Annotated in this window: 115 protein-coding genes, 1 tRNA gene and 1 pseudogene (1 of these 117 running past the window's edge); 51 read left to right on the forward strand and 66 right to left on the reverse strand. The window is 64.0% G+C overall.

The window, feature by feature from the left end:
- Positions 1-1,319 precede the first annotated feature (1,319 nt).
- From H6718_03540 to H6718_03555, 4 genes are all read left to right on the forward strand, one after another.
- The gene (locus H6718_03540; protein ID MCB9584440.1) at positions 1,320-1,709 is read left to right on the forward strand and encodes an FHA domain-containing protein; all 390 of its coding nucleotides are present in this window, start codon (positions 1,320-1,322) and stop codon (positions 1,707-1,709) included.
- Positions 1,710-1,712: 3 nt separating this feature from the next.
- Entirely contained in the window at positions 1,713-3,053 is a 1,341-nt protein-coding gene (locus tag H6718_03545) for a serine/threonine-protein phosphatase (protein ID MCB9584441.1), read from the forward strand.
- A 102-nt stretch (positions 3,054-3,155) separates the two neighbouring features.
- The gene (locus tag H6718_03550; GenBank protein ID MCB9584442.1) at positions 3,156-6,104 is read left to right on the forward strand and encodes an FHA domain-containing protein; all 2,949 of its coding nucleotides are present in this window, start codon (positions 3,156-3,158) and stop codon (positions 6,102-6,104) included.
- Positions 6,101-6,406: a hypothetical protein gene (locus H6718_03555; protein MCB9584443.1), complete on the forward strand. Its 306-nt coding sequence runs from the start codon at positions 6,101-6,103 to the stop codon at positions 6,404-6,406. The genes H6718_03550 and H6718_03555 overlap by 4 nt, the downstream gene beginning before the upstream one ends.
- Before the next feature lie 86 nt (positions 6,407-6,492).
- On the opposite strand, the gene H6718_03560 is transcribed toward H6718_03555, so the two are convergent.
- Entirely contained in the window at positions 6,493-7,707 is a 1,215-nt protein-coding gene (locus tag H6718_03560) for an AMP-binding protein (GenBank protein MCB9584444.1), read from the reverse strand.
- Positions 7,708-8,246: 539 nt separating this feature from the next.
- Here H6718_03560 and H6718_03565 point away from each other — a divergent pair.
- A complete protein-coding gene (locus H6718_03565; protein ID MCB9584445.1) occupies positions 8,247-8,606 on the forward strand; it encodes a hypothetical protein in 360 nt (119 codons plus the stop codon).
- Between the two features lie 53 nt (positions 8,607-8,659).
- Complete coding sequence (locus H6718_03570) at positions 8,660-10,336, forward strand: amidase (GenBank protein MCB9584446.1); 1,677 nt, start codon at positions 8,660-8,662, stop codon at positions 10,334-10,336.
- A gap of 136 nt (positions 10,337-10,472) precedes the next feature.
- Here H6718_03570 and H6718_03575 read toward each other — a convergent pair whose 3' ends face one another.
- Both H6718_03575 and H6718_03580 read right to left on the reverse strand, forming a co-directional pair.
- Positions 10,473-10,784: a polyhydroxyalkanoic acid system family protein gene (locus tag H6718_03575; protein ID MCB9584447.1), complete on the reverse strand. Its 312-nt coding sequence runs from the start codon at positions 10,782-10,784 to the stop codon at positions 10,473-10,475.
- Positions 10,785-11,000: 216 nt separating this feature from the next.
- Positions 11,001-11,948 (reverse strand): acyl-CoA dehydrogenase family protein, encoded by a 948-nt coding sequence (locus H6718_03580; GenBank protein MCB9584448.1) that lies wholly within the window; start codon positions 11,946-11,948, stop codon positions 11,001-11,003.
- Between the two features lie 207 nt (positions 11,949-12,155).
- On the opposite strand from H6718_03580, the gene H6718_03585 reads away from it, so the two are divergent.
- The 9 genes from H6718_03585 (at position 12,156) to H6718_03625 (ending at position 23,600) form a co-directional block, all read left to right on the forward strand.
- Complete coding sequence (locus H6718_03585) at positions 12,156-13,907, forward strand: lamin tail domain-containing protein (GenBank protein MCB9584449.1); 1,752 nt, start codon at positions 12,156-12,158, stop codon at positions 13,905-13,907.
- Between the two features lie 260 nt (positions 13,908-14,167).
- A complete protein-coding gene (locus tag H6718_03590; protein MCB9584450.1) occupies positions 14,168-16,468 on the forward strand; it encodes a PAS domain S-box protein in 2,301 nt (766 codons plus the stop codon).
- A 205-nt stretch (positions 16,469-16,673) separates the two neighbouring features.
- Entirely contained in the window at positions 16,674-17,408 is a 735-nt protein-coding gene (locus H6718_03595; protein MCB9584451.1) for a GTPase domain-containing protein, read from the forward strand.
- A gap of 175 nt (positions 17,409-17,583) precedes the next feature.
- A complete protein-coding gene (locus H6718_03600) occupies positions 17,584-18,195 on the forward strand; it encodes an RNA polymerase sigma factor (protein ID MCB9584452.1) in 612 nt (203 codons plus the stop codon).
- A complete protein-coding gene (locus H6718_03605) occupies positions 18,192-18,902 on the forward strand; it encodes a hypothetical protein (GenBank protein ID MCB9584453.1) in 711 nt (236 codons plus the stop codon). The genes H6718_03600 and H6718_03605 overlap by 4 nt, the downstream gene beginning before the upstream one ends.
- Positions 18,903-19,013: 111 nt before the next feature.
- Positions 19,014-20,006: an extensin family protein gene (locus H6718_03610; protein ID MCB9584454.1), complete on the forward strand. Its 993-nt coding sequence runs from the start codon at positions 19,014-19,016 to the stop codon at positions 20,004-20,006.
- Between the two features lie 377 nt (positions 20,007-20,383).
- On the forward strand, positions 20,384-21,802 hold the full coding sequence (locus tag H6718_03615) for a class I SAM-dependent RNA methyltransferase (GenBank protein MCB9584455.1): 1,419 nt from the start codon (positions 20,384-20,386) through the stop codon (positions 21,800-21,802).
- Positions 21,799-22,494 carry a DNA/RNA nuclease SfsA gene (gene sfsA, locus H6718_03620; protein ID MCB9584456.1) on the forward strand — a complete coding sequence of 232 codons (696 nt, stop codon included), beginning with the start codon at positions 21,799-21,801 and terminating at the stop codon, positions 22,492-22,494. Before H6718_03615 ends, sfsA begins: the two co-directional genes overlap by 4 nt.
- 239 nt (positions 22,495-22,733) lie before the next feature.
- Positions 22,734-23,600, forward strand: coding sequence for a 1-acyl-sn-glycerol-3-phosphate acyltransferase (locus H6718_03625; GenBank protein MCB9584457.1), 867 nt, complete (start codon positions 22,734-22,736; stop codon positions 23,598-23,600).
- On the opposite strand, the gene H6718_03630 is transcribed toward H6718_03625, so the two are convergent.
- The 6 genes from H6718_03630 to H6718_03655 form a co-directional block, all read right to left on the reverse strand.
- On the reverse strand, positions 23,582-24,175 hold the full coding sequence (locus tag H6718_03630; protein MCB9584458.1) for a hypothetical protein: 594 nt from the start codon (positions 24,173-24,175) through the stop codon (positions 23,582-23,584). The two genes, H6718_03625 and H6718_03630, sit on opposite strands and share 19 nt — an antisense overlap.
- Positions 24,176-24,772: 597 nt before the next feature.
- Positions 24,773-25,465, reverse strand: coding sequence for a TetR family transcriptional regulator C-terminal domain-containing protein (locus tag H6718_03635; GenBank protein ID MCB9584459.1), 693 nt, complete (start codon positions 25,463-25,465; stop codon positions 24,773-24,775).
- Between the two features lie 615 nt (positions 25,466-26,080).
- A complete protein-coding gene (locus H6718_03640) occupies positions 26,081-27,367 on the reverse strand; it encodes a hypothetical protein (protein MCB9584460.1) in 1,287 nt (428 codons plus the stop codon).
- Between the two features lie 166 nt (positions 27,368-27,533).
- On the reverse strand, positions 27,534-28,331 hold the full coding sequence (locus tag H6718_03645) for a hypothetical protein (protein MCB9584461.1): 798 nt from the start codon (positions 28,329-28,331) through the stop codon (positions 27,534-27,536).
- The gene (locus H6718_03650) at positions 28,331-29,389 is read right to left on the reverse strand and encodes a hypothetical protein (protein ID MCB9584462.1); all 1,059 of its coding nucleotides are present in this window, start codon (positions 29,387-29,389) and stop codon (positions 28,331-28,333) included. Before H6718_03650 ends, H6718_03645 begins: the two co-directional genes overlap by 1 nt.
- 175 nt (positions 29,390-29,564) lie before the next feature.
- Entirely contained in the window at positions 29,565-31,136 is a 1,572-nt protein-coding gene (locus H6718_03655) for a protein kinase (GenBank protein ID MCB9584463.1), read from the reverse strand.
- 336 nt (positions 31,137-31,472) lie between these two features.
- On the opposite strand from H6718_03655, the gene H6718_03660 reads away from it, so the two are divergent.
- Positions 31,473-32,819, forward strand: a complete 1,347-nt coding sequence (locus tag H6718_03660; protein ID MCB9584464.1) for a membrane dipeptidase — start codon at positions 31,473-31,475, stop codon at positions 32,817-32,819.
- 66 nt (positions 32,820-32,885) lie between these two features.
- Here H6718_03660 and H6718_03665 read toward each other — a convergent pair whose 3' ends face one another.
- The gene (locus H6718_03665) at positions 32,886-33,044 is read right to left on the reverse strand and encodes a hypothetical protein (GenBank protein ID MCB9584465.1); all 159 of its coding nucleotides are present in this window, start codon (positions 33,042-33,044) and stop codon (positions 32,886-32,888) included.
- Between the two features lie 153 nt (positions 33,045-33,197).
- Positions 33,198-34,046, reverse strand: coding sequence for an endonuclease/exonuclease/phosphatase family protein (locus tag H6718_03670; GenBank protein MCB9584466.1), 849 nt, complete (start codon positions 34,044-34,046; stop codon positions 33,198-33,200).
- A 77-nt stretch (positions 34,047-34,123) separates the two neighbouring features.
- Between H6718_03670 and H6718_03675 the strand changes: the two genes are divergently transcribed.
- From H6718_03675 to H6718_03690, 4 genes and pseudogenes are all read left to right on the forward strand, one after another.
- A complete protein-coding gene (locus H6718_03675) occupies positions 34,124-34,594 on the forward strand; it encodes a hypothetical protein (GenBank protein MCB9584467.1) in 471 nt (156 codons plus the stop codon).
- Positions 34,595-34,749: 155 nt separating this feature from the next.
- Positions 34,750-35,622 (forward strand): annotated as a pseudogene (locus H6718_03680) (DMT family transporter).
- Between the two features lie 97 nt (positions 35,623-35,719).
- Complete coding sequence (locus H6718_03685) at positions 35,720-36,121, forward strand: hypothetical protein (protein ID MCB9584468.1); 402 nt, start codon at positions 35,720-35,722, stop codon at positions 36,119-36,121.
- Between the two features lie 183 nt (positions 36,122-36,304).
- Positions 36,305-37,435: an acyl-CoA dehydrogenase family protein gene (locus H6718_03690; protein ID MCB9584469.1), complete on the forward strand. Its 1,131-nt coding sequence runs from the start codon at positions 36,305-36,307 to the stop codon at positions 37,433-37,435.
- Here H6718_03690 and H6718_03695 read toward each other — a convergent pair.
- Positions 37,410-38,351: a CHAD domain-containing protein gene (locus H6718_03695; GenBank protein ID MCB9584470.1), complete on the reverse strand. Its 942-nt coding sequence runs from the start codon at positions 38,349-38,351 to the stop codon at positions 37,410-37,412. The two genes, H6718_03690 and H6718_03695, sit on opposite strands and share 26 nt — an antisense overlap.
- A 146-nt stretch (positions 38,352-38,497) precedes the next feature.
- On the opposite strand from H6718_03695, the gene H6718_03700 reads away from it, so the two are divergent.
- Both H6718_03700 and H6718_03705 read left to right on the forward strand, forming a co-directional pair.
- Positions 38,498-39,382 carry an ROK family protein gene (locus H6718_03700; GenBank protein ID MCB9584471.1) on the forward strand — a complete coding sequence of 295 codons (885 nt, stop codon included), beginning with the start codon at positions 38,498-38,500 and terminating at the stop codon, positions 39,380-39,382.
- Between the two features lie 59 nt (positions 39,383-39,441).
- Positions 39,442-40,419 carry an NAD(P)H-quinone oxidoreductase gene (locus H6718_03705; protein ID MCB9584472.1) on the forward strand — a complete coding sequence of 326 codons (978 nt, stop codon included), beginning with the start codon at positions 39,442-39,444 and terminating at the stop codon, positions 40,417-40,419.
- A gap of 21 nt (positions 40,420-40,440) precedes the next feature.
- Here the strand turns inward: H6718_03705 and H6718_03710 are convergent, their stop codons facing one another.
- A complete protein-coding gene (locus tag H6718_03710; GenBank protein ID MCB9584473.1) occupies positions 40,441-41,343 on the reverse strand; it encodes a hypothetical protein in 903 nt (300 codons plus the stop codon).
- Between the two features lie 56 nt (positions 41,344-41,399).
- Between H6718_03710 and H6718_03715 the strand changes: the two genes are divergently transcribed.
- Positions 41,400-43,346 (forward strand): protein kinase, encoded by a 1,947-nt coding sequence (locus H6718_03715; GenBank protein ID MCB9584474.1) that lies wholly within the window; start codon positions 41,400-41,402, stop codon positions 43,344-43,346.
- Positions 43,347-43,431: 85 nt separating this feature from the next.
- Here the strand turns inward: H6718_03715 and H6718_03720 are convergent, their stop codons facing one another.
- A complete protein-coding gene (locus H6718_03720; GenBank protein ID MCB9584475.1) occupies positions 43,432-43,992 on the reverse strand; it encodes a hypothetical protein in 561 nt (186 codons plus the stop codon).
- A 233-nt stretch (positions 43,993-44,225) separates the two neighbouring features.
- A complete protein-coding gene (locus H6718_03725) occupies positions 44,226-44,732 on the reverse strand; it encodes a TIGR00725 family protein (GenBank protein MCB9584476.1) in 507 nt (168 codons plus the stop codon).
- A 65-nt stretch (positions 44,733-44,797) separates the two neighbouring features.
- On the opposite strand from H6718_03725, the gene H6718_03730 reads away from it, so the two are divergent.
- The gene (locus H6718_03730) at positions 44,798-45,226 is read left to right on the forward strand and encodes an MAPEG family protein (protein ID MCB9584477.1); all 429 of its coding nucleotides are present in this window, start codon (positions 44,798-44,800) and stop codon (positions 45,224-45,226) included.
- Between the two features lie 18 nt (positions 45,227-45,244).
- On the opposite strand, the gene H6718_03735 is transcribed toward H6718_03730, so the two are convergent.
- Positions 45,245-45,520: a (2Fe-2S)-binding protein gene (locus tag H6718_03735; GenBank protein MCB9584478.1), complete on the reverse strand. Its 276-nt coding sequence runs from the start codon at positions 45,518-45,520 to the stop codon at positions 45,245-45,247.
- Between the two features lie 122 nt (positions 45,521-45,642).
- Between H6718_03735 and H6718_03740 the strand changes: the two genes are divergently transcribed.
- Positions 45,643-46,563, forward strand: coding sequence for a hypothetical protein (locus tag H6718_03740; protein ID MCB9584479.1), 921 nt, complete (start codon positions 45,643-45,645; stop codon positions 46,561-46,563).
- A gap of 43 nt (positions 46,564-46,606) precedes the next feature.
- Here the strand turns inward: H6718_03740 and H6718_03745 are convergent, their stop codons facing one another.
- Positions 46,607-47,467, reverse strand: a complete 861-nt coding sequence (locus tag H6718_03745) for an HDOD domain-containing protein (protein ID MCB9584480.1) — start codon at positions 47,465-47,467, stop codon at positions 46,607-46,609.
- Between the two features lie 198 nt (positions 47,468-47,665).
- Between H6718_03745 and H6718_03750 the strand changes: the two genes are divergently transcribed.
- Positions 47,666-48,685: an alcohol dehydrogenase catalytic domain-containing protein gene (locus tag H6718_03750; GenBank protein MCB9584481.1), complete on the forward strand. Its 1,020-nt coding sequence runs from the start codon at positions 47,666-47,668 to the stop codon at positions 48,683-48,685.
- Between the two features lie 64 nt (positions 48,686-48,749).
- Here the strand turns inward: H6718_03750 and H6718_03755 are convergent, their stop codons facing one another.
- The 4 genes from H6718_03755 to H6718_03770 form a co-directional block, all read right to left on the reverse strand.
- A complete protein-coding gene (locus tag H6718_03755) occupies positions 48,750-50,972 on the reverse strand; it encodes an NADP-dependent isocitrate dehydrogenase (GenBank protein MCB9584482.1) in 2,223 nt (740 codons plus the stop codon).
- A gap of 227 nt (positions 50,973-51,199) precedes the next feature.
- The gene (locus H6718_03760; GenBank protein MCB9584483.1) at positions 51,200-51,586 is read right to left on the reverse strand and encodes a hypothetical protein; all 387 of its coding nucleotides are present in this window, start codon (positions 51,584-51,586) and stop codon (positions 51,200-51,202) included.
- Between the two features lie 223 nt (positions 51,587-51,809).
- Positions 51,810-52,412, reverse strand: coding sequence for a hypothetical protein (locus tag H6718_03765; GenBank protein MCB9584484.1), 603 nt, complete (start codon positions 52,410-52,412; stop codon positions 51,810-51,812).
- 483 nt (positions 52,413-52,895) lie between these two features.
- Positions 52,896-53,684 (reverse strand): hypothetical protein, encoded by a 789-nt coding sequence (locus H6718_03770; protein MCB9584485.1) that lies wholly within the window; start codon positions 53,682-53,684, stop codon positions 52,896-52,898.
- Between the two features lie 75 nt (positions 53,685-53,759).
- On the opposite strand from H6718_03770, the gene H6718_03775 reads away from it, so the two are divergent.
- Entirely contained in the window at positions 53,760-54,341 is a 582-nt protein-coding gene (locus H6718_03775) for a TetR/AcrR family transcriptional regulator (protein MCB9584486.1), read from the forward strand.
- Positions 54,342-54,473: 132 nt separating this feature from the next.
- Here the strand turns inward: H6718_03775 and H6718_03780 are convergent, their stop codons facing one another.
- The 3 genes from H6718_03780 to H6718_03790 are packed head-to-tail and all read right to left on the reverse strand — an operon-like array spanning position 54,474 to position 56,898.
- Positions 54,474-55,067: a hypothetical protein gene (locus H6718_03780; GenBank protein MCB9584487.1), complete on the reverse strand. Its 594-nt coding sequence runs from the start codon at positions 55,065-55,067 to the stop codon at positions 54,474-54,476.
- Positions 55,068-55,108: 41 nt separating this feature from the next.
- Positions 55,109-56,056 carry an SMI1/KNR4 family protein gene (locus tag H6718_03785; GenBank protein ID MCB9584488.1) on the reverse strand — a complete coding sequence of 316 codons (948 nt, stop codon included), beginning with the start codon at positions 56,054-56,056 and terminating at the stop codon, positions 55,109-55,111.
- A gap of 44 nt (positions 56,057-56,100) precedes the next feature.
- Positions 56,101-56,898: a penicillin-insensitive murein endopeptidase gene (locus H6718_03790; protein MCB9584489.1), complete on the reverse strand. Its 798-nt coding sequence runs from the start codon at positions 56,896-56,898 to the stop codon at positions 56,101-56,103.
- A 374-nt stretch (positions 56,899-57,272) separates the two neighbouring features.
- Here H6718_03790 and H6718_03795 point away from each other — a divergent pair, with 374 nt between their 5' ends.
- Positions 57,273-58,673 (forward strand): SLC13/DASS family transporter, encoded by a 1,401-nt coding sequence (locus tag H6718_03795; GenBank protein ID MCB9584490.1) that lies wholly within the window; start codon positions 57,273-57,275, stop codon positions 58,671-58,673.
- A gap of 49 nt (positions 58,674-58,722) precedes the next feature.
- Positions 58,723-59,835: a saccharopine dehydrogenase NADP-binding domain-containing protein gene (locus H6718_03800; GenBank protein MCB9584491.1), complete on the forward strand. Its 1,113-nt coding sequence runs from the start codon at positions 58,723-58,725 to the stop codon at positions 59,833-59,835.
- Here the strand turns inward: H6718_03800 and H6718_03805 are convergent.
- Positions 59,825-61,171, reverse strand: a complete 1,347-nt coding sequence (locus tag H6718_03805; GenBank protein ID MCB9584492.1) for a hypothetical protein — start codon at positions 61,169-61,171, stop codon at positions 59,825-59,827. The two genes, H6718_03800 and H6718_03805, sit on opposite strands and share 11 nt — an antisense overlap.
- A gap of 788 nt (positions 61,172-61,959) precedes the next feature.
- On the opposite strand from H6718_03805, the gene H6718_03810 reads away from it, so the two are divergent.
- Positions 61,960-62,499 (forward strand): hypothetical protein, encoded by a 540-nt coding sequence (locus tag H6718_03810; GenBank protein MCB9584493.1) that lies wholly within the window; start codon positions 61,960-61,962, stop codon positions 62,497-62,499.
- On the opposite strand, the gene H6718_03815 is transcribed toward H6718_03810, so the two are convergent.
- The 4 genes from H6718_03815 to H6718_03830 all read right to left on the reverse strand — a co-directional run bounded on the left by H6718_03815 (position 62,471) and on the right by H6718_03830 (position 68,034).
- On the reverse strand, positions 62,471-64,012 hold the full coding sequence (locus H6718_03815; protein ID MCB9584494.1) for a glycosyltransferase family 39 protein: 1,542 nt from the start codon (positions 64,010-64,012) through the stop codon (positions 62,471-62,473). The genes H6718_03810 and H6718_03815 overlap by 29 nt on opposite strands.
- Positions 64,009-64,716, reverse strand: a complete 708-nt coding sequence (locus H6718_03820; GenBank protein ID MCB9584495.1) for a TetR/AcrR family transcriptional regulator — start codon at positions 64,714-64,716, stop codon at positions 64,009-64,011. The genes H6718_03815 and H6718_03820 overlap by 4 nt, the downstream gene beginning before the upstream one ends.
- A gap of 87 nt (positions 64,717-64,803) precedes the next feature.
- Positions 64,804-65,841 carry a hypothetical protein gene (locus H6718_03825; protein ID MCB9584496.1) on the reverse strand — a complete coding sequence of 346 codons (1,038 nt, stop codon included), beginning with the start codon at positions 65,839-65,841 and terminating at the stop codon, positions 64,804-64,806.
- Between the two features lie 75 nt (positions 65,842-65,916).
- Positions 65,917-68,034 carry a molybdopterin-dependent oxidoreductase gene (locus H6718_03830; GenBank protein MCB9584497.1) on the reverse strand — a complete coding sequence of 706 codons (2,118 nt, stop codon included), beginning with the start codon at positions 68,032-68,034 and terminating at the stop codon, positions 65,917-65,919.
- 146 nt (positions 68,035-68,180) lie between these two features.
- On the opposite strand from H6718_03830, the gene H6718_03835 reads away from it, so the two are divergent.
- Positions 68,181-69,158: a hypothetical protein gene (locus tag H6718_03835; GenBank protein MCB9584498.1), complete on the forward strand. Its 978-nt coding sequence runs from the start codon at positions 68,181-68,183 to the stop codon at positions 69,156-69,158.
- On the opposite strand, the gene H6718_03840 is transcribed toward H6718_03835, so the two are convergent.
- On the reverse strand, positions 69,141-69,701 hold the full coding sequence (locus tag H6718_03840; protein MCB9584499.1) for a hypothetical protein: 561 nt from the start codon (positions 69,699-69,701) through the stop codon (positions 69,141-69,143). The two genes, H6718_03835 and H6718_03840, sit on opposite strands and share 18 nt — an antisense overlap.
- A 61-nt stretch (positions 69,702-69,762) precedes the next feature.
- A complete protein-coding gene (locus tag H6718_03845; protein ID MCB9584500.1) occupies positions 69,763-70,368 on the reverse strand; it encodes a hypothetical protein in 606 nt (201 codons plus the stop codon).
- Between the two features lie 118 nt (positions 70,369-70,486).
- Here H6718_03845 and H6718_03850 point away from each other — a divergent pair, with 118 nt between their 5' ends.
- On the forward strand, positions 70,487-71,134 hold the full coding sequence (locus tag H6718_03850; GenBank protein MCB9584501.1) for a hypothetical protein: 648 nt from the start codon (positions 70,487-70,489) through the stop codon (positions 71,132-71,134).
- 14 nt (positions 71,135-71,148) lie between these two features.
- On the opposite strand, the gene H6718_03855 is transcribed toward H6718_03850, so the two are convergent.
- Both H6718_03855 and H6718_03860 read right to left on the reverse strand, forming a co-directional pair.
- Positions 71,149-71,913 (reverse strand): hypothetical protein, encoded by a 765-nt coding sequence (locus H6718_03855; GenBank protein ID MCB9584502.1) that lies wholly within the window; start codon positions 71,911-71,913, stop codon positions 71,149-71,151.
- 44 nt (positions 71,914-71,957) lie between these two features.
- Positions 71,958-72,434, reverse strand: coding sequence for a hypothetical protein (locus H6718_03860; protein MCB9584503.1), 477 nt, complete (start codon positions 72,432-72,434; stop codon positions 71,958-71,960).
- Positions 72,435-72,689: 255 nt separating this feature from the next.
- Here H6718_03860 and H6718_03865 point away from each other — a divergent pair, with 255 nt between their 5' ends.
- The 3 genes from H6718_03865 to H6718_03875 all read left to right on the forward strand — a co-directional run bounded on the left by H6718_03865 (position 72,690) and on the right by H6718_03875 (position 75,059).
- Positions 72,690-73,631 (forward strand): hypothetical protein, encoded by a 942-nt coding sequence (locus H6718_03865; GenBank protein MCB9584504.1) that lies wholly within the window; start codon positions 72,690-72,692, stop codon positions 73,629-73,631.
- A gap of 171 nt (positions 73,632-73,802) precedes the next feature.
- Positions 73,803-74,411 (forward strand): hypothetical protein, encoded by a 609-nt coding sequence (locus H6718_03870; GenBank protein MCB9584505.1) that lies wholly within the window; start codon positions 73,803-73,805, stop codon positions 74,409-74,411.
- A 57-nt stretch (positions 74,412-74,468) separates the two neighbouring features.
- Positions 74,469-75,059, forward strand: coding sequence for a hypothetical protein (locus H6718_03875; protein MCB9584506.1), 591 nt, complete (start codon positions 74,469-74,471; stop codon positions 75,057-75,059).
- 19 nt (positions 75,060-75,078) lie between these two features.
- Here H6718_03875 and H6718_03880 read toward each other — a convergent pair whose 3' ends face one another.
- The 8 genes from H6718_03880 to H6718_03915 form a co-directional block, all read right to left on the reverse strand.
- The gene (locus tag H6718_03880; protein ID MCB9584507.1) at positions 75,079-75,498 is read right to left on the reverse strand and encodes a GNAT family N-acetyltransferase; all 420 of its coding nucleotides are present in this window, start codon (positions 75,496-75,498) and stop codon (positions 75,079-75,081) included.
- 222 nt (positions 75,499-75,720) lie between these two features.
- On the reverse strand, positions 75,721-75,861 hold the full coding sequence (locus H6718_03885) for a hypothetical protein (GenBank protein MCB9584508.1): 141 nt from the start codon (positions 75,859-75,861) through the stop codon (positions 75,721-75,723).
- Complete coding sequence (locus H6718_03890; protein ID MCB9584509.1) at positions 75,861-76,121, reverse strand: type II toxin-antitoxin system ParD family antitoxin; 261 nt, start codon at positions 76,119-76,121, stop codon at positions 75,861-75,863. Before H6718_03890 ends, H6718_03885 begins: the two co-directional genes overlap by 1 nt.
- A gap of 53 nt (positions 76,122-76,174) precedes the next feature.
- On the reverse strand, positions 76,175-76,849 hold the full coding sequence (locus tag H6718_03895) for a hypothetical protein (protein MCB9584510.1): 675 nt from the start codon (positions 76,847-76,849) through the stop codon (positions 76,175-76,177).
- Between the two features lie 37 nt (positions 76,850-76,886).
- Positions 76,887-77,348: a D-tyrosyl-tRNA(Tyr) deacylase gene (locus H6718_03900; GenBank protein MCB9584511.1), complete on the reverse strand. Its 462-nt coding sequence runs from the start codon at positions 77,346-77,348 to the stop codon at positions 76,887-76,889.
- A gap of 86 nt (positions 77,349-77,434) precedes the next feature.
- Positions 77,435-77,620, reverse strand: coding sequence for a hypothetical protein (locus H6718_03905; protein ID MCB9584512.1), 186 nt, complete (start codon positions 77,618-77,620; stop codon positions 77,435-77,437).
- Positions 77,621-77,755: 135 nt separating this feature from the next.
- Complete coding sequence (locus H6718_03910; protein MCB9584513.1) at positions 77,756-78,409, reverse strand: Hsp20/alpha crystallin family protein; 654 nt, start codon at positions 78,407-78,409, stop codon at positions 77,756-77,758.
- Positions 78,410-78,414: 5 nt separating this feature from the next.
- Complete coding sequence (locus H6718_03915; GenBank protein ID MCB9584514.1) at positions 78,415-78,861, reverse strand: Hsp20/alpha crystallin family protein; 447 nt, start codon at positions 78,859-78,861, stop codon at positions 78,415-78,417.
- A gap of 238 nt (positions 78,862-79,099) precedes the next feature.
- Between H6718_03915 and H6718_03920 the strand changes: the two genes are divergently transcribed.
- Positions 79,100-79,495: a hypothetical protein gene (locus H6718_03920; protein MCB9584515.1), complete on the forward strand. Its 396-nt coding sequence runs from the start codon at positions 79,100-79,102 to the stop codon at positions 79,493-79,495.
- A 12-nt stretch (positions 79,496-79,507) separates the two neighbouring features.
- Here the strand turns inward: H6718_03920 and H6718_03925 are convergent, their stop codons facing one another.
- Positions 79,508-80,473 (reverse strand): NAD-dependent epimerase/dehydratase family protein, encoded by a 966-nt coding sequence (locus tag H6718_03925; GenBank protein ID MCB9584516.1) that lies wholly within the window; start codon positions 80,471-80,473, stop codon positions 79,508-79,510.
- A gap of 77 nt (positions 80,474-80,550) precedes the next feature.
- Between H6718_03925 and H6718_03930 the strand changes: the two genes are divergently transcribed.
- Positions 80,551-81,450 (forward strand): alpha/beta fold hydrolase, encoded by a 900-nt coding sequence (locus H6718_03930; protein MCB9584517.1) that lies wholly within the window; start codon positions 80,551-80,553, stop codon positions 81,448-81,450.
- 25 nt (positions 81,451-81,475) lie between these two features.
- On the opposite strand, the gene H6718_03935 is transcribed toward H6718_03930, so the two are convergent.
- Positions 81,476-82,033, reverse strand: coding sequence for a DUF420 domain-containing protein (locus tag H6718_03935; protein ID MCB9584518.1), 558 nt, complete (start codon positions 82,031-82,033; stop codon positions 81,476-81,478).
- A 195-nt stretch (positions 82,034-82,228) separates the two neighbouring features.
- Between H6718_03935 and H6718_03940 the strand changes: the two genes are divergently transcribed.
- The 6 genes from H6718_03940 (at position 82,229) to H6718_03965 (ending at position 88,860) form a co-directional block, all read left to right on the forward strand.
- Positions 82,229-82,747, forward strand: a complete 519-nt coding sequence (locus H6718_03940) for a TerB family tellurite resistance protein (GenBank protein MCB9584519.1) — start codon at positions 82,229-82,231, stop codon at positions 82,745-82,747.
- A gap of 205 nt (positions 82,748-82,952) precedes the next feature.
- Complete coding sequence (locus H6718_03945) at positions 82,953-84,458, forward strand: hypothetical protein (protein ID MCB9584520.1); 1,506 nt, start codon at positions 82,953-82,955, stop codon at positions 84,456-84,458.
- Positions 84,459-84,548: 90 nt separating this feature from the next.
- Positions 84,549-85,691 carry a hypothetical protein gene (locus H6718_03950; protein ID MCB9584521.1) on the forward strand — a complete coding sequence of 381 codons (1,143 nt, stop codon included), beginning with the start codon at positions 84,549-84,551 and terminating at the stop codon, positions 85,689-85,691.
- A gap of 200 nt (positions 85,692-85,891) precedes the next feature.
- Entirely contained in the window at positions 85,892-86,932 is a 1,041-nt protein-coding gene (locus H6718_03955) for a sigma-54-dependent Fis family transcriptional regulator (GenBank protein MCB9584522.1), read from the forward strand.
- Positions 86,868-87,308: a hypothetical protein gene (locus H6718_03960; protein ID MCB9584523.1), complete on the forward strand. Its 441-nt coding sequence runs from the start codon at positions 86,868-86,870 to the stop codon at positions 87,306-87,308. The genes H6718_03955 and H6718_03960 overlap by 65 nt, the downstream gene beginning before the upstream one ends.
- Before the next feature lie 112 nt (positions 87,309-87,420).
- Complete coding sequence (locus H6718_03965) at positions 87,421-88,860, forward strand: hypothetical protein (GenBank protein MCB9584524.1); 1,440 nt, start codon at positions 87,421-87,423, stop codon at positions 88,858-88,860.
- Here the strand turns inward: H6718_03965 and H6718_03970 are convergent.
- The 4 genes from H6718_03970 to H6718_03985 all read right to left on the reverse strand — a co-directional run bounded on the left by H6718_03970 (position 88,842) and on the right by H6718_03985 (position 91,608).
- Positions 88,842-89,810, reverse strand: a complete 969-nt coding sequence (locus H6718_03970) for a M48 family metalloprotease (GenBank protein MCB9584525.1) — start codon at positions 89,808-89,810, stop codon at positions 88,842-88,844. The two genes, H6718_03965 and H6718_03970, sit on opposite strands and share 19 nt — an antisense overlap.
- 65 nt (positions 89,811-89,875) lie before the next feature.
- A complete protein-coding gene (locus tag H6718_03975; GenBank protein MCB9584526.1) occupies positions 89,876-90,520 on the reverse strand; it encodes a universal stress protein in 645 nt (214 codons plus the stop codon).
- A 184-nt stretch (positions 90,521-90,704) separates the two neighbouring features.
- Entirely contained in the window at positions 90,705-91,010 is a 306-nt protein-coding gene (locus H6718_03980) for a hypothetical protein (protein ID MCB9584527.1), read from the reverse strand.
- Positions 91,011-91,095: 85 nt separating this feature from the next.
- The gene (locus H6718_03985) at positions 91,096-91,608 is read right to left on the reverse strand and encodes a hypothetical protein (GenBank protein ID MCB9584528.1); all 513 of its coding nucleotides are present in this window, start codon (positions 91,606-91,608) and stop codon (positions 91,096-91,098) included.
- A gap of 65 nt (positions 91,609-91,673) precedes the next feature.
- Here H6718_03985 and H6718_03990 point away from each other — a divergent pair, with 65 nt between their 5' ends.
- The 6 genes from H6718_03990 (at position 91,674) to H6718_04015 (ending at position 97,726) form a co-directional block, all read left to right on the forward strand.
- The gene (locus H6718_03990; GenBank protein ID MCB9584529.1) at positions 91,674-92,618 is read left to right on the forward strand and encodes a LysR family transcriptional regulator; all 945 of its coding nucleotides are present in this window, start codon (positions 91,674-91,676) and stop codon (positions 92,616-92,618) included.
- A gap of 230 nt (positions 92,619-92,848) precedes the next feature.
- Complete coding sequence (locus H6718_03995) at positions 92,849-94,219, forward strand: hypothetical protein (GenBank protein ID MCB9584530.1); 1,371 nt, start codon at positions 92,849-92,851, stop codon at positions 94,217-94,219.
- Positions 94,220-94,475: 256 nt separating this feature from the next.
- Entirely contained in the window at positions 94,476-95,144 is a 669-nt protein-coding gene (locus H6718_04000) for a hypothetical protein (protein MCB9584531.1), read from the forward strand.
- Positions 95,145-95,197: 53 nt separating this feature from the next.
- Positions 95,198-95,629 (forward strand): BLUF domain-containing protein, encoded by a 432-nt coding sequence (locus tag H6718_04005; protein ID MCB9584532.1) that lies wholly within the window; start codon positions 95,198-95,200, stop codon positions 95,627-95,629.
- A 231-nt stretch (positions 95,630-95,860) separates the two neighbouring features.
- Positions 95,861-97,456, forward strand: coding sequence for a right-handed parallel beta-helix repeat-containing protein (locus H6718_04010; protein ID MCB9584533.1), 1,596 nt, complete (start codon positions 95,861-95,863; stop codon positions 97,454-97,456).
- A gap of 197 nt (positions 97,457-97,653) precedes the next feature.
- Positions 97,654-97,726 (forward strand) — tRNA-Thr (locus H6718_04015).
- 106 nt (positions 97,727-97,832) lie between these two features.
- Here H6718_04015 and H6718_04020 read toward each other — a convergent pair.
- On the reverse strand, positions 97,833-98,576 hold the full coding sequence (locus H6718_04020; GenBank protein MCB9584534.1) for a hypothetical protein: 744 nt from the start codon (positions 98,574-98,576) through the stop codon (positions 97,833-97,835).
- Between the two features lie 176 nt (positions 98,577-98,752).
- On the reverse strand, positions 98,753-99,835 hold the full coding sequence (locus H6718_04025) for a trypsin-like serine protease (protein MCB9584535.1): 1,083 nt from the start codon (positions 99,833-99,835) through the stop codon (positions 98,753-98,755).
- A gap of 461 nt (positions 99,836-100,296) precedes the next feature.
- On the opposite strand from H6718_04025, the gene H6718_04030 reads away from it, so the two are divergent.
- Entirely contained in the window at positions 100,297-100,785 is a 489-nt protein-coding gene (locus H6718_04030) for a hypothetical protein (GenBank protein MCB9584536.1), read from the forward strand.
- A 70-nt stretch (positions 100,786-100,855) separates the two neighbouring features.
- Here the strand turns inward: H6718_04030 and H6718_04035 are convergent, their stop codons facing one another.
- The 14 genes from H6718_04035 to H6718_04100 all read right to left on the reverse strand — a co-directional run bounded on the left by H6718_04035 (position 100,856) and on the right by H6718_04100 (position 112,161).
- A complete protein-coding gene (locus H6718_04035; protein ID MCB9584537.1) occupies positions 100,856-101,254 on the reverse strand; it encodes a hypothetical protein in 399 nt (132 codons plus the stop codon).
- Positions 101,251-101,601, reverse strand: coding sequence for a hypothetical protein (locus tag H6718_04040; GenBank protein MCB9584538.1), 351 nt, complete (start codon positions 101,599-101,601; stop codon positions 101,251-101,253). The genes H6718_04035 and H6718_04040 overlap by 4 nt, the downstream gene beginning before the upstream one ends.
- A complete protein-coding gene (locus tag H6718_04045; protein ID MCB9584539.1) occupies positions 101,598-101,843 on the reverse strand; it encodes a hypothetical protein in 246 nt (81 codons plus the stop codon). Before H6718_04045 ends, H6718_04040 begins: the two co-directional genes overlap by 4 nt.
- A gap of 26 nt (positions 101,844-101,869) precedes the next feature.
- Positions 101,870-102,943, reverse strand: coding sequence for a hypothetical protein (locus tag H6718_04050; protein ID MCB9584540.1), 1,074 nt, complete (start codon positions 102,941-102,943; stop codon positions 101,870-101,872).
- Between the two features lie 74 nt (positions 102,944-103,017).
- A complete protein-coding gene (locus tag H6718_04055) occupies positions 103,018-104,910 on the reverse strand; it encodes a hypothetical protein (protein MCB9584541.1) in 1,893 nt (630 codons plus the stop codon).
- Positions 104,911-104,912: 2 nt separating this feature from the next.
- Positions 104,913-106,103 carry a hypothetical protein gene (locus tag H6718_04060; protein MCB9584542.1) on the reverse strand — a complete coding sequence of 397 codons (1,191 nt, stop codon included), beginning with the start codon at positions 106,101-106,103 and terminating at the stop codon, positions 104,913-104,915.
- Positions 106,100-106,903, reverse strand: coding sequence for a hypothetical protein (locus H6718_04065; GenBank protein ID MCB9584543.1), 804 nt, complete (start codon positions 106,901-106,903; stop codon positions 106,100-106,102). The genes H6718_04060 and H6718_04065 overlap by 4 nt, the downstream gene beginning before the upstream one ends.
- Positions 106,903-108,045, reverse strand: a complete 1,143-nt coding sequence (locus tag H6718_04070; protein MCB9584544.1) for a baseplate J/gp47 family protein — start codon at positions 108,043-108,045, stop codon at positions 106,903-106,905. The genes H6718_04065 and H6718_04070 overlap by 1 nt, the downstream gene beginning before the upstream one ends.
- A gap of 35 nt (positions 108,046-108,080) precedes the next feature.
- A complete protein-coding gene (locus H6718_04075; protein MCB9584545.1) occupies positions 108,081-108,470 on the reverse strand; it encodes a hypothetical protein in 390 nt (129 codons plus the stop codon).
- Positions 108,470-108,679 (reverse strand): hypothetical protein, encoded by a 210-nt coding sequence (locus H6718_04080; GenBank protein MCB9584546.1) that lies wholly within the window; start codon positions 108,677-108,679, stop codon positions 108,470-108,472. Before H6718_04080 ends, H6718_04075 begins: the two co-directional genes overlap by 1 nt.
- Positions 108,679-109,122, reverse strand: coding sequence for a hypothetical protein (locus H6718_04085; protein ID MCB9584547.1), 444 nt, complete (start codon positions 109,120-109,122; stop codon positions 108,679-108,681). The genes H6718_04080 and H6718_04085 overlap by 1 nt, the downstream gene beginning before the upstream one ends.
- On the reverse strand, positions 109,115-109,804 hold the full coding sequence (locus H6718_04090; protein MCB9584548.1) for a hypothetical protein: 690 nt from the start codon (positions 109,802-109,804) through the stop codon (positions 109,115-109,117). Before H6718_04090 ends, H6718_04085 begins: the two co-directional genes overlap by 8 nt.
- Entirely contained in the window at positions 109,805-110,371 is a 567-nt protein-coding gene (locus H6718_04095; protein ID MCB9584549.1) for a hypothetical protein, read from the reverse strand.
- On the reverse strand, positions 110,371-112,161 hold the full coding sequence (locus tag H6718_04100; protein MCB9584550.1) for a hypothetical protein: 1,791 nt from the start codon (positions 112,159-112,161) through the stop codon (positions 110,371-110,373). The genes H6718_04095 and H6718_04100 overlap by 1 nt, the downstream gene beginning before the upstream one ends.
- A gap of 46 nt (positions 112,162-112,207) precedes the next feature.
- Between H6718_04100 and H6718_04105 the strand changes: the two genes are divergently transcribed.
- A complete protein-coding gene (locus H6718_04105) occupies positions 112,208-112,354 on the forward strand; it encodes a hypothetical protein (protein ID MCB9584551.1) in 147 nt (48 codons plus the stop codon).
- Positions 112,355-112,395: 41 nt separating this feature from the next.
- Here H6718_04105 and H6718_04110 read toward each other — a convergent pair whose 3' ends face one another.
- The 3 genes from H6718_04110 to H6718_04120 all read right to left on the reverse strand — a co-directional run.
- Positions 112,396-112,827, reverse strand: coding sequence for a hypothetical protein (locus H6718_04110; protein ID MCB9584552.1), 432 nt, complete (start codon positions 112,825-112,827; stop codon positions 112,396-112,398).
- Positions 112,828-112,849: 22 nt separating this feature from the next.
- Complete coding sequence (locus H6718_04115; protein MCB9584553.1) at positions 112,850-113,095, reverse strand: hypothetical protein; 246 nt, start codon at positions 113,093-113,095, stop codon at positions 112,850-112,852.
- A 112-nt stretch (positions 113,096-113,207) separates the two neighbouring features.
- Positions 113,208-113,241 carry the 3' end of a hypothetical protein gene (locus H6718_04120; GenBank protein MCB9584554.1) on the reverse strand. Its footprint extends 365 nt past the window's final position, so only the last 34 of its 399 coding nucleotides appear in the window; its start codon lies beyond the right edge, outside the window; the stop codon is at positions 113,208-113,210.

Genomic DNA, 113,241 nt, shown 5'->3' on the forward strand with positions numbered 1-113,241 from the left:
CCACGGGTCCCGGCGCGCTGCAGCTCCAGCAGTACCTCACCGGCGGTCGCTTCCCGGAGGACAACACTGCGCTTCCAAAGATGCCGCTACCCATCGTGAGCATCTGGTTTCCGCATACGACCTACGACGAGTTCAAGAAGAACTCGATGGAGTTCATGCAGAACCTGGCAAACCCCGAGATCGGTGGTCTCTACACGATCATGCGCGGTGGCCAGGGCGGTCGGGCAGACACCATCGTCAAGGCGGTGCGCACGCGCTTCTCCAAGATGTACATGGTGAAGGTGCGGCTCTCCTGCGTCGCCACGAGCGTCACCCAGAGCTTCAGCTTGGTGTTCAACAACGTGAAGCCCCCGATCCTCGGTGACAACACGTTCAAGGACGTGCCGGTCGGCATCGATCCAACGACCTGGCCCCTAGACGTCAACCAAAAGCTGACTCAAGACAACATCGCCCAGGCTGGCGGGGTATATCCAGGCGGAAAATTCAAGGTCTTCGGTAACTTCTGTTGGGGCGGCGACACGAGTCGCGCCGAGGTGTATTTCCTCCCCGCAGGGCAAAACCCGCCAGCGGCGCTCGCCGGGGCGAACATCGATCAAGCCAAGAAGGCGCAGACCCAGCTGATTCAGCAAGGCATGCGCGGCAAGGCGATCGAAGCGAACGACACCTACGTGGAGTTCGAGGCTCCCGACAAAGACAAGATCATCCACGGCTCGGGCAGCCAGGCCGTCGCTCGAGTGGTGCTGTTTGACAATCGCGCCAAGCGCACGAGCGGCGTCACGGCCGACACGATTTTACAGGTGAAGGCGACCAGCAGTGGTCCTTTCCCGATCCTCTACGTGCTCATCGGGCTGTTTGGCCTGACGGTGATCGCGCTCTTGGTGGTGGTCATTGTACGCAGCGGTGGAAAGAACCGCCGCCCGCCTCCGCCTCCGCCTCCCGCAATGCCGCCGGGCGGTGGCTATGGCGGGCCTGGCTATGGCGGGCCCGGTGGTGGCTATGGCGGCGGCTATCCTCCGCAAGGTGGCGGCTATCCTCCGCAAGGTGGCGGTTACGGGGGCGGCCAGTACGGCGCCGCCCCCGGCGGCCCCGCCGCGATGTCGCCCGCAGCGCCGCCGATCGCGGCGGCGCCTCCCGCGGCGGAGCCAGCTCCTTTGGCTCCGCCCCCCGCCGCAGCAGCGCCTCCCGCTGCTGCCCACGGGCCGCCAACACCGGCCGCCGCTCCTCCTGCCTTCGCGGCCGCTGCTCCTGTAGCGGCCGCTGCTCCATTGGTGGTCGAACATCCACCAGATCCCGCTGCACCGGTGGTGAGCCCCGAGTTCATGTTCGGGGCTGAACCTCCGAAGTACGGTGTGACGACCGACGCACCTGCCCGACCGATGAAAGCGCCGCCCGACCCCTACCAGTCGGGCGTTTCTGCATCGAGGGCCACACTTCAAGGGTCACAAGGCGTGTTCACCGTCGTACCAGGAGTTGAGATGCGTGTCGGACGCGACGGATCCCAGTGCGCCATCCTACTAACGGAGCCACGGGTCAGCGGCCTCCACGCTTCGATCAAGATCGAAGACGGCAAGCTGATGCTGCGAGACGACAACAGCAACAACGGCACCTTTCTTAACGGCAACCGCCTCACTCCTGGAAGCTGGTCCAGCGTGCGCAACGGTTCGCTTCTTCGCTTCGGCCCAGCAGAGTTCAGCGTCAACCTGGAGTAAACCATGCGGCGAACCGCGCAAGGCGTGGTGATCGACTTTGCTGAGCTCAGTGACCCTGGCCGGGACCCGAGCAAGCAGACCAATGAGGACTCGAGTGCCTACGCGGAAACGCCGCTGGGTCACCTGGCGGTGCTGTGCGACGGCATGGGCGGGCACTTGTCAGGACAGGAGGCAAGCCGAGCAGCTGTCGACGCCGTGGTCCAACACGTGAGTCAGGCCACAACGGATAGCGACATCCCCAGCACGCTGAGGAGCGCCGTTCAAGCAGCTGGTCACGCGGTTTTCGCGCTGGGCGAAGGCGTGCCTGCCGGGGCACGCCCGGGCTCCACCTGCGTTGCCGCGCTGATTCACAAGAGCGGTCTCAGCATCGCCCACGTCGGCGACTCCCGCTGCTACCTGCTGCGCGACGCCTCCATCACACGGCTCACCCGCGATCACTCCGTGGTCCAAGAGCTGATGGACGCAGGCGTACTCACACCTCAGGCCGCCGCCGAACATCCAGACGCCAATCAGATCACCCGCGCCCTGGGCACTCATCGCGACGTAGAGGTCGAGCTGAGCGGTCCATTTTCGCTGCGGGCCCACGATGCGTTGTTGCTGTGCAGCGATGGCCTCACGGACATGGTGAGCGACGCAGAACTCCGTCAGCTCGTGCCTCAGAGCATCGCCAGCGGCCCGGCGGTCACTTGCCAACAGCTGGTGGACCTCGCGAATCAGCGGGGCGGCCACGACAACATCTCGATTCAGCTGGTCGAAGTCATCGAGGCGCCGCTTCACCAGCACGCGCCTTTGCCCACGCGCTTCGAAGCGGCGGGCTCGACGCTTCACGCCCAGGGTCCAGGCGCAACGCTGCACGCCGAGCCGCCGCCCACGCTACCTCACGGCGGCGCTCACCCCGTGTCTCCCACCGTGGGCGCGACCCAGCTGCTCGAGCCGGTAGGCGTGCCTGCAACGGTGAGCGACGACTCCGTGCCTCACACCGAGCGGGCACCGATCACGCTCGTCGACGAGCCAGCGCGGCCCAGCCTGCTCATGCGGCGCACAAGCGGCGCGGGTCGCAACGTCGTCACGCTCAGCGCCGGGCTCGCCCTGATCATCCTAGTGGCGATCATCGGCTGGTGGCTATTCGGCTCCCACACCCCTGCCCCGCCGGCCCCTCCTGAGGAGCCACTGATTGCGCCAGATCCGAGCCAAGGCCACGTCCTCGAGCTAGCGCCCCAGGCGCTCGATGCAGGTCCGGAAACGCCGCGGCGCCCCGATCAGCGGCCGTCGGCCAAACCTCCAGCGTTGCGCGACGCCGCTGCCCCCGCAGACGCGATCGCACCAGACGCTAGCAGCCCGTAGAGGCGCTTTGAGTATTGTGCGACAGTCCCACGCGCCTTCCCGCGCAAATGCTGCGACCCACTTCACGACCCTTACGCGACCCACGAGAGCGGTGAACTCAAGATGATCCCCGGCTTTGGCAAGCAGACCATCACCATTGGCAGTGCGCCCCACTGCGAAATTCGGCTCGGAGGACCCGGCGTCGCTCCCGAGCATGCACGCATCGTTCACCAAGGCGGGGGCCAGCTGGTGTTCGTCGACGGCGGCACCGGACAGACCACCGCAAACGGTCAGCCCCTGCAGCCCGCCTCCACGGTGCCCTTCGATTTCCGCACGCAATTCGTAGTGGGTCAGGCGACGCTGCCCAATGCGCATCCAGCCATCGCGCTGATGTTGCTCGACAAGGGGCAACTAGCGCCCACCCCCGGCGAACTGACGTTCGGCCGCGACGCGGCGCGATGCCACATCGTCGTCCACAACCAAAACGTTTCCGGGAGGCACGCAAGCTTCCGTCTGCAGCCGTTCAGCGTCACGGACCACGGCTCCACGAGCGGCACCTGGCTCGGCCAAGAGCGTCTGCCGCCAGAGCAAGCGCGGCCCATCGATGCGAACGCACTAGTCGCCATCGGCCCGGTGCCAATCGCCGCCAGTGTGGTGCAGCAGCTCCTCGCCGGCGGTCAACCAGCTGGAGCTCCGGCAGCTGCGGCAGGCGCAGCAGCTGGCGCGGCTGCAGCGGGCGGCAACTCCGGACCGCGCAAGAAGCACAAGACGGTCATCGGACAGGTGCAGCTCGGCGGCCCCACCGGCGCCGCCTTCAAGACCATCGGCCGCACCGAAGACAACGACATCCCGATCAATCACCCGCAGATCTCCAGCAAGCATGCCTTGCTGCACAAGATCCAGGGGCAGCTCTACTTGGAGGATCGCGGCAGCGCCAACGGCACCTACGTCCGTGGGCAGCGCATTCCGCCAGGGCAAAAGGTCCCGGTCCAAAGCGGTGAAAAGGTCTTCATCGGACCGATGCCCCTCCTGATCCAGGAGGAAGCACAAGAAGTCGCCGTCGTCGTCGAGGACTCGGCGCAGTGGGCAGGTCGCCCGCTGTACGAAATCGAAGCCTGGGACCTGGTGATTCAAGTCCCCGACCGCGACAACCCGAAGGAGCTCAAGACGCTCCTCGACCACATCAGCTTCAAGGCCATGCCCGGCGACTTGATCGCGCTGATGGGTCCATCGGGCGCAGGCAAGACCACGCTCTTGCTGACCTTGAACGGCTACATGCCGCCGACCCACGGTCAGGTGCGCATCAACGGCGAAGATCTCTACGCGATCTACGACGTGCTTCGCGGCTCCATCGGCTACGTGCCTCAGGACGACATCGTCCATCCAGAGCTCACGGTGTGGGAAGCCGTACGCTACAGCGCCAAGTTCCGCCTGCCGCCTGACTTCTCCGAAGACGAAATCGATCGTCGCGTCGACATGACGCTGCGCCAGCTCGGCCTCGACAGCGTCAAGCACCTGCAGATCGGTAAGCCCGAAAAGAAGGTGCTCTCTGGCGGTCAACGTAAGCGCGTGAACATCGCGATGGAGCTGGTGACGGACCCCATCATCATGTTCCTCGACGAGCCCACGTCTGGTCTCGCCGCAGACGACACCACGGCCTTGGTTCAGCTCCTCGCGGATCTAGCGAAGCAGACCGGTAAGACGATCATCACCACCATCCACCAGCCGGCGAAGGACGAATTCGAGAAGTTCAACCTGACCCTGGTACTCGGCGTGGGCGGTATCCCGATCTTCTACGGGCCCACCAAGCCGGACGCTTACCGCTTCTTCGGCTCGTTCGCCGAGCGCCAAGGCAAACCGAACGACATCGACAACCCGCGTGACATGTTCGACATGTTGAACCAGCGGGAAGGGCCGATCCTTCAACAGCTCTTGGCGCGGAACCCCAACGCCAGTAAGCAAGAAGCCCGGTCCATTGCCGCGCGGGAATGGCACAAGGAGTTCTTCAGCCCGCAAAACCCCACCTTCCAGAAGATGTTCTCTGGAAGGCGCGCCGTGGGCAGCGGCTCTCAGCAGCAACTGTCGCGCACTAGGCCCAAGGGGCGAGGCCAGTTCGGTCTCCTGCTGAGTCGCTACTTCAAGGTGAAGGTCCGAGACACCAGCGGCATCGTGATCATGCTCGCTCAGGCGCCCATCATCGGCGTGCTGCTCGCGATGGTGTTCGGCTTCACCAAGGACGCGATCCCGTACTGGTGCCTCGGGGCACTGCAAGAGCTCGGCAAGAAGTTCGGCAGCCTCGGCGGCGGTATCGGCGACACGCTGAACAACATGCAAACCACTCCGGATCACTCCGGCGCCGCGAACTTCCTCGTGGTCAGCGCGGTGTGGTTCGGCACCAGCAACGCAGCACGTGAAATCGTGAGTGAGCGCGCGGTCTATCTGCGTGAACGCATGGTGAACCTCGGGCTGTTCAACTACGTGTTCTCGAAGTTCTTCCTGCTGAGCATGTTCTGCGTGATCCAGTGCACGGTGCTCTTGGCCATCGTGTTCTTCTCGCTGGGCTTCAACGGCGGCCCCCAAGCCTTCGTGATCGATCTCGGGATCTTGGTCGCGGTGAGTATGAACTCCGTCGCCCTCGGCTTGCTGCTCAGCACCATGGTCGAGAGCGCGGAAGCAGCGATGGCACTCACTCCCATTGCGCTCATTCCCCAGGTCGTGCTCGCTGGCTTGATGGTGCCCATGACCACCAACCCGTATCTCAAGTGGCCGATGTACATCGTGCCAGCGCGCTGGGGCTTCGAAGGAGTGGTCGCTCAAGAGCGCCTCGCGATTGCTAGCGATCCAGCGTGGATCATCGACATCAAGAAGCCCGACGCCTCATCGGTTCCGGACTTCTTGGTCGCGGGCAAGTTCCACTGCGCCAAGGCGCAGATAGCCAGCTCGAGCTTCAACGGCGCTTGGGGCTTCGAGAACTGGGAGCTCACGTGGCTCCCCCCGGTGGTGCTCACCGTGATGATGTTCTCGATCCTGATGGTGGTCTTGGTGATCTTGAAGCGCCGCGACTCCGTGTGACCGAAGCCGCATCCCCTCCTCCCGCGGCGCGCAAAAACCCTGCGCGTCGCGTGCTGGTGTGGGCAGCGATGATCGGCTTTGCGCTGATCTTTGCTCGCGTGCTCACCAAGGAGCTCGAGGCCTCACGCTACGAAAAGGGCTGCAATCAGGGCGACATCAAGGCCTGCTTCAACCTCTGCGTTCAACGCCCAGAGGTCCGCGAGAGCTGCGCAAGAGTCCACAGCGCCTGCGACGAGGGCAATCGCTACGCCTGTGGTGCCGTGCGCTACTTGGAGCGCCACCCACCCCGTCCGCGTTGGTAGTTTCCGCGCGGCTATTTTTCTCTTTTTTTTTTTGGGGGGGGGGAGAGGCACAGCGAAAGGCCGGCCTGACTACCTCAAGGAAACGCTCAGACGCCCAAGCTCTGTAACGTCGACGGGGAGAGCCCGAGCTCCTGCATCGGCACCACCGTGAGCCCCGAAGCGTGCAGCCATTCCACCTCGGGCGCGTCCGCACTGACCCCCCAACACACCACCGCCCGCACCTTACGTCCCAACAACTCGCGGGCCCGCGCCCAGACCAAGCTGTCCGCCACCGCCACCTGGGCGCCAAGCTTCATCCCCATCGAGGTGCCCGTACGCCGGCGCGCCGCCGCCTCGAGCCCCACGCGGCGCGCCCAGTCGAACGCAGGTCGCTGCGCGGGCGAAGCACCAAGCGCCTCGACGCGCTGAGCGAAATGCGCGAGCTCCGTAGGCCCCAAGACCAAGACGCTCGGGTTGATGCGCCCCAAGCACGCATCCAGATCGGCCAGAGAATCGAGCCTCGCACACGGCATGTATGAGGTCGTGACGCCCGCAAGCGCCCGAGCGTAGAGCCCTACGGCATGCTCTGCCGGATCGTGCATCGGCAGCACCGGCATCGCGACGTCATCCCCATTTAGCTGCAGCGCGTGAGGCAGAGCGCGCGCAAGTTCCACCAGCTGCTGGTGCGCCAAGCGCACGAAGCCGCCGCCGCGATAGAGCACCAAGGCGAGCTGCTCAGGCGCTGATTGCTGGACCCCGCGGCGCTGCATGGCACCGGAGCGCGAACTCGGCGGGCGAGAGCTGCGTGCGCAGTCTTCGAGCTCACGCCCCTTACCCATCAAGTCACCCAAAGGCAACACTCCGTCGACGCTGGCCGCCCCCGCGAAGCCCACCAGCTTCTCGAGCGTGGGCAGCGACGCTTTGAGACCGCAAACCATTTCTGCATCCGCGCGGCAACCACACACCACGACCCGTACCTCGAGTCCGCGCAGCGTGCGCTCAAGCTCCTCGGTACCGAGACCGCTCGGCAACGCCACCGCTACCGCACCCGCCGCGAGCACTCCGAGATCGGCGATGGTCCACTCGGGGCCTTGCTCGGCGACCACGGCCACCTTCGCCCCAGGAGGCAGACCCAAAGCTTGCAGCCCAAGGGAGAACAGCCGCACCTGCGTGCTGAACTCGCGATAGCTCACGTCGCGCTGACGCGTCGGACGCTCGAAGTAGCGGTAAGCAACGCGTTCCGGTTGCTCCTGTGCGCGCCGAAAGAACAGCTCGCAAACACTCTCGAAACGATTCTCCGTCGATGGCAGCTCAAGCGACATAAGGACGATCCTTGGCGTGGGTGCTCACGGGGCTCGACTCTGGGTACGGCCCTGCACGCCGAACAAGCAATCGGTGCGCCCTGCTGGAGCAGGGCGCGGAGGGGATGGAAAGCATCCCCGACTCCCGAGTGCCTTTCAAGTCACCCGGCGCGGGAATGTAAGCCGTGCTCGCGGGTTGACGGCAGCGCGGGTGACGGCAGCTAAGGTGACTAGCACCGCACGCTTGAACCCTTCTTCCCACATTAGGCTCACACAGACGCATGACCTCGCCCGCAGCTCGCATCAGTAAGATCCCTGTCAGGTCCACGGAAACCTCGAAGGCATTCGGGCGTATACTGGAGGTAATGCGCACTCCCTCGACGTGTTTGCTGGCTCGGACTCAAGCTGATCGCCTATGGGCAGGACTACTCGCGGCGGCGGTCTTGGGTAGTGCCACGACGGTCGCAGTTGCTGCTTCCAGTACCGCATCCAACGCTATGGGAGGCACGAGCGACGCGAAACAGCTCACCTCTCCCCCCCCAAACAGGCTGAGCCAACCAGTGAAAGCTCAGGGCCAGCTCGGACCTGGCAAGGGGACGGTGTTCGTTGGTCTGGAGCCGCCGTCGGGCGCGAAGCTCACCAAGGGCTCTCCGGTGGTTATCGAAGCTTCGGGTGAGGGGCTGAAGTTTCCGAGCAAGCTGAAGACTCAGATGGATCCGGGTAACCCCGTCGCGCTCCCTGTAGAGGTGGACGAGTCGAGCCCGGGCAAGGCCCAGATCAAGCTGTCGTACTACTGGTGTCACGCGGGCGACTCCGGACAGTGCGTTCGGGAGCGCGCCGACCTCGCGGTCAGCCTCGACCTGACGGGTGACGCCCCGGGTGGGGAAGCGTTTTTCAGCTACCGCGCCAGCGCGAAGTAACTCGACTCACGGGCGCCGCTCAGCCAGCCCGCTCTCTCGTGTAGAGTGCGGCCATGTTCGAGCTTCCTCAAGGCCGCATCACGGGGAAGGCGCTGCGCGCCTTGGTGAAGGCGGTCCGCCACACACCCGCCCACCGCCTCACCAGCGCCGTGCTGCGCCAGCAACTCGGGATCGAAGATCTCAAGCGCCTGCCTGAAGACGCTCGTCTCGCCCTCCCGATGAACTACCTGCCGGTGCGCGCACGTCCGGATCACGGCCGCCCCAGCGAGAACAAGCCTCTCCCCGCGGATCAAAAGTGGCCTAACACCACGCAAGGCTACGCGCGGGCGCTGAGAGAAGGGCGTATCACCGCAGACGAGCTCTGCGAGCGGGCGTTCGTCGCCGCCAAAGACCTGGCCCGACACCAACCGAGCCTTGGACCGCTCTCGGAGCTCGACGAAGACGGCGCGCGAGAAGCCGCGACGGCGTCCGCCAATCGGTTCCGCGCGGGAACGCCCCTAGGTCCTCTCGACGGCGTGCCCGTCGCCATCAAGGAAGAGATCGATTTCACTGGGCTGCCAACCCGCCTCGGCACCGGCTGGATGCCTCAGTCACCGGCCACCAGCGACTCCACCTGTGTCGCTCGACTGCGCAACGCGGGTGCGTTGCTCCTGGGTCAAACACCGATGACGGAGTACGGCCTCTCACCGCTCGGCGGCAACGTACACCGCACGATGCCACGCAACGCGCATAATCCCGGCCACCTTCCTGGGGGAAGCAGCAGCGGTTCCGGCGTCGCCGTCGCAACAGGGGTCACCCCGGTCGCGCTCGGCGTAGACGGTGGCGGCTCCATTCGCATCCCGGCCTGCTTCAACGGAGTGTTCGGACTCAAGCCAACGTTCGGGTTGATCCCGGCCACGGGTCACGGATCTGCCGGTGGGAGCTCAGTGGTCCACTTGGGGCCCATCGGCGCCTCGAGCTACGATCTCGCCGTATTCCTCGAGGCAACGGCCGGCAGCGACTGGACGGACACGGCCTCGCTCCCGGCACCCGCGTACAACCAGGGCGATCTGGTAGCGGCACTCAGTCGGGGCGTACGAGGCCTGCGCATCGGAGTGATCGAATCCGAATGGGACGCCGCGAGCCACGAGGTGAGCGATGCAGGTCACCGTGCCCTGCGCGCCCTCGAGGCCGCCGGTGCGGAGCTAGTGCAGGTGAAGCTACCGCTAGTCCGCCACGCTGCTGCGATGGGCTATCTCACGATCGGCCTGGAGATTTTCACCGCGATGCGCATCGAACGCGCTGAGCATATGGACGAGCTTGGCCTGGACGTTCAGCTGCTGATGCGCGGTATGGAGGCGTTTGCATCCGACGACTACCTGGATGCCCAACGCCTGCGCGCCCGGTTGCGCGCGGAAACAGCCAAGCTGCTCTCCGAAGTGGACGTGCTGGCGCTGCCAACGACCGCTGCGACGGCGCCTCCCGTGACAGAGGCAGAAGCAAGTCAGGGCTTTGTGGATCCCCCTGCGCTGGAGGATGCATGCCGCTTCGCCTTTCTCGGCAATCTTACGGGGATCCCGGCGGGCACCGCGCCGGTTGGTCTCGGCGCTAGGGGATTGCCGATTGGACTACAGATCCTCGGAGACGCCTATGACGAGGCGTGCGTGCTCGCAGTCCTCGCAGAGCTCGAGCGCTCAGGGGCCGCACGTGCGGAGCGCCCGGCAAGCGGACTCGATCTACTGGATATGTGACCGAAGCCGTCGCCCGCGGTCACGCCTCGCTGAACCCACGCGATCCGTACAAACACCAACAGCGCCCTCACGGGGCGCTGTTGAGTTTGCTTTCCGCGCTGAAACGAGACGCGCTCGAATTGGCGGCGAGGAGTTGTCAGAGTTCGCCGGCCTTGGCCTTACCAACCCACTTCTGGATCTCTTCCTCGATTACGGCCATCGCCTTGCCCTTGAAGGGTTTGAGGAGGAAGGGCACGTCGAGGTCCATCTCGATCGTGCTGTCGTTCACCTCGAGGCCGCCCTGGAGGTTCACGCCCTTGGCGGTGAAGCCAATGTTCGCCTTGGTATCGGAGACCCAGTTCGCCGTCGGGTTGTACTTGGCGAAGCGCTCTTTGTAGGAGTCGAACGCCTTCTTGCAGACCTCGACCGCTTTTTCTTTTCCTAGACCGTGATTTACCGTGTGCTTCATATCGTCTCCGGGGGCGGACCCTAGCACTTGTTCGTCGGGCTTTGGGCCATTCGCCTGGTTTTTTCCGGCGCTGCAGCCGCTCAAAACGGGTGTCGCAACCACGAGGGTCTGCAGTGCCGAGAGAGTGCCTTGCAACCTCCCGACCAGCTGGGTCCAGACGCGAGAACGCTGCGTTTTTCGGCAGTTAGCTAGGGCATGAGACGAGGCCAGAGCACGTCAAGGGTGCGGATCCGCGACGTGTGTGGCCAACTGCCGCCGCGCGGCTTCTCGCCGAGCCTCGCGAGCCTGGCTGGCGACACGCAAGAGCCCCCGATCGCGCTCCCACAGAGCCCACTCATCACCGCCTCGCTCGCGCCACTGTTCCTCGAACGCGTCACGTTGCCCCGCGATTTGCCCCTCGAGTCCGGCCAGCGCGGTGTGGGTCACGCTGCTTCGTGGGTCGAACTCAGCAACCGTTGCCGCCCCGATCAGCATGGCGCTCCACGTTTCTTGCCAGGCCGGGCCCAGGCCGAGCCGCCGAGTCACGCCAAGCAGGTAGGCAGACGCCGCGAGCTGAACGCAGGCGTCTTCTACCGTGCGGAAAGGCTTCAGGTAATCCGCGTAGCCGTCGCCTCTCAGCACCTGGTCGGAGCGCACCTTGACGTCGAAGCGGAACCCACAGTGGGTGATCTCTGGGCAGAATGGCGTCGGCCGCGCCGCGCTGCGCTCCACGCCGGGTTGGGAAGCTTCCAGGTGGACTAGCGCAAGGTCTGGGCGACCGTCAGGCTGAGTCCCCCGGCGGCAAACGACCAATAGATGGTCTGCGGATTCACCCAGCGTTGCCCAAGTCTTTTCCCCGCGGACACGAAAACCAGCACCATCGCTCTCTAGGGTCGTGGCGATCGCCCTGGGGTGCGGCCCGCCGCTCTCGGTAGCGCAGAACGCCAAGCGCCGCTCGCCGCGGGGATCGAATGACCCCGTCAAGCGCACCAGCGCGGCGCGGAAGCCTCCTGCAAAGGCCAACCCGAGGCGCGCGCTCTCCGCTCCAAGGACGATCGCTCGGGCACCGGGATGCTGAAGCTCCGTGCGCAGTTCACGCTCGCGCTGCCACCACGAGTCCAGGTCTGAGAGCGCCTTTGGCTCCGAGCGAAGCACGCGCTGGAGCGCCGCATGAAGTGAGTTCACCCGCCAATCACTAGCCAGCCGAGGCGAGGGCGCAAAGCCCGCGGGGCGCAGGCACTGGCTGCGCCCGTGCAGTGCTTGCCGGCAGTTTGCCGTCAGCTGCAACTGCGTTGCTCGAAGCGCCGGTAATCTCCGACTTTCTTGCGGAGCCGATGCGTAACTCAGAAATGAGTTGCGCTTGTTTCCTGCAGGTTTCACCATGCGGGAACCATGCGCCGCTTTATCGCTCTCGCCTTGTTGTCCCCGAGCCTGCTGATCGCCTGTGGCGGAGAAGACGCCGAGTCCAACTCCTGCGCCGGCAGCGACTGCGCTGGCTCAGGCGGGTTAGCGAGTGGTGGTTCCGCGGGGAATGGCGGTAACGCGGGCGCGGCGACGGGCGGTAACGCGGGCGCGGCGACCGGCGGTAGCGCGGGCGCGGCGACCGGCGGTAACGCGGGCTCAGCGACCGGCGGTAGCGGGGGAGCAGCAGGCGGCGCGGGTGGCACCAGCGGAGGGTCCGCGGGCAGCGGGGGAACCACCGCAGGCGCGGGCGGCACCGCGGGCAGCGGGGGAACCGCAGGCGCGGGCGGCACCACCGGCGGGGCCGGGGGAACCACCGGCGGCGCGGCGGGGACCAGCGCAGGCGGCACGGGGGGAACCACCGCAGGCGGTACGGGCGGGACTGGCGGGACCACGGGCGGTACCGGTGGCACCAGCACGGGCGGTGCAGGCGGTACCGCGGGGAACAGCGGATGCACCAGCTGTGGCCCGGTGAGCGCGCTGCGCATCTCGGAGGTGCTGTATGACGCCCCGAATGGTGACACCGACCGCGAGTGGATCGAACTCTACAACAGCGGATCCCAACCGGTGGACCTCGCTGAAGCCACGCTTGGGTACGGCGGAACGACGCTGCGCTCGACCACCCTCGATCTACCCTCGCTCATCATCGGCCCCGGCGCGTGCGTGGTGATCGGAGGCCCAGATGCGTCGACGGATATCGGCTCGCCGGTTTACGACGTCACGTTGAACCTGGGTGGTCTACAGAACGCGACCAGCAACACGGCCGACGGGGTCGCCCTGTTCGTTGGCCCAGCGAGCGGCCTCAGCGCGAGTTCCTTACCGTTCGACGTCGTGATCTACGGAGCGAGCAACAGCAACAACCTTCCCGGCAGCGACGGCAGCGTCCCCGCTCAAGGCTACGTGGCGGCGAGCGCTGCGGGAGAGAGCCTGTACTCGTCGCTCAGCACCCCGGCTGCAACCGCTTGGGGCATCGCGAGTGTGCCGAGCCCCGGTCGCTGCTTCGGTTTGGTGGCTAGCGACTTGTCGAACGGCGATAGTCAAATCTTCAGCGGTCGACGTCGTGGACCGGAGACGGGAGGTCAAGCGCTCGGTCTGCGCACGTTCAACGCCACTGCAAGCAACACCACGGTGCTCTTCGGCACGCAAACCGCTAGCTGCAGCGATGACGCGCAAGGGCTCAGCTGCGTGGTGCCTGCCGGTTCGGGAACGGTGGACCTCACGCTCCGTCAAGCGACCGGCGACGTGGTCTACCCTGGGTTCTACAGCTACGAATCCATTGACTACTGCATCATCCAGTTCCCGAAGGATCACACTGGCGCCGTGGGCAGCACCAACACCTTCTATGGTCGTGTGTATGAGAGCGGGGTGACGGAGGCCGCTGGTGACTCGGGGGCATTGGAGGTCGAGTGGGGCTATGGACCCTTGGGTGTCGATCCCGGACTCGCGCCCAGCACCTTCACGTGGCTAAGCGCAGCTTTCAACGTTCAGGCTGGCAATGACGATGAGTACGCAGTCGATGTCACGCTCCCTGGCCCCGCTGACGTGTACGCCCACGTGTTCCGTGTTCGACCGAACGGCGGCAGCGACTGGACCTACTGCGACCGCGACGGCACGGTGAACAACGACCCGAACGGCACGAACTTCTTCGATATCAATCAGGTCGGCCTGCTCGAAACCCAGTGAGCTCCTCTGGATTCACCCTGAAGCCAGTTAGCACTGCAGTTCCCCAGCGATTGAGCCTACCGGGCCGAACCGCTGACCGGTACAGCTGATCCAACGGCCGAGCGCTCACATAGAACGCAGCGGACGAGTCCCGCCTGTCGGTCGCTCGACGACCAACGAGCCGCTCAAGGGGCCGCACGGATCGTCGTTTCGACACTTTCGAGGCGAGAGCGGGTTTGAGATCGCCGCCTGCTGCGGCGCGCGCGTATGCTCACACGTTGGTGAGCGACTCGACCCCGAGCATTCCATTCGAACGGCTGATCGCCCTGGCGCCGGGCGCGGTGCTGGCGTGCGATGGGGTGCGCTGGCGCTACGCCAACCAACGCGCTCGAGCGCTACTGGGAGACGCTTGCAACGTGGACGCTCGCATCGTCGACTGCTTCCTCGAGACCGAAGCAGCGCGGGTGGATGCCTGGCTCCAAGCAGCGCGCCTCACCCCCTCGATCGCCGCGTTGACCTGCAGAGGCACTGGCGTTTCAGTGGAGGCTCGCGCGCAGGCCGTCGATTCCGAGATGTATGCCGTCTTCCTGCGGGACCTGACACGGCAAGACCTGCTGACGGCGCGACTCAAGGACAGCGAAGATTTCAAAGAGCGCGTGCTCGAGATGCACCCGGGTGTGATCTACGTGTTCGACCTGGTTGAACGGCGTCCAGTGTTCGTGAACCCGCAGTTTGCCAAGCTGTTGGGCTACGACGAAAACGAGAGCCAAGCGCTGATCGAGCGCTTTACGGAGCTGCTTCACCCTACGCAACTCGACGAGTTGTCGCCCCAGCTCGAGCGTTGGGAGACGGCGACGGACGACGCAATCTTCGAGACCGTTCACCGCTTGCGCGCCGCTTCAGGAAGCTGGCGATGGTTCCTCGGTCGCGACCGAGTATTCCGCAGGGATTCATCAGGGCGCGTCACACACATCGTCGGTATCACCACGGATGTGACCGACCGCGTACTCGATGAGCAAGCACTCCGCGCGAGTGAGGCGCGCTTCCGTGCGATCTACGAGGGCGCAGGCATGGGGATAGCGCTGTGCAGCCTACGAGGCGGCGTGCTCGAGGCGAACGACGCCCTCGCCGGCATGTTGGCGCTGCCGAGCGGCGAGCTGCGCGGGGCACTGCTGGAGGACTTGGTGATATCCGAGGAGCGCAGCGCGTTGCGAAAAGGAGTCGAGGCGCTGGGCGCGGCGGCGACCTACCGCGGGGAGCACCGCCTGGAGCAGCCTTCGGATTCCCCCCGCTGGGCGCAGCTCACGATCACCACAGCCGGAGGCGCGGACGCCCCAGGCTACCTGATCGCGATGTTCGAGAACATAACCGCAAGGAAACAAGCCGAACAGAACCGCGAGATTCGCGCCGCAGGACAGCTGCAGACGCAAAAGCTGGAGAGCCTCGCGCTGCTTGCAGGAGGCATCGCGCATGATTTCAACAACCTGTTGCTCGGCATGCTGGGCAACGCCGCGCTGGCCCGCAAGTTCATCGGCGTGGACTCCCCCGCGGCCCGCCACCTGGAGCTGATCGAGTCCGCCGCAGTGGCCGCTGGTGACCTAACCACTCAGATGCTCGCGTTCACGGGACGTGCGGAGCTCAACAAGACCAGCCTGGCACTCGGCAACTTGCTGCGAGAAACGGTGGATCTCTTGGCGGTGCGCACCGCTGCAGGCAGCGCCACGCGCCCCGAGTTCGTGTTCGAGATCGCCGATCAGCTTCCGGAAGTTTGGGGGGATGCCGGGCAGCTGCGTCAGGTCTGCATGAACCTGGTCGCCAATGCGACCGACGCACTGCGCGGCAGGCGCGGACGTATCTTCGCCCGCGTCACGCCACAACGGGTGCCAGCCTCGACGGCGAACTCGAAGCGCTTCCAGGCCACCATGCCCGACGCGCCTCCGCTCGGCGTGGCCCCGAACGGCTACGTCTGCCTCGACGTCGAGGACGAAGGCAGCGGAATGAATGAGGAGACGCTCAGCCGGATCTTCGATCCATTCTTCACGACGAAGCCGGGTGGCAAGGGACTCGGGCTAGCGTCGGTCATGGGTATCGTGCGCGCGCACCAAGGCATTATCCACGTAGAAAGCTCTCCCCAAGCGGGTACTCGCTTTCAGGTGTGGCTACCGAGCAGCACCGGCGTCGAGCGCCCGCCGCCGACCCCAAGCGCGCAGCAGCGGGGAGCCGCGCTGCTCATCGATGACGACGAGATGGTTCGCGAAGTAACGAAGAGCATGCTCGAACTGGAAGGCTTCGAGGTGCTCAGCGCAGAGAATGGCAGCCGCGGCTTGGCGCTGTTTGCGGAACGAGATGTCCAGGTGGTCGTGCTGGATCTGACGATGCCAGACCTCTCGGGTGAGGAGGTGTTCACTCAGCTACGCGCCCGTCGCCCCGAGCTGCCTGTGCTCTTCACCACGGGCTTCACGTCCCACGAGGCATCGGAGCGACTACTGCAGCACCCGCGCGTGGCGTTGCTCCACAAGCCATACCGACTGCAGGCGCTGAAGGAGCACCTGGAACGCGCGATCGGCCCAAGCTCGTCGTAGAAAGCTCCAGGGCCGGGAGCGCCTGAACCCACGATGTCACCGGCGCCCTCAGCCTCAGACACCGCGCCCTCGTGCAAACGCCGAAGCGGAGGGAACCCAGAGTATCCGGCCGTCCGGTGTGTTAGGCTTTCCGAGGCGCGAGCTGCCAACCAGAAGAGAACCGCCCGTGTGCACCCGCGAAGGGTGTCGACTCCCGCGACTGACGATGCCCACCGTCCACCACGGCAGAAAAGAGGTCCTGCTGAAGCTGGTCTACTACGGGCCAGGTCTAGGCGGGAAGACGACCAACCTCGAGTACATCCATGCGCACAGTCGCCCGGAGTACCGCGGCAAGCTCTTGAGCCTCACCACCGAGAGCGAGCGGACCATCTTCTTTGATCTACTCCCGGTTCACCTCGGCAAGTTCAAGGGTTACTCGATTCGCCTGCATGTCTGTACGGTGCCTGGACAGATTGCCTACGACGACACCCGACGGCTGATCCTCCGCAACGTGGATGGCATCGTCTTCGTCGTGGACAGTCAGGAGGCGGCGCTGGAGGCCAACATCCAGAGCATGCAGAACCTGGAGATCAACCTCGCGCGGCAGGGGATGGAGTACGACCGCGTGCCCATGGTCGTGCAGTACAACAAGCGGGATCTCAGCGACATCCTTGCCCCTGACGAGCTACGTCGTGCGCTTGGACTCGACGCAGACCTGATCCAAATCCAGGCGTGCGCCCGCGATGGAAAGGGCGTGTTCGAGACGCTGAAGTCCACCGTCAAGGAGTGCCTGAAGCTGGTCGGCGATCCCGCGCGAGCGCACGAGGGACGCACGCCGTCCATCCTTCCGGGGCGACGCGCAAGCATGTTCCCGGAGTCGCGCCCCTCCGCCCTCACCGAGCCTTCGAGCTCCGCCTTGCGTCCCCCGGCCGTGCCCCGGGGAGACGCTGGTTCCAGCTAGAGCGCTTCGTGGGGTGGCGGCTGCACAAATTCGCGGCTGCCTCAACCAGGGATCAAACCGTCGGGCCTGGCGACCGTAGTCGTCTCGGAAGCCCGACGACACATGTCCCCATTGACCCAGACCCGCGTTTTCGCTTGCATGCGCACACATTGGAGCGCGGGGCGGAGTCTTGTCGATGAGCAGCCAGGAGCCGGAAACGAGCGCCCTGGACGCTGCGATGGACCGCTATGCGGCGGGGGACGACGCGGCATTCGGCGAGCTGTACGCGCCCGTCGCGCAGCGGCTGCTGCCCTTCCTGCGCCGCATGTGCGGCTCGCTGGAGCGAGCGGAAGACCTGCTGCAGGAGACCTTCGTGCGAATGCATCGCGCCCGTGGCTCATTTGGCAAGGGCGCGGCGGTGATGCCGTGGGCCTACGCCATCGCCCGCAACTGCTACATCGACTCGTATCGGGCAAAGAAGAGCCGTCCGAAAGAGGTCTCGCGTTCCCGGGACAGCGATGCGCCTCCCTACCCCGAGCCGCACGCCGGCCCGGAAGCGAGTGGAGAAGCTCAGCTGGCTGCGTCACAGATGGCCGAGGTCGTGCAGCAGGCATTGGACAGCATGACGCTGGCTCGCAGAGAAGCCTTCGTCTTGGTGCGCTACGAGGGTCACAGTATCCGCGAGGCAGCAGCGATCTTGGGCACGACCGAGGGCGCGGTGAAGCTGCGGGCGTTTCATGCCTACCAGGAGATCCGCACGGCACTCGAACAGTCGGGCTTACTCCCGGCGGGAGGGGGTGAGAAGTGACGACTCGACCTCCGCCTGAGGCACTCGACGACCTGAACAGCTTCCAACTGGATCAGCTCGCGAGCATCCCAGATCCGGTCACTGGTGGCGGCCCTCTGCCCAAAGCGCCATCGACACTGGGGCCCGCGCCGACCCGCGCGCAGTTCTGGCGGGCGCGCAGCTGGGCCCTGGCAGCGGCCGGGCTGTGGGCATTTGGCCACCTCGGGATCCGTGCGGCAAAGGGTAGCTTCGACAAGCTGCCGTTGTGGTATTCGATCTCGTATGTCTTCGTGCCCTTTGCGCTTGGCAGCGCGCTCGCGTTCCTAGCGCTGCGGCGCGGCCAAATCGGACTCGGCACCAGTGCGGGTAAGCTGATCGGCCTCGTGGTGGGCAGCATCGCGACCTTCTGGGCGCTGGCCATGCTGCTGCCATCGCTCAACCCCATCGCACCCGAACCCGCCGGTACGATGAGCTGCATGGGCCACACCCTCGCCTGGGTTGCTGGGCCGCTGGTGTTGCTTGCGATTGGGCTTCGCGGTTGTTTCCCTGCGGGAGCGCGCTGGCGCAGCACTGGGCTCGGGGCCGCGGCGGGGCTATTCGCCGGTGCATTGACCAACTTGCAGTGCTCAGCGGGTGGTCACCTGCACATGATGCTGGGCCACGGTTCGTCGGCCGTGATCGCGGCTTTGGTCGGCGGGTTCTTGATCGCGAAGTTGTCGCGCGCCTGAACCGAGGCCGGCGCGCGTCGCTTCGCGGACCAGAACACATTCTCAGTGGTTCACTGCGTTCGCGCAGGGTTTTTGTCCTTAACGTGAGGCGGCGCATAGGCTTCTCGTGGAGTGAGTCTAGAAGCACCTCACAAGCCGCCGGCTTGGCGCTCGAGCCGCCAGAGCGGTCTCCTAGACGGGGCCGCCGTGTGCGTCGCTCTGGGGCTACTCAGCGGCTGCGCTCACGAGGCAGAACCCGCCCAGGTGCCGAGCAGCGCTTACCAGGGCCCCTGGTCGCCGCGTCCTTACTACTACGTTCCAGGCACTGTACCCGGCCCGAGCGCCTACCCCGGCAACGCCCCAGGTAATATCCCCGCGGCAACGTACCAAGCGACCCAGTCGCAGCCCGCACAATATCCCCAGGCGACTCCCTATCCTCAAACACCAATTGACCCGCCGAGTGCCCAGTCCCCGGTGACGCCCGGCGCGCCGTTGCCGCTTCCGCCCGTCCCCAGCAGTGCGCCGGCGCTCGCCTACTCTGGATTGTCCGCGGAGGCCTGCGGCAAGCTCCTCGCAGCGCGTCAGCTGCCGGTGCGCGGCTACACGCCGAACAAGGCGACTCGGGACGTGGCGCTTCCGGTTCAACTGAGCGGTCCGCTCAATGGGGTCAGCATCGTGATGAACGGCGCGAAGACCCCGGGTTCACGCGGGGACTACGATGTCCTCGACTGTCGCCTTGCGCTGAGTCTGGACGACTGGACCCGGGAGCTCGCTCGGCGCAACGTGCGCGTCGTCCGCCACGCGAGTCTGCTTCGGCCGGGCGCGGTGATCCGCAAGTCGGGGCGCCCGAGCCAGCATGCCTTGGGCCTCGCTATCGACATCGCAAGCCTCGAACTCGCCGACGGCGCGCGCTTCGAGATCCAGCGCGACTTCGCCGGAGCGATCGGTGCGCCGGTATGTACGGAGCAAAGCGAGCCAGCGTCTCGCTGGCTGCGCAGCTTGGTCTGCGACACCCACCAGAGTCGGGTGTTCAACCTGATCCTGACGCCGAACTACAACGCCGATCATCACGATCACGTGCACTTGGACCTCGAGCCGGGCAAGACCTGGTTCAACCTCCACTAGGGTCTCCGTAGTTCGCGTCGAACGCCGACCTGAGGTGCGCCTCCCGCCACCCTGCTGTCAGCAGCACACGTTTCTTAAACAAAGTGCGGCTTGCGTGTCGATTCGCGCGCCCCAGGAACGACGTATGAGTGACGCCGTTCAACACGGGTCAGTGAGGAGACGACCATGACTGCCACCCCACCCGCCCGCGCGCCCGTTGCGCCCGCCCCGGCCCCGAGCTGGAGCCGCTTGCTCCGCCAGGTGCTGCGACCGCTGCCCGCTAGTGAAGCGACCAGCACCACGAAAGATCGGCGACGCAGCCGAGAACGCGCCTCTCTGGCCCCTCTACAGTGGGGCTGAGCCTGGCGTCCACTCCCGGAGCCCGCTAAGCACACCGCGTGGAGCGGCTCGTCAACGGAGAGTTGGTGCAGGTAGACGTCAGCGCGTTGAACGACGATGGCTTAGGAGAGGGCCGCGTCGCAGGCGCTGCAGCCGTGATCGGCAACGGGCTACCAGGGGAACGGGGCGAAGCCCTCGTGGTGCACCGGGGACAAAACAAAAGCGTACTGCGCTTGTTCGAGCTCAAAGGCTCAGCTCACTCCGCACGCGTTGCAGCCGAATGTCCACGCTGGACACCCGCTAGCCCATGTCGACTGATGCATACGAGCGGGGAGTTTCAGCTCGAGTTCAAGCGCGACCTAGTCCGGCGCGCACTCCAAGCCCAAGGCCAGGGCGCCAACGTCGCCCCGACTGTATCCGCGGGAAAACAAACGGGGTGGCGCTCCCGGGTGATCTACCTCGCTCGGCAACACCGGGGTCAGGCGCTCCTTGGAGCGTACCGGCGCGGCTCCCACCAGGTTCAGGGCATGCTCGACTGCCTGCTCCCGGAGCCTGCGTTGCTGAGCCTGAGCGAGGCGCTGGTGGCCATCTTGCAGGAGTTCCGTGCCTTACTCCCCCACGCGACTGCGGCGCTCGACCCCGGCTGCGGTGAACCGCTAGAGCTGAATCAGCTGCGAGCCAACCTGGGCCGACCGGTTTCTCCCACCACTCGTGGCAGCGACGGTGAGCTGCACTATGTCACGCTGCGGGCCAACGCGGCCGGCGATTGCATGGTTTGCTTCCTCGGGGATTTAACCCCGGACACCGGGCGTGAGCTTGCGAAGCGCTGCTTGAAAGCTGGCGCTACGAGCGTCTTCGTCGGCGCGAGCGGCCCCGGAGACGCGGTGTTTGGCGCAGAGGCCCCCACCTGGGTGGCCGGTGCGAAGTCGCTACTCGACGAGGTCGACGGGCTCTCATTCGAGCTCCTGCCCCGCACCTTCTTTCAGGTGCACCGCAGCGCCGCCGCGCGACTCCAACGTGACGCGCTGGCTCATGTGGTGGGCGAACGCGTGCTCGACGTGTTCTCCGGTGTTGGCGCTCTCGCGTTGAGGGCCGCGCAAAGCGGCCGCCGAGTCACCGCCATCGAGTCGGTCCCCGAGGCGCGCGCGCTGGCGCTGAGCAACGCCGAGCGAAACGGCCTCGAGCTAGAACTAGTCGGCAGCGAAGCCGACCAAGCACTGCAGACGCTGCTCGACGCGGAGCGCGCCTTCGACACTGTATTCGTGAACCCCCCTCGCAAGGGGCTCGGTCCAGGCGTCGCACCGCGGCTGCTCGAGTTAGCTCCCGAGCGCATCGTCTACGTCTCCTGCAACCCGAAGAGCCTGGCGCGCGATCTGAGCGCGCTCGGCCAAAGCTACCGCCTCACCAGCGTAACCCCATACGATCTCTTCCCGGCGTCCGAGCACGTGGAGACCCTCGCCGTGCTGGAACGCGCGTGAAGCTACCGCCGCTCCACCGGGGCCACTTGCTGAAACGCTACAAACGTTTCCTTGCGGATGTAGAACTCGAAGGCGGTGAGGTGATCACGGCACACTGTGCGAACCCTGGCGCGATGACTGGCTTGGCGGTACCTGGCAGCGAAGTCTTCCTTTCAAGGAGCGACGATCCAAAACGCAAGCTACCCTACAGCTGGGAGCTCTGCCGTGTGGGCCGCGGACTCGTGTGTGTGAACACGGCTCGGGCGAACCCGATCGCTCACGAGGCGCTGCTCGCGTCGCGAGTCGCGGAGCTAGCGGGCTTTCTCGAGTGCCGCCGGGAAGTGAGCATCGGGGAGAGCCGCATCGACTTCCGGCTGGAGTTCTCGGAAGGTCCCTGCTGGGTCGAGGTCAAGAACGTCACCCTGGATCGCGGCGGGGGCACCAGTGCTTTCCCGGACTCAGTCACCAAGCGCGGCGCGCGCCACCTGCGAGAGCTCCGTGATCTCAAGCGCCGTGGGGAACGAGCCGTGCTGCTCTTCTGCAGTAGCCGCAGCGACACCCGCCGTGTGATCCCCGCACGCGATATCGACCCGGCCTACGCGGATGCGCTACTCGAGGCGCACACAGCCGGTGTGGAAATCATCGCCTACGCCGCGCGGGTCACCCAGCGCGAGCTTTGCCTCACCAACCGCGTCCCCGTCGAGCTCGAGTAGGCTCTACAACGCCGAAGACATCGCCCAGGCGGCGATCGCGCTCATGCAGCTCGATTGACGTCCCGAGCGCTGTATGCCGTCTACCCGGCGACCCGGCCGCTGCCGGCCCGAATCCGCAGCGCCATAGACTTCGTGGTGGCTTACACATCGGCGCGTTGAGAGGCGGCCCCAGGCGCCACTTCGCAGCGAAGAGCGAGGGGAGGTTCTGCGCGCCAGCAAGCGCGGCTACACTGCCAACTATGGCGAGTTGGTCCGAAGAAGATCTCGCGGCGTTTGCGCCCTGGGAGCGACGCATGCTGCGTTTCGCCGACGCGTTCCAAGGCGATCAGAAGTGGGTCAGTGAGCTTTGGATCTCGACCTTCATGCGCTCGATGCTGTGGTTCTCGGGGGGGCGTCGCTACCGCGTGGAGGGAGAGGACGTGCTCGCGAGTTTCGGTCCAGAGGACCGCGTGCTGTTGGTTGCCAACCACCGTTCCTTCTTCGACTTCTTTGTTGTGACGTTCATCAACGTCACTCGTTCTCGTCTCGGGCGGCGCGCGTTCTTCCCCGTTCGCAGTAGCTTCTTCTACGAGCACGCGCTGGGTGGCGTGGTGAACCTGCTGATGAGCGGGATGATGATGTATCCCCCGGTGTTCCGTGATCGAAAGCATTTGCGGTTCAACCTGCTCGCGCTGCGAAGGCTCGTGGAGGAGCTTCAAGTCCCGGGGACCGTGGTGGGGATCCATCCCGAGGGGACGCGAGGCAAGGGTCCTGATCCTTATGAGCTCTTGCCGGTGCAGTTCGGCGTTGGCCGCGTCGCCCTGGAAGCCAAGGGCGCTCGTGTGATCCCCATCTTCATCGTCGGTATGTCGAGCAACCTCGCCCTCGAGACCTTGCGCAACTGGCTGTCGCCGGAGGCGTTTCCCATCGACATCGAGTACGGCCCTGACATCGAGCTCGACGATCTGCGGGCGAAGGCCGCCGGTTCACGTCGCGCCAAGGTCAACGCTGAACGAGACGCCGCTGAGCGCTGCATGTCAGCAATCCGAGAGCTCGGAGCTCGGGTGAGAGCGCGGCGGGGGTCCCCCGTGACGGTCTCTGATGCCACTCAGAGTGCCGCGGAGTAGTGTCCCGAACGCACGCGCTGCGTGGCGAGCACGCAGCTCTGATCTGGGCTCTTCAGCTCGACCCGCGCCTCCAAGTGATTTGGTTCGTCGGGCGCCTTGCCGACACTGAGCTTGCTGAGCGTCCAGCTGCCTCCCAAGCGGTCTCCAATTCTACGCGGAAATTGGTAAGCTTGCCCCCGGGCTGACAAGGTCGCGAAGACCGGCGCTCCGCTGGCATCGAGCAACACCTCCCCGAGGCGGATCCCATCACACTGCGCACGCTGGCCTGCTGCGACGCGTTCGGTCGGTCGTGCGAGCTTCCGCGCTGGTCGCACCTCGGTGGGCGTCGCAGGATCTCGGGCAACGAGGCGAGAGACGCCACCGCCAAAGGTCACGAGCTGGGAGGTAGCCACGCTGGCGACCAACACCCAATGAAGACGCGCAAACCAAGCTCGCATGCCAGCTGGGTCGTCCCCCATCAAGTGACCACGCGAACTGGCCAGCGACTCGGTCGCGCGAGACTTGAGGCGTCCGAGAATGCGCCCGAGACCGCGCGTTTCCTCGGCTTTGCTGCGCGCTTCTTCTAAATGGCTCACGCGAGCAGACCAAGCGAGGAGCATGCCAAGGCCTGAAACTGGATCTTTCGGCAGCTTCGACCAGGTGAGAGAGCCATGCGGGTCAGCCTGTCCAAGGCTCGCGGCGAGAACTGCCAGAATGACAAGTCGTATTCGGGTACACATCGGGCACTTTCCAGTCCCTCACGGATGTGTCTTCGCCTCGTCGTACGCGGGAGAAGCGTAGTTCCCCACGGCAAAACCAGAATCAGAAGTCACACTTCCCACTTCCTGGTTACGGTTCATGGCTTGCCGTCTAGCTGATATTTACTGCGCTACCTCGCGACGCGGCCGGACACGTCTGCGTATCCGTGCAGAACAGAACGGCGGTACCCTGGGGATGCAGTAGCAGCGGATCGGACTTCCGGTTTGCGCGGGGAAACAACGCGCTGCGACAAAACAAGACGGCCGCCCGATGGGCGGCCGTCTGAGGGTCAGTTGAGGTCAGTAGGTTGGGGACGAGAAGCTAAGACTCAACCGCTGGGCGGCGGTGGTCTCGCGTTCGAGCGAACGCTCAGCCGAGTCACTCGCGGTACGCGCTGGGCCGCGCGAACCAGCAACAACTCAGCCGCTTGGGCCTCACGCAGTGATGGTCGCGGCGCGCATCGAAGACGAAGGCTTGTCCACGGAAACGCGCGATTCTTGGGCGCCAAGCTCGAGCAGCTTCAGCAGCAGCTCGTAGGCTTCGCTGGCCTTCGCGCGGTCGCCGTCGAGCAGCTCCGCAAGCGCCAGGCCGTCGGTGACCGCCATGACCAGGGAGGCAATGGTCGCCGTCTCATCAGCGCTAACTGCACGAGATTCCACGACTGCTGCTTCGAGGGTGTCGCGCAGACGGTTGCGGGTCTCGCCCACACCGGTCTGGACGTCGCTCTCGCGGCGAGACTCGGCCCAGAACTGCAGGCGCATCGCGAAGTCCTCATTGTCCCCCTGCGCGGCGCGGAAGAACGGGCGCAGGAAGCTTCGGAAATCACGCGGCTTGTGCGCGTCCGCCGGCTCGAGGGCTGCCTGTACTCGCGTCAGCAACTTGCGCTCGGCCAAGGCTTGCACGGCGTTCACTAGCGCTTGCTTATTCTCGAAGTAGTAGTGAACGACACTCTTGCGCATGTTCATCGCGCGACCGACCTCGGAGACGGTCGTCTCAGCTACGCCACGGTCGGCGATCAGCTTGGCGGTGGCGTTGAGAATGGCCTGAGCGCGGGGGCGCGAAGCTCGGCTCTCGGGGACGCCGCGGGTCTTGGGGCGTTGGGTGTTTTCAGGTGCGTCGTGCTCCATGGGGGCCGAGCGTGCACCAGAATTGGAAAGACGGAACAACTGAAGCGAAATAGGCGTGCAGTGTTCTCGTCACACTGTAACGACCAAAACCGCCTAAGATTCAGATGTCGTGGGATTCCACACGTCTAGCTCGCCAGTCGGGCGTTTGACTGAAAACCTAAAAAAATGATCGGTCTCGCTCCGCCGACCGGCCCTCACTCCCCGAAATGGGATCTGTGCGCGTGTCACCCGGTGCAGTTCTTGGAATCGTGCGCCGTCTCCGAGCGGAAAGCTAACGTCCGCTACCTGCTTTCGCAAAGCAGGGTGCTCGCGCCTCTCGCCGATCGCCGTCAGAAACGCCAATCCGAAGCGCGCCAAAAGCGCCATTCCCCGGACATTGCAGCGGCGAATACCTACCAAACACTCATGTCGGAGAACCGCCGTTTCCGTCCGGTCCTAGAGCTTTGAAGGAAACAGCGACCCAAGATCTGTTTCCACGCGAAAACGTCTTGCCTCCCCCCCCCCCCAAAAAAAACGCGCGGCCCCTGCACTGTCCCTCAGCGGTGGTTGTTGGCAACTGAACAAAACAGAAAGGGGCCCTGCGGCCCCCTTCAGGTCAACTGACTGTAGCTCCGCTCACTTCACGCGGGTCTCGCAACCGAAGTAGATGTCGACGCTGCCCTCACCCTGGGACTGAACCGCGGCTTGAGCGTCGGCGCACGAAGCGGGACACAACACAACCTGAGTTGGAGTGGTGTCGTTGTCGTAGTACCAGCCGCCGCTCGCATCGCAGTCGTTCGCACCGCCCACTTTGAACAGGTCGTTGGTGGTGCTCGGCGTACTGACCACGACGTTGACCTTCTTTGGGTCGATGTCGCCGGTGCTGGGCGTTGGAATGTCCAAGACGCAGTTGATCTTCGCGCCCGACTCGACAGCGGTCGCGACGGAGTCGAAGAATGGGCCCCAGGCGCTTGCACCGTCACAGATCTTCGCGCGGACGCCGCCGGTGCGGGTGACTAGATCCGTGTATGTCTCCCCGGACTTCGGTGGTTGATCGCCACCGGGGTAGCTACAAATCACGCTTGGATCCGTGTCGGAGCCCCAGCCGTAGATCCCGGTGAACACGTAGTCATCGAACAAGCCATTCCAACTCGAGTCGAGAATGCCCTTCGGCAACATCGAGCTGCTTGAGACGCCGGTTGCCCAGCCTCCGCCGCCCTTCCAGGTCTCGAACTGATCGGCTGTCAGCCGCGAGTTGTCGTCGGTGACGACCACGATCGTGCGCGTGGCTTCGGGTCGCAGCTCCGCGCGCCAGTTGGCGTCGGCCGGCGTCTTGGGCCCACGAGCGTCGCCGACCTGGTAGTTCGCGGTGTCACCCAGAGTGCCGAGGAACTGCTCGAGGGGCTGCTCACTCTTGATGTCGATGGACGACTGGAAGAAGTGTGTACCGTTGCCGCAGTTGCTGTCCCCAGCAAGAGGCTGCGGAATACACACGCCGTAGCGACCTGAAGTCACCTCGCCCACGCCGCGCAGGCTGAGCATGATGACTTTGTAGTCGAGGTCCTTGTTGCCGATGTTGGTGGCGAAGTTGTTGAGGCCTGCCGTCACCTGATCGATGGCCGGGGCCATACTCACGGAGTTATCGACGACCCAGATGATATCGACGGGGAGTTTCTCGACCTTCGCCGCTTCCTTTGCGACCGCGCAGGCCGCGTCCGGGTCGAAGCCGCCGCTCCCACCGCCATCTAGGCCGCCATCGAAGGTCGTGCCTCCGTTGGCCCCGCTGCCGCTGCTGCCCGCGGTGCTGCCACCGCTGCCAGCAGACCCGGCGCTACCGCCGTTGCCAATCCCATTGGAAGTACCAGCTGCCTCACACGCAATCAGCGCGAATGCAGCTAGGCCGAACAAGCGTCCCAAGCTCATCTCGGCCGATTAGCAGCCTCCGTGTCGAGTGTCCACGTGACCCGTCCAACATGAGCAAAAAGTTGCAGCATCGGCCGGCAAATGTGGACTCGTCACGCGCCGGGCGGCGATTCCGAAGTCGCGCCCCACAGCTGAGTCCCAGGTCCCCGCGCGCTACCCGCGCGGCTCAGGCGCCGCCGGTACCGCCCGCGGATGCGCCGCCTGCGCCGCCACTGGTTCCGCCCGTGCCGCCGCTACTCGAACCGCCGGCACCACCGGGACCGGCGGTCCCGGGATCACACGGTTGGGCCCCCGCGGCGTGTTCGCAGTGGGGGAACACCGCTTGGGTTGCAGCGCTGACGTGCCACAGGCGGCACTGCACCGAGTTGCCTTTGTCGATGCCGCTATTGAAGCCGCCCAGATCGGGCAAGCCCGAGCACTCTTGCAGACACGCGCCGATCGAACCGAAGGCGTCTGGGCAAACGTCGGCCATCAACCCGCAATAGCCTTCGCAGTTCGTCCCGCAGATTGCGAGCCCGGTCGCGTTAGCACCTCCAGGCCCCGCGGCAGAGCAGTGCTCGACCGGTTCACCGCTCGTGCGGGCGTTGATCGCCTGCTGTAGGCGACACGTCATTGTGTTTCCTGTCGGACCGTCGCCCTCGGGGATGGCCGCGCAGATGGCAAGGCACTGTTCGCGGTTTGGGTACTGCAAGAGCTCGCCGGTACAGTTGGTCAGCACCTCGTCGCAGTACTCGTTGCAAAGGGCGCTTGCCCCGCCTGCAGTGCCTCCGGCACCTGACGTACCCCCCGCGCCTCCGACGCCGCCGCTGCCACCGTTGTCGAACGTTGGATCGAGCTTGCGATCTTCGAGTCCCAGGAGGTTGCTGCAAGCAACACCACCAAGCAGCACGAGCAACCCGAAGCCGGCGCGTTGCCCCGAGGAAATCCTCCCCTTCGACCCAGACGGCAACCTAGTGGCGGCCATCAGAAACGCCCTCCCAGGAAGACGCCCGCATGCCCTGGGGCGACGGCTGGTGCGAGCCGGAGCTCGCCACCGCGAAAGCGCGCCGCATTCCGCCGACGCGCGCCGGCGGCCTTCTCGTCCCCTGAGGGCGCCGTGGCGTAGAGCACGATACCGCCAGCCAGCGCCAAGGCGCCGACTCCGAAAGCGATCGTGGAGAGCGTCGCGGCATCTTGTGCTTCTTGGCCGAGATCAACGCCCTTCTGACTGCACTGAGTGGGGTCAGCGCCGCGACAGTTGTCATCGGCCTCCGAGTTCTTCGAGCTGGCTTGCAACCCGAAGAAGGTGCCCGCGCCAACGCCAAGCAGGCCCACCACCCCAACTACGATTCCAAGGGTGCGCTGTCCGCTTCCGGATTCAGTGTCCACACCCACATCAGCACCGGGCGGTGCCGACTCAGGGGGCTTCTCGGCAGCGTCAGGCTTCTCGGGGGGCGGCTCGGCATGAGGCGGTGGAGCCGGCGCGTCCTCGAGTGGGGGCACGGCGAACGTCACGTTGCCGTTCGCTGGCACCTGAACTTCGGCCTTGTAGTCGCGCTTGCCAGGGGCCGTCACGCTGATCTGGTGGACGCCTGGGTCTACCGGGATTGCGGTCCCCCACAACGCCGAGTTCACCTCATCGCCGTCACGGCTGATCTGCATGCCGTCGACCCGCACGCTCTCCGGGACTTCCACCACCAGCTTCGCGAGCTTCGCTTCGAGGCGCTCCGCGCGACCTCGGGCGATCTTCTCGCGCTTGGCGTCATTCGACTTGGTCGCGAATGCTGCTGCCTCACGGAAAGTGGCCCAAGCGCTCGCCGTCTTGCCCGATTGCTCGTAGCACTCCGCGAGGTAGAGCAATGTGCCGACTCCAGGGTCGAGGCGTTGGCTCTCCTCCAGGCTGCGACAAGCGGCGTCGAAGTCCTTGTCCTTGAGCTGCTTCTTACCCTTGTCGAAGAGCGCTTCGGCTGCCGCCTTGTCGGCCGCCGAAGACTGCGCATGCACGCTCCCACTCGCGCAGCTCAGCGCGAGCACGCCCAACATCAGCCGGACGCGGCTCCCGAAGCCCCTGCGGCTTCCAAGACAGGTGTGGCCTCCCAGACAGCGGCGTCCACTCAACATAAACCAAGCCTCATACGTCGATCCCAATCCAAGCGTCGCGAGGGTGGCTCGCGAGAAACGCCTGCCCCACACAAGCAAAGCCGGGGCGGCATTCCAACTACTTTCGGTCTCCGAAGCCGCTGATGTCGAGGTCACTCGCCGGCTTCGGCTTGGGTGTGCTCGTCGCGCGAGGCGGCGTCGTACCCGTCGACGGCGTCGTACCCGTCGACGCCGTGGTCGCACGCGGCGCCGCGGGAGCACTATCCGGCTTGGCTTTCACCGCGCTCGGGGGCTCGGTCGCACTGTCGACGCTCGAAGCGGTGGGAGCCGGATCGCTCGCGGGCTCGCCCGTAGCGGCGACTTCCGCAGCGGGTTCCTGAACTGCCGGGGGCTCTGGAGTTACCGGAACCGCCTCCACGGAAACGGTAGAGGCTTGGGCTGGCTGCGCCGGTTGAGCGGATTCGACGCCCGTCGTGGGACCTTCCGAGGCAGCAGAGCGCGTGACCGCGAACGCCACGAGAGCTCCAATTCCCAACACGGCGAGCAGCACGGCAACGAACAGCGCCGGTCGGCGGCTCTGCGACTGCTGCGAGGGAACAGCGGCGTAGGAAGCGACGGTTGGAGAGACGTCCAGTTGCGACGCGCGTGGGGAGCTCGCCTGAGTTTGCAGAACGGAGCGCGGAGTGCCGAGGTTTACAGTGTTCAGAACGCGGGACGCGCGTTCAACAGACAGGTGGCTGAGCGGTGGTCCGAACTGGCTCAGTTCAGCGCCCATCTCGGCTACGTTGTCGAAGCGATCCGCTGCGTCCTTCTTCAGACAGCACTCCACGATCGCGATCAGCCCTGGCGGCAGCTCCGGGCGCAACTCACCTAGGGGCGTGGGCTCGGTGTTCACGATGTTGATGCAAATCTCAGGTACTGTTTCCCCACGAAAAGGCACCTGGTTGGTCAGCAGCTCGTAGAGGATCGCGCCTAGCGCCCAGATGTCCGTGCGTTGGTCCACCTGCTTGGAGGACTGCATTTGTTCCGGCGCCATGTACTGGGGTGAGCCCATGACCGACGACGTCTTGGTCAAGCGCACGTCTTGGTCAGTTACCTTCGAGATGCCGAAGTCCAAGACCTTGATGATGCGCGAGCCGTCGGTTCGCTCCGCGAGGAACAAGTTCGCCGGTTTCAGGTCACGGTGCACAATGCCCGCGGCGTGGGCCTCGGCCAGCGCCTCGCACGCCTGCAACACGTACTCCACGGCGCGCTCGACATCCATGCGGCCGTTCTGCTCGAGCTCGTCAGCCAGATCACGACCCTCAAGGTATTCCATGACCATGAAGGGCGCGCCGCTCGCGCTCACTCCAACGTCAAGCACTCGGCAGACGTGTTGGCTCTGGATGCGAACGGCGGCCTTCGCTTCGCGTTGGAAGCGAGCGCCCGCCTCAGGATGTTCCGCAAACTCCGGGAGCAGGAACTTGATTGCGACTTGTTGATCGAGAACTTGGTGCATCGCTGCAACGACGACGCCCATCCCTCCGATGCCGAGCACACGCTCCACGCGGTACTTGTCCGCGATGACGTCTCCAACTTTGACCGGCGTGCCCGTGTTCATACTCGTCCCCACGCGCCGGGCCCCTGACCCGGTGAGATCGTCGCTTGGCTCTTCAGACTCTGTGAGCTTCGCTGACTGATCGATCGACATAGGATGCACATGGATACGGGTTAGACGCTTGACAAGATCGTCTGGGGTGGCGTTTTGCCAGGTTTAACCGACGATCCAGCCTCGACGCTGTAGGGTGATGTCGGCGCAACGTGGCCAAGAACACCCGCGCCCCCTCTCTCGGATGAAAGAGGCATCGGTCCGCGGCGCTGAGTGCGCAAGGCGGCGCTCCAAGAGTGTTCCAAACGAGTGGGGCAGGAGCTGGTTTCATCGTCAAGCGACGCGGGTTTCCTTTCGCGTGGCGGGCGTGGCGATCGGGAACGTTGATCTCGAGGCACCGGTTTACTTCTGAGCGGCGTCCGTGCGAGCGTGCAGCGCATGCCAGGCCTCCCGAATCGGCGCGCTATCACCGGCTTTTCTGCGATTGGCGCGTGTTGCCTGACACTTTGCCTGAGCGCATGTGAGCGGCAGCCCAGTCAGGCGGCCAACCCCGCGCCTCCAGCGCCTGAGGCCACCCCGCTACCTGAAGCCAGCATGCACGCGCCGGACGCGCCGCCACCTCCTCCGCCGACGCCAGAAGAGCACGCGGCGGATTTGGCGAAGCGGTTCATCATCCTCGACGGCCATGTCGACGTCCCGCACCGACTGTTCTCGCAGAAGGAGGACGGCAAGCCAGTAGCGGATGTCTCTGAGAAGACGGATGAGGGCAACTTCGACTACCCGCGGGCGCGCGAAGGTGGTCTCGATGCTCCGTTCATGAGCATCTACGTCGCCGCCCGCTACGAGCGCAACGGCGCGTACAAGCACGCGGAGGAGCTCATCGACATGGTGGAGAACCTCGCGCGCACCCACAGCGACAAATTCGCGTTGGCGAAATCGCCAGCCGAAGTCCGAGCGAATTTCCAGGCGGGAAAAGTGTCGCTGCCGATGGGCATGGAGAACGGTTCGCCGATCGAAGGCAAGCTCAGCAACGTCGAGTATTTTCAGAAGCGGGGCATCCGCTACATCACCCTCGCCCACTCCAAAGACAATCACATCTCTGATTCGTCGTACGACGACCGCCACGTGAACAAGGGACTGAGCGCGTTCGGCAAGCAAGTCGTCAAGGAGATGAACCGCGTCGGCATCATGATCGACGTCTCCCACATCTCCGACGACGCGTTCTGGCAGGTGATGGCGCTGAGCAAGGTGCCAGCCATCGCGAGCCACTCGAGCTGCCGTCACTACACCCCCGACTGGCCGCGCAACATGTCCGACGAGATGATCCAGGCGCTGGCGAAAGCAGGCGGCGTGATTCAGATCAACTTCGGCTCGGGCTTCATCGACGACGAAGCACGCAAGCAGAGTTCGAAACTCTGGAACGTCTTGGGCGTACAGGCGAAGGCCAAACACCTAGTGCATGGCACGTCTGCCTATTCGGCGTTCGCAGAAGACTTCTGGAAGACGCACCCGATCAAGCGCGCCACCGTGGAGCAGGTCGCTGATCACGTCGAGCACGTCGTGAAAATCGCCGGAGTCGATCACGTGGGCCTGGGGTCTGACTTCGATGGGGTTGGCGACACGCTCCCAATCGGTCTCGAAGACGCCTCCGCCTATCCGAACCTGATCAAGGTGCTGATCGAACGCGGCTGGAGCGACGCGGACATCGAAAAGCTGTGCTCGGGCAATGTGCTCCGAGTCTGGCAAAAAACCGAAGACTACGCCGCTGCCCAGCGAAAGCCCTGAGCCGCCAAGCTCGCCCGCCCCCTGCAGCGCAATCACGACGCAAGGGAGGGGGTGATGGAGCCTCGCTTACCAGCCACCTTCGTCGTCAGCCGGCTTCGCGGATGCCGCGGGCGCGGCTGCAGCGGGCTTCGCCGGCTCCGCACTGGCAGCAGGAGCCGCGGGCTTGTCCTTGTCACAAGCCGCGAGCAAAAAGCAGACGGCCAATCCCAACATCAGGCGCTTCATGGCTGCATGGGAACACGGCTGCGGGCGCCTACCAAGGCAAAAGCGCAAGGACCGTTTGCGCGCTGGGGAGGCTCCGGACTTCGACCCACGCGTCGCCGCACAACTCACAGGCGCTCTCGCCGTTAGGCCCAAGCCAGGGTCCAACGACCGAGGCTATTCACGAGGTGCCACGTGGAGCCGACAAAAGACACCAAAGTGATCCGTTGGCCACACACCAGTCGCCGCTGGGTCCTCCGCGTCGAACACCACGCGAGCGTCAATCGGTTCCCCACGGAACTTACGATCAGGGCCCCGCACGTAGATATAGTCGATACGCCGCGGCGGCTCGTGAGCCAGCGCTGCATAGGGATTCCGTGAATCGAAGGTGTAGCCCGGCGCGCCGTCCCTGGCGCGACGCTCAGCGTCGCTCCCGGCGAACACCCAGACGTCAGTGAAGTAGACGGAGCGCCCATCGAGCGTGGTTAGGCCCCTCATGAAGCGCATCTCGTCAGAGTCCGGCTCGGCGTTGAAGTCGCCCATCACAATCGGTGGAAGACGCTGCTCGTCTAGCGGTGCCAGGCGAAAGACGTGGTCCACGAGGCTCGCGATTTGGCGCTGGCGCACATCGCTCTGATGAAGCTTCCAGTTGAGGTGCGTAACGAACACCGGCAACGGCCCGTGGGGGTGTTGCACCAGCGCGTAGAGCGCGCTCCGCTGCTCGCCGCTATCGCAGTCAGGCAGTGCGATCCGGGTGTGCTCCAAGATCGGGAAACGGCTGAGCAGCGCGTTACCAAACTGCAAGCCCCCACCGAAGTCAGCGGCCTTCGCGTAGGCAGCGTGGTAGCCGAGGCGCGCGTTGAGCTCGGCGAGCTGATCGCCCTCAGGATCTCCCGCGCGCCCCTCGAGCTGAAGCACCTCTTGCAACCCGACGACATCCGGAGCGAGCTCAGCAAGACCTTGACGAATCAGCTCCGCTCGCTGCGCCCACGGCCCAGATTTGTTCCAGATGTTCAGCGTCAACACCTTGAGTTCACGGTCCATCGTGGCGAGAGCCTACAGCAGTCGGACTGGTCTTAGGATACGCTTCTCTAGAGGACAGCATGAGCCGACACCACCACGACGATCACCATCATCATCACCACGACGGGCATCACCACCACGATGACCACCATCACCGCGACGGGGGGAGCCGCGACGGGGAGCGCCGCGACCGCGGGCCAGCAGGCAGCGAGTTCCTGGACCTCGAGCCGACTCGGATGCTGCTCGGAGCTGCGTCTGGTGTCGCCAAGGAGGTCGTGGTGGAGCTGCTGCGCGCCGCGGTACGCAAGCGTCTGGAGGAGCGTCTCGGTGCCGAGATCGAGCGCATCGGCTTCGCGGCGGCGGACGTCTTGGCGGATGACTTCGAAGCCAACCGGCGCATCGAGGCCGTGCTCGAGGAGCGAAGATCCTCACGGAAAGACCTGGAGGAACGGCTAGCGGAGAGCCTGCGCGACAGTCAGGCGAGTGCTGCACCAAGCGCCGCTGCTAGCGATGCCCCCAAACCCGCGCGCCGCACCAAGCGCGGACGCTAGGCCTGAAGCGCCACGCCCGAAGCGCAATGTCAGCGGCGTCGTGACCTGGGGGAACCCCGTGATATAGCGACGCCGTGACCCGTGCCAGCGGCGCCCTCAACGAAACCCCCGGGGCTGAACCAGAGCCCGACGGTGGGCGCGTCGGCCCCGGACTCGCGAGGCTGTGCATCCTCGCCGCTGCGATCCTGTTCTCGACCGGGGGTGCCGCCATCAAGGCGACGCAGCTCTCGGGCATGCAGGTAGCGAGCTTTCGCTCGCTGGTCGCCGCGCTCGCGCTGCTCTTGTTCTTGCCCCGAGCGCGGCGAGGGTACCGCCCGGCGAGCCTGGCAGTTGGCGTGGTGTACGCCGCCTGCATGGTGCTGTTCGTCCTGGCCAACAAGCTTACCACCGCAGCCAACTCGATCTTCCTGCAATCAGCAGCGCCGCTCTACGTATTGGTCGCGTCACCGTTTCTGCTGCGCGAACCAGTACGGCGAAGCGATCTGCTCTTCATCGTCACTATCGCCTGCGGCCTCGGACTGTTCTTTCTCGAGAGAAGACCCCAGGCGAGCGCACCCAATCCCGTGCTCGGCAATGTGCTCGCGACGGTGAGCGGCGTGTGCTGGGCCGGCACCTTGATGGGACTTCGTGGCCTGAGCGCGAAGAAGGTCGAAGGGCTCACGGCCGTCGTTTCGGGCAACCTAATCGCCGGACTGGTGTGTCTGCCCTGGGCCCTCAGCTCCGATGCAGCGCTTCCCCTCACGGAAACACATCTCGCGGATTGGTTGGCGATCGGCTACCTCGGCGCCGTACAGATCGGCCTCGCGTATTTCTGCCTCACATTGGGGTTTCGTCATGTGCCGGCACTCGAGGCGTCTCTCTTGATCCTGCTCGAGCCGAGCTTGAGCCCGGTGTGGGCATACTGGCTCCAGAGCGAGGTTCCCGGGATTTGGTCGATCCTGGGTGGTCTCCTGGTGTTGGGCTCGAGTGCAGCTCGCGGCTGGCTTTCCGCAAGTCAAACTCGACTTGCGGCGAAATCGATCCGCTGATTCCACGCCGCACGCCCTCGACAGTCGAACTTGCCCCGCGAGCGGAAGGCACTGGGAAGTCTTCCAGCAGAGAAACGCGCGTGATAAGCGCTGTAGTATGAGGACAATCGTAGCCAGCGTTTGCGTCTTGGGGGCAGCACTACTGGCCTGTAAGAGCGAGAGCTCAGGCAGTATCACCGTCAACGGCGCCGCCTTTGACATCGCCGAGTGCCGATCCGGCGAGGCCAATTCTCCACCGTTCTCGGGAGTGATGTTCTTCGACAGTGGCGGTAATCAGGTTCGCTTCGTTGGGAAGCCGGAGGGCGGCTTTCGCCTGTTCCACTTCACCAAAGGGCAGAGCATCGGCACGCTCGTGGGTGAAGACTGCGGCAGTCTCACCGTCAACAAGACGAACACCAAGATCAACGACATTGCCAACATCGAGGGCACGGTGTCCGCCAACTGCACAGGCGGTGGCCAAGCGGTGGTGGCGAACGTCAACTACGCCAAGTGCCACTGACGCTGCGTTGCTGAGGACGCTGCGCTGCCAAGAACGCCGCGTTGCTGAGAACCGCGTGCTGCTGGGGACGCGGCGTTCGCACCGCTAGAGCAACGCCACCGCTGGAACGCGGAACCAGCGACACTTGCACGGTGTTCTGGGCCAGATTTCCCGGCGGCTAGTGACCTGCTAAGACCTTGTGGGATGCCCTTGGACGAATCCCACAAGCTCTTCGCCGAGACCTGTCTACGCTTCGCGCGTGAACGCATCGCGCCTCACGTCGTGGAGTGGGAGGAAGCGGGGACCTTCCCCCGCGAGCTCTACACCGAGGCCGCGGAAGCTGGCATCTTGGGTGTGAGTTTCCCCGAGGAATACGGCGGCGGCGGCGGGGATCTGCTACACAGCTTGATCAGCGTAGAGACGCTGCTCGAGGGTGGTTCGAGTGGCTTGCTCGCCAGTATTGGTTCCTTGGGGATCGCCCTCCCCCCCATCCTCAACTTGGGTAACGAAGAGCAAAAGCAGCGGTTTCTGCCGCCGGTACTGAGTGGCGAGAAAATCGCCGCCCTCGGTATCACGGAGCCTGGGACAGGCAGCGACGTCGCAGGCATTCGCACCAAAGCCGTGCGAGACGGAGACCACTATGTCCTGAGCGGCTCGAAGCTCTTCATCACCAGCGGTGTACGCGCAGACTACGTGTCAGTGCTAGCTCGGACGGGGCCCGACCCCCACGGTGGTCTGACCTTCTTCGTCGTCGAACGCGGCATGCCGGGGTTCAGCGTGAGCCGGGCTTTGAACAAAACCGGCTGGTGGGCAAGCGACACTGCGGAGCTAGCGTTCGACGAAGTGCGTGTGCCCGTCGCCAACCGGATTGGGGATGAAGGGTCGGGCTTTCTGGCGATCATGCAGAACTTCCAGAACGAGCGGCTCTCGTTGGCGTTCTATGGCCACGCGACTGCGGAGATCTGCCTGAAAGATGCCATCGCCTATGCGAAGGAGCGCCAAGCGTTTGGTAAGCCGCTCGTAGGCTTTCAGGTGACGCGCCACAAGCTCGCCCACATGGCGACGCAAGTGCAAGCGGCAAAGACCTTCAACTGGGACGTCGCCAAGCGCGTTGCCGCGGGGGAATACCTCGTGGGAGAGGTCAGCATGGCGAAGAACTTCGCCTGCCAGGTAGCTCAGGAAGTTTGCTACGAGGCAGTGCAGGTCTTCGGTGGCATGGGCTATATGCGAGAGACGCGCGTAGAGCGGCTTTCCCGGGACGCACGCATCTTACCCATCGGCGGTGGCACCACGGAGATCATGAACGAGATCATCGCAAAGCAGCTGGGCCTTTGAGCGAGTCCAGCATGAGCTGACGAAAGGCCTCTGGATTGAAGCTCTCGCTTCCGCGAAGAAAGGCTTCGGCCAACTCGCGCTGCTCCGCAGCGACGTGATGAAGCGGCCCGGCGAGGCCCATCACCAGGTGCTTGCGCCCCTGAGTGTTCAGGAAATCGCGCTCTGCCAGCAGAACGCCCTGCAACACGAACAGGTCGTGATGGCGTCCCAGGTCTTGCTGCAGCCCCTTGAGCTGCTTGTGAATGCTGGCGTAACCCTCGCCGAGCAGCGGCGCCAGCAGCTCCACGGCGTAGCGCAAGCGCTTGATGTGGATTCGGACCTGGTGGAGGTGCTCGCCAGCAACGTCTGCTTTGGCGTCCGGTAGCGACGTGAGCAGCGCCTCGGTTCGAGGCTCAAGCGCTGCGCGCCCCAGCTCGTCGAGGGGTGCGACCAGTACCGCACGTACCAGGCTCTCGACGAGCTCGTGCAGTCCCCTCTGGATGCGTTCGGGTGAGAGTCGCCCAAGGCGCTTGCTCGTGGCCTTGCGTTCATCGGCGCGATGCTCGTCCACGCGCACGGCGACGTGCTCCAGCGCCGCTGCCTCCAAGTGCGAGGCTGAACGCTCAATCATTTCCGCGAGGTATTCGGAATTGACATCCCATTCGCGTAGCGCGCCCGCGCCCCGAGTGACCTTTCTCAGCGGTCGCCGCTTGGCGACATGCTCCGGCACCAAGAAGCCCAGCACCTCGAGCAACGCGCGCAGCCTGCGCGACGCGACGCGCAGGTCGTGGATGGCCTCCACCGGATCGCTCGCGCTCTCGAAATCCCAGTTGCTGAACAGAGCCCCCGCGTGCCGTGCCACGTAGGTGCGCAGGTGGCGCTCGTAGTCGCGGTTCTCGGGAGCGATCAGCACAGAGTCCTCGGGGGTTTGCTTCAAAAGCCCAGCCTTTGACGATGTCGCTTGTGCGTCGGTTTCGTTGACCATCGGCGCGCGAGGTTGAACAGCTGTCCCTTGTCGAATATCAGAAGGCAAAGGTCGATCCGTCTGCGTTGTGTGACGATTGGTCGAAGACGGTACTACAAATGAGCAACATCGGCGTGGACATGGGGGGAACCCGCATCAAAGCGGGGATCGTTGAAGGCGCGCGCATCTTGCGGAGCGAGACCGTCGACACGAACGCGGGGGCGAGTCCAAGCGACGTGCTCGACGCCGTGGCGCGCGCAGTGCGTGCGCTTACCACCACGCCGACCCGTGTTGGTTTCGCGATCCCGGGTGAAGTCGATGGCACCGGCGCCTGCTGGCAGTTGCCAAACGTGCCTGGCTTTGCGGGCGTCAACATTCAGCAGGAGCTCGAGCGTCGAGTCGGGTGCCCCGTGGTGGTGGAGAACGACGCGACGGTGGCCGCGCTGGGTGAGGCGCTCCACGGCTGGGGCGCGGAGTACCCGAGCTTTCTCATGGTGACGCTAGGCACCGGCGTGGGCGGCGGGTTGGTCCTGGACGGCAAGCTACGCCGTGGCAGCCATGGCTTCGCCGGTGAGATTGGGCACCTGCAAATCGATCGCTCTCCGAGCGCTCCCAAAGACGCTGCCGGTCTCGCTGGCACACTCGAGGCATACGCCGGCACCCATGCGCTGCTCGCCAAGTTTCGCGAACTCGGGGGTGAGGGTAGCGAGGTGCTCCACATCGCCGAGAGCGCTCGCCGCGGGGAAACGGCGGGGTGCAAGACATTCGAGATGATGGGCGAAGCGCTTGGCGAGGCATTGAACGGGATCCAGGTCGTGCTGGATCTGGACGCCATCGTCTTCACTGGTGGGATCTCGCGCTCGTTCGATTTGGTGGAGCCGAGCATTCGCTCGGCAATGCGTCGGCGCGCGTACGCCGAGCCGCTGGTCAGCGTGCCGCTGTTGCAGTCGAAGCTCGGGGACGCAGCAGGTTTGGTCGGCGCGGCGCACCTGGTCGACGCCTAAAACCTGAGCGATCCCGAGAGGGCTAGCGAGCCAGAGCGCGCGCCACTATACCCGGAGCCATGCAAGCGATCGTGATCCGCGAGTTTGGTGGCCCCGAAGTGCTCGAAGTGCGGGAGGTTGAAACGCCTGCCCCGGGTGAGCGCCAGGTTCGCCTCGCGGTGCACGCTACCGCGCTGAATCGCGCCGACTTGCTCCAGCGCCGCGGCATGTACCCACCGCCGAAAGGTGAGACGGAGATCTTGGGCCTCGAGTGCTCAGGGGTCGTCGATGCTGTCGGCCCAGGGGTGACCAAGCTCAAGCACGGCGATCGCGTGATGGCCCTGTTGCCTGGCGGTGGTTACGCAGAGCACGTCGTGATCCACGAGGATATGGCGATCCCGATCCCCGGGGGCATGAGCTTCGAGGAAGCCGCTGCGATCCCCGAAGCTTTTCTGACTGCGCAGGAGGGCCTGTTTGGCCTTGGCGGCCTCGAAGCCGGGCAAACGGTGCTCGTGCACGCCGCTGCAGGTGGAGTCGGCTCCGCCGGCGTGCAGCTCGCCCACCTGGCGGGCGGCAAGGTGATCGCCACCGCAGGCTCCGACACGAAGCTCGAACTCGTGAAGCGCCTGGGTGCGGATCTGTGCGTGAACTACAAAACCCAGGACTTCGCCGAGGAGGCCAAGAAGTTCTCTCCCGGTGGCGTGAACCTGGTGCTCGATTTCGTCGGTGGCAGCTACTGGGAGAAGCACGCCAAATGCCTGGCAATCGGGGGGCGCTGCGTGGTGATCGGCGTATTGGGTGGAGCGACGGCGAACGTGAACCTCGGACTGCTCTTGATGAAGCGCCATCAGATCCTCGGCCTGGTGATGCGCTCGCGCCCCTTGGCCGACAAGATCCGCATCACCCAGCAGTTCATCAGTCAAAACCTGCAGCATTTCCCCACTGGCGATCTGAAGCCAGTGCTCGACGAGGTGTTCCCGCTAGTCCAAGCGCAGCAAGCTCACGAGCGCATGGAGCAGAACGCAAACTCCGGGAAGATCATCCTCAAGCTGCGCTGACCACTCCAGTCCTTGGCGGCCTCAGCTCTCAGCGAACACGCGCGAGAGCGTCAGGTGCAGCTGACTCTGAATCAGCCGCATCACGCTCTCGAGATCGCTCCTCGACAGGTTCAGCTCTGCGATGAGCAAGCGACGTGTCTCGCTCAACAGCTGCTCACGCGCCTGGCCTACGCGTCGCGCCGCGGTGGCGCGATGTACTCCCCTGCCCGCAGCGATGACGTCAATGCTCGAACCTTGCCCGTAGTAGGCACGCAGCACGTTGCGTTGTTCGGGCTCTAGGTTCGCAGCAGCCCGTGTAAAAGCCGCACGGAATTGTTCTTTGTACAGTTCCTTCAAATAGGCCAGCTCGGGATCCTGGGCGTCGCTCCTCCCCCCCCCATGCCCCAGGAGGCTCGACTCCGGCTCGACGTGAACCGCGACCGCCTCCTGAGGCACCTCGCGTCGATCGCGTTTCAGGTTCAGCCAAGTTCGAGTCACCAAGACGCTGAGCCACCCGTCCAGCTCGCCGCTGCCAGAAAAGTTCGCGAGCTTGCTGTCGATGGGATCGAAGAGCTTGCCCTCCAGGCTGAACATCAGCTCGTCGAGATCGGGTCCAGCGCCTCGCGCAGCCACCCGAGCCGCGATGCGCTGCGCGCGCTTGCTCAAGTCCTTCAGCGCCCGTGGCTCACCCTGTAGCGCCAAGAAGGCCAGCCCCAAGTCGGCGAAAGCAACTCCATCCAACGCCTCGCGATCAGTCCCGGAACTGAGCAGGCGCTCCGCCACGTGTTCCGCGAAGACCTCCGCCTGGCCCTCGAGCTCAGGCCAGGCAGCGACGCACTCCGACCAAAAGCCAGCGAGATCCTGCTCGAGTGCAACGTCGCGGGGGCCGGCTCGCTCCGGCTCTTCGCCGAGGAGCCTCGCAGCCAGAGTGCGGGAAAAGCTCACGGCGTTTAGTATAGCCGAGGTCGCTGCCGCACCCGCGCGGCAAACCCGCCAGCGCCATGGCCGACGCCTCCGAACTAACGCAGCCTCTACGCTGCCCCGACGAAAACGCCCTTGGCGCCTTCGTCCAGGGGGGTGCGAGCGACGCCCAGCGACGGGAGATCGAGGCCCACCTGGAGCACTGCGCTGAGTGTAGCGGGGTCGTGCAACTCCTCGGAGAGGCGTTCATCAGTCGCGCTCAGCGAATCGAAGCGGGCCCCGCCAGCGAGCGTGCCGTCGAGAGCCTGGAGCCGCAACCGGGACACTATCTGGGCCGTTACCGCGTGGATCACGGTATTGGCGCCGGGGGTATGGGGCTGGTGTTCTCCGCGTGGGACCCGGCGCTCGAGCGCAGCGTCGCGCTGAAGCTACTGCGTCCCGAACTGGCGGCGACCCCCGAGGCGCGCGAGCGGTTGTTTGCCGAAGCGCGTACGGTCGCCTCACTGAAGCACCCCAATGTGATCCCCGTGTTCGACGTGGGTGAGGCCGATGGGCGCGTGTTCATCGCAATGGAACTCGTCGACGGCGTTACCCTGGACCGCTGGCGGGCGCTGACCAAACCAAGCCTCGAACGCCTGCTCGACGTGTTCCGCCAAGCCGGTGCTGGCTTGGCTGCGGCGCACGCCCAAGGTCTCGTCCACCGCGACTTCAAGCCGCAAAACCTGCTGGTCACGACCGATGAGCGGGTCTTGGTCACGGATTTCGGTCTGGCCTTCTCTGTGGGTGATGCGGCGAGAGAAATTGCCGGGACGCCGGCCTACATGGCCCCGGAACAGCGCGCAGGCACGGCGAGCGTCGCATCGGACCAATACAGCTTCGCGCTCTGCCTCGCGGAATCACTCGGCGCCACGCTGTCCCCTTCGGGGGCAGCTCCGGAGCTCCCGGCAAGCATCCCCGACTGGCTGCGCGCCGTGCTGCAACGGGCCCTCGCTCACGATCCGGCGACTCGCTATCCGGACTTGTCTGCCCTCGTCGCCGAACTCGAGGGCGGCAGCGGAGTCAACGCGAGCGCGCACGTCACCGCAAACGCGATCCTACTCGGCGGCTGGACCGTGCTTCACGGCTTCTGGTTGATCGTGATGATCTGGGCCGGGGTGAAGCTATGGCTCGACCCGAACCTGATGGATCCGCCCCAATCCGCCGAGAGCGTCCTAGTTCGCCCCACGGAAACGCCACGGGCAACGCAGCTCGCTGCGCTGCGGATCGACGCCCTGCCCCCCAAGGGCGCGGCTCGAGACAGCGCGCGCGAAGCTGAGAAGGTCGACCCGGAGGACGACGAGCCGCTCGATGAGGACCCGCTCGCGGACGACCCGGCGGACGATGAGTGGGTTGATGAGCCTCCCCTCACCTTCACCGATAGCGCGATCGTGACCTATTCGCTCTATTGGGGGACCTGGATGTTGCTCGGCGTGCTGTGGGCACCGCTCAACGCGATCGGGCTCTGGCGACGCAAGGCCTGGGCGCGGATCTCGACGATACTCTACGCCGGGTTCTCGGCCTTCTCGATCCTGGGGCTGCCCTACGCTGGCTACGCCATCTTCAGCCTGACGCGGCCTGGCGTCGTGCGGCTGTTTTCGCAGGTGCAAACCACGCGGGCTCCACTGCGAGCTGATTCCGTGGTGAAAGGCCAGGTGCACCTGATGATCAACACCCTCGTGCAGATCGGCCTCTGGCTGTTGCACCTCGGATTGTTCTGGGTGAGCTTCGAGTTCCTGCGCTTTGGCAACGAAGATGGCTCCTTGGACACACCACCCATCCTCATCATCGGCCTGGTGATGCACGGGCTTGGTATCCTTTGGACGCCGCTGAACGCCTGGGGGCTCTACAGGCGCGCGCCGTGGGCGCGTTGGTCTAGCTTGGTGTACGCGAGCCTGGTCTCCCTCACGGGCGTGGGCCTGCCATACACCGTCTACGCTTGGGTGAGTCTGAGCTTCGACTCGGTCAAGGCGCGCTTCGCCCCGAGCTAGTGTTCTGTCTTGTCTCGCTAGACAAAAGCAAAACGCGCGGCCGCCAGTTCGAGGCGCCGCGCGTTTCCGCATGGTTCAACTCAATTCACTTCTTGGTGTTGAACAGCGGGTGGAACTTGGCGGTGTCGATGCTCGTCGCCATCTCCAGCTGAGGCTGACCGCTTGCGGCGCCACTCGCCAGCCCGCCGTACAGCAGGTTGCCGCGCAGCGCGACGTTCAGCTTCTTTTCTCCCGCCTTGCGCAGGTCGGCGCTCAACTCCACGAGTGCCTCCCAGGCCAGCTTGATGAGATCCTTACGGATATCTCCTGAGTACGTGTCCAGGTTCGGCACGCGAACGAGCAACAGCACGTCGCTCGGGGTCTCTTGGCAGTAGGTCATGAAGTTGCCCTTGGTGGTGGCGGTGTTTTCGTCCTCGCCCCCCTCGAAGTTCTCCTTCTCATCAGCCTTGATCCGCACGGCAAATTTCTTCGCCAGCGCCGTGCACGCTGCGGTGTTGCCGAAGCCGACCTCTCCCTCGAACACGTTGATCTTCGCGTTCGCCTCGTGGAACTCCTTTTCACCGGGCTTTGGCTCACCCTTGCAGCCGACCAGGCCGAACAGGGACACCAACAACATTGCGAACACGAGTGATAGACGAATGTGCATGACTTCTTCCTTTGGTCTTCAGGCGAAACGTGGCCTCACGCTGAAGACCCAGCAGCAGCTCCTAGGTCGCGATCTTTTTCACGCGCCACGACACATTCGTCGCGACCTCGCTCGACCTCAGGGAAAAGCCCGCACCCACGCCAGCGCAGTGTTTTTCTTCCCCACGTCGACGCGTGTTTTTCTTGGGGGAGAGGCGCGCCGCAAGGACCCGGTACGGCAACACCACGCCGCGCTCAGCCGAGCACGCGCGCCAGGTGCCCCATCACGGCCGCCACATCCGCCGCAGCCAAGATCTCTTCGCGCGCCCGTTCGTCGATGCGCGTCCCCGCGAGCCGCTGACTCCAACCCGGAATGTCCAGCGCCACGATCGGCTTATCGAGCTGCCAAGCCATCGCAAGCTCGTTCAGCGTGCCCGCGCCCCCTGCGACGGCCACCACGGCGTCCGCGGAGTTGATGACCAGCGTATTGCGCGAGTAGCCGAGCCCTGAAGGGATGACGAGGTCCACATAGGCGTTGGCTCGCTCAGCGTCCGCGCTTGGAATGATGCCGACGACGCTGCCTTCGACATAGGCGGCGGATTCGTGGGCGCCCCGACTCGCCGCTTCCATCACACCAGTCATCCCGCCCGTTACCACGCGGTATCCGGCGTCGACGAGTGCACGACCGAGTTCTCGAGCCGCACTGTAGGCTTCGTCACTCGCCACACTGTTTCCCACCACAGCGACTACTTTGCGACGCATGAGAGGGCTTGTAGCACGCCCCGCTTTGCCCCAGATTGCCCACGGCTCGCTTTCAGGAGAGGTTTGTGAAGGACGCTTGGATTCTCGCACCGGTGCTCGTGCAGGTGCTGTTGACGATCGGGATGTACATCCGCCTCGCGGTAGCGAAGAAGCGCGCCGTGGCAGCCAACGAAGTCAACGAGGCGCGCCGCGCCCTCCACGATGACGCGTGGCCCGACTACGTGCTGCAGATCAACAACAACATCCGGAACCAGTTCGAGGTCCCGGTGTTGTTCTACGTCTTGGTCTTCGCCTTGCTCAGCCTGCAGCAGGCGGACGTCGCTGCCCAGGCGCTGGCTTGGCTATTCGCCCTAAGCCGCGTGGGGCACGCCCTGGTGCACACCGGCTCGAACTACGTCCCGCTGCGTCGACGCATCTTCACCGTCGGCGTGTTCGTCCTGCTCGGTCTAGCCGCACTCACCACCGTGCGGCTCATCCAAAGCGCGCTTCCGTAGGGTTTCTCGGCCGCGCCGTCAGGTGCCGATGGGCTTGAGCCGGATCAAACCGGGGCCTGGCTTAACCCGCGCCTGGCAGGCTAGGCGGGAGTTGTCAGGGCCATCGAGGAGCTCAAGCAACTCGCGCTCTTCGTCGTTGGGCTCCTCGAAGCACTCCATGCCCGCGAGCACTTCCACCTGACAAGTGCCGCAACTCGCCGAGCGACATGAAAACGGGATCGGCGCGAGCACTTGATCGCAGAGATCCACCAGGTCGCCCCCGTTGGGAGCGTCCAGCTGTTTGTCCCGGGCCATTCCGACCCCTAAAAACTCGACCTTCGGCACGTTGACTCGCTTACCCAAAACCAACGGACGCAACAAGCGGAGGCCGAAGCAAAAATCCGCAACCGACCGCTGAGGTGGGCGATTGGACGCCCATGACTCACACGAAGTTGCTCTGCGCGCCGCGCATCCACGCCCGTTCCATCGTCTCCGCGCTCACGTTGCTGGCTAGCCTCGGCGCCGCACCGTGCGCCCTCGCGGCTCAACCCCCAGCGCAAAACGGCGCTCCTGCCCCAGGCGATGCGTCGGTCAGCGCGCCGGATCCGGTGGACACAGCTGCACCAACGGCACCGACTGCTTTGGGGAGCGAGCCCCCGAGCAGCGAAGCAGCAACTCCACCAGCGCCGTACGGAAACGCCGCGCCCGCCACTCCGCCAGCATCACCCCCCGGAGACCAAGGGGCAGCGGAGGCCACACCAGCCGAGCCCCGTCACGGCTTGGTGCCGCTGCTGCGCGTCGGCTACATGGTGGGAGGTTCCGGTGACCTCGAAGAGGAGGGTTCCGGCGGTAAGACCAAGCTCGAGTACGACGACATCAGCAGCGCGGTGCTCGAGTTCGACCTGCTCGGGCACCTGAGCCCTGGGCTACGCATGGGAGGCGGGCTGATCGCACTGCCCACCAGCAGCGTTCATCTGAAGGGCGGTTCGGATTACGATGTGGGCAGCGAGGGCGCGTTGGTCTTCATCGTCGAAGGCGTGTTCGACCTGTCGCCAAAGGTCGCGCTCACGCTGCGCGGCTACGCCGGCTTCGATGTGTTGAACATCGGGGGTGACCTCAAGGACGCCCGGGAGTCGATCTGTGAAGACCAGGACTGTAGCTGGGACGATCAATACACGGGGGCTACGGCAGGGCTGGGTCTCGGCCTCTTGATCCCGCTCAAGAGCGTCAATCTCCGCGCGGATTTCATGACCCAGGCCTATTCCGTATCCGGCACGTTCGCCAGCGTCGGCAGCGCGAAGGCGGACCACACCCTCAGCGGCTCTCGCTCCTTCTTGATGGCCGGCCTGGAGCTTTAGTTTCCAGTGAGGCGAATCTGCGGCGAACTACGGAGACCGGACACTAGGCGGCCTTCGGTTGGAAGGAACCGCTCAAGGCCTGGATCTCCTCCAGAGCATTGGCCATCACGTCCTCGATCAGGTCGACGTCGAGCCCAGCTTCGACACACGCCTGTTCGTCCATGATGCGCTGAAGCTCCCCGATGTCCGCCCCGAACCCGAGCGTGTGCGCCATGATGGTCGCCGCGTGCACGCAAGTGACCACGCGGCGATCTTCGGGGTCTTGCACGGCCAGCGGAGCATGATGGTAGCGGACGATCTCCGCCAGCACCTCGGGCAGTTCCCACTGATGGATGACAGCCTCACCGACCACTGCATGATCCGTCCCGAGCACCGTCTGCTCGGCCTGCAACATCGCGTCTCCGGCGATCAGGCGATTCATGATCTCCTGTCGCCCCTCTTCCATGAACTCGCTGATCACGAGCTTGCCGCAGTCATGGAGCAAGCCAGCGGTAAACACGTGCCCGCGGATGGGTAGATCGAGACGGGTAGCGAGCGCGTCGGCGAAGATGGCGGTCGCCACCGAGTGGGACCACATGTCTTCCGCACGGATCCCATAGCCGTTCAGGGTTGGAGGCAGGACTTGCTCGAACGCCCCCGCGACGCTGATATCGAAGATGCGTTTCAGGCCGAGCAAGCTGACCGCGTGACCGACAGTACTCACCTGTCGCCTCAAGCCAAACGCGGCTGAGTTCGCCACGCGGAGCACCGAAGCGGTCAAACCCGGGTCGACCCGAATCACACGCTCGAAGTCATCTGCTCCCGCCATGTCATCATTCAACAGGCGAGTCAGCTCAGACACCGCGGCGGGAAAGGCCGGCAGGCGCTTGATTCGCCCCTCTAAGATTTTCTTGGAAATCGCCATGCCTGTCCTTGTCGAAGACAGGAACGGACGGGAATCGAGCACCTTAAGCGGTTTTGGTGTGTCCATCGGCGCAGGTGTGTGCGACTACCAAAAAACACGCTGAAAAAGCCTCCGACCCGAGAAGATCGATGGTGGCTTCGAGGCGCGATTATCGAGCTCGTGTTCCGTCGCAGACGATTTTGAGTATCGTCAGGAGCCATGTGGTCCTTGTCCCTGGAACCGGCGCCGACGCTTCACTCAGACACTCCGCCGCCTGAACGTCTGCGCGGTGAAGCGCGCATCCGCGTGCGCCAGGCTGGAGTGTGCGACACGGATCTGCAGCTCGCTCGGGGTTACATGGGGTTCAAAGGGATCCCTGGCCACGAGTTCGTGGGTGAAGTGATCGAAGCCGACACACCGGCGCTCGTGGGTCAACGGGTCGTCGGTGACATCAACGCGGGCTGCGGGGAGTGCGCGGATTGCTTGAGTGAGCACCTGTCAGGCCATCACTGTCGCCGCCGAAGCGTGCTGGGTATCCTCGGGCGCTCGGGCGCGTTTGCAGAGGAACTGTGCCTGCCGGAGCGCTGCCTGGTGACGGTGCCTGAGGGGGTGAGGGATGAGGCGGCGGTCTTTGCGGAGCCGCTGGCTGCGGCGCTGCACGTGCTCGATGAGTTGCCGCAGGGATTCAGTGCCGCAGACACGCTAGCGGCACCTGCCGTGGTGCTCGGTGACGGCAAGCTCGGACTACTGATCGCTGCGGCGCTCGCTGGCAGTGGGCTCCACGTCGCGCTGATCGGTCACCACGAGAGCAAGCTCGCGATGCTGCCTCAGCTGTGTGAGCCGAGCCGCGTGCGGGGGCACCTGGAGCGAGAGCTGGATGCGGACTCCAAGCTCGCAGAGGCGCTCTCTGGTTCACCCTTGGTGGTGGAAGCGACCGGATCGGCGAACGCGCTCCAGCGCGCCTTCACGTTGGTGCGACCCCGCGGCACGGTCGTGTTGAAGACGACGGTGGCTGACCCGCTGAGCCTCGATCTGGCGCCAGTGGTGATCAACGAGCTCAAGCTCGTAGGCTCACGCTGCGGGGACATGCGCCGCGCGATAGCGGTGCTCGAGCGCGGTGACGTCGTGCCTCACCCCCTGATCCAGGCTCGCTATCCCTTGCAGCAGGCGGACAAGGCCTTGGAGCATGCTGGGCGCAAAGGCGTGCTCAAGGTGCTGATCGAGCACTTGGCTGCGTGAGCCAGACGCAAAAACGGCCACGCTCCGTGTAGGAACGCGGCCGCTTTGCCTGGTGAGTGGAGGCTCAGACGCCTTCGATGATGCCGTTCAGGGTGTTGCTCGGGCGCATCGCCTTGAAGGCTAGGTCGTCGTTCGGCTGGTAGTAGCCGCCGATGTCTTGCGCCTTGCCCTGGGCGCCGTTCAGTTCCCCGAGGATCTTCTCCTCGTTGTCCTTGAGCGCCTTGGCAACGGGCGCGAAGCGCGCCTGCAGGCCCTTGTCCGTGTCCTGGGCGGCCAGCGCCTCGGCCCAGTAGGCCGCGAGGTAGTAGTGGGTGCCGCGGTTGTCGAGCTCGTTCACCTTGCGAGACGGCGCCTTGTTCTCCATCAGGTACTTGGTGTTCGCCACGTCAAGCGTATCCGCGAGGAGCTGCGCCTGGGCATTCTTGAAGGTGGCCGCCAGGTGCTCGAAGGAGACCGCCAGCGCCAGGAACTCACCCAGGGAGTCCCAGCGCAGGTGCCCTTCCTGCTCGAACTGCTGCACGTGCTTCGGCGCCGAACCGCCAGCGCCGGTCTCGAACAGGCCGCCGCCCGCCATCAGCGGCACGATCGAAAGCATCTTCGCCGAGGTACCGAGCTCGAGGATGGGGAACAAATCCGTGAGGTAATCACGCAGTACGTTGCCGGTGACGCTGATGGTGTCCTTGCCGTCCTTGATGCGCGCGAGGGAGAACTTGGTCGCCTCCACCGGGCTCTTGATCAGGATTTCGAGGCCGCTGGTGTCGTGATCCTTCAGGTAGGTCTCCACCTTCTTGATCAGCTCAGCGTCGTGGGCGCGCGCGGAGTCGAGCCAGAACACCGCCGGCGTGCTGCTGGCGCGAGCACGAGTGACCGCGAGCTTCACCCAGTCCTTCACCGGCGCGTCCTTGGTCTGGCACGCGCGCCAGATGTCCCCGGCCTCCACGTCGTGGCTGAAGAGCTCCTTGCCGTCGCCGTCGACGACGCGCACCTTGCCCGCGCTGGCGATCTCGAAGGTCTTGTCGTGGGAGCCGTACTCTTCGGCCTTCTGCGCCATCAGGCCGACGTTGGGCACGGAGCCCATGGTGGTCGGGTCGAAGGCGCCGTGCTCACGGCAGAAGTCGATCACGGCTTCGTACACGCCGGCGTAGCTGCTGTCCGGGATGGTCGCCTTGGTGTCTTGGAGCTTGTCGTCCTTGTTCCACATGCAGCCCGAGCTGCGGATCATCGCGGGCATGGAGGCGTCGACGATCACGTCGCTCGGCACGTGCAGGTTCGTGATCCCCTTGTGGGAGTTGACCATCGCGAGGTCGGGGCCTGCGGCGTACGCAGCCTGAATGTCGGCTTCGATTGCAGCCTTCTTGTCGGCGGGCAGGCTCTGGATCTTGCTCACGACGTCGCCGAAGCCGTTGTTCGCGTCGACACCGAGCTCGGCGAAGGTCGCCGCGTGCTTCGCGAACACATCCTTGAAGAACACCTTCACGCAGTGGCCAAAGATGATCGGGTCGCTGACCTTCATCATCGTCGCCTTCATGTGCAGCGAGAACAACACGCCGGTCTTCTTGGCGTCGGCAATCTGTTCCTCGAGGAACTTAACCAGCGCGGCCTTGCTCATGCAGGTGCCGTCGATGATTTCACCGGCTTGCAGCGGGAGCTTCTCCTTCAACACGGTGACGCTGCCGTCCGTGGCGACGTGCTCGATGCGCGCCGTGGTCGCGCTGCCGATCGTGGCGGAGCGCTCGTTATGGCAGAAGTCGCCAGCGCTCATGGTGGAGACGTGGGACTTGCAGTCCTTGCTCCACTTGCCCATCGAGTGCGGGTTCTTGCGTGCGTACTCCTTGACGGCCTTGGGGGCGCGGCGGTCGCTGTTGCCTTCGCGCAGCACCGGGTTCACGGCGCTGCCCTTGATGCGGTCATAGCGCGCCTTGGCTTCCTTCTCGTCGTCCGTCTTCGGTTCCGCAGGGTAATTCGGCACGGCGTAGCCGTGAGCTTGCAGCTCGGCGATGCAAGCGTGCATCTGGGGCACCGAGGCGCTGATGTTCGGCAGCTTGATGATGTTCGCCTCGAGGTGCTGGGTCAGCGCTCCGAGCTCCGCCAGCGCGTCGGACGCCTGCTGCTCAGGCTTCAGCTTCTCGGGGAAAGCCGCCAAGATACGCCCAGCCAGCGAGATATCTCGCGTCTCCACTTCCACCCCAGCCGCCTTCGCGAACGCCTGGATGATGGGCAACAGCGAGTACGTCGCCAGGGCCGGAGCTTCGTCAGTCTTGGTGTAGATGATCTTCGGATTCGTCATGGTGTTCGAGACTCGGCGGCGCAGCGCACCCCATGGCGCGACGCGGGCGAGGACGCTTGACCTAACTCAACCCGCGCGACGCGGCTAGTGCTTGGCGAACAGCTCAAAATGCGCGCAATTTGCGCGGGTTTGGGGGTGAGGAGCGGCGTTTCGCGCGGCATTTCTGACCACGCATCGACGCTTTGCGCGTGACGTCACACGTGCCCGCGGCGTCCCAGCCGTGCGCATCATCGCGGCTCGGCGGGGCGCGCGTTCACTAGCTTACGACGACAGGACCACCACGTGAGTCCCGCGCAGAGCAGGCCGGCGACTATCGCCAGGCGCCCCACGTCGAGGGCGATCCCGAAGCTCAAGACAACGCGCGACTCGACGTGTCCGGTGGGCCGAGCGGCAACCGCAACTGCGCACACGTGAACCAGGGCGGCAACGTGCGGAAGGAGCAGAGCAAACGCAGGAAACCGGTAGCGCCCCACAGTCACCGCGGCAGTACCGAAACCGAGCGCATACGCTCCCAGAGCCCAACGCGGCAAGAGAGAGCCGGTCATCAGCACGCTGCTCAGCGGAGCTGGCCCTTCAATCTCAATGAATCGCCACGCGATCCAAAGCAGCGCCATCCCACATACCACACACACAGCACGGAAACGACCCCACGGTCTCGAAGGCTCGACGCGCTTTCTGCCATCGACGCTTGGTCACCTTCCCGCGGTGCTTCATTGGGTAACCAAGGTGTAGACGATAGCCTCGACCAGCGTCTCAACCAAAGGCGGCTCCAACACCGCTCACCGACTACACCCGACGCGTTCCGACGTCACTTCACGTCCAGCGATCGTCAATCGCTCAGGGACAACCAGAGCCCTCTTCCAAGGAAACGTACGCGTCGGGTGCGTTCGGATCCTCGGTGTACACCACCACGGGGAGCGTGCCGGGTAGCCAGGTACACTGTACACCCTCCGCGCCGCATTCCACGCCCGCGGCCGACCCGTTGACGAGCTTCCACGGCGGGTCGACACGGAACGTTACCGAGGACGGCGAAAGCGGGCTGCTATAGATCGTGTAGCGGCGCACAACGGGAGAGCAGCAAGATGCATCCTGCACCGCCGCAGGCAGGTGAATGAGCGCCGGATAGAAGTACACGACGAACGCGAGATCGTTGGCGCACGTGGAGTCGCAGCCGCCGTCCTTCAGCCCGACGCACGGGTCGTCGCTGGTGCAATCGATCCGATACGCGTTGCCGCATTCATCCGTCCCCCCGACGCCGCCGACACCCGCCGCTGCAGCGCTTCCCGCTGCGCCACCGCTGCCCGCAGAACCGCCAGCAGCACCCCCGCCAGACGTGCCAGCGCTTCCCGCTGCGCCCGTGTTTCCCGCTGCGCCCCCGACTCCCCCAGCACCCTTGCACTCGCAAGTCGGTCCAGTATCGCCACAAACGGTTGTGCCCATGAGGCCTTGGGGACACTCGCAGGGAACGTCGGCCTCACACTCCGTTGCGCTTGTAGACCCGGAGTCACAACCCGCGACCCACCAAGCCACGAGCAGCGCGCTAGCGCCGAGGCGCCTCCCAATCCCCCGATCCACGCCTTCGGATAGCGCAATCCCTTACGGGAATACAAGCGCGCCCGAGGAGTGCGACACAAGCTCAGATCTGCTTCTAGCCTTCGTCGGCGCGGCGCTTGCTCTGCTCCTTACAGATCCCTTCCGCCACTTCGAGCAGACGATTCTCACACGGAAATAATCGTGCCGGTCCGCACTCCGACACTGTCGACCAAAACCAGCCGAGGAGCCCTACGGAGAGCTGCCCTAACTCGCCCAACCCTTGAGCCGAAGCCGAGGTCACGCCGAGGCAAGTGACGAGCGCCGAGGCGGCTCCCACGAACGAACGCCGCGCCCTTGCGCGGACCAGCTCACGCGTTCTTATCGTCGCCCCTACTTGGTCAACGCCCCGTGCATCAGAAGGTAGATCTCGGGGTCGTAGAAGGTCTGGAAGTGGCCAACCTTCTCCTTGCAGAGGCCGATGTTGGTGGCGCCGGGAACGATCGAAGTGGTGTAGGGCTGGATGTATTCGTCGTTGCACGTGTAGATCGAGGTGACAGCCACATCAGCCGGGAGTGGCTTGGAGTTGACGGCCCGCAAGAAGTCGCTTCCCGGTGACAGGTCGTACAGCGCCGGCCACCCCGCGTACTTCGCCGCGACGGGCGCCAAGTCGATACCGTTGTGCGGTGACACGAAGGTCACCAGCCGGTTGATCTTCGTATTACCCCCCAAAGACTGGATATAATACCTGGCAATCACGCCAGCAGTACACTCCGCGAGGACATCGATTTTCTCGAGTCCTGTGTCTAAAAGGATCTGTTCGATGACGTCACCCAGATCGGCACTCGCGTCGAACAAGTCGTAGCTCAGCAACTCGGGTGGTTCGTAGACAATGGGGTCAAAACCATCGCGCTCGAGCCGCGCTGAGATGGGTCCGAACCATTCCGCGGGGATCGTGACCCCGGTGACGAGCAAGACGGGGCGTCGCTCCGGGAGCGGCTCAGGCCCCGGCTCGAGCTCGTCGATCTGGAGCTTGTCCTGATAGGCGGCAAGGTACTTGTCCCCCCAGTACTCCGGCTGCCGTTCCTCTTGTGAACAAGCAGCGAGTGACGTAAGAAGAGGCAGAGCAAGTAGCGTGCCATACTGACGGAGGCGTCTTGAGACGTTCGATTGAATGTTCATTCGGTTGCTCTTTAGTGCCGAGCGCTCGGCTGTGCAACCACTATTCACGTGGAAAACGCGTGTGGGTGGTGACCCATGACTGAGGCCGGGCGACCGACAAAGCGCGACGCGATCCTTGCGGCGGCGGTGGAGTGCTTCGCTGAGCGCGGCTTTCACGGCACCGCAGTTCCAGAGATCGCCAAGCGAGCACGCGTCTCGACCGGCACGCTCTACCACTACTTCTCGAGCAAGGAGGAGCTGGTCAACTCCCTCTACCGCGGTTGGAAGCAACAGGTTTGGGATCGCGTATACGCCGTCTTCGATCCCGACGCTGGCGCAGAGGCGCAGTTCTCGAAAGCGCTCCGCGTCATCACGCAGATGGCTGTGGAAAATCCGGCGATGGCGAACTTCGTCGAGCTACACAATCACGCTGCGTATCTGGATGATGAGAGTCTCGCGCTAGATAAGCGATTAAGAGATCTCGCACAGAGCGGTGTAGTAAGTGGCCAATCTGCAGGGATATTGAGAGACGGCAATCCCGTAGTCTTGATGGAAGCCGTCTTTGGCGCGTTCGCCGGCGTCATTCGTGCGCACCTCGAGGGTCGAATCGTCGTCGACGACAGACTCACCGACTACCTCGAAGGCGTCTTGTGGAGCATCATCGCGAAGGATAGCTGAGGCGCGGCGTACAGGCTCCCCACGGCTGGAACCAAAGACCAGCTCGGCCTGACCAAGCCCGTTTAATTTTCCACACGGTTACTCTGGACAACTCGACTTCTGGCCTGACCATCCCGGGAAAGCCATGAGGACTCATTGCTCACTCTCCTGCTCATCGAGCAAGCCGAGGCCGTCGGGTTCACCCTCGAGGAACGCGACCCACTCCTTAGACGCGCCACTCGCCCTCGCCTCCTCCAGCATCGAACACACCTTGGCTGCCACTCGTGCTTTGTCCTTCGTGGACAGTGGGTCCAGAATCGAAACCACGTTCTCAAGTTGATTCAGCGCGTCGTCAGGATCGAGGACGTCATCCGAGCAGAGCTCGTAAAAGCCGGTCAGCTGGACAAGCACCTCGACTAAGACCTCGACCAAGCGCTGGTCCGACTCTGGGCCACTCAATTCCTCATCGTCACTCGCGAGGCCAAGACGACTTGGGAGTGCCCTAAGCACCTGTAACCAACCCGCTCCGTCACTCCGCGCTGCAGCGGCTTCGGCCATGGCAGCGAGTTTCGCCCGAATGCGTGCCCGTTCCTCTGCAGTGAGCGGCTCGAATGCAGCGCGCGCTTGGCCGAGCTGCGGCTCTGCGTGCTGCTCGCCCACCTCGACGCCCGACCAGCGCGCGAGGTTGCCAGTCATGTAGACGATGGCCTCGGTCAGCGTCTCAACTAGCTCGTCTGCACTCCTCATCGATGGTCTTCGCTCCTGATGACCGCAACTCGCTCCGAGAGCTAGAAGAACTGGATCTTGGAGTTGATCGCAGAGACAGCCCGCTCGCCGCGCTTCCCGAATCGAGTGGCGCTCGTGCCCACTGTGCGAAGTCGCGGGTGGTTGGCGATCACTGGCACCAACTCCGCGGTCGCCTGGGGAGGCAACGCGAGATCCTGAAGCTGAGGGAACGCCTCAAGCAACCACCGGATCCCGCTGTCCGTGACTAAGGTCTTGCGCAGCATGATGCTCTTGAGCTTCGGCAAGCGGGCAAGCTGCTTGAGTCCTCGATCCGTGATTTGTGCACCAGTGAAATTCACATAGGTGAGCGCGGTCATGCCCCTCACCTCCTTGAGCTTCGCGTCGGTGACCGATGGGCCCTCGAAGAAGCCCAGGTCGGCGCGCTCGGAGGTCGCACCACCCGTTGCCTCTTCCGCGGGGATCACACCGCCGTAGTCGTCGGAGCAAACCAACTCCCCTGATTCGAGCCCAGTTGCGACGCGCCCCAGCAGCTCTCGCAGGGAGGCCGCGACTACGCCTCGTGCGGGGTCATCGTGGAGCACGCGAACCACTTGGCCCCGGCGTCCGCCTTTGACCGGCGAGAAGTCCAGGCACAGGACATCGCCGGCTCCGTTCTCGCCGACGGGAAGCCAGCCCTCGTGCCACCACGCGGCGCGCACCCCGCGCGCTGCAACCACAGACGCGTCATCAAACGCGCCGCCGCGCAGCAGTTTTCGCCAGCGCCTCGCATCCGCGAGGGACTCTCGCAGCGACATCCAGCGAAAAGGCCCAGCTTCGTCCTCGAGGACGGCACAGCCACGCTGCCCGTCATGAACCTCGTACGCCGCCTTTGCTGTTCCCAGAGAGAAACCGGCGGCGACAACCGAGTCGAGCGTGGCTTCCGACGCGGCTGCTTTGAACCGGGGGCTAACTTGAGCGAACTCTTGGATTCGCTCGAAAACTGTACGCAACGGGCGCGTTCTCATGGGACGTCACCGATGCGCATCGCTCGCCCTCACCCTTCGTCGCCATCAGCGCGGCGCTTGCTCTGCTCCTTGCAGATCTCTTCCTGGCGCTTGGGGCAGCTGATTCGCACGTGGAAATGGTCGTCGTGGGCGCTGGAGTTCGCGGGCTGCTTGAGGAGCACCGCCGCCTTGTTCACGTAGCTCTTGAAGCGCTTGTCGTGGCGAGCGAAGTCCAGCAGGCGCTTGCGGAGCGGCGTGGAGACGAACACGTGGCTCAGGCCAGCGCGGTTGTCGTCGACCCAGCTCTTGACGAGCAGCCAGTTACGGTAGTCGTCGAACTGTGCACCGCTACCGTCCTTGGCTTTCCCGTTGGCGTCGAAGGCCACCATGCTCTTCGCGTCGATGGGCTTGCCCTTGGCGTCGAGCTGATAGAAGGCCACGTCGGCGTCGCGGCCGCTCTGGTGACTGGCGTGTCCGGTGAGAGAGCCACCATTCTTTGCGGAAATGTCGCCGACCAGTAGGCGCGAGCCGCGCGCGGAACGACCGATTTGCTTGGCGGTGCGCTTGAGCATCAGGATCAGCGCCGGGTGACCGTAGGCGCGGGCGGAGCTCCGAACCCGAACGTACTTGCTCGACTTGAGGCGCTTGGCGCGCAGCTGAAAGCCGTCGTTCGGATGACCGACGCTGAGCGACATCAAGGAGTAGGGCGACTTGCGGAACTTCTCCGGCAGCTTCTTCTCGAGCTCGTCTTGCTTGCTCCCAGCGACTGCCGGCAGGCTGAAGGCGAGCGCAGCAAGTACGCTGCAACACATCGCCGCGAACACCACGATGGCTCTGGAACGCCGCACCTCACCCCCAACCCGAACGCGTGACTCACGCGCCAAGCCGGCTCTTTGATTCGCGCCCGGGAGACCCGAACAATTAACAATTTCCGCAGAATGTTTGATCTCGCGCCTCCCTCGATTGGCGATGGCGATGGTCCCGTAGGCCCCCGCAGTAGTGTCCTGTCTCCGTAGTTCGCTGCAAAACTCGCCCGCCCCCTCAAAGCGCGGGCGCTCGAGTTTTGCGCCTTCGCGCTACTTTTGAGACGAGGAAACGCTGTGTTGATTTGTTCGGCGAATCACAGATTCGCCTCACTAGCAGTCCTCATTGGACGTGCAAACGCTCGGGGCATTCTGCAAAAGTCCCAAGCTTTTTGTGCGGTTGATCTAGCATGCGCGCCATGTCGGGCGACGGGGAGGCAGAGGCGCCGCAGGGCTATCCGTGGCTGCGCTTGTTGCTCGGCCCGTTGATCGCGGCGATAGCCTATTTCCTGGCTCGGTATGCTGGGCTCGCGAATCCCGCCGCCTTCACCGCCGGCGTGACGGCGTGGTGTGCGCTGTGGTGGGTGACGGAGCCAGTGCCGATCCCGGTAACGAGCCTCTTGCCATTTGCGCTGTTTCCGTTGTGCGGTGTGCTCGATCATGGCGAGGTCGCGAAGGCCTATGGTCACACGCTGATCTTGCTCTTGCTCGGTGGCTTCGTGCTGTCGACGGCGATGGAAAAGAGCGGCGCTCATCGCCGCGTGGCCCTCGGCATGGTGCGCTTGGTGGGCGGGCGAGGACGCCGCTTGGTGCTTGGCTTCATGCTAGCGACGGGCCTCACCAGCATGTGGATCAGCAACACAGCGACCACGCTGATGATGCTGCCAGTCGCTCTCGCCGTCATCGAGCGCGACGAGAGCAATCGCCTCTCAGCGCCGCTGCTGCTCGGGATCGGCTACTCCTCGAGCATCGGCGGCCTCGGCACACCCGTTGGCACACCGCCGAACGTGATCTTCATGGGTGTGTACAAGCAGCTCACGCACACCGAGGTGAGCTTCGTCGATTGGATGAAGATCGGCGTGCCGGTGACCTTGCTGCTCATCCCAGCGGCTTGGTTCCTGCTCACTCGTCGCCTCGGGGAAACGGGCACGGTCACGATCCAGAAGCTCGGTCCGTGGCGCAAACCCGAGACGCGCGTCCTGATCGTGTTCGCGATCACCGCGGTGCTGTGGATCACCCGCACCGAGCCGGGCGGCGGCTGGGCGGGCCTCATCGGCCAGAAAGGCATCGGCGACGCGACCATCGCGCTCTTCATGTGCGTGGTGATGTTCGTCTGCCCGGATGGCGAAGGTGGGCAGCTCCTCGACTGGCCCACCGCCAACAAGATCCCGTGGGGTCTGCTGATCTTGTTCGGTGGCGGCATCGCCATCGCCAGCGCCTTCGAGAAATCGGGGCTCAGCAAATCCCTTGGTGGCGCGCTCAGTGGCCTCGCCGGAGCGCCGTTGATCCTGACCATCGCAGGCCTGTGCCTGGCGGTGACGTTCCTCACCGAGGTAACCAGCAACACCGCAACAGCCACGCTCTTGATGCCCGTGCTCGGAGCGGCGGCGATTGCGGCCAACATCGATCCGAAGCTCTTGATGGTGCCCGCGGCGCTCAGCGCGAGCTGCGCCTTCATGCTACCCGTCGCGACCGCGCCCAATGCGATCGTGTTCGGAACCGGTCAGGTCAAGGCGGCGCGCATGGCCCGTGAAGGTTTCTGGCTGAATTTAGCCGGTGTCGTGATCGTCAGTCTGTGTTGCTACCTGCTCCTTCGGTGAAGCCGGGCTTGCACCGCGTGCGGCGCCCAGCGCAGACTCTCGCCCCTCGATGATCGTCGTCTTTGGAGCCACGGGATTCACCGGCCGCTTGTGCGTCGAAGCCTTGCAAGACTTGGGCGTCAAGGACGTGGTCCTCGGAGGCCGTAGTCGCTCGAGCCTAGCGGAGCTCAGCAATCGCACCGGCTTCAAGTATCGCGTGGCCGATGCAACCAACAGCCAGAGCCTGCGGGAGCTGGTGCGCGGCGCCCAGGTGGTGGTGAGCTGCGCCGGGCCTTTTGCACGCTTCGGGGAGCCAGTCGTCAGCGCGGCGCTGCACGCGAAGGCGCACTTCCTCGATACCACCGGGGAGCAGGCGTACATGATGCGCGTCGTCGAGCGCTACCATGGCGCTGCGGTGCTGGCGAAGGTCGCCGTGGTGAACGCCCACGCCTTCGAGTTCGCGCTAGGCAGCTGCGCGGCATCGCTCCTTGCGGAAACGCATCCCGAGCTCGACACGCTGCACGTCTTCAATCGAGTTCAGGGGGTGAGGAACATCGCGGCTAGCCGGGGCACGCTCAAATCAGGACTGGGTGCCTTGGCTGAACCCGGCTACGAGCGCAAACGGGGCGTGCTGGTTCCCCGCGGGGTGTCGCCGTTGCCGCGCCGGGCGCACTTCCCAGACAACGGCGCGACGGAGCTCGCCGTGCCATTTCCGGGAGGCGAAGCCATTCACCTGATCAAGCAGCACCCTCAGCTGAAGAACGTCAGCACCAACTTGGTAGTGCCTAAAGGCCTCGCGGCGCCGCTGATGGCCGCCTGGTCGCTGAAGCACGTCTACAAGCGCGTGTACGAGCGCGGCTTGCTCAAGGACATCGAGGCGCGCATCGATCAGGGCAGCGAAGGGCCGAGCGACGACGTACGGCGCCAGCAAGCCTTCAAGGTACTAGCAGTAGGCAGCGTGGGTGGCAAACACGGCACCGAGCAGAGCGTGCTGGTCACTGGAACGGATCCTTACGGAATCACCGCGCGCTGCATTGCGATTGGCGCAAAATGGCTGGTCACCAAAGAGGCGCAGAACGTCGGCGTCGTGGACACCGCCAGCGCCTTCGGAGCGCGCGAGTTCTTGCAGGCGCTCGAGCCCTATGGCGTGCGTGTCAGCACACCCGGGTCGGTCAGGGCGTGAGGCGCAGAGAGAGCGCGTCCCAGCCTCCGACTTGAGTGCCGCCCGGCAGTTCGCCCGCCGTGTGGCCAGCGACGTAGAGGAGCCCGCTGCCGAACGTCGCGATCCCGTGCCCTTCGTCTCGACTGGCGGTGCCGATCTGGGTGCTCCACACGAGATCGCCCTGAGGATTTACCTTGAGCACGAAGACATCACGCCCCCCAGCCGTAGTCTGCCCGGCTAGCGAGCCGTCAGTCGCACCTGCGACCAAGAAGTTGCCGTTAGGATCGATGGTCGCCGAGAACGCGTAGTCGGGCGCCGTGGAGCCATAGAGTCGCGTCCAGACGTCGTTGCCGGAAGCGTCCAGCTTGATGAGTAAAGCGTCGACTGTCCCCACTCCGGACTGTCCGGCGTAAGGTGCGCGCGCTGCACCCGCCATGTACACGTTGCCCCCCTGGTCGACGACCACGGCGCTATCGAAACCGTCTCCCGGGAACTGACGGGTCCACTGCTCTACGCCGGCCGAATCGTATTTCCGCACGAAAAAGTCGTAGTAACCAGCGAGCGGCTCCGCGAGCGCGCCCTGGACGTAACCTGACACGACGATGCCGCCTTCCGGTGTCACCGCCAGGCTAAACGCGCGATCCGTACCAGCGGTTCCAAACTGCCGAGACCAGACCTCCTGGCCCGCGGCGTCGAGCTTGCGAAGGAAGACATCGGCGCCGCCAAACGCGGGGAGGCTCCCGAGAGAACCGCTGATTTGTCCCGCGAGGTACGAGTTACCCGCAGCATCGACCGCGATTGCCTGACCCACCGCGCTGCTCTCGCTGTAGAACTGATGCGTCCACAGCACGCTTCCCGTCGAGGAATACTTGCGAACGAATGCCCCGGCAGAGTCCGGCGGCAGCCCCTGAAGCGTGTAGCGAGACGCACCTACGGCTAGAACGTTGTCGTTTGCGTCGACAGCTACCCCATTTGCTTCGTCGATTTCTCCTGTACCAAACTGTTGAGCCCACAGTTCAACGCCCGTAGGCGCAACCACGCGCACGAACGCGTCATTTCGCCCGAAGTGCGGCTGTAGAGGCAACGACCCTGCTGCCGCGCCAGCAAAAGCAACGTTGCCTTTGCTGTCCACGGCGACGCCGTTGCTTTGGTCGTACGCCGTGGAACCGAACTGCGGCGGCCAGTTCTGGGCGCCACACACGCGATCGGCCGTGGCAGTGCCCGGGCTCAACTCCACCTGCGCAGGGGAGCAGTCGGTCCATGGTGCGCAAGCTGCGCTATTCGCCGAGCTGCTGTAAGTTCCCGCGTCACACCCGGCGCAGCTGCGATCCGCCGTGGCGCTGCCGTCGCTTGCCACGTAGCTCCCCGGAGCACATGCCGCGCGCGGTGCGCAGGCGGTCGCAGGATCCCCGTCTGCGTCCCATGAATCGTCTCCATTTCCACATGGTATAACCGGATCATCTCCGCCTGCACAGTACTGACCAGCTGCACACGGGTCGCAAGCTTCAGCGTTGCGAACGCTGCCAGGAGGACAGACAACCGATATGGCCCCGCCGACGCCACCCACGCCGGCTCCACCGCCACCGCCCAAGCCGCCACCACCCAAGCCGCCACCACCCAAGCCGCCACCGCCCAAGCCGCCACCGCCCAAGCCGGCGCCTGCTGCACCGCCCAAGCCGGCCGCGCCAGCGCTACCAGCAACCCCGCCACTCGTACCCCCTGCCCCCGCGGTGCCCGCGACACCACCAGTCTCTGCTCCGCCCGCGCCGGCAAGCCCTCCGACGCCAGCACCACCCCCAGCAGACCCTTCGTGGGAGTGCTCTTCCGCCCGAGAGCACCCGACCAACCCAAGCGCGATACACAGCCCGACGAAACTGGTAGCCCGATATCTCACGAATCAATCCTCCGGCTCGATTCCGCACGGCATCCGCACGGCGCAAGTAAGAAGCGTGTAGGATAGGATGCAGCGGATGGTCAAGCAACCCAAGGTCGTAGACACGAGTCCGCGCGGCAGCCAATCGTTCTGGGCGCGGCACCCGGGGTACCTGCCAGTCGGAGCTCAGGCTTCAAATGAGACTGGAACGGCTCAACAGGCCTCCAACGCCGGTCGGGGAGCTTCCGCTGGCGTGATCGTAGGACTGCGTAGTGCTTCGATTTGACTGGATCGTGGTCCTGGCCACAGCCTTGACCCTCACCCCCGCGTGCCAACCGGAATGCCCCAGTCAGCCAACGCCGTGCGCGGTGGGCGGCGAATTGCACGTCGAATTGCCCCTCGATCCGGAGTTCGGTGCTTACCGACTGACCGTGGAGGGCACCGACAGCGTACGCAGCTGTCTGTTGATTGCGCCCGACTTGCCGGGCGAAAAGAGCTGGGTGAGCGCCGAGTGCGTTGGCATGTACGTCACGCCGGTCATCGAATCGAACTGCGACAGCGGCTGTACCCCAGGTCCAAGCATCAACTGTGGCAGTGAGTGCACGACGGAAGTCACGGGCTACCGCGCGCTGGTCACCTGGGGCGGACAGCTCGATACGCTCACGCTAACCCTGGAAGACTCCGGCGGTAGCTACGCACCCCTGGAGGTCACGCCGGAGTACCAGACAGAGTATCCCGACGGAAAGAGCTGTGGGAGCAGCTGTCAGCGAGCCACCACCAGCGTCAGCCTGGATGAGTTGCTCCAGGAGTGACTGGCATCTGCCGCGTGTGACCAAAGCTGCGCAAGCTGGGCCAGATGGCCTCGAGCCCGCCACGGGGCTCACGGCACAGAAACACCGGCACGTCGATGTAGCCCGGCGCGGCCAGCGGCGTCTGCAAGCGTGAGACCTCCTCGCAGTGCGCGTAGCCTGCTTCGACCGATGCGCTGGGCAAGCCGAAGACGATCAGCTGCTGGGTGCGGTCGGCGTCGAAGCCCCAGTAGAAGTACGTCATGTTGCCGCTGACCGCGCGGGGCATCCCCGGTTGGCGGTAGACGTTATAACCCGCAGCGTGGGAGTAGCTGCCCGCGAGGATGCCGGTTCGGCGTTGCTCGTCTGCGGGCAGCGAAGAAAACACTCGCTCAACCTGTCGCGTGCGTTCCTGAGCGCCGAACATGCGATGCATGTCGTGAGTCAGCTCCATCGGACGCACCGCCCAGCCGAACAGCGCCCCCGCAGTAGCGTCCATGCGCTGGATGGACAGTACGGGGAGACTGAGCGCGCCCAGCCCGACGCCCGTCGACACGAGACCAACGACGAACACTGACCACCCGCGGGGCCGCTTTTCGCGCCAGTGCTCGAACGCAAGCCCACCGGCCGCCATTACCGCGGGGTAAGCGCTGGCGAGGTAGTACGGCTTGCCCGCGCTCACCAGGTAGAGCGCGGCCAAAACCAAGAAGGCCACGGCGAAAGGTCGGCTCGGCTTCTCCGGTGAGCGCAAGCTCGCCACCACCCCGGCGATCCACACCGGAAGCGCGAGCGGGCCGAAATACAACACCTGACCTGGTAGGAACATCACCCGCTGATCCACCAGCAGCGCCCGCATATGGCCCATGAACTCCAGCGTCGGGTAGCCGTGCTGTACCTGCCAAATCAGGTTCGGCAGCGCAATCAACCCAGCGAGCGCCACGCCCATCCAGGGCCAGGGCCGCTTGAGCTCCCCACGCACCGGACTCGCGAGAATACCCAAGAACAGCGCCGCACCCCAGGCGACCGAGGCGTGCTTCGCCAGAATGGCTAACCCCAGGGAAACACCCGCAGCGAGCCACGCCCAACGCACCTGCCTCTTGAGCGCAAGCGCGACCCAGTAGGCGCTGAGCGTACACAAGAAGACCTCGAACACCGGAATATCGAGCATCGACCCCATGCGCAGCGGTGCCGGCGCCAAGAGCAGCGCCAACAGCGCCACCAGTTGAGCGCGCCATCCTCCGCCCCAGAGCTTGACCAAGAGCCCAACCAGCCAGAGCGTCGCCGTCCCCGCCAAGACGGCCGGTAGCCTCAACGCAAGCAGACCGCCACCCAAGCGATCGACGATCGCGGCGATCCACGGAATGAGCGGCGGGTGATCGACGTAGCCAAAGGCGAGGTGCCGCCCGCACTCGATGAAGTACAGCTCGTCGGTATGGTAGCCGTAGCGACGGATCAAGAGCAGGTGCACCAGCGCCTTGAGCCCACAAGCCACGCCCACGACCCAGGCGCTCGCGCGCTCCCAGGCACGCTTCCTCACGGCAACACCCCATTCACGAGCAATGCCACGATTTCTCGCTTCACGGTCGCCTCGTCTGGACCAAGGCTAGGCTGATCGGGGTCCGCACCCGACACGAAGTGACGATGCATCGCCCAAAACACCAGCGTCTCGAGCAGAGCCCGCGCGACCACCTCGGCGCTCCCCAGCTTGCGCAGTCGCCGCCCGCGCCTGGAGAGCAGCTCAGTCAAGAGCTGCACCTGAGCGCGCCGACCTCCACCGAACCAGACCTCCGCTAGCTCAGGAAAATCGATGGCGCAGCGATCGATGAGCTTCAACGCGCGGCGATTCCGGGCGATCGCCTCGTACAAGTCCGTGAGCACCTCGGACAGCTCTCGCTCGACGCCGCGCACCCGCAGGCTGCCTTGCATCACTCCCGCGAGCTTCAGCGCTGCGGCTTCCGTCATCACGCGTGTCTGAACGTACCCCACCGTGGCGCCCGCCAGCGGCGTGCGCAGCGGCAGCGCGTCGGGCGTCGGCAACTGCAGGTGACCATCCGCGAAGCGCACCGCGGCGTCGAACAAGGCCTCCTTCGACTCGACGTACCCGTAGAGCGTGCCCTTGGCGACGCCGAGCCGCTTCGCGACATCTTCCATCTGAGTGCGGGCGAAGCCGCGCTGAATGAAGACCGCCGTCGCTGCTTCGATCAACTGAGGGAATCGGTCACTGGGGATGCTGCGCGCCACCCTCTGAGCATAACTGACCGACCGAGTCAGTTAAACTGGAGAGCGCTAGGCCAGATCAGCCTGGGTGAGCTGCTCGAGCGAACGAGCTCACAGGCACTTGGCCTTCATCGGTAAATCCGCGTCGCTAGCGCCCAGGGTGATCGAACGCGCATCGAAGCCGACCCCGATGCTGATCGCGTCGCAAGGCAGGCTGCCGTCACCGTTCGTGCCGTCGCTGCGCATGTCTGCGGCCCGGCGGAAGTCCTCGTACTCTCGGGCCTCATAATTACAGTCGCCGCTGGCGTTGCCGTAAACCTCGCGCACTGCGTCGATCGCCTCTTGCACCAGGACGACTCCGGTGATCGAGCCGTCGCTGATCGTCACCGAACCGTCCTCGTCGCGCGTCAACGTCGCGTGGATGCGGTACGACCGAATGCGCAAGCGGTAGTAGTAGTCTCCGTCCAAGCCGGCGTAGCTGCGGTGCATCTCAAAGGCTCCGGTTCCGGTCAGCTCGAGCGCATCGCCATCAAGGCGCCCGGACAGCACGGCGAGGGGCGCGCCGTTCGAGAAGTTCTGGGTCGCCGGGTGCCATACGGTCGCATAGGTCCCGTACTCGCCCTCCCCGCGACTACGCAGGAGCGCGCCCGCAACGGTGCCGTCGTCCGCAACCTCGAAGCTCAACACCGTCGACACGCCGAACGTCATCGCGTGGTTCGCGAGGTCCGCGATGTCACCGTAGAGATGAGAGGCGTCCAGCTCCGCGTAGCTGTTGTCCAGGCCATCGAAGCGATCGAACTGAGCGGGGTGCTCGCCAGCAAACCCGCGACAGTGGTCGGCATCCGGGGTGTCCGCATCCAGGCCGTCGAGGTTGTCGGAGTAGCTGTCGTAGAAATAGCGGTCGAGCTCGTGATTGGAGATCACCAAGGCGTAGGCGTTCGGGTTGCTCGCTCCCGCCGCTCCTCCAGTGCCGGCCGTCGCACCCACTCCCCCCGTGCCGGCGGTAGCACCGGCCTCACCGCCGCTTCCGGCCGTCGCACCTGCCCCACCGTTTCCAGCATCAGGTGAGGCGCCGTTCGAGCTGCAACCCACACTGCCGGCACTGATCAAGCTCACCGCGGCCAAGCCACGAAACCACGCTTTCGACATGAGTCAAGGTACGCAGCAGCGAGCCAGTTCGCCCCCCGCGCCCACCAAAGCGAGTGAGTTTCACATCCACACGGATCAGACCGCTTCGACGCTGACGGGGATCCCGTTCAAGTGTGAGGTACCAGCGAGCTCGTCGATAACCTGATCATCCGTCACATCATTGATGCTCACACCGGCGTAGCGCGCGGCGACATCCAGTTGTGCACCTTCGCGGCTGTGCCCGTATCCGTGTGGCAAGCTCACAACTCCGGGCATCAGCTCGTCGGAGACTTCGACCGGCACCTCGATGCTCCCAATGCGGGAAGTAACCCGCGCCCTTCCGCCAGAAGCGACGCCGACCCGCGCGGCGTCTTCCGGATGAACGAGCAGGGTGCAGCGCTCCCTCCCCTTCACCAGCCGCTCGCTGTTGTGCATCCAGGAGTTGTTGCTGCGCAGGTTCCGCCGACCAATCAACGAAAACGGGTGTGCCGTTGAAGCGCGCTGCTCGAGCTCTTGCTCCAAGCGAGTTACGTCGGCGATCAGCGCCGTGGGCGCGAGTTCGATGCGCTGTGAAGGCGTCTGCAACGCTTCGGGCAAGCGCGATTCGAGGGGCCCTAGATCGATCCCATGCTCCCCGAGGTCCGAGAACTGAAGCCTGTGCGGACCAAAACGCAGCAAGAGGCACAAGATTTGCTTCGGTTTCACTGCGGAAACGAAAGCCCGAAGCGCGCCGGCTGCTACGCGGGCGCCCCCGCCACGCAGTTCGAGCAGCTTTGCGCTCAGCTGGGTCAGCACGTCCCAGTCGCTCTTGAGCTCTCCTTTGGGGGAGAGGAGCGGCTCGGAGTACCGGGCATGGTTACTCACTGCCATAGAGCTCGAGAGCAACGGATAGTTGTCGCGCTCGAGGCCAAACGTGGTGGGCAAGATCACATCGGCGTGGCGCGACGTCTCGTTGATGTAGATGTCGACGGACACCATGAAATCGAGCTTGTCCAAGGCGCGCTCCACGCGAGGCCCGTTGGCGAGCGACAACGCTGGGTTGCCCGCGACGGTGATGAGTCCATGGATTTGCCCTGGGCCGGGTGTGTCCATTTCCTCGGCAAAGGCTGCGGACGGCAGCTCCTTCGCAAACTCGGGTAGGCCGCGCACGCGGGTACGGAACGAAGCGTAGCTCCCACGCAAGCCAATCATCGCGGCAAGCTTCGCGAGATCCACGGCGGGTGTGTTGAACATCATCCCGCCTTCACGATCCAGGTTCCCGGTGACGACGTTCAACGCCTCGAACAGCCACGAAGCGAGCGCACCGAACTGCTGAGTGGAGGTGCCGAGGCGGCCGTAGCAAGCGGCTCGCTTCGCCGTCGCGAAAGCCCTGGCGAGCTCACGGATCTTCTCGGCAGAGATCCCACACACTGCAGCAACGCGCTCCGGCGGAAAGCGCAGCGCGACGCTCTTGAGTTCGTCCAAGCCGTCGGTGAACTCTGCGAGGCGCCCAGGCGCTTCGAGGCCGGCTTCGAAGATGGCAGACAGCATCCCGAGCAGGAAGAAGGCGTCAGTCCCAGGTCGGATGAAGACGTGTTCATCGGCTTCTTTCGCCGTTTCCGTGCGGCGCGGATCGACGACTACCAGCTTCGCTCCTCTCCCCCGCAAATCCCGGATCCGCTGCTTGAATCCAGGGGCCGTCATGATGCTGCCGTTGCTGACCATGGGGTTTGCCCCGAGCATCAACAGGTAGTCGGTGCGCGCGAGATCGGGGACCGGCAGCAGCGCCTGATTGCCGTACAGGTGATAGGTGGTGAAGAGCCGCGGCAGCGCGTCCACCGACTGCGAGCTGTAGCGGTTCTTGCTGCCGATCACCGCGTGGAGCAGCACGAAGCCGAGGGTGCCCGCGTAGCTGTGCCCCAGGGGGTTGCCGCCGTACATCGCGACCGCGTCTTTGCCGTAGCGGGCCTGGATCTCTGCAAAGCGCCGCGCGACGATGCCGAGCGCGTCCTCCCAAGTGGTGCGCATCAGGCGACCGCCGACGCGTTTCATCGGATACAGCACGCGGTTTGGATCCTCGTGGATATCCTTCAGGCCCATCGCCTTGGGACACAAGTAGCCTTTGCTGAACGGATCCTGAGTGTCCCCGCGAATCGACGTCACGTTTCGACCGTCGTGCTCCACCGCCAAACCACAAGAAGCCTCACACAGCGAACAGCTCGCATACCCCTGCATGGCCGAAAGCCTGGAGCCGCAGCGTTCGGAACGCCAGTGTCAGCGTGAAAAGGCGCCCTTCGCGACGAATTTCAGGGTGTAGCCGGCCTGAGTGCTCCACGACGATCCTGCTGGCTTTGGCGCCAACTCGAGCTAGTTCTCCCGGCATGCAAACGCTCAGCGTGGATCTGAGTCGCCCCGCAACGGAGCGATGGCAGCTGACAGATGCCCAGAAGGCTGACGCGCGGGGCTTGATCGAGACGTACAAGTCCGATCTAGGCCTGGGTGATGCCTTGCCCGCTACAGAGGTCGCCCCGCTGATCATTGAAGCGGGTGCGTTGTTAGTGCCCGCAGAACTCCAGGGGGAGCTTGAGGGTTTGGCTGGGCAGCTCGCGGTTCCGTACGGCGATGTGCTCGTGTGTAACCTCTACTATGATGCGATCAAGGCCGTACTCATGGGTTGCACGGCGTTTGCGGTCGATCGCAGCGACGGACCGTTGCACGCGCGGAATCTAGACTGGTGGAGTGACACGCGTCTGCTGAGCCGCGCGACGCTCGTCACCCAGTTTCATGGCGCACCCGCGGGCGAGTTCATCACCGTTGGCTGGCCGGGATTCATCGGCGCCATGTCCGGTATCGCCCCGGGTCGCTTCGCAGTGACGCTGAACTCGGTGTTGAGCTTCGATGCCTTCGAACTAGCGACTCCAGTGGTCTTTCTCCTACGCGAGGTGTTGGCCACCGCACGCGACTTCGATGAAGCGTTGACGCGGCTGGCTGACACGCCCGTGGCTTCAGACTCGTTGCTCCTGCTCACGGGAACACGTCAGGGGGAGCTAGCGGTGATTGAGCGCACCCCAAAGCGCAGCGCCGTGCGTCGGGCCGAAGGTGGGGTCCTCAGCGTCACCAACGACTATAGGGCTCTCCCCGATGGAGCGGAGAATAGCCCGAGCCTCATCGCGCAGACCTCCTGCGCTCGCTTCGATCGCATTCGCGAGTTGCTACGGGAACCTGCAACCGACTACGACACTTGTCTGCATTACCTCGAGGATCCAGGCGTTCGCATGGACATGACGATGCAGCAGATGGTGTTCTACGCACGGTCTGGCGAGTATCGCGTCAGGACCCAGTCAGACCTCACTGACTGACAAGATCGTGTACGTGAAACGCGACACGCGGAAGGTGATGGCGAGGCGCATTCCGGTGTCGGGATTGTGGGCGACCACATCAATATCGGTATCCTCGGGGATCCCTTCGAGGTCGCGAAAGGTCTCTCCGGCCGGTGTGCCATGGGAGTAGGACACCCAGTTCCAGTACGGGGACAACGACGCGCGGTAGTCGTAGACCGTCTCGAAGTCATCGAGTCCAAGGACCACCGCGAGCACCCCAGAGCCATCGCCGTCGTCCACCGTCGCCAACTCGCAGCTGGACGCGGAGTAGTAGTAGAAGTTCCCGTAGAAGAGCGTGGCGTGCAGCTTCCCGAGCTCCATGCTGAGCGGGGGTGAGCATTCCGTGGGGAACTGATACTCACCGCCGGTTCCGCCGGAGTTCATCCCGCTCGCCCCGCCAGCACTCATGCCAGCGCTGCCTCCCTGACCGCCGGTCCCAGCGGCTTGGTCGCTGCTGGTTTGGCCGCAGCCCAAAGCGAGCAGCGCAGGCAACAGCAGGGCCCCCAGTCGACGCTTCCACATACCCTGACGCTAGCGCCACGCGTTCGCAGCTTCAAAGAAACGCGAGCTGCGCCGCCCGGGGCTAGTTGCGCTCCACCAGGGACAGCACGGTGAACTGCGTGCCGGAGAGCCGGAACACCACGTCCACCTCGTGTTGCGGGTCTGCCTTCTCGCTCAGCGTGACGCTGATGTTGGTGTCCTCGGGCAGCGGGCGGATCTCCGCTTCGCTCACCAGCTCACCCTCGGAGTAGCTCACCCAGTCCCAGGTGAACGCGTCCGCGGAGTAGAGGTGATACTGCCCGCTGGTCGAGGTCCCACGGAAGACGCTGAACGGCCCGACCGCCGACGTCTGTCCCGTGATGCGGCAACTCGAATCGGAGAAGTACTCGAAGCTCGCGAACTCGGCTAGCGGGGCGATCTCCCGCATCTCACCTGATAGCGGGAAGTCGCAACTCGTTGGGAGCCCCCCAGTGCCGCCGTTGCCGACGCCTGCACTGCCACCGAAGTTGCTTCCGGCGGAGGCGTTGCCACCAGCACCACTGCCAGCAGTCAAGAAGCCGCCCGCACCGCCCTGGGTGTTACCAGAGCTGCCACCTGCACCGCTGCTCGAGTCATCTCCGCCACAGCCAACGAGACACAAAGAAGGGAGCAGCAAAGCGACCAGACCAGCCCGAAGTGCGTTTGCCATCCTCTCCAGATACGCGAGATGTCGCGGTGGTCATCCTTCGGAAATGCAAATGCGAATGCATCGCCCCACGCGAGCGCTGCCCTTGCCCGCCACGCCGAGCTCTGCTGAAGTTAGCACAGTGGGGATTTCCAAAGAACTGCGTCTGGCGGCGTTCGGGCTCTCGGCGCTCGTCATCGCGCCTACCGCCCAAGCCCAGCAGACGAGCGACGGAAGCCAAGCTCACGTCAAACTTCAGGGCAACAGCCTGAGCTTCTACCGCAAGCAGACGTCTGGATACGCAAGCGGCGGTTCCGTGCGACTCAAGTCCGGCTACTACGAACGCGTGTGCAGCGCACCCTGTGACGTCGTGCTGCCGACGGGAACGCAACAACTCGCCATCTCGAGCGATGGGGATCCGGTGGAGACCAATGCAGTCGAGATCACCGGCGACGGGAGCCTCGAGGCGGACTACGAGTCGCGCCAAGGCACCCGGACACTAGGCGTCGTCATCGCGGTGGTCGGGAGCGTGATTGGTGCGTCGATCCTGTCGTATGGGGTGACGAAGGATGAAGGCGGCCTGCCGTTCACCCTGGGCGGTGTGGGCACGATGGTGGGCTCGATGCTGGCGGGAATGCTCCTCGTCCTGAGCACCCCAGACGAAGCGAACGTGCGATTCATCCCGAGTGCGCCGAGTCCGCCCGAGCGACATGCCGACACGGGTGGAGCCGACACCGCCAGTCTCAATCTCGTCTACACCCCTGGCCTACAGCTGAGCGTGGCGTTCTAGACAGACGGAGAAACCTAGAACTCAGCGTCATTGGTGACAAACGCGAATGCCTCGCGCATCAACCGGTCACCTTGACCGTGGAAGTCGGAGTGCCCCGCCGACTCGATGCTGCGGAAACGCGTCGTCACCCCCGCCCGTTCCCAGCTCTCCGCGGTGAGGCGCGCCGGCCACGTGTTTTCATGCTCACCTGCGAAGAACCAGACCCGAGCGCCTGCGAGCCCACTGCCGGATTGCTGACGAAAAAGGCTGTTGAGCACCAAGCGATCATATCTCTGCGGAAATTTTTTCGAGAGCGCAATGGCGACCACTGCTCCTAGCGAGGAGCCAACGGCCAGGATGCGTTCGGGCGGTGGGTGTCCCAAGTAGATGGTGAGCGAGCGGCGGATCCGAGCGTCCACACGAACGGGGTCCGCCGACCACGAGCGCAGGGCGCCGTCACACGGCCGATCCCCCTGGAGCGCAATGAAGCGCCCGTATTTCGCCGCAGCAAACTGGAAGGCCTGCAAATAGCCAAGGCCGTGCCCACAGTGGCCGTGCAACACCACGCCCACCACGCCTTCCTCGTTTCCACCTTGCAACGCAAACACAGGCAAGTCATCGGGCACGTCCAGGGACACGACTCGGACCTCGGGTTTGGGGGTGAGGGCACGAGGCGGCGGCGCCGTCTGGGCTCCCCCAGTGTTCTGTGGCGGCGCTGCTCGCTCCGCAGAAGGCTCGCTGCAGCTACAGCCGCAGAGCAAGCTGGCCAGCAGCGCGAGCCCATGACGATTGAAGATCACCCACAGTCATCGGTCGAAACCGTGCGCCGTGACACGCTAGGGCTTCACTGCTGCGCGGGTGCTGCGCCAGACTGTTGCTCGATCAGCGCCTTGAGCTCAGCCTCGGGGTTGCCCTGCCCCATGTAGATGATCCAACCGAGCTGCCCGCCTTGGCCGTCTTTGCGAGGAACGACGGCGATCAAGGACTGGATGGCGCTCTGTCCGGCGAACGTCTTGCCATCGAAGCTGATCTGCATCGGCCCGTTCTTGAACGTCACGAACCAGAAGTGTTGCTTCGCGCGAAACACCACCGGCTGCCGACTGCCGCCTTCGCTCACCCCGAGGAAGGCAAAATAGACGGGGATCACGTCACCCTGTTGGAACTCGTACCAGACCTGGTCTTCCTTCTCGGCGTCGGCCAACTGCTGAGGTGTCGCTGTCGCCACGCGAATCTTTGGCCCAGTAGCCCGGGGGACACAGGCGGCGCCAAACGAGAGCAGCCCCACCAAGGCCATCAACGGGAGTCGACTTGAAAGCTTCATCGCGCGCTGGGTAGTGCCCCCAACCGTGTGGGTCAAGCTGCTCAAAGGTGCGAATCGCACGGGGTCCGACGGCGCCGCTCGGAGGGAGCGCCAGCCAGGACAAGCGGAAGGCTGTCGACAACGGCGGGAGCGTCGCGAGTCCGCTTGTGTGATTGGCCGGCTTGAGCGACCGCGCGGCCGCGACGGCGCAAAGAACGCGTCACCTGGCTCCGAGATTGTCGTCCTCACCTCGATCTGCGAAAACTCGCGACGCTCATGCGCCTTCGTCATTTGCTCCCCATCGCAAGCCTCGCACTCTCTACTCTCACCATCTCTCCGCGCGTCCGGGCGGAGACACCGCCCGACGTCGTTCTGCTGAAGAACGGCGGTATGCTGCGCGGAACGATCGAAGAGATGGATCCTCAAGGCAACGTCACGATCGAGCTCGCCAATGGGGAAAAGCGCACCTTCCCCATGACCGACGTCAACTACGCAGGCATCGCGTCAGGCGTGCCCAGCGCCGAGCCGGGGCCTACGCGCGCGCCTGCACCACCGACGGCCGCGCCGCCCAGCGTGGCTCCACCTCCGGCACCGCCGCCGGGCGCCCCTCAGCCGGCTCCCCAAGGCAACTTTGGCGGCAGTCAACCGTTGGTGACAGTCCATGGAACCGAAGCGCGGCTCCAGCTACGCGGAAATGGGGTGACTTTCCACCGCAAGGCGGGCACCGGCACGGGCTCGGGGTACTCCAACGGGCAAAGTGTGACCATCATCACCAAGATGTACGAGTCGATGTGCTCCTCTCCGTGTGAAGTATCGATGCCGCGGGGAAGATACTCCCTCGGGTTGTCACAAGACGGAGATCCGGTCGAGGCGGACCCCGTCGATATCAATGGGGATGGCACGCTGGAGGGGAAATACGTTTCGCGAGCCGGGGTGAGAACCGCGGGTTTGGTGCTGATAATGGGCGGCGCCATCGCTGCATTCGGCGCGTTGTTCGTTGCCGATCCAAACGAATCGAACACCCCCTACTATCTGATCGGGGTGGGCGGTGGGGTTGCGGTTGTTGGGATCCTGCTGCTGGCTGTCCGCGACAGCGCCGAAATCCAGTTCATCCCTGGCGCGCCGGCGAGTCTAACCCACCCGAGCGACTTGCGCGCCGACGGCGGCTCAAGGCCTCGAGGGTTCGATCCTGGGCTCAGCCTCGCGATGTCGTTCTAATCAGGGGCGCGACACAACAGCGTGGGATCTGCGGGTCTCGTGTGATGGATGCTCGGGTTGCACCTGGCGCGCCTCACCCCCAAAATCAGCCGGGGAATCTCGGGCAGAACCTGGATCGTGGCGCAGCTTGGCGCAGTCTGAGTGGGCACGTTATGTGCTGAGAAACGGGGTATGTCGAGAGCGATTGCAGCGTTGGGATTCGTGGGCTTGGTGTCCTTGTTCGGCGGATGCTCGTCGGACCCCGAAGGGGCGGCAGGCGAGTCTTGCCCTGCGGACAAGCCGTTTTATTACGATCTGGGAATGGAGGGGTCCAAGGGCTGCGCCGAGTGCCGGACAGACGACCATTGCCCCGCGGATCGAAAGTGCTCGTCACGCAGCAACACCGGGGTTTACGGGGACATCCCTCGCTGCGTGCCCAGGTCTGGTTGCGACGACGACGACCAGTGTGGGTTCGGTGAGGTGTGCGTCGACAACACCTGCGGTGGCAAGGCGTGCCACTTCTACAGCGATTGCGAGTTCGGCGAGAACTGCGAAGACAACCGCTGCACCCTACTCAGGTGCCCCGAGGCGACACCGTTCATCGGAGTCAGCGAGGGCGGGTACTTCTGCCAGGAGTGCGGCAACAACGAGCAGTGCCCTGACGGAGAGATCTGCCAAACCTGGGATCAGCACAGCGTGTACGGGGCGCCTGGCCGCTGCCGACCGCCTGGCTGCACAAGCATCGACGACTGCCATATGGGTGAGACGTGCGTTGACGCAGAGTGTCTGGTCACCCCTTGAGTCTGGGTTCAGCTTGCTAGCGTCGTGGCTTGAGGGCATGCTCACTGCACTCATCACGTGAGACCTCGCGGATCCGTACAGCTCGCTAGTCTAGGTGGGGTGCCCGTCTACGTGCATTTCACCTTGCCGCTGATCGCATGCGTGGCGGGAGGCTTCGCGTTTCGCCCTTATATGTGGCTCGGCACGCTGGTGGTCGTGGTCATTCACGAGCTGGGGCACATCGTCCTGCTGCGGCGCTATCGCCTCCCGGTGCTTGCCCTGAATCTGCACGGCGCCGGTGGAGAAGCGCACACCAGCGACTGGATCACGCCATGGCAGCGCTGCGTCGTGGCCTGGGGCGGCGTGCTCGCGCAGCTGAGTGTCTTCTTCGTGCTGGGAGGCCTGGCTCGGCTCAAGCTCCTGCCCCACACGGTCAAGGAGCACGATCTCTACGACGCCTTGGTCGGCGCGAATCTGTTGATCGCGTTGGTCAACTTGCTGCCCTTTCCGGGGCTCGATGGGGCTGAAGCCTGGAAGCTTCCGCGCTTCATGTATCTGCGGGGCAAAGGCGCCTACTACGAAGGTCAGCTTCGCAGCGTCGAAGAAGCCAAGAAACGCCTCGAGGCGGAGGACGACGATGCGCCCCCGCCTCGAGATCAACTGCACTGAGAGGTTCGACCGGCGGAACTCAGAAGCCGTCCATGAAGCTGACGGCGCGGTCCCGCTCAAACCCGAGTGAGTTGTAGAAGTTCAAGACGTTGGTGTCGGCCTTCACGAGCGGGGTGATCTTCACCTTGGCCGCCAGCGTGAAGCTGTCACGCAGCCAGGCGATCAGCTTCTTGCCGGTACCAGCGTTGCGCACCTCGGGATCGACGAAGAGCTCCTGGATGAAGAGCACCAGGCCGGTCTCGCGCTCGTACGAGTACGCCATGATGGCACCAGCCACCTTGCCCTCGTGAATGGCCACGAAGCAGCTCTCTGGTTCGATGCCGTGAAACTTACCCAAGTACTTCTGGGCGCCGGCTTCGTTCCAGTCCACCTCGTAGGCCTTCAAGTACAGCCGGGCAACCTCGGGGATGTCAGCCTCCCCCATCCTGCGAATGTCCATGCGCCGATCTACCCACAGGCTCGCCTCGAAGTGAAGGGCGCGACGCCCGCGGCTAAAAGTCGCTGGGGATCTGCCGCGGGAGGTAGCTCGCCAGGTGAACCAGGCGAGCTACTTCGACCCGTTCGCCCTTCACGCGGTAGAGAAAGCCGTGTGCGCCCGGACGGTCTGGCAGTCCGATCTGCACGACCCTGAGCCCAGGCACCACGTCGTCCCTCCGCCGGCCTAGAGTCGGCTGCTCCAGTAGAACGTTTCGATGATCAGCTCGGCGTAGCGTTCGGCCTGAAGCTGCCCGAAGCGCCCGCGGGTGTACGCCAAGACCTCCCGAATGTCTTCAGGCACACGCGGATGGAGCCAGAGCTTCATCACCCCCCGGATCGCGCTGCTCGCCTCACCAGTTCGGCAAAATCTTCGTTTGAAACCTCTTGGCCGACGCCAGCGTCCATTTCGGCGAACAGAGCCTGCAGTTCGTCACGCACGGCGTCGCTACGGGTCTGCTCCTCCCGGAGCATGCGAAACGCGGCCTTGGCTGCCTCCTCGAGCGTCGAATACTTCCCCGCGGCAACGAGGGCCGCAGCGAATCGCGCGTCGTCTGGGCTTAGATGCACTTTTACGGGATCGGACATAGGTGCTCCGGCAGGAGCAGCGTAGCACGCAGAGGAGAGCAACGAAACGAAGCCTACCCATCGAACTCGATCAACGAGCCCACGCTGATCACGCCTTGAGCCACGTACACCTGCTTGCGCACGCCGGGGTCCGCTGCTTTGAGCAAGCCGTCGAGGGCTGCGTTTGCGGCTTTCGCGTAAGCCGGCGGCCCCTCACCGATGGCGTAGCTCACGTCTTTGCACACGCCCATCACGCGAGCCAGGTAGACATCGAAGCCTGCCGCAAACACTCCTAGGATGCCGTCGTCGTCGTAGGCGAAGCAGAGCACCGGCAGCTCACCTTCCGCATCAGCGTGTGCGCCATACAGGAACACGGCGCTCATCTCGGGACACATCTGGGGCACCCAGAGGCGATAGCACTCCGCCGTCAGCAACGACTCACCCAGCACGCCGAACATCTCGCCCACGTCGGGTACTGCGTCGGCTACGAGTTCCGCGAACGACGCCCCTTGAACCACGCCGTCGGCGATCTCGAGTGGCAACCAGCGCGCGTCGTATTCGAGCCACGCGGCCAGACTCGGCGGCAGCGCCATGCCGTTGCTCAGACGCAGCTCGCTGATCGCCGAAGCGGCGAGCCCTTTGGCAGCCTTCGGCTTCGGCGCGTCGAGCATGCGGTCTGACGGCAGCTCCCCCTCCGCTTGAATGGCCGCGATCACTTCTTCGATGAGAGCCCTACCCCGATTCGCCATACCCGAAATCTAGATGGACTCAGGATCCGCGAGCTACTCAGAACAGCCGCTTGCTATCGAGGAGCAACGTCACCGGACCGTCATTCTCGATGTGGACACGCATATGGGTGCGGAAACGCCCAGTCTCCACTCGGCAGCCTTGGCTCCGCGCCCGCTGACAGAAGCGCTCGAACAGCGCCTCCGCACCCACCGGCTCCATCGCCTGGGTGAAGCTCGGCCGCCGGCCCTTGCGTGCGTCGCCGAGCAGGGTGAACTGACTGATGGCGAGCAGCGACCCGCCCACGTCGCTGAGGCTCAGGTTCATCTTGCCCTCGCTGTCTTCGAACAAGCGCAGGCCAAGCACCTTGTCAGCTAGCCAGTCAGCGTCGGCTTCGGTGTCGCCTTGAGCGACGCCAACCAACACGGTGTAGCCCTGCTCGATGGTCCCGGCGCGCCCCGGCGCGTCTCCATCCAGCACATCGACGAAGCTCCCAACGACCCGTTGCACCACTGCGCGCATAGCGGGCACATCAGAGCGCCGAACGCTCGCAACAATCAAGCGCGGATGCAGGGAATGGACCTACACCACTCCCCCGAACCGAATGGCTACATGCCCAGACGCTCGTGAAACGTCAGCGGCTCTCGGGAGCCTCGCGACGCCAGGTACGCCCGAGGCAGTACCGAGTCACGCGAGCTAGCGCGCTTCTTGCGGGCGATCAACGCGATCACGAGCAGTATCTCGAACACCAACAGGGTGAGCACCATCCCAGGAGCTTCGGCAAAAAACTGCATCGACCATCCCCCTTATCCGAGTCCCCATCGTCGGCCAAATTATGTACGGAAAAATTCCCAATGGACAGACCGAAGTGCGGGCCCCGAGTCGTTTCCCCATGGACCCACACTGTCGCCCGTCGACGACCCAGTCCTCTACTCGAGCACCCAATCAGGTGAGCTGATCTCTTCAATCTCCTCGATCGAAGGCTGTGAAGCGCGATGCTCGGTCACCACAGCGGCGCTGCGTAGCTTCGAGCGGCTGGACGGTGGCTTCGGCGGAGGCTTGCTCCGATAGCTCCGTGGCCCAGCCAGGAATGACCCCAAATTCAGCGTGGATTTGCCGCTCGGCGGCTCGCTTGGGGGCACGCTGAGGCGTGACCAGTCGATGCCCTCGTTGTCGGCGGCAGGCTCGTCGACCTTGCCAGTCACCGCGATCGCCGTGGCGGGCAGCGCTACCTTCGGAACCTTGATGCGGAGCACTCCGTTGGAGAGTCGCGCGTCGACTTCACCGAGATCGATACCTCGGGGAATCCCGAAGCGACGGTAGTAGCGCACTGCGGCGGAGCGCGGCGCCGATTGCCCAGGCAGGCTTTTCGCGGGACGCTCTCCGCTCAGCACCATCACATCCCCTTCGACTTCGAGGCTGAGCTGCTCCTCTTCGACACCGGGCAAGTCGGCGAAAAACAACAACGAACGGTCGCTTTCATAGCGATCGACACGAGGGCTGACGCTACCGGGTGGCGCACCGAGGGATGAGTTGTCGGGATCTCGTAGGCCGAAGATCCCGCTGAGTGCGGTCTCGTTCATGATGCTCAAACCTTCCGAATTGGAATGCGCTGAGCGCCGCTCTCCGCGGCCTTGCGCAGGGTGATGGTCAACACACCGGCCTCCAAGTGCGCCGCACCACGCGCTGGGTCGACTCGGGTGTAGAGCTTGATCTTGCGTTCGAACTCGAGCTCTGGCCGCTCCCGCTGCACCAGCTCGAAACCGTGCGGAATACGCTCTTTGCGCTTACCGCTGATGTGGATCAGGTCGCGACTCACGCGCACGCTGATGTCGTCCTGAGCCAGGCCGGGTACATCCGCAGAGAGCGTCAGGCTCTCCCCACTGTCGTGGAGTCGAAAGCTCGGGAAGGCGCTCTGCGGCGCTTGGCTTGGGGTCGGCTCATCGTAGAACCAACCTTGATCCAGCTCCTGAGTGTCGCCCTCCGGGGCGCTCCCCTCGGGCGTGTATGAATAGAGAATCTCCTCGATGGCCATGGGCTCGGCTCTTTCTGGCTGACAGGGCTCGGCTCACCCGAGCGGACACGTAGGCTTGTGCAACTTCGGGGCCAGCTCGCCGCGCGGCCAACTCACGAGATCCCGCGCATCTGTCTCCACCCAGCGTCGACCGGCTGACACCCCGATGTGGACGCCTTGACCCCACTCACCCCAAGACTCGGCACCCAAGGCTCAGCGAAGCCACGGGTCGGAACTGATAACCTTGTCGAGCTTGCCCATGGACTCACCGCGTCAAACTCTGTCTCAGTCGCTGCGGGCGCTGCTCCTGGGTTTGGGGGTGAGTGTGTTTGCGCCGGGGGCGCTCTACGGCTGCGCCTCGGGAGGCGCCGAGCAACCAACGTACACGCCCCCGACCTACTACAAGCCCGGCGCGTCCCTCTCCCGCGTGAGCTGCACCTGCCTCGCCTGCGTCTCCGCCGCTGCGTGCGAGGGCCGCGCTCCCATGGCGCGCGACGAAATGGGCTGCGAAGACGGCTTCAGCATGCAGCAGTCCACGCGCTTCGAGGCGACCGTCAGCAGCTGTCAACCAAGCTGCTTCAAGCGCAACTGGAGCGTGCCCCAAGAAGTCGAGTGCGACGATCGGCGGCCCGACGACTGCTGCGCCGACTATTGAGAACTCGAACGCCTAGGCCGGCTCCGCCAGCGCCTCGGCGAAGCCGTCTTTCAGGCTTCTCGCGCGGAAACCCAGGTCGCGCTCTGCCTTGCTGGTATCAAAGCCGACCCAAATCGGTAGCGGCAAGCTCAAGATGATGGGTGGCCGCCCTGGTGACGCGCCCTGGCGCACCAGCTCCCGAAACACCTCCGGCAGGGGCGTCGGTGGGCCGCTCAGGTTGTACGCCTCGCCGACGCTCCGCGGATTCCCGAGCGCACCGACCACCGCCTGGGCCACATCGCCCGCGTGCACCAGCGGCATCCCGACCCGGGGCAGCGGCAAGAGCGGCAACTTCAAGCGCTTGAGCAGGCGAGGCATCAGCTTCGGATCCCGAGAGCCATAGACCGGGCCTGGCCGCAGGCTCGTCACGTCGAGGCCGAGGCGCTCCGCTTCGCTCCACGCCAAGTCTTCTGCCAGCGCCTTGCTGTGAGCATAGCGCCAGTCCGTGGTGAGATCGCTCACCGACAGCTGACGTCTCCCCGCGGCAACGGCATCCGTATCGAAGCGCGGCGCGTCTTCGCTTTGCCAACGCAGCGGCCGGTTGTTGTAGACCGCGACGCTGCTGATGTAGACCACCCGCTTGACCCCAGCGCGGGCCGCTGCGGCGAAGGTGTTCTTCACACCGGTGGTGTTGCCGCGCACCAGCTCGTCCAGCGTGCCCTGGTTCGAGCCCAGCGCCGCGTTCGCGATCACCGCATCACAGCCCGCAAAGGCCTCCGCCATCGCGTCGACTTCCGCTAGATCCGCGCGGCGTAGCGCCACACCACGCTCTTCGAGCCAACTGGCTTTGCCTGGACTCCGAACGACCCCAACCGCTTCTGCCCCAGCAGCTGCCAAGGCCAGCGCAATGTGTGAACCGACGAAACCAGAGGCTCCCGTAACGGCGACGCTGCGCCCAGCGACTGTTTCGCGCGTTGCTGCCCCACTCTCAGACGTCACTCTGAAGCTGTTAACACATCACCCCTCACCCCCAAACCATCCGTGAGGCGACGAACCGAATCCAGTAGAGTGCTGCCGTGAACGAGCTCCCGCCTCCCACGCTGCCGACCTGGCTCGAACCCCAAGTCCCGTTCAAGCGCTACCGCGCTCAAGTCGGCGGCTATCAGATGCACGTGATGGAGCAGGGCCACGGCCGGCCCGTGCTGATGCTGCATGGCAACCCGACCTGGGGCTACCTGTATCGCAAGGTCGCGAGCGAGCTCGCGGGTGAACCGCTGCGGCTCATCATGCCGGACCTGATTGGGCTCGGCTTCTCCGACAAGCCGACGGATCCCCTCGCTCACCAGCTCGATCATCACGCCTCGTGGCTCGGCTCATTGATCGATCAGCTGGAGCTCGAAGACTTGATCTTCGTCGGGCAAGACTGGGGCGGTCCAATCGGGCTCAGGGCGCTGGCGGATCGCCCACAGCTGATGACGGGCCTCGTGCTGTTGAACACCGTCGCTGGTCCGCCGCGTCCAGAGTTCAAGCCGACGACCTTTCACCGCTTCGCACGCATGCCGCTGATCAGCGACTTCGTGTTTGGTCGCCTGGGCTTCCCCGAGATCGCGATGGAGCGCGTGCAAGGCGACAGGCAGAGCATCTCTGGGGAGGTCAAGCGCGCGTACCGCTATCCCCTACGGAAACATTCCGAGCGCGTCGCTCCCCTCGCCTTGGCGCGCATGGTGCCGAGCAGCCAAGATCACCCGTCGGTCGATGCTCTAACGCGTTGCCGGGAGCTGGTGATGAGTTTCAAGGGCCCCATCGACATCGTATGGGGCAAGCGCGATCCGGTGCTCGGCTCCGTCGGGCGGTACATGGAGCGCATCCTGCCCCAGGCGCGCTTCACCTGGACCGACGCGGGGCATTTCCTCCAGGAAGAGGTGCCTGGTCCCATCGCGGACGCCGTGCGGCGCGTACACGCCAAAAGCTCCTGAGGGAGGCGATTCGAGGCAACTCAGCTCACAGGTGGTAGAGCATGAAGTACACGATCACGCCGCTCACCGAGACGTACATCCAGATCGGGAACGCCCAGCGCGCCACCTTGCGATGCCGCTCGATGCGATTCGTCCAGCCGCGATAGATCGTGAACAACGCCAGCGGCACCACCACCGTCGCCAGCAACACATGAGGGATCAAGAACGCGAAGTAGATGATCCGCACGGCACCGGTGCCCTGGAAGGGCACGCTGCCGACCTGGGCGTGGTGCATCAGGTAGGTGATCAGGAACACACTGGAGAGCACGAAGGCGGTCAGCATGCTGCGCTTGTGCGCGACGCGGTTCTTCGCCTTGATGAAATAAAAACCCAGACCCAAGAACACCGCCGCGCTGCCGTTCAGGAGCGCGTTGATGGTCGGTAGCACTCCAGGGTGCCCCGGCTCCGTGCGTCCTGGGAAGGCGTACAGCACGACCACAACGGCCAAGCAGACGAAGACGGTCAGACCAGCCACGACCCACTTGGTCGCGGGCGGCTCTTGTTGGACGCCCTGGGTTAGGGAGGCGGAGTTCGAGCTGGACACGAGCGAGGGGTAGCCCCGAGCGCTGGATTCGGCAATCTGTGCGCGCTTCGCTGCGACAACCTGGCCGGCCCTCAACCCCAGAAGTCGGCATTTTCCGCGGAAAAACCTCAAGTCGTCGTCCATGCCCCAGACGTCACCCGCAGCGGGTGCGGCCGCGGTCGCCAACGATCCGCGCGACCGCTATGCTCTGCGGCCATGGATCTCGACCTCCGCCTGAAGAAGCTCGCCTCTGGTGTCAGTGCCCGTGAAGCCGCCCAGGCTCACGCCAAGAGCCTGCAGCCCGCCGCCGAGCTGTCGAGCGACGAGCAGACCCTCGCCAAGGAGTTCGAGGCGACCCTCGAGCTGATGTTCCTGATGGCCGCGGTGGACGGCGAGATCTCCGACGAAGAGCTCGAGCAGCTGCGCGGCTCCATCGAGGCCGTCGCCGATATGCACGCGGTAAAAGGCCTCGAGCTGGGCTCGACGCTGAATCAGCTCGCCGACTCGCTTGAGAAGGAAGGCTGGAGCGCCCGCATGCACGACGCCGCTCGGCGCATCGGCACGCCGGACGGCCGCACCTTCGCCTTCCGCCTCGCCGCCGGTGTGGCATTCGTCGACGATCACGTCGCTCACGCGGAAGCCGCCGCGATCGACTCACTCGCCGCCGCGCTGGAGCTGAACGCGGATGAGTCCCAAGAACTGCTGCGCGAGGTCGTGGATACCCTTTTCGGTTGAGCGCCGCTTGTTTTTGCTTGAACCGCGCGCACCGCAACAGGTTTCGGGCGCTGTTCGATTCCTTTGCCGGCGTCCACACCTCTAGGAATTTCCCCAGGGTTTTTGGGGGAGAGGTGCTCTGTAGAGCGCCGCTACGCAACTTTCCTGACGTTTTCGCCCACAAGGTTGGTACCCCGGGCGCGGTGTTTCTGTTACCCCAGGCGCCATGGGAACAGCGTCCAAGCACAAGAGCGCCGCACCTGGCGTGAACCTCCCCGAAGGCACCAGCGGCTCCGCCTTCTTGCATAAAATCCTCACGGAAACCGTTCGGGAGTTCCCCCACGAGTTGTCCGCTGCGCGCCTGAGCCCGGAGCCCGGCCGCTTCAAGGCGCGCTTGGGCGACCAGCTAGCCCGCTTCGAGGCCGTGCGCTGCGCGTCTCCGCGGCGCAGTGAAATCGCGCGCCACATCGTGCAGCGCACCCAGGAAGGCCTGGTGTATCGACCCCGCGGCGAGCAAACGCCGCAGTCTTTCGGTGAGTACCTGAAGGGGGAAGGTCAAGCCTTCGAACTCGAGCGTCACGGAGATGGCTCGGCTCCCGGGCTCGCGCCCCAGGTGCCTTTCGAAGGCCGCAACTACGGCGCCGCAGAGCTCGGTGCGCTGGCAAGCTTGCTTGTCGAGCGCGGCTTCATGACTCAAGCCGCCGGGGATGCCCTGTGCTGGATTGGAGACTACGCGCTGTCTCACGCTGGGCGCATCTCCCTTGGCGGGCAGCGCTTCGCGCTGCTCGGCGCCGCAGCGGAGCTGGCGCCGACCCGCTTCCTATTGGAAGCGGGCGCCAAGGTGTTGTGGCTCGACTTGCAGTCTCCGAATGCCGAGACGCTGCCTGGTGGCGAGCTCCACTACGCCCCTGAAGGTAGCGACCTGCTCTGCGACCCACGCCGCTGCAAGCAGACGCTGCTGGAGTTTGCGGCGGGCGAGCCGCTGCACCTGGGCTTGTATGCGTACGCGGCAGGAGAGAGCCAGGAGTGGCGCTTGGCTTCGACGATGAACGGCATCGCCCGCAGCCTGCCAGAAGGTGTGCTCGAATCTATTTCTCTGTGGATTTCACCGACGACGCCCAGCCAGGTGCGCCCGGGCTGCAGCGAGCTGACTGAGCGCCGCGCCGCTCGCCCGCCGCTGTGGCAGAGCGCGCTGAAAAAGAGCGGCATGCTGAGCCCGGGTCATGAGCGCCACCAAGGCGTGAGCACAGCGCGCGCGGTCGTGTCGATTCAAGGCGTGAGCTACCAAGCGGCGCAGTACATCGCCAAGCTGCTCGCTGCAGAGGTATACGCCGCCGAGGGTTCGAGCTTCGAGGGTCACACCCGGCCTCTGACCGTAAGCGCGAACGTCGCGGGCATCACCCGTACGAAGTCTTTGGCTCACCCGCTGTTCGAGGCCGCCTTCGAAGGCGCACCTGCCTTCAACATCGAGATTTTCCTCCCGGAAACGACGCGGGCGCTCGCGACCTTGCTGATGCTGCACGATTTGCTCAATCCCGCTGCCGTCGCCAACGCAAAAAGCCTCGAGCACGGCATCTCCCCGGAGACCCGAGCAGCACGCCTCGGCGAGGTGCAAGTTCACGGCGGCGTGTACACCAACCCTCACGCCCTCGAGCCCAGCATTCGTGTGGCAGCCGTGCTCGGCATGACGAAGCGCCCGGGCCTCGCACGCGGCCTGTTCGGCAAGAACTAGCGACGGAATCAGCGCTCACCCCAACCTCGCGAGGGCACTGCGCGCTCGCGGGGCGTGGACGTGCGGCGTCTGCTGAGTATGCTGCCGACCATGCAACCCGACCTTCGCTGGCTTGTGGCAGGGCTGGGGCTAGGCGCCTCGTCTCTCGCTCTCGTCGGTTGCGACGAGGGACCGAAACAGACCGCGCCGACAGCCACGCTGACCGCGGTTCCAATCGGCAGTGACGGGGAGCGCATTCACCCGCCCGAAGGCAAATGGTGCGCGAAGCCGGAGGTCGCCAAGAGCTTGGTCATCCTAGGTTCGCCTGAAGTCGATGGCTGTATGAAGTTCCTGGACGGGGAGCGGATCCCCAAGGAAAAGGAGCTCGCGCCGGAGTACATTGACATGCCCCGGAGCACCTACGGCTTCTACGACGACATTCAGACGAAGATGCGCCGCAGCGCCATCAACCACGCGCCGCTGTGTTGCTACAACTGGCGAGAGAAGGCCCCTGGTGGTCGCCCATTGGTCGATCCCTCCCAGGCCGCAGTCGCTTTGATCGCCCCGCTGGTTTCCGAGCACGCGACACCGGAGCCAACACTTCAGCTCCTATCGCCCCCGGTAGAAGCACTGCCAAGCGTGCTGGCTCACTGGCGTCGACAGGCACAACTCGAGCACTCGAGCGTCGCTTCGTTTACTCGAGCGCGCCTCGAGCTGATCGCACTAGGCGCTCCGCGGGAGCTGGTGCGTCGCTACGCGGAGGCGGCGCTGGACGAGCTCCAGCATACCGCGCTCTGCCTCGAGGTGCTCCACGCCTGGGGAGCGCCCGCCCTTGCGTTCGGCGCGCTCCAACTGGCGCGATCAGCCAGAACGCCACCCAGCGATCGCGCGCTTGCGCTCCGCACACTCGCGCAGCGCACCCTGGACGAAGCCTTCGAACCCGAAGCGGCGGCCGCAGTCGCCTTGCACAACGCCGCCGGGCGATCTGCATGTCCCGAGTTGAGGGCGGTCCTCGCGAGCATCGCGTTGGACGAACGCCGCCATGCACGGCTTGCCTTGGATACCGTCCTCTGGTGCCTCGAGGAATCAAAGCCCGCCACGGTGCGCCTCACCAGCCCCTCCGCGTCGAATGAAGCTCGCTCCGTAGCGGTGGCTGGCGCCCGCGAGTTCGGAGTGATCTCGGACGCTGACTGGCTCGACGTACGAACCCGCTGTCGAGCTCCACTCGCCGCGGCGCTTGCTGCTCGCGCATAGCTGCGTCAGAACTTGCGCGGTGTCGACTGCAGACAACAGCCGCCACGCGGCCCGGACGCAGTAGGCAGCGTTCAGCAATGCGTTGGTTCGAGACTACAGTCGCGGCAGCGGGATCAAGGGACCCGACGCGCTGGATCCGGGGATTTACCAGGATAAGACCCAGGTCCGCGACTTGGCTCGACTTCTGCAATTCGCTCGTCATGGATGACGCACGCTTTCCCTCCAAGCGGATCTGGCTAGTCGACTCGAACCCTCACTCCCGCGATGGGATCGCGCGAGTGCTCGAAGCAGCCGGCTGGGACGTCGCTTTGTTCGGCACGCTGGACGCCGCATTGGAAACCGCCGGCACGTTGCCGCCAGCTCTAGCATGCATCGACGCGGAGACATCACGCCGCGCGGACAGCATGCGTCGCATCGAAGCCGCATTGCCTGATCTGACCTGCGTCGTTCTCATCGCGGCGAACGAGATCGACACGGCCGTCGCGCCCTCGGATGCCGTCCACGAGTACGTCGAACAACCGGTGAACGGAAACAGGTTGGTTCAGGCCGTCGAGCGTGCTGCAGAACGCAGCTGGCTCCGCAAGCGTGTCCGGCACCTAGAGAGCACCCTCTGCGCGGAGAAGTTTCTAGCCCAAATCGCTGGCGAGAGCCAAGCCATGCGAGTCTTGTCAGAGCAAGTAGGCCGCCTGGGCGAGAGCAACGCACCCGTGTGCATTCTGGGCGAGAGCGGCAGCGGGAAAGACGTGGTCGCGCGCGCGGTGCACGCTGCCGGGCGGCAACACAGCGGCGCCCTAGTGACCGTGAGCTGCACGGCCACGCCGAAAGCGCTCCAGGCAGCCGAGCTTTGTGGGGAAGAGCGTTCGAGTGACGCGAGTGAACGTCTCACCGGCCGCTTCGAGGACGCGCAGGGTGGCACTCTGTTCTTCGATGAGGTGAGTGAGTTGAGTCTCGCCGCCCAGGCGGCGCTGCTCGGCGCGCTTCGACACCGCTCCTTTCCAGCGTGTTGGTGGAGACGCTCCGCTACCTTTTACGGCGCGCGTCGTCTGCGCGAGTCAGCGAGACCTCGCGCTGGAGGTTCGAGCTGGCCGCTTCCACAAGGAACTATTTCAGCTCTTGATGGGTCAGGTCCTCAAGCTGCCACCGCTCAGAGATCGCAAATCCGATATTCCGCAGCTCGTGAGCTTCTTCTTGCAGCAGCTATCAAGCGACGTCGGCCGACAGATCGGCAGCATCTCGCCTGACGCCCTCGAAGCGATCATGACCTACGACTGGCCAGGCAATGTGCGGGAACTCCGGAACATCGTGCATCGCGCGATGCTGAGCGCTGATTCTCGAGAGATCACCCTGGCCCAGCTACCGCGCGCCATTCAAGCCAGCGCCATGGTCGGAACTCCGCCGCTGGGCCGCGGGGAGTCGATTGGGCGTTTCCCGCGCGACCCCAGCGAAACCCTGAACTTGCGTGAGCTGGAGCGGCGCGCCATCCAGCGAGCGCTCGAGACTTCAGGAGGGTGCGTCTCCCATGCCGCAAGGCTGCTTGGGATCGGTCGTGCAACGATCTATCGCAAGCTCGCTGCATTCGACATGAAGTCACAGCCCACAACAGGGGATCTCTCGTGAGCGTGCGCTAGACAATCGCGCGCCGAGGGCCGAACTACGCAGAGCGCGCCGACTTGAAACGGACTGACTCGAAGACTGCCGGTACGCCGGTGGTCCCTGTACACTCGGGTCTATGCGCACGCGCTTCGCTCTGGCCACGCTCACCCTCACCCTCGCCGTGGCGCCCGAGGCGTCCGCGAACGGCATGCTGGGTCATATGTACACCAGCGAGCTTGCCATTTCCCATGTGCAAACGCCTGAACTCAAGCAGCTCCTGCTGGACCATCCCGATCAGTACTTGAATGGTTCGTTCTTGCCCGACTCCGGCTACGCCGCGGGTGATGGCTACGGGGAAATCGCGCACTGGTCAGGATTCGTGCAGGGCTACCTCACGTGGATCCAACAGACCTACTCCCCGCCGTACGATCAAGGCCCCGCGGCAGAACACGTTGCCGTCTTGCTTGGCGCGGCGTCTCACGGGATGGCCGACGAGAGCTTCGACATCCTGCTGTACGACAGAGCGGCGCTGCTCGACGGGGACACCAACGAGCTCGACACCGGCACCGACGTCTGGCTCGTGAACGACCGCGCCATCACCTACGATCCGCCGCTGGTGATCGACGCCGACGCGCTTAGCCAGGTCTTCGGCAACTTCACGAATCACCAAGTGGAGCCGCAGGTGATCGTCGACGGCATGACCAAGGCGAAGAGCGCTCACGCATTGGTCAAGACAGTGCTTGCGCCTGGACACCAGAGCTTCCGCGACAAGTATCCGTGGGCATCCAAGGCCTACCTAAACCCCGCTGTCCCTGGCTCCTATCCTTACAACGCCCGCGTCATCGCCAACTACTGGGAACAAATCTGGCGGCGTCTGAACTCCAACGTCAGCGTCGATGCAAGTCTGTTCGTGGGCATCGACCCCGCTCCGGACGGAGCGGATGCGGAGCGCTACCTCGCACTCGACCACACTTCGATCGATGGCTGGATCACGCTCTTTTCCGGTCACGGGCTCGAGGGCAGCAGCCTCGACAGCAACAGCATTCAATTGCTCGATCCAAGCGGAAACGTCGTCCCCTACACGCTGCGAGTCCGCGGAGACGCCTGGGCTCACACCATTCAGCTCAAACCCGACGCCGACGTAGCGCCGAAGGTCACCTACCGTGTGAAGGTCACCCCGGCTGCGACCACCCTGAACGGTGAGCACCTGGCCGCCGACTACACAGCGGAGGTCAAGACCGCCTGCGCCGAAGGAGACGAAGCAAGCTGTCCAGAGCTGGGCCTACAAAGCGCCGCTGGCGCTGGTGGTGAGGGCGGCGGAAGCGCGGGCAGCGGCGGGACAGCGGGAGTGGGAGGCACGGCAGCTTCGGGAGGCACGGCAGCTTCGGGAGGCACGGCAGCGGGAGGGAGCGCAGGCTCGGAACCGAGCGGCAGCGCTGATGGCTCGGGTGACTCCAGCGGCTGTACGCTGTCCCCTCACCCCCAAACCCGGGGAACGGCGCTGCTAGGCTTCCTACTGGCGCTGGTGATTGGGGTGAGCCGCGCGGGACGCAGACGTCAGTGGAACCGGAACTGATATCCCGGAGGAAATGACTGTCGCCCACGTCGAGCGACGGGTGCTCGCAGAGGCGTGGGCGCTAGCTCTGCCAGCAGGCGCACACGCTCTCGAGTATCTGGGTGCGTGCGTAGCCAGCTTGGGAGCTCGAGCCGCAACCAAGGGGGCGCCAGCCGCGCACTCAGCGCCTCCAACCTGAGGAGGGCCGACGCCAACGCGGCCGGATCACCAGAGAGCTCCGCGGCGCCCAGGTCAGCCTCGAACTCGCGTACCCGCGAGAGCGCGAAGGTAAGCAGCGTCACCAGCGCCGGGGCGATCAACAGCCCCCACACGATCCAAGCCGGAACTAGCTGCATCCCGAGCAGCGCCGCGAGCAAATTCGCCACTACCGCGAGGAAACCAATCAAGGCCGAGAGCCGGGTCACCCGCAGCAGCGCTTGCACCAAGCCGAGCGTCGCCATATCGCCATGGCTCACGTGGGCGACTTCATGAGCCAAAATCGCAAAGAGCTCCCGAGGCTCCATGTGCCAGAGCAAACCTCGAGTGATGCCAAGCGCCGGCCGCCGGAGTGAACCGGTGCTCATCGCCTGCACGCCAGGCATCGGCATCAAGAACAGCCGCGGCGCGACGGGCAGCCCCGCTCGGCGGCTCAGCTCCCAAACCGCCTCGAAGAGCTCCGGGCGCTCGTGGTAGCTGAGCTCCCTGCCGCCCTGGAGCCGCAGTACCAGATCCCCCGGTGCAACGCGCAGTGCACCGAAGCTACCGACCACCAGGAGCAGCAACAAGACGGCACCCCAGCTGCCAAGCACCAGATAGCCCGAAACGCCGCTGACCAAGGCGATGAGCGCCAGGATCCCCCAAGTTTGCGCACGGTAAAATAGGCGGCGCCCCCAGATCCCGGGAGGCTTCTGCAGCGGGTGCAGGCCCTGGGTTTGGAGGCGCGAATTGGGGGACTGGGGGATGCGGTTCATGGTTCGGCGAAAGCGGCAGAACTTCATGAACATAGGTCCGTCCGGCGGACCAGCAACCCGCTAGCTCAAGTGGAGCCGACGATGCTCCCGAGCTTGGTGTGGTTCGCCATCGTGTTGCGATCGTAGTAGTGATAGGTGTGCCGAGAGCCGAGGTGATGCTCCTGCGCCGCATCGTGGAGCTTTTGCTCTTCAGGGGTGTAGGCCGGCTCGATGTCTGGCACTTCTTTGTCGCGCACGACGATCACGTTGCAGGGTGCATCTCGCACGATTGCCTCGGCGATTGAGCCCAGCAGCACTCGGCGCAGGCCCTTTCGGCCGTGACTCGCGACGCAGATCACGTCGGCAGCGGTATCAATCGCGACGCGTCGGATCTCCTCCGCCGGGTCACCGACGGCGAGATGGATCTTGATGGGACAGGGTAATTTGTCTCCGTGCTGATGAGCGAACGCCCGCAGCCACTCATCCACCCAATCCTGGGTGAAGTTCGCAGCTTCTTGCACGGGGATCAGTCGCCCGTCGACGCGCTCTGCGTTTTCAGTTCCCGGAGGAACCTCCAGGCGTACCCCGTCCTCGTAGGGGGACGCGACGTGAACCACGTGGAGCGCGCTGGTCTCGCGCTGGGAGGCGAGCTCCAGGGCGCCGCTCAGCGCCTTGGACCCCTGGAGCGAAAAATCGATGCCCGCTACGAGCACCTGAGGCTTGGTCGTCATGGTTGTCTCCTTGCTAGGGCTGTTTACACAACACGTGCCACCCGCGACTCATGCCCACGTCAGCGTTCAGCCCCGGTAAATAACGCGGGATCGGCACCCAGCACCGATTCGACCGCTGAGTGCCGCAGACAGAATTCCGGCAAGCGTTGCGCGGCAACGCAGCATCCCCGCACCGTCTGCACCGCTAGGAATGTAAGTCGTCGGGCTCGTCCGCTTCGGGCAGCGGATCCGGCTTCACGAACTCCACGTCAAAACCGCCGAACAGACGGGCGCCCGCTTCACGCAGGGCCGCCTCTGCCTGCTTCTGACCGTATAAGCTCGGCGGCGGCTTGAGCTTCAACCAACGCACACCCGAGATTTCGCGCGCGTCCACGAATGAACAGCGCTCGAGCTCCTGGGCCATCGGCGCATTGTCTTGCTGCACCCGAATGTCCTCGAGGATCGCAATCCAGTCGCGGATGTCGGGTTTGGATGGGGCTGGCTTCTTCATACCCGCCACGTCGCACCAACCGTGCCCGAGGCGCGCGTAGGAATTTCGCAGACTTGCGAGCGCAAGAATCACCGCCCGCGAGACGCTACGCCTCGGGCGAGGCGGCCTGGCCGACACGCCGATGCGCGGGGATCAGGTCCGCTGCCGGCAGCAACTGCGGTCGAATCGCGATCTCACACACTGAAACGCCGGCCTCTGCCTGGGAGCGCAAGACCACGAACTGCGCCCCGTGAGCACGCATCAAGCTGCGGTCGTATTCCATCAAGCGAAAACACGCTTCAACGTCGCCGGTGCCCCTGAGGGGACATTCCACGCGGATTTCACCGAACGCGGTGTCCCCCTCGACGGCAGTGATCGGGACCATTTTTCGCGACGGCATCAAGCGCTGCCATTCCTCAGCCAGGGCCCGCGGGTCGCTGCCCACTGGCTTCGACCTGCGATACGCCAGTGTAAGACGCGCCAAGCCACGGAGCAGCGGAAAGGCGAGCCCGTCTCGCCGGCGCCGCGCCAACCTGGCGAGCCCGCTCAGGCAGGCGTTGAAGAGTTGCTTTTCACTCTGGCTGAGCCAGCGAGCCCGTGGGCGCTTGGGATTGGTCACTCCCCAAGTATGGGGTCGAGAGCGACATCATCCCAATCGATGCTTGCCATGTCATCATAGACAGCATGAATGCTGAGCCCCGCGATGGCGTCGCGTTGCAGCGCCTCTTGAGCCTGAACCTGAACCTGTTCGTGGCCCTCGACGCACTCCTCTTCACCGCCAGCGTCACTCAAGCAGCGCGCCAGGTGGGGGTCACTCAGCCCAGCATGAGCCACAACCTGCGACAGCTGCGCGAGCTACTCGCGGATCCGCTACTGGTGCGTGCTTCCCACGGCCACACGCTCACGAGTCGGGCGCAGGCGCTGAAGGCACCGCTCCGCGCGGCGCTGAGCGAACTGGAGCGGCTCTTGGAACGGGAACCGGCATTCAACCCGTCACAGAGTCAGCGTCGTTTCCGCGTTGCAACGAGCGACTACTTCCAAGTGGTTGGCTTACCGAGGTTTCTCCAAACCCTCTCATCGCTTGCGCCGAACGTGGAAGTGCGCCTGCTCCCGACTACAGCGGCCAGCGCGGAGAGCCTGCTCGACGGCAGCGTCGACCTGTGCGCTGGCAGCGCGGAGCAGCTCCCCCGTGCACCGGGAATCCAAACAGCGCGCCTGTTCACAGAGCGTTTCGTGGTGATCGAACGGCGCGCAGAGTCGACGCGTCGGCTCAGCTTGAAGCGCTATGTCAGCTCACCGCACGCCCTCGTGACATCCGACGACGGCCCCGGCTACGTGGATCGCTTGCTCGCTCAACAAGGGCTCACACGCCGGGTCTCGTTACGCGTCCCAGACTACGCCGCACTCGCTGGGGTGATCGCTGAGACATCGCTCCTGGCGACGGTGCCGGAGCGCTACGCCAGGGTGATGGCTGAGCGCTTTGCGCTGACAGTTTCCCCTCCCCCCCTGAAACTCCAAGCGTTCGATGTCTACCTTGCTTGGCACGAGCGCTACACTCAGGACACGGGCCTGACGTGGCTCCGCGAGCACATCTCCGCAGAGAACCGCGCGACAAAGGCTAGTCAGTGAGCATTTAGGGGGCTCAGGTTGTGCAACGGCCCGCTGCGCGCTGTGCAAGATACGGCGCAAGTTGTGCAATCGCCCCGATCGACTGCCCTTTGCCTGGCATTGTGGCTCTGCTAGCGCAAAGCTCGCTCGGAGGGTGTTGGTTCGCGCAAGCTTGCGAAATCCGCAGCAGCGCCGACTTAGATCCAACCCAGACTTTTGCCACCGGGCTAGTCAGCTCACTCGGAGCCATCATGCGCAGCAGACTCACTCACGCACTCTTCGTCGGGGTCCTGACCCTGAGCCTCGGCGCAGCCGCATGCTCGAGCGACTCGACGAACGAGGTTGGCAGCGGTGGCACCGGGAACGGTGGAGCAACCGCGGGCGGCAGCGCAGGTCAGGCGAGCGGTGGCGCAAGCGGGTTCGGGGGTGAGGGTGGAGGCGCCGCAAACGGCAGTGGCGGCAGCTCCGGGAGCGAAGGCAGTTCCGGAAGCTCCGGGAGTGCGGGCACCTCCGGCGGTGATGGAGGCGCGGGCGGTGGCGGCGGCGCGGTGGATGCCGGCGTGGACTCGTCCACGCCGCCACCGCAAAAGGAAGTGGTTTTCACCGTGCCCCTCCCAGGTGGCGCCAACGACACCACGATCGAGACGAAGCTCGGCGAGCTGGCCAAGGCTGCGGTGCCGGGCTCTCAGATCCGCATCTCGCTCTATCACTGGAGTCGCCAGGCGATCGCCTACCGCTTCGTGGACGCACAGAAAGCGGGCGTCGACGTGCGAGTCGTGCTCGATCCCACGAACAAGAACGACCAAGGGGACGACTGGGTCGGCGTGGCGACGCTGAAGAGCGAGCTACCGAGCGGTCACGTGACGGTGTGCAATGATTCCGCGGGGCAAGGCGCATGCATCGGGAGTAACACCGGCATCAACCACAACAAGTTCTTCCTGTTCAGCGAGCTGAAGGACGGCTCGAAGAACGTCGTCGTCCAATCCTCCGCGAACCTCACGACGACCCAGCTCCACAAGCACAACAACATGGTCATCATCCGCGATGACAAGGCGCTGTACGATGCCTACCTGAGCTACTGGACCGACATGCAGGCTCAGCAACAGAACCTGGACTACTACCGCTCCTTCGACGGTGACACGGGCACCAAGGCCTACTTCTATCCCCGGGCCAGCGGAGACACGATCCTCGGCGTCCTGGACAATGTCACCTGTGATGCCGGCACGACGATCCGCGTGGCAATGGCCTTCTTCACGACGGCTCGCTCGGAGATCGCCGATAAGCTAGTCAGCAAGCGGAGCCAAGGTTGCGGCGTGACCGTGGTGCTCGATGGGGAGAACCTGAACACGACCATCGCCTCGACGCTCAAGAGCGGCGGCGTGAACCTCTACCTCTACCCCACGGGCTCCGCTGGTGAGGGGCTACACTCGAAAATCCTGATCATCCACGGAACCTACACGGGCACCGCCGATCGGGGCCTGGTGTGGACGGGCTCTCACAACTACACGGGCCCCGCCCTGCGAGGAAATGACGAGGCGCTGCTCAAGCTGGACGACCCCGATGTGTACGCAGCGTTCGACGCGAATTTTGCGGCCATCCGTGGTGGCGCCGTGAAGCAGTAGGCCGGGCGAAAAAACGCGACCCAGCGAATTTTCCTAGCAACCACGGGCGCAATTGGCCGATGGGGAATCGCATGCCCCCATCCCCTCCTCGCGGCGCAAGGCGCAGGCCGCACCTCGCGCTGCTCGCGCTGCTGCTCCCGCTGGGTGCGTGCTTCGCGCAACCGAGGTCTGCCGAACAGTCCTCGTGTCTCGACTACTGCAACTATCACAACGACCGTTGCTTGGTGTCCGCCAGCAACTCGGATGAGGTCTCTCGATGCGACTCCTACATGCGCAGCTGCGTCGCAAGCTGCCCCAACTGAGCTCACTGGGCGGGCTGCCGCTGTTGGTATGGGCACTTCTCGCATGCAGGCCGGGAGCCCTCGTTCCGAAGTACGTTGAACCGGCTCCGGATGAACCCCACGCCATTGTAAAGCTCAGGACGTTATACGCCGCACGACCCGGGGCGAACCTTGACGAGCTGGTGACGGTAGACGGCGATCGCCTCGACCTGGACGAGCCTGGTCAGTCCACCCGCACCAACGGGTTTCGGGTGCGACCAGGGTTCGCCAGTGTGAGCATCACCTCGGACTTCTTCGACACCGAGACCCACGTGGAGCGACAAAGCTATCAAGCCAGTGAACAGTATTACTGCGGTACACAGCAGTCTGGCTTTGGCGCTCACAAGTACACCACCTCGAAGTACTGCACTCGATACGTTACGAAGTACCGAGACAACTGGGTCACCGTCCGGCTCCCCCGTGGCGCTTGCGGAGGCAAAGTCAACCTCGCTCCTCACCCGGGTGATGTGTATCTGCTGCAGTACACGTTTAGTGGACCAAACAGCTGCGAGCTGACCTGCGTTCGCCAGCACTTTACGGCTCCAGGCCAGTTCCAGAACACCGTCTGCGAATACGTTTCGCAACCTGCCAAAGAAGATTCGTGACTCACCCGCGGGGCTAGTTGCGGCCGCACGGCTCGGGACTACGCTCCCCCTTCGTGAGCGACCTGTTCGAGATCGTGTACGTGAGCCAAGCCAGCGCGGAGCTGCTCCCTGGTGAGCTGTTTCAGATCTTGGTAGCGGCCCGCAAGAACAACACTCGCAAGCAGATCACCGGCCTGCTGCTCAGCGATGGCGCATGCTTCATGCAGATCCTCGAAGGCAGCGAGGGCGCCGTCGACACTACCTTCAACCGAATCCGCACGGATAATCGTCATCGCGACGTGCGTGTCCTGCGTCGCGGACCGATCGATTCTCGCGCGTTCGCGGAGTGGGCCATGGGCTCCGTACAGCTCGAGCGCTTTCGCGAACATGTGGAAGGGCTCAAGCCGATCAGCGAGGTAGCGTCCAGAAACGACGAAGACTTCGAGCGGGTTCGCGGCTTGATTGAAGACTTTCGAAGCGGCCGCTATCGCGACTTCGTCGAGTAAGTCCGCAGCTACACTCGGCGGTTGCGTCCCTACCAGACGCTCTGCATGCTGGGCCGTAGGCGGAGTTCAAGCGAGACCGGCGGAGCGACGTCCGCGGGTGAATCGATACGGAAAAGCCGCTCAGGCTTTCTGTTCGAGCGTGTCTCGCTTTACAGCGAGCGATCCTAGAAGCACGCTGTACGTCGCCTCCGGTTTGGCCGGAACCTTAACGGGGAGATTGGTTTGAGGGGTATGAAACGAAGCGCGTCGCGGCGCCTTTCCGCCATCTTTGTTGGTGCACTCAGCGCATGCTGGGCAAGCGCCGCGCTTGCGGCCACCTATGAGGTAGGGCCAGGCAAGGAGTACGAGAACATCTCGGATGCACCGCTCCGCTCACTGGAAGCCGGTGACGAAGTGCTCGTCTACTACCGCGCGGAACCCTATCGGGAGAGCTTCGGCATCGAGCGCGCCGGCACTGAGCAGAGCCCGATCAGCTTGAGAGGTATACCGGGGCCAAACGGCGAGCTTCCGATCATCGACGGTGAGGGCTCGAGCGCCGGTCCCGGTGCCCACAATCGTGGACTGGTGCACACCGGCCCTGGCGCCGCATACGTGGTGATCGAGAACTTCGAGATCCGTAACGCGAACAGCGACGCCGGCTTCCCGGACAACGCGGCGAGCGTATTCGCTCCGGATGGCAGCCACCTGACGTTCCGCAACTTGGACATTCACGGCTCCGGAAACGGCTTCTTCAGCTGGGTCAATGCGGCGGACATCACGGTCGAGGGTTGCTTCATTCATGACAACGGGAACGCTGGCAGTATCTACGAGCACAACATCTACACCGAGTCCGACGGCATCGTCTTCCAGTACAACGTGATCCTACCGTTACGCCCGGATGCCGGAGGCAACAACCTCAAGGATCGCTCTCAAGGCACGGTGGTTCGCTACAACTGGATCGAAGGCGGCAACCGCGTGCTCGATCTGGTCGAAGCCGAAGACGGCGCCTGGGACCACACGAACGATCCGATCCACGTCTTCGGCAACGTGCTGATCAAGCACGCCGACACGAATCAGAGTCAGATCGTGCACTTCGGTCAAGACGGCGGCAGGCCTCCGCGACGTCTGATGTACTTCTACCAGAACACGGTGCTCTCGGATCGCAGCAACGGGGCCACGATTTTCTTCGTCAACTCGCAGACCCGCGTTGAAGCCTACAACAACGTGTTCGAGAGCACGGGAGGTGAGCTGGAGCTGCTCGACCCCGATCAGTCTTCCGAGGCGACCCTGGTGATGGGCGCGAACTGGATCCAAGCCGGGTTCCGCGCTGGTAGCAACTCCGCCACCTACGAAGGCATCGAGAACCTGATCGAAGGCAGCGACCCAGGTCTTGGTGACGGCTACCGCCCGGCTAGTGGCTCACCCCTGATCGACTCGGGCGATTCGCTGCCGCAGGGATATGACACGGTGACTAGCGAGTTCGCCGGCCAGGGCCTGTCTCGCGCCCGCGGCGACTCCGCGGCGCCCGATATCGGTGCCTTCGGTTCGGAGAGCATGGGCGACCCGAGCCCTGGCGGGTTCGGCGGAGGTGGCTCGGGAGGGGGCAGCTCCGGCGGCGGCGGGAACGGCAACGGCGGCACCAGCGTTGGAGGAGGTAGCGGTGGCACCGACAAGACCGGCAACGGTGGCTCAAGCCAAGCCGGAGCAAACGCAAACGGCGACGCGTCAGGCGTCGACGGAGGCTGCGCCTGCCGCACGACACCGGTCGGCTCGGGCTCTCCGCACGGAATCAGCCTAATGGGCCTCCTCGGGGTGTTTTGGCTGCGGCGACGGGTGCGCCGCGGCTGACGGTTCGGGGGAATTGCCGGGGCGGGGTCGCACTCTCAAACTTCGCTCGCGCCCTGCTCCGGAGCGCGCGCTTTCGGTTTGGGGGGAGGAAAACTGGCTCAAATCCCCGGCAATCATGCGTCTACTGGCTGGCTGAGCAGCGATCGGTCCATCAGTGCTTGACTGGTGGGCAAAGGCACGTATGCTCCCGCGCCCCTGCCACCTTAGCTCAGTCGGTAGAGCAACGGTTTCGTAAACCGTAGGTCTCCGGTTCAAGTCCGGAAGGTGGCTCTAAGCCAAAACCCCACGTTTTCTGCTGGAACGCTCTCGACGTTTACTCTCGGCTACCGGACACAACCGGACGGGACAGGACAGGAAACTCCACCCAAATGGGAAACTAGAGGGAAACCAGACGGGGGTCTAGGTTTCCCAGATCGAGGCCGTCGAGCATGCTGAGATCTACGGGCCAGGTGTTGCGGGGCCCTAGCGTTTGCTCCATCAGCTGGATGAGATGCTCACCCGATACCGCCTGCTCCTGGAGGTTTCGCAACCACGTCCAAGCATCTTGGGCAGCGGCGCCGGTGGTTTGACCAAAGACCGTGGTGCCCAAGATGGCGTTCATGATCGACACCCCCGACTGCGCCGATCCTTCATGGCGGATCACGTGATGGTAGAAGGCCGTGAACACAGCCACGGTGTCGTTCCAATTGATGTCCTCTGAGGAACCGATCATCACCGAGAAGGGCGCCTCTTGGTGGTAGGCCATGCGGCTTGAGCTAAAGCCCTTGCAAGTCGACATCACCAGCCACATGCCACCTGACATGCTGTGCACGGTGCCGACCAGCGGCGCCAGCTGCTTCCAGGTCAAACGCTCCCCCGACGTAAGTCCAATCTCGTTCTCCGAGCCGTGCATCGACAGGTGGAGGATGGGGGTGATCGGCTTCCCCTCCATTGACAGCGCCTTCGCTTTAATAGCAATCCCCACGACCACCTTGGTCAGGGCGTTGCGACTGATCACCGTGCTCATCGCTACGGGAAGCCCCGCATGAGTGAGTGCCTCCATCAGGACCCTTCCCTCGCTCCTGCTGGCGAGGAAGTCGTCTTCGCTTGGGGACTCGATGATGTGTACGACGTAGCTCATGACCCCCGAGCCTACTCCCGCTCGATGGCTAACCCAACCCCACCCGTGCCTCCCCCAAGAACCACGTGCCTAGACACCACTTGGCCGTGATGGTGCCTCCGCGGGGTCGCACCACGAGGGCCAGGGAGCTGAGTGGGGACCAGCCGGGTGTCTAGACCCGGCTGGTCCAGCGTAGGCTACGGGTAGGTGGCCCTCACCCAAGATATGATGTTCGCCAGGTACGAGTTCATGGACCTGGCAGCGTTCGGATACGGGCCGGTCGAGTTTGACTCCGTCGCGGCGATTCCAACAACGTACGGCCCGTTGCTGCCCGGGTAGTCCGTCCAGACCGGTCCTCCGCTGTGGCCTGCCGACCAGTCCACTCCAAGCGTGAAGTCTAGCGGCTGAGACCCCGAGTAACTGATGAACGCTCCTGCTCTAGAGCCAGTCGTCATTCCGTACGCAAAGTTCGTCAAACAGAAACTCGGTGGATTCGGGTATCCGCTGCACACAGGGTACCCGTCATTGTACAGCACGTCGTTGCTGAGGATGTAGGTTCCAGGGACCCAGTAGCCCATCCACCCGGGAGTTCCGTTGCTGGTCGTCCACGGGTTGCTATCGAGAAGCATGATGGCCCAGTCGAGCTGCCGGCACACGCTCAGGTTGCTATTGTAGTGTGCCGGGCAGTCCTCGTAGATGTATTGCGAGGAGTAGATCACGTCGATACCCCACGGTGAACCGTAAGGGGCGTTGGACAGAGTGCTCCCAGTTCCGTTTCGCCGGGGGGTGTATTGCTTGACGTAGCCTCCGCCGGCCCCAACGACACAGTGAGCGGCAGTCAGCACCACCCGTCGCCCCACCAGCGTGGCGCTACATTGATCGTTGTCGAGCGTTCCCATTCGGGAAAGCTCCCTGTGGTTGTAAGGGTAGATTGAGCCGATGGGCTTCCAGACTCGATTGTCGACTCCGCCGGATAGCGCGGCGACATGGCTGTCGGAGCTGATGCCGGTAGGGGCTCCTCCCTCCGACGCGTTGTTCATCCCAATCTCCTCGGCGACTAGCCCAAGGGCGCCGAGGTCAGCCTCGTCAACCAACCACTCCTGGTCCACCTGGTTTACGCCGTCCGTGTGGATCAGGCTCACCTTGCCCGCGGGCGGCCTTGGAGGCTTGACCACCTTCTTGAATTTCTCGCCCTGCTCGGTCCCACGGAAGTCATAAGGTGGGAGCGCTGGCTCGGCGAGATCGGCGTCGGTGAACGTTCGTAGGAATCGCTTCTCCACCGTAACGCTCGGCAGATACTCGGAAACTTTCCTTTGGGCTTCCTCGGTTGGCGTCCTTGCCAACCTCGGCAGGTCTTCTGCCTGTTCCTGGCAGGAAACACCTGCTGCCGTCACAGCGCATGCAGTGAACGCCAAAACCAGTGGTCTCATCCGTCGAGCAATCATCAGCACCTCCAGAAGCCCCCAAAACTGAGATGTGGCGGCATGGTACGGAGTGTGGTGGATCGTGGCGTGCTGTGTCAACGGTTCCACGTGGAACCTCGCCGCTACGTCGCTCAATATTTCAGATTCCAGCCGGAACCGCACTGCTCGCTTTTGCCGTCCCTGTTGCTCCTCAGATCCGGGTGCGTCATAATCTGGGCATGAAGAACTCGTGGGTTGTGTTTGTCATTCTGGTGGGATGCAGCTCCAGCGGCAGTGACGCGGGAGGAACTTCGGGTCGGTTGGAAAACTGTAACGGCATGACCACGGTTCTTGCGCGTGGCGAGGGCACCACTGAAGGGTGTATTGCGGACGAGGGGGAGGCGGTGGCAGTTGGTTGTGCTGGAGAAGCACTCGCCGACTCCGTCCAGGTTTGTGCGGAAAAGGATGGTCAGAAGTACTGGGGACGGGCGTACGGGGCGGTGCAGATGCTCGATGGGTTCACGGCGTGTGACGACCCTCAGCCCGAGCTGTGTTCGCTCTCGACCTGTGAGCTACCCCTGACCAATTACTCTTCCGTGTGCTCGTTGGAAGACACCAAGATCCAGTGGCGCTGTGGTGAGAGCGACTTGGACGAGAACTGTTGCAAGAGGGCAACCTGTTCGTCCAACGAGGATTGTGGGGCTGAGGAACACTGCGATTCGGTGTCGACGTACGCCGCCCGCAATTGCTTCTTCAATGAAAGCGGCACGTGTGGCTGCGAGGGGACGCTGGGCGGTCCTCAGGTGATGGTCTGTGTGCCCGATTGAATCGCTCCGCAAGCCTCTCCACCCAATCACCCCAAAGGATCACCCTCAGGGGTGATTCGCGTTTTTGTGGTCACTTCACCAGGATCTCAACCAGCTTCAACAGAACCGGCCCCCACTGATCCGCCGTCTGAGTCAGAGTCCCCACCACAGCCAGAATGACGGCACCCACGCTACCGACCTTCAGCACCTTCTTTTCGAAGGCGGCGGCCAGCTTGTCGAGGCGTGCGTCATGTTCGGTGTCCTTCTGGTGAAGGCCATCCACCTTGCCTTCAATCCTGCCTAGCGTCTCCTCGGTCTTGGCGTCGGAGGCTTCCAGCTTCTCGATGCGTTCGCTGTGCTTCGAGAGTAGCTCCTCAACCTGATCGCTGATGCGCTTCAGGAGCTTGTACTGGTGCTCGGGCTCTTGAACATCAGGAGGCGGATCACTTGGCAGACCGATCCCCATGATGGTCTTGCGAGACGGGCTCATGGCACCACCCGTGACAGGATGTAGAGGATGGTGATCAGGTTGCCTGAGGCCACCCCAAGAGCGAGCAACGCCAACCCCGCTGGCCACCACACACGCTTGGCCTCGAGGCGGGCCAGGCGTTCGTCATGCACGTCGGTCCTCTGATCCTGACTGGCCTGCCGTGAGGACAACTCCATCACCTGATTCGAGAGGTGCTGGATGGACTCTTTTAGGGGTCCCTGCTCCTCACGCACGACCTGCCTGACGATGCGGGCGAAGACCTGCAACTCGGGTTCGTTGGGCGGGCCTTCGGCAGGGCCAGGCCTGAGGGTGTCATGCTCAACAGTCACAACGAACGCCTCCTTCATCCCTGAGCCCTAGGGGGCACGCTCACCCCCAACTTCACCAAGAAGCTCTCCAGCTCGTTCGTGAGCTTGAAGCGACCATCAACACCCAATTCAAAGATCCCGGGAGGCGGGCGTAGCTGACGCCGTTGCTCAAGGGGCATAGCCAGGATCACCCGTTCGGCCTCCATGAGGGCTTCGGCGACAGCGTCGACCTCGGAAAACATGTGGGAGATGTCGAGGGTGTGGGTGCTTTTAGGGGACATGCCCTAGCAGTTTGAGAAGTGGATCCTCAGGCCCACTTACTCGAGAGGCGGGCGTACTCCGACGCTGCCTCCGTAGAGTTCAGGGCCTTGTCCCACACGATGACTTCGCAGACTTCGAGGGGGGCATAGGATGCGGGCGTACCGCCTCGACGCACGACACCCACGGAGAAGTTGTCTGTTGTGGTGGTCCCACGATCCATGGCCGCTGCGTTGAGGTCGATGCTGCCGTTCCTCCACGTCGTCACGGTCGTACCCGAGTGGGAGTAAACAAGGACCAGGTTGGACGTGTTGGAGGCCGAGCCGTTCGCCGATGCTAGTGAGTTGGCGTCGTCCCTCTTGATGCAGATCAAGGCACCCGAGACCGTGTTGTTCTTGTACATCTCGAGGAGCGGAACGGAGCTGCTCGTACGGTCGAAGGCGAAGTAGGAGTTGTAGGCCGCTGCATTGGTGTGCAGACGGCAGACCATCACGACCGACACTGGAGTGTCTGAACCCGCTGCAACCGGACCAACCCCATCAGCTGTGATGTACTGCGAAGAGCCGTTCAGCGTGATCATCCGGTGCGAGCCCGTGCCGTACCCGTCGGATACGTTGGGGCTGCCCACCAGGGTGCCGTCATAGCCGTTGGCTGTACGGTCTGCCCACGTGGTGTTCCCGGTGCCCAAAGCCAAGTCGTTGGCGTCGAGCCAGAGCTGGACGTTGGCAAAGGCAACCGGCTCATCCCCAACCGTGTACGCCTGAGCTTGACCCTCGACATGAACAGTCCAACCCCAAGTCTCGGAGGCGTTGCCCGTGATCTGGACGGCGATCTCATTGCTGCCTGTGGCCACCCACGTGACGGCAAGGGTCGAGCCTGTCCCACCAGAGATGACGTCGTAGGGCGTCCCAGCGGTGACGGTCCCATCCGTCTCCACGTAGCAGCTGACGATCGAGAATAGGTAGCTACTGCTCGTCGTATACCTCTGAGCCATGACGTAGGCCGTGAAGCAGCCCGAGTAGTCCGCAGCCAGCTGAACCGTTACCGTCTCAGTCGGTGTGTCGTCGGTTGTCTCGTAGGTGCTGAAGCGGTCATAGGCCCTACGCTCTGATGCAACAGTCATAGGTCACCCACCAGACAACGGGTAGTATTGGATTTCCCCACGGACACGAATCGTCCACCCGATCGTGCGACCAACTACACCCGTGATTTCCACTGCCGGGTCACCCGAAACGGAGTCAATCCAGGTCGGCTCTGAGGCACCAGCCAGGGTTCCGCCCTGACCAGCGTCATACCCGGTCCCCACGTCGACGACGCCACCACTGTAGATGACGGCTGAGATCTTCCCGTAGAGGAACCCGCCAGACGAGTTAGCGTCCTGAGCTGAGATCTCAGCCGTGACTCGACCACGCCAGTCCGCTGGAATGTTGAGGACGAGGCCCTCGGTGGCCGTGTCATCCGTTGTCTCCACGGTGACGAACTCGTTGATGAGCTTGCGTTGTGTAGCAGCAGCCATGGGTCAAGCACTCGCAATCTCGGTGATGGTCCCCGACTTACCTCGGAAAACAGTTTCCCGGTGGAATTCTCAACGTAGAGAATGCCGCCGCTCGTGGGGTTGCCTGTGGGGTCGGTGGTCGCCTCATCGATCCCGATGACGCCTACGCCTGAGCCGAAGTCGGCTGAGGCAGCGGCACCGATCTGGACGGAGCCAGTGGAGCTAGGCACGATGAGGACACCCGTGTCGTTGACGCGAACACGGTTGCCGGATGAGCCAGCTGCAGACTGAAGCTCTGCGTTGCCTCCTGCTGAGGTTCCTGTGCCGGCTCGGGCAAAGGTGTCGCCACCCGTGGCAGTGGCCCCGGTGCAGTTCTGGCCATGCAGGATGATCGAGGCACCCGTCACTGAGGCTGTGGTGTTGTCTGCAACACGGACCTCACGGGACTGCCCAGCCAAGGCGCTCATCTGGACGTAGCCCGAGCTAGACCCAACCATCTGAGTCGTGTAGCCACCAGCGGAGCTGCTCACTGCACCAGCTGCTGAGATCGATGAGTTGCTTGAGGTGGCGTTGTTCAGAATGATTCCACCTGGGGCCACGACCACGAACTGGTTCGAGGACCCAAGGCTGCATGTCACTGAGGTCCCAGCAGCGATCACCCCACCAGGCGGAAGACGGATGTCACCCGTCGTCGCATAGGTGCCCGAGCCAACCTGAACAGGGCCAGGCATGGTCAAAAGGTCGGTCGTGGTCACACCCCAATCCATGAGGGCGACGTCCGTGTCACCCGCATCATTGAGCCCATAGAAGCTCGACCCGTGGGCCATGCGAACGGTACCGGTCGACGGCTTGGCGAGGCCGAGGCCTAGCCAACCACTACCGACGTTGACGAACCTGGACCCCTGCATCGAGAGCCCGTTATCTGAGAAGGCGACGATGTTGTTGGAGCCCGCCTTCAGGTAGATCGACTCCACAGCATCGACCTCGAGGGTCATCGAACCCGTGTTGGCTGCGTCACCGATGACGACCCCCGTCGAAGCATCGACGATTTGCTGCCCGGAAATGCTGAGGACATCGCCTTGGATCGTGGCCGAGCTGTACGCAATGTCGTCCTCGGTGGCGTTGGCCACAGCGACCTTGTACGCATCGCCTCCCGTGGGAGCGCTCAAGGATGAGCCGTCAGCCCACCCCACGGTCTCTGCACCCGTGAGGGCCAAAAATTGACCTACCGAAGCTCCGGCTGTGCTGATGGCGATCGTGACATTACTGTCCAACGATCCTCCTCCCGACAGACCGAGGCCAGCATTGACGCTCGTGGTGGTGTCCACCTTGCCAGCGTCGAGGGCGTCCAAGGCATCAGCAGCCGTGGCACCAGCCACACCTGAGTCGTTGGTGACTTCGGAGGTGGCAAGCGTGGCCAGGTTGGTGGCCGTGATTGTGACGTTGCAGCTGTTGTTGACGGCATCGTTGGTGCCCGTGAGGTTCACACCAGCACCCGCCACCAGGTTCAGCCTGCCGCAGGGCTCCATCTCGGTGCCGTCAACGGCGATCTTCTTCGAGAGTAATTCGTCGAGGTAAGTGATTTTATCGGCCATTGTCAGCCTCCGAACCTCGGGTCACCCGCTTTCAGCGAGACCCAGTAGTTGTTTTCCACACAGAATCCCAAGCCAGAGGCGTTCTTCGCCAGGCTCGGAGGTCCTGTCAGTGACGGAGCGTGCACGCCGTGGTGCCACCACGTGTCCCCCTGGTCCGTGCTGTACGTGATCCGGATGCCGACCTTGGGCGTGTCGGAGTCCCACGTGACGATGGCCCACAGGCCTCTCAGCACTGCGAAGCAAGGGCGAGCGTTTGCATCGGACAGCTCATCGCCGACGCTCGTGTCTGCGTAGGCGAAGCTCTGGGTGACTGCCGCAGACCACGTGATGCCGTCGTCCGACTGCGACCACTTGAACGACCCTGCTGCAGTGTTTGGCCACACAGCAACGAAGCCCGATTCAACGCTCCAGTCGATCTTGACCCCGTCTGTCCAGGGACCGAAGTGGGCAGTCCACACCGGGTCGTTGCCCGCACCCTCGGCGCTCCGGTAGTAGTTGCCGTCCTCGGCCAGGATCACGATGGAGCCATCAGCACCACCCACGCAGACAGAAGACCAATCCTGATCTGCCATCGAACCTGCCAAGAGGTTCGTGCTTGAGATCAGGTTGCCTGCTGCATCGAAGAGACAGACGTAGGGCCAGTCGTTCGTTGCGTCGGCGGCAGCAAGAACCCAAGCACCGCTAGCCGTAACGTTTGCCCAAGCTGCGTGGAAAACCTTGAGGTTTGCAGGGAGAGCATCGCCTGCAATCCAGTTGATTCCCGCATCCGTCGAGAACTCCGTCTGGAGGCCTGCCGTGTAGTGCGGGACCGTGACTTCCTCTACGGCGAGCATGTAGGCCACACCCGGACGCTGAGCCCGTGTCCCTACGTCGATGCCGTTGTTGGTCTGCGTGTACTGCTGACCGTCATCCAGGCAGATCCGCCACTGAGGATCGCCATAGATCCAGACCATGAAGCCCTCGGTCCCAACGCCATCCGTGTAGGGCAGGATGTTGGACGCATCGCTCAACGAGTACGTGAACCGATGCCACGTCTGGGCGATGGCAGAGTCCATCTGACCTCTGAGGAACGCCGTGCGATCGGTGAGCCCCTCCAAAGCTACTGCCACCGAAGCAGCATTGCGGTTGTCGGAGCCTTCAAGGATCTGAATGGTTGATGCGTACTGGTTCAGCCCAGCTCGTTGGACGCTCATGTCGTGCCTCGCCAATAGATGAAGTCTTCGCTCCTCGCCTGGATGCAGTTCCCCGAGGCATCGAGCTTGCTGTACTGACCCCACTGGCCATCAGGCAGCGGTGGGTTCGTGTCGTTGGGGTCTAGGGGGAGGTCAGCAAACCCAACGAGGATGTGCTCGAAGAACGCCCCTGAGGATCGCCAGTGCTCCAGCAGGTTCCGGATGTCCTGGATCTGCTGAACGGTCGCAGTGGATCCCCACGTTGCGTTGGGGTCGTCGTCCCACGTGGAGTTGTCCGTGTTGGCCCACGTCAAATCCCGTTGGAAAAGGGAGGTGGGCGGATAGATGATGAGCCACACCCGAGCCTTCAGGAACACGCCGTCCCAGTCCCAGTTGGCTGGAATTGGCAGAGTCCTCGAAACCTCACCGTCCTTGTTCAGCTCGTACCAACACGAGTGAGCGTTCACGACCTGGAGGTAGGCAGGGTCCGGCCAGTGGCTTTGAATCTGCTGCATTTCCAAGTACGGGTTGCCCGCCCTTCGGTGGGCATCACGCCATGCAAGGAGCCGCTCGGAGTAGGCCTCGTCACTCTCGGAGGCGCCTCTTGGGATCAGTCGGTCTCGACCGATCGGGCTCAACGCAGTGGGCGTTCCCACTCCGGGGTACTCCGCCTGCAAGCCTTCAAGCCGAAGCTGCACCGTGGCATCGGCTACAGCCCCTAGGGTGTAGACGGCTCGGAAGATCCGCTTCTCCTCACCTGGCTTGCCGGGGCCAATCCTCGGAGGAACGATCTCGCTCAGAGCGTGACGGATACCTGCCATCACGACACCTGCACAATCGTGATCGTGTAGGTCCCCGGGACCGCCACTTCAGTTTCCACGAGGCTAATGTCGACCTCGCTAGCCAGGTTGCAGGAGATGACCGGGAAGCTGTCTGCAATCTGGATTTGCTTCACGACGCCCACGAGTGCACGCCACGGGATGATGTTGCTCGCACCAGCCGTGACTCCTCCGATGGGCAAACCATTCAGGTACGCATCCAGAGCGTCAGTGACCTCGTCCTGCCACTCGGAGTCACTCAGGACACCAGACGTGACGTAGACCGTCGGAGCCACGTCCACGGCTCTGTCCGTGGCACTGTGGACGACGTTCGTCTGAACCTCAGCCGTAGCGAAGTAGTCGACGCCGAGTTGCACCTTGGCGACATCCGGACCGCTGAGACCACCGTCCGGGGCAGCCACGTAGATCTGGCAGATGCCATCACCGTTGGGCTGCAAAACCTTCACGCGGTTGACGACCACGTCAGACACCAACGAGGGCGTGGAGCACACGAATTCAATGGCCCTCTTGGGGCCCGATGGGCTCAGACTTCCAAGGCTGTCCCTGCATCGCTCACGCAAAGCCTCATCGGTCTCAGCGTCTCGCCCGGAGAGTGCCCCTGCATTGGAGCAGGTGACCCCGAGCGCTGTGGTCACCAGGGTGTCGATCTGCCCTGCCGAAGCGGAGCCAGCCGAACCGATCACTTGGGCTTGGAAGTTCGCCGTGGCGGTCCCAAGGGCACCAAGACTGATGGCCTCAAGGTTTGCGTACGTCGTCCCTGAAGAAGATGATTTTAGGACCAGGTCCCCGGGCGCCCACGAATAGATCCCGCCCCCGATGTTCGTGAGGGCCACTGCACCAACGGCGTAGTCGTCGGTGATCCGCTCGACCCCATAGACGCCCTTGGCTCTGGACGTGAGTCCGTTGCCCGTGGCGGTATCCAGGAAGGCGGCCTTGTTGGCGTCGACCACCAACGTGTGGAGCGCCTGGAAGATCCAACTGGCGACCGAGAACAGGGTCCGAATCGGGGACCCACTCACGAAGTCGTTGACCTTCAAACCCAACGTTTGGGCGAGGTCATAGATCTCCTTCTTGAGGGTCTCCCTCGAGAGCGGAGTCGTCAGGTCATCCAGGTTCAGAGCCATCGATTAGGCTCGAACACAAGTAGGTTATCGGGCCTCTAGGCCTCGTCTTCGAAGATGAGCTTGGCCGCCTCGTCCACGCTGGCGATGAGCCGGAAGGGCCCGAGTCCAGACGTCCCCTCGATACGGATCCTCCACACTGAACCCTCTTGGGTCAGCGTCGCCTGCACCGTGTCCACACGCTCGTCCTTCTTTAGCTCGGCTTCGATGAGGCGAGGGAGCGTGATCACTTCCCGCTGCGTCATTCCCTTATGGAGATAGCTCGCCAGGTCCATCCCATACGATTCGTCGTCAAGCTGCTTTCCCCTGGCTGTTCGAAGGCGCCAGATGAGATCCCACACGAGGATGCGGATGCCCTCGTCGATCCGACCAAGGTGATCCATGTCCTCCGTCACTAGGAGGTCCTGTCCAAGTTCAGCGTTGGTCATCAGGTGATCCCTCCAGTGCCGGTCACAGGACCGCCACCGCTTGGTGCTACCAAGAGCGTGGGCACCACGGTCGCCTGCTGAACCTCGGTCACGATCTCCTCGGCGATCACATCGCAGAAGTCCTGAAGACAAGGGTTGTCCACGAACCCTTCTTTGGTGATCAGCCTCAGCCTGATGGCGTTGGAAAGTCTGGTTGCGTCGAGTGCCATTACTCACACCTCGTCTTCGTCGACCCGGTCGAAACCGCTAGGAAGCCGACCACATCACCCACACGAGCAACCCCTCGGCCCGCGCTCGTCACGGGATCACCCAAGATGATCTCGTCCGCCTCGAAGCGAAGCGATACAGGAGCCCATCCCGCCTCTTCAGTCGTGGAGAAGTGGGTGATCACGGGCATCGAAGCGTCGCCCTCAACGAAGCTGACCAGGACGATGCTGCCTAGCTTCAGGTTGGCCACTGCTCCCGGAACTCCCATCCGTACGGAAATCGGAAGGACATCAGGCCAGGGGCCCTTGGTCACGCACTGGAGGTTGAAGCGGTCGTCTCCATTGGGCGTGACGACTCGATACCTCACAGGAACGTGGAGCTTCGTGGCGGCAGTGAGCCCATCCACCAGAGCCTTCAGAGCATCGAGCAACCTGGACTCAGCCATAGTAGCCCCCTGCACGAGCTGAGAGCTTGCCGTTGTCGATGTTGATTTCGACGCTGGTGACCAAGAAGGCCCGCTCGAGTGGACTGCCTCGAAGGATGACACCCGGGACCACCACGCTTGGCTTGGTGACCTTCAGCGACACGACCCTCAACACAGGATCGAAGGACAACACCTCGAAGCCATCAGCGTCGTCGGCTAGCTCTGTGGGCTGCCTGGCTTCAACTCGGGTGGTCCCGTCAAAGGCCACGTACCAATCAGGCGCGAGGTTTCTGAGGACAACACTCGCTGGTGCCTTGAGGCGGACGTAGTCGACGCCGACTCCCTTGGTGGAAGTCACGTTGATCGTTTCGCCCGCTTCGCCGGCTGTCGTCTGAAGGACGTTCGAGAGCTTCACTCCCGAGCCCGCATCATTGTGATAGTGCCTTGCTGGCAGGACGTTCCTCCAACCGAGCCCCCCCACAACGGTTAGATGGGTGCGGGTCAGGTACGTCGTGGAGCACGTTGGGTCTGCTTGGCCTACCAACGTGAGGTCACCAACTGTGACCGTCGTAGGGCCCTCCAAGGAGGCAGGCTCTGGACACACGACTTGGGCGAGCCAGCAGCCAGTACGAGGCAGGCTCACACGGACTGAGTCGACTGAGAGCGTGTTGCCCTCTTGGGTGATGCTCAAGAAGTCAGCCATTCACCACAGCTCCTTCACTTCTTCGGTGAGCTGTTCGATCTCACGGTCCATCGCATCCTGTGCAGTGGACCCAGCGGGAGTCTTCGAGGCACTGCCGCTGGGCTTGCCCACTCGAGCTGGCTTCGGCTTCACGTACTGAATCAACTCGATGCTGACGGACTTGAGCCCGTTGTCTTGCATCTCGATCTGACCGATCGTCTTCACGACGACGCTCGTGAGGTTGATCGGTTCAAGGCTCACCGAGGGGTGAAAGAAGTCTACCGCCTGCTTCCCGGTCGCCGACGTCTGGAGGATGGGCACGATCTGCTCCACGAACTGAGAGATCTGGTCGGCCTGGCTCAGTCCCTGTGCACCATCAGCGAAGGTCAGCTTAAGCGTGCACTCCGACAAGTCCTTGCCCGTGAAGACAGTGGACGCCCCCGTCTTGGCCGTCCCCTTCTTCGCATCCCAGGCGAGCGAATATTTCCCGCCAGAAACTGTGGCGATCCCAAGGGTCGGAACTCCACCGATGATCGCTTGGTCGTAGGCCTCAGGGTTGAGGTCCGGATCAATGTAGGAGGCAGCCATCAGACGGGCTCCGGTTCTGGGCTGAGTCCACCCGTGCTCAGCACCAACTCGAAGGCCTTGGCCATCTTGTCCAGGAAGGCGGGATCGTCCGCACCCTCCACGCCGTTGATGTTGACGGCTTGGATCGTGATCGTGGTTGCACCACCCCTGGCTCCACCTCCACCAGTACCGTCACCCAACTCGGGGCTTGGGATCGCAGCGGTGGCCAGGCTCTCAGCAGAGCTGACGACTTGGTCTGCCCCGTCGTCCATGCCGACGGCCATACCCTCGCTAGTGAACTGACCAACCTGCATCAACACCTTGGAAGGCGATGCGATCTTCAGCGTGTTCTTCACCGCATCGACGGCACCCGTGGCGACCTTCTTAGCCGCACTGATGACCGAGCTGATCCCGGACGTGATGCCCGATGCCAGAGAGCTGACGAAGTTGGAACCGATGGACACCCATTCCGAGATCTTAGCCTTGGCGGCGTCTATAGCCTTCGTGACGCCGGAGCTGATCGCAGCACCAAGGACCTTCGCAGCTCCGATGATGAAGTAGATAGCGACGCCCAAAGCTGCGAAGGGAGCCAGAGCTAGAGCTACGGCAGCACCAATCAGAGCGAAGGTGATCACGGTCGCCGTGGCAGCTGCTGTGGCTGCAATGGCGATCAGAGCTAGCGGGACCAGGATGCCGTAGAGGGCTGCTTTGATCGGTCCGGCATTCGGTCCTTGGAGTGCATCCCTCAGAGAGTTCCTGACCTTCAAGGCCACGATGGTGAACTTCAAAGCGTAGATAATACCCTGGCGGAAAATGTCCTTAACGCTCGGGGCAGCCTTCGCCGCACCATCCAGCAGTGGCTGAAAGATGGTGGTGACCAGAGTCTTCAATGCTTTGCCGGAGCTGGTGTTGCTGTCGAAGAGTGCCGTGATGCTTCGGAGGCCCTCGAGGAACGGCTCCAAGTTGAGCCCACTGAACAGCTCTCCGATGCTCTCTTTGAGTCGAGCCATCTGAGCCCCGAAGCCGATGGCGGACTTCTTCGCCAGGTCGCCATACAACCCATTGGTTCGGTCGATGACCTTGTTAAATTGCTGTGCGGAATTCTTCGCAGCCTGAAGCTGGCTGACGATCTTCCCCGTATCGGCACCAACAGAGGCAGCGTTGGACACTGCCTGCAATGCTGTCTCGAGCTGAGCACCTTGGATGCCCGCATCACGGAGCTGCTTGGCGTATCCGGTGATGGCCTCACGTCCTAGCGACGTGTTGGCAGCCACCTGGGAGATGACGCCTTGGAGGCTCGTGGCTGCTGCTGTGCTCCCGAGGAGAGCATCCAGCATGATGTTCTGAGAGCGGGCTGCGTCGGCACTGGCGATCGCAAACCCGATGACCTTGGCGGTCACGGCAACGAGGCCAACCGCCAGTGCACCGAGCACTGCGACGACGGCAGCTACGGCACCAACCACGGCTAGGGCTGAGGTGTCGATTTGCGTCATCAGCTCGTCGAGGAAGCTCAGCTCTTGGGTTGGAGGATCGAGCTTGCCGAACTCTCCGCCGAGGTCGACGTACCGGGCCTGAGCCTGGCCCAACGACTTCTTATGAACGTCGATCTGATCCGAGAGCTTCTTGAACGCAGCGTTGCCAGGATCGACCCCGCCCTTCTTCATCGTTGAGAGGGCAGCCTGCATCCTCGAGAGGTCTTGGGTCGTGTCGAGGATCGAACGACGCAGCTTCTCCAGGGACTCTTCGGAAGAGTCCGCACCATCCTCGAGGTTGCCATCGAGGTTCAGCGTGAATGTGCCTTCGGCTGCCATTGCTCTAGAGCGGTTTCAAAAATGGTTACTTGGGACGAGCCTTCGCTTGGGCTTGGATCCAGGCTTCGATGAGCTGCCGGATCACACTCAAGTCAGCGAGGCCCTCGGCGATGAGGAGTGCACCCACGTACCGGTCGACCTCGTACGCCTCTTCACCGTCGAGGAAGGCGAGGAGGAACCCAGCGTCAGCTAGGTGTTGCTTGGCCCGGTCCTGCCTCTTGGGGGCGAAGAGGCTCAGGATTTTCCCTGGAGCTTCTCTCGTCGGATGCCGGCCAAGTGGTTCATGGCCTCCATCAAGGTGGCCCACAGGATCGGGTACTCGTCCGCCAGCTTCACCACCGTCCCCACGTCGGGATGCACGATGTGCGGCTTCACGAACTCGATGACCTGCTTCTCTTTGATGTTGTCCCCGTAGGACTTGAGCTTGGCCCAATGAGCCTTGCCGCCCTTCTTGAGGAACACGGTGAAGCGATCAGCGATCACCACCTGAGCCAGGCCTTCACCTAGAGGGCCGTGCTCGGCCTCCAGCTCCTCAAGCTTCTCCAGGTCCTCTAGCTCACGTCGGGCCTTGGCCTCCTCGGCCTCCGCCTCACGTTGTGCTTCGACCTCGGCACGCTTGGCCTTGGCTACTTCGAGCTTGGTTCGGATGTCTTCGATGTTTTCCATGTAGCTTTTCTCCGTGATGTAGTCAGACGTTGGTCAGTGTGGATTTGAGGGTCTTCACGGCGTTGGCGAACTCCAGGGCCGGGACCTCATCCCCTGCAAACCAAGTCGTCGTGAGTTCCCGGACGGTTCGGTTCTTTGGGATCTCGAACACCCAAAAGACCTTTCCGCGGTCCCTAAACATGTCGACCATGACCAAGCCCTTCGCCCTCAGGTAGGCGGCGAAGTAGAGGTCATTGGTTTCGTACTCGTCGTCGTCGATATCGTTCATGATGGATGTGCTTTGAATGTGATAGGGGGGCCGCTGACTCCCAGAGCAAGAGAGGTACCTAGGCGTCACACCAAGGCGAGAGCCAGCGGCCCGTTAGATTGACTTGTGGAAATCAGGCGACGACTGGGTCGCCGAAGACGAAGGCG

This window comes from Polyangiaceae bacterium (genome assembly GCA_020633205.1).
In the GTDB taxonomy this organism is placed as follows: Bacteria; Myxococcota_A; Polyangia; order Polyangiales; family Polyangiaceae; genus JAHBVY01.

Coding starts and splice junctions, on each gene's coding strand:
- H6718_03540 (MCB9584440.1), top strand. CDS start 1,320: ATGTTCGGGGCTGAACCTCCGAAGTACGGTGTGACGACCGACGCACCT.
- H6718_03545 (MCB9584441.1), top strand. CDS start 1,713: ATGCGGCGAACCGCGCAAGGCGTGGTGATCGACTTTGCTGAGCTCAGT.
- H6718_03550 (MCB9584442.1), top strand. CDS start 3,156: ATGATCCCCGGCTTTGGCAAGCAGACCATCACCATTGGCAGTGCGCCC.
- H6718_03560 (MCB9584444.1), bottom strand. CDS start 7,707: ATGTCGCTTGAGCTGCCATCGACGGAGAATCGTTTCGAGAGTGTTTGC.
- H6718_03570 (MCB9584446.1), top strand. CDS start 8,660: ATGTTCGAGCTTCCTCAAGGCCGCATCACGGGGAAGGCGCTGCGCGCC.
- H6718_03575 (MCB9584447.1), bottom strand. CDS start 10,784: ATGAAGCACACGGTAAATCACGGTCTAGGAAAAGAAAAAGCGGTCGAG.
- H6718_03585 (MCB9584449.1), top strand. CDS start 12,156: ATGCGCCGCTTTATCGCTCTCGCCTTGTTGTCCCCGAGCCTGCTGATC.
- H6718_03595 (MCB9584451.1), top strand. CDS start 16,674: ATGCCCACCGTCCACCACGGCAGAAAAGAGGTCCTGCTGAAGCTGGTC.
- H6718_03600 (MCB9584452.1), top strand. CDS start 17,584: ATGAGCAGCCAGGAGCCGGAAACGAGCGCCCTGGACGCTGCGATGGAC.
- H6718_03625 (MCB9584457.1), top strand. CDS start 22,734: ATGGCGAGTTGGTCCGAAGAAGATCTCGCGGCGTTTGCGCCCTGGGAG.
- H6718_03635 (MCB9584459.1), bottom strand. CDS start 25,465: ATGGAGCACGACGCACCTGAAAACACCCAACGCCCCAAGACCCGCGGC.
- H6718_03640 (MCB9584460.1), bottom strand. CDS start 27,367: ATGAGCTTGGGACGCTTGTTCGGCCTAGCTGCATTCGCGCTGATTGCG.
- H6718_03645 (MCB9584461.1), bottom strand. CDS start 28,331: ATGGCCGCCACTAGGTTGCCGTCTGGGTCGAAGGGGAGGATTTCCTCG.
- H6718_03650 (MCB9584462.1), bottom strand. CDS start 29,389: ATGTTGGGCGTGCTCGCGCTGAGCTGCGCGAGTGGGAGCGTGCATGCG.
- H6718_03655 (MCB9584463.1), bottom strand. CDS start 31,136: ATGTCGATCGATCAGTCAGCGAAGCTCACAGAGTCTGAAGAGCCAAGC.
- H6718_03660 (MCB9584464.1), top strand. CDS start 31,473: ATGCCAGGCCTCCCGAATCGGCGCGCTATCACCGGCTTTTCTGCGATT.
- H6718_03665 (MCB9584465.1), bottom strand. CDS start 33,044: ATGAAGCGCCTGATGTTGGGATTGGCCGTCTGCTTTTTGCTCGCGGCT.
- H6718_03675 (MCB9584467.1), top strand. CDS start 34,124: ATGAGCCGACACCACCACGACGATCACCATCATCATCACCACGACGGG.
- H6718_03685 (MCB9584468.1), top strand. CDS start 35,720: ATGAGGACAATCGTAGCCAGCGTTTGCGTCTTGGGGGCAGCACTACTG.
- H6718_03690 (MCB9584469.1), top strand. CDS start 36,305: ATGCCCTTGGACGAATCCCACAAGCTCTTCGCCGAGACCTGTCTACGC.
- H6718_03700 (MCB9584471.1), top strand. CDS start 38,498: ATGAGCAACATCGGCGTGGACATGGGGGGAACCCGCATCAAAGCGGGG.
- H6718_03705 (MCB9584472.1), top strand. CDS start 39,442: ATGCAAGCGATCGTGATCCGCGAGTTTGGTGGCCCCGAAGTGCTCGAA.
- H6718_03715 (MCB9584474.1), top strand. CDS start 41,400: ATGGCCGACGCCTCCGAACTAACGCAGCCTCTACGCTGCCCCGACGAA.
- H6718_03720 (MCB9584475.1), bottom strand. CDS start 43,992: ATGCACATTCGTCTATCACTCGTGTTCGCAATGTTGTTGGTGTCCCTG.
- H6718_03725 (MCB9584476.1), bottom strand. CDS start 44,732: ATGCGTCGCAAAGTAGTCGCTGTGGTGGGAAACAGTGTGGCGAGTGAC.
- H6718_03735 (MCB9584478.1), bottom strand. CDS start 45,520: ATGGCCCGGGACAAACAGCTGGACGCTCCCAACGGGGGCGACCTGGTG.
- H6718_03740 (MCB9584479.1), top strand. CDS start 45,643: ATGACTCACACGAAGTTGCTCTGCGCGCCGCGCATCCACGCCCGTTCC.
- H6718_03745 (MCB9584480.1), bottom strand. CDS start 47,467: ATGGCGATTTCCAAGAAAATCTTAGAGGGGCGAATCAAGCGCCTGCCG.
- H6718_03750 (MCB9584481.1), top strand. CDS start 47,666: ATGTGGTCCTTGTCCCTGGAACCGGCGCCGACGCTTCACTCAGACACT.
- H6718_03755 (MCB9584482.1), bottom strand. CDS start 50,972: ATGACGAATCCGAAGATCATCTACACCAAGACTGACGAAGCTCCGGCC.
- H6718_03760 (MCB9584483.1), bottom strand. CDS start 51,586: ATGGCGCTGCTTTGGATCGCGTGGCGATTCATTGAGATTGAAGGGCCA.
- H6718_03765 (MCB9584484.1), bottom strand. CDS start 52,412: ATGGGCACAACCGTTTGTGGCGATACTGGACCGACTTGCGAGTGCAAG.
- H6718_03770 (MCB9584485.1), bottom strand. CDS start 53,684: ATGAACATTCAATCGAACGTCTCAAGACGCCTCCGTCAGTATGGCACG.
- H6718_03775 (MCB9584486.1), top strand. CDS start 53,760: ATGACTGAGGCCGGGCGACCGACAAAGCGCGACGCGATCCTTGCGGCG.
- H6718_03780 (MCB9584487.1), bottom strand. CDS start 55,067: ATGAGGAGTGCAGACGAGCTAGTTGAGACGCTGACCGAGGCCATCGTC.
- H6718_03795 (MCB9584490.1), top strand. CDS start 57,273: ATGTCGGGCGACGGGGAGGCAGAGGCGCCGCAGGGCTATCCGTGGCTG.
- H6718_03800 (MCB9584491.1), top strand. CDS start 58,723: ATGATCGTCGTCTTTGGAGCCACGGGATTCACCGGCCGCTTGTGCGTC.
- H6718_03825 (MCB9584496.1), bottom strand. CDS start 65,841: ATGTCGAAAGCGTGGTTTCGTGGCTTGGCCGCGGTGAGCTTGATCAGT.
- H6718_03830 (MCB9584497.1), bottom strand. CDS start 68,034: ATGCAGGGGTATGCGAGCTGTTCGCTGTGTGAGGCTTCTTGTGGTTTG.
- H6718_03835 (MCB9584498.1), top strand. CDS start 68,181: ATGCAAACGCTCAGCGTGGATCTGAGTCGCCCCGCAACGGAGCGATGG.
- H6718_03840 (MCB9584499.1), bottom strand. CDS start 69,701: ATGTGGAAGCGTCGACTGGGGGCCCTGCTGTTGCCTGCGCTGCTCGCT.
- H6718_03845 (MCB9584500.1), bottom strand. CDS start 70,368: ATGGCAAACGCACTTCGGGCTGGTCTGGTCGCTTTGCTGCTCCCTTCT.
- H6718_03860 (MCB9584503.1), bottom strand. CDS start 72,434: ATGAAGCTTTCAAGTCGACTCCCGTTGATGGCCTTGGTGGGGCTGCTC.
- H6718_03865 (MCB9584504.1), top strand. CDS start 72,690: ATGCGCCTTCGTCATTTGCTCCCCATCGCAAGCCTCGCACTCTCTACT.
- H6718_03870 (MCB9584505.1), top strand. CDS start 73,803: ATGTCGAGAGCGATTGCAGCGTTGGGATTCGTGGGCTTGGTGTCCTTG.
- H6718_03880 (MCB9584507.1), bottom strand. CDS start 75,498: ATGGACATTCGCAGGATGGGGGAGGCTGACATCCCCGAGGTTGCCCGG.
- H6718_03885 (MCB9584508.1), bottom strand. CDS start 75,861: ATGAAGCTCTGGCTCCATCCGCGTGTGCCTGAAGACATTCGGGAGGTC.
- H6718_03890 (MCB9584509.1), bottom strand. CDS start 76,121: ATGTCCGATCCCGTAAAAGTGCATCTAAGCCCAGACGACGCGCGATTC.
- H6718_03895 (MCB9584510.1), bottom strand. CDS start 76,849: ATGGCGAATCGGGGTAGGGCTCTCATCGAAGAAGTGATCGCGGCCATT.
- H6718_03900 (MCB9584511.1), bottom strand. CDS start 77,348: ATGCGCGCAGTGGTGCAACGGGTCGTTGGGAGCTTCGTCGATGTGCTG.
- H6718_03905 (MCB9584512.1), bottom strand. CDS start 77,620: ATGCAGTTTTTTGCCGAAGCTCCTGGGATGGTGCTCACCCTGTTGGTG.
- H6718_03910 (MCB9584513.1), bottom strand. CDS start 78,409: ATGAACGAGACCGCACTCAGCGGGATCTTCGGCCTACGAGATCCCGAC.
- H6718_03915 (MCB9584514.1), bottom strand. CDS start 78,861: ATGGCCATCGAGGAGATTCTCTATTCATACACGCCCGAGGGGAGCGCC.
- H6718_03920 (MCB9584515.1), top strand. CDS start 79,100: ATGGACTCACCGCGTCAAACTCTGTCTCAGTCGCTGCGGGCGCTGCTC.
- H6718_03940 (MCB9584519.1), top strand. CDS start 82,229: ATGGATCTCGACCTCCGCCTGAAGAAGCTCGCCTCTGGTGTCAGTGCC.
- H6718_03945 (MCB9584520.1), top strand. CDS start 82,953: ATGGGAACAGCGTCCAAGCACAAGAGCGCCGCACCTGGCGTGAACCTC.
- H6718_03950 (MCB9584521.1), top strand. CDS start 84,549: ATGCAACCCGACCTTCGCTGGCTTGTGGCAGGGCTGGGGCTAGGCGCC.
- H6718_03955 (MCB9584522.1), top strand. CDS start 85,892: ATGGATGACGCACGCTTTCCCTCCAAGCGGATCTGGCTAGTCGACTCG.
- H6718_03965 (MCB9584524.1), top strand. CDS start 87,421: ATGCGCACGCGCTTCGCTCTGGCCACGCTCACCCTCACCCTCGCCGTG.
- H6718_03970 (MCB9584525.1), bottom strand. CDS start 89,810: ATGAACCGCATCCCCCAGTCCCCCAATTCGCGCCTCCAAACCCAGGGC.
- H6718_03975 (MCB9584526.1), bottom strand. CDS start 90,520: ATGACGACCAAGCCTCAGGTGCTCGTAGCGGGCATCGATTTTTCGCTC.
- H6718_03980 (MCB9584527.1), bottom strand. CDS start 91,010: ATGAAGAAGCCAGCCCCATCCAAACCCGACATCCGCGACTGGATTGCG.
- H6718_03990 (MCB9584529.1), top strand. CDS start 91,674: ATGAATGCTGAGCCCCGCGATGGCGTCGCGTTGCAGCGCCTCTTGAGC.
- H6718_03995 (MCB9584530.1), top strand. CDS start 92,849: ATGCGCAGCAGACTCACTCACGCACTCTTCGTCGGGGTCCTGACCCTG.
- H6718_04000 (MCB9584531.1), top strand. CDS start 94,476: ATGCGACTCCTACATGCGCAGCTGCGTCGCAAGCTGCCCCAACTGAGC.
- H6718_04010 (MCB9584533.1), top strand. CDS start 95,861: ATGAAACGAAGCGCGTCGCGGCGCCTTTCCGCCATCTTTGTTGGTGCA.
- H6718_04020 (MCB9584534.1), bottom strand. CDS start 98,576: ATGAGCTACGTCGTACACATCATCGAGTCCCCAAGCGAAGACGACTTC.
- H6718_04030 (MCB9584536.1), top strand. CDS start 100,297: ATGACCACGGTTCTTGCGCGTGGCGAGGGCACCACTGAAGGGTGTATT.
- H6718_04035 (MCB9584537.1), bottom strand. CDS start 101,254: ATGAGCCCGTCTCGCAAGACCATCATGGGGATCGGTCTGCCAAGTGAT.
- H6718_04040 (MCB9584538.1), bottom strand. CDS start 101,601: ATGAAGGAGGCGTTCGTTGTGACTGTTGAGCATGACACCCTCAGGCCT.
- H6718_04045 (MCB9584539.1), bottom strand. CDS start 101,843: ATGTCCCCTAAAAGCACCCACACCCTCGACATCTCCCACATGTTTTCC.
- H6718_04050 (MCB9584540.1), bottom strand. CDS start 102,943: ATGACTGTTGCATCAGAGCGTAGGGCCTATGACCGCTTCAGCACCTAC.
- H6718_04055 (MCB9584541.1), bottom strand. CDS start 104,910: ATGGCCGATAAAATCACTTACCTCGACGAATTACTCTCGAAGAAGATC.
- H6718_04060 (MCB9584542.1), bottom strand. CDS start 106,103: ATGAGCGTCCAACGAGCTGGGCTGAACCAGTACGCATCAACCATTCAG.
- H6718_04065 (MCB9584543.1), bottom strand. CDS start 106,903: ATGGCAGGTATCCGTCACGCTCTGAGCGAGATCGTTCCTCCGAGGATT.
- H6718_04070 (MCB9584544.1), bottom strand. CDS start 108,045: ATGGCTCTGAACCTGGATGACCTGACGACTCCGCTCTCGAGGGAGACC.
- H6718_04075 (MCB9584545.1), bottom strand. CDS start 108,470: ATGACCAACGCTGAACTTGGACAGGACCTCCTAGTGACGGAGGACATG.
- H6718_04080 (MCB9584546.1), bottom strand. CDS start 108,679: ATGGCACTCGACGCAACCAGACTTTCCAACGCCATCAGGCTGAGGCTG.
- H6718_04085 (MCB9584547.1), bottom strand. CDS start 109,122: ATGGCTGAGTCCAGGTTGCTCGATGCTCTGAAGGCTCTGGTGGATGGG.
- H6718_04090 (MCB9584548.1), bottom strand. CDS start 109,804: ATGGCTGACTTCTTGAGCATCACCCAAGAGGGCAACACGCTCTCAGTC.
- H6718_04095 (MCB9584549.1), bottom strand. CDS start 110,371: ATGGCTGCCTCCTACATTGATCCGGACCTCAACCCTGAGGCCTACGAC.
- H6718_04100 (MCB9584550.1), bottom strand. CDS start 112,161: ATGGCAGCCGAAGGCACATTCACGCTGAACCTCGATGGCAACCTCGAG.
- H6718_04110 (MCB9584552.1), bottom strand. CDS start 112,827: ATGGAAAACATCGAAGACATCCGAACCAAGCTCGAAGTAGCCAAGGCC.
- H6718_04115 (MCB9584553.1), bottom strand. CDS start 113,095: ATGAACGATATCGACGACGACGAGTACGAAACCAATGACCTCTACTTC.